This is a genomic window from Rhodohalobacter sp. SW132 (assembly GCF_003390325.1).
Taxonomy (GTDB): domain Bacteria; phylum Bacteroidota; class Rhodothermia; order Balneolales; family Balneolaceae; genus SW132.
The window spans coordinates 115,343-230,685 of the sequence record NZ_QUOK01000003.1 but is presented as its reverse complement, the minus strand read 5'-3'; the positions used below and the strand labels follow the sequence as shown (position 1 = coordinate 230,685).

The window sequence follows — 115,343 nt, the reverse complement described above, 5'->3', positions numbered from 1 at the left end:
TGTGGATACACCGATGAACCGCGAGGCATTCAGCCAGTCTGCCGATCCGGATAAGGTGCGTCAGGAAACGATTGATATTCACCTGGTTGAAAGAATGGCCAATCAGAGGGAGATTGGTGAATTAGTGGCATTTGTATCGGGTGAAAAAGGGGCTTTTATTACGGGGCAGCCGATTCGGATTGACGGGGGGATTGGGATCAAGTTGAGTGGCAGTATTTGAAAACAACTCGACAGGAACTTAGAGCTCTGGTTTAATCATAAGTGGTTTAATTCCCCGTCCCTCTGGGTTGGAAAAAGATAAAAGTCCCCTTTTGAAGGGGGAAGCGAACGGAGAGAGCTGGGGGATGATCCAGTAGGTGTTGATTCAAGCAAATTAACAATTTTTATGGTTTCAAAACTCTACAAATCATCCCCCATTGCCCCCTTCGAAGGGGGACACTCCAAAAGTAAGCTTTGTATTGACCAAAAAGTTAAGGGTTCATAGTTGATACCTCGCGGGCTCTGCCCCGAGGTAGTTCATTACCCGGGGCTCTTTCTATTTAATGAACAATTTTGAAACAATCTTGCCTGCAGTAAGTAAAAATTGCCGAACTCATTGAACGCTAATATGTTCCATGATGTTTTTTATGTGACATTCAAAGAAATCTGTTTTATTAATATTAACGTAAAATTTTGACTCAAATGAGTATTACAGAAAAAACCCGAAAAGAACTTGAACAGCGGATTGAAAAAATTGAACGGCTAATAGCCAAAAAGGGGGTTGGCTCAGGGTACCTGGGAAAAGCTGAAAAAGCACAGAGAGATTTGAATATTGGGTTACTTTTGGGTGCAACCACGGTAGCGATGGGGGTCACTGCATATCTTGTATACAAAATTCGTAAAGAGTAGTGCTTTGGTACTGAGGCAATAGTGAACAATCATCAGATGACATATTGTTGAATTTTGAGTGACATAATTTCAAGAAGTCACACATTGATGACTTTTCCAATGCCTTGAAACTGATTACTTACCGTCGGTACCGCAGTACAGATCAATAAGAGATAAATTTCAAATCAATAAGCAAACTATGAATATTACTGTCGTAGGAGCAAGCGGAAAGATTGCACGTCACCTTCACCCAATATTGATTGAAAAGGGGCACCATGTAAGAGGAATTATTCGAAAAAAGGAACAGAAAAGTGATCTTAAAAAGTTGGGTGTGGAACCGGTAATCTGTGACATTGAACAGGAAGCCGACATTTCAGAAGCCGTTGGTAATGTTGACGCCGTACTCTTTGCGGCCGGTGCCGGACCGGGAAGCGGAAAAGAGCGAAAAAAGTCCGTTGATCGCGATGGTGCAATCAAACTGATTAGAGCTTGTGCTGAAAATGAAATTCAACGCTATATAATGATTAGTGCGATGGGGTTAGACACACCAAGAGGAGATGAGGTATTTCAGGCATACCAGAAGGCAAAGGCAGATGCTGATGAAGCATTACTGAACAGTGGTTTGAACTATACTATTATCAAACCTGGACGTCTTACCAATGAAAATGGAACGGGCAATATAAAAGTCGGTAACCTGGATGGGGGAGAAATTCCACGGGAAGATGTAGCTGCTGTAGTCGCCGAATCGTTCGAAGAAGAAAAAACGTTTTATAAATCATTTGACCTGCTATCAGGTGATACACCGATTCCGGATGCCCTTCAGTCACTTTGATGATTTTAGCTTTTTGTGGCAAACCATGCTCCCATCGGAGCATTATATTTGTAGAAAAATAGTCGGTGTATTCCATTCGCCGGGCCGTACGTACGGTATATTTTGTTAGGCTCATGGCTTTTAATTCGTGTATATCCCGTTCAAGGAAACATATTGTTCCTACGGAACATCCCGGATTTGGCGATGTGATCTGTTTCTACAAATATATCGTCTCTACGAGACGGGTTCTGTCTGGATAGATTGTTTGAAGGATTCCTGGGCAAATCCACCACGTCATTGCGGGCACGAACGTGTGATCTCCTTATTTGACAATAGATTCGGTGCGGTGCAACATTCATCGGACAATCCCTCGGAGGGTTCTTTGATTCTGCAGAATTTAACGCCTCGGGATTCCTGTTTTTGATCCTTAACGAATTCCCGGGGTTGCAACCCCGGGCTGTTGACTAGCGCCCCGTTCGGGGCTGGTCACTTTTTTGTGGCAAACCATGCTCCCATCGGAGCATTATATTTGTAGAAAAAATTGGCGGTGCATTCCATCCGCCGTGCCGTAGGTACGGTATATTTGGTTAGGTATGTGGATTTTGAATTGGCTCAAAGCCCGTTCAAAGAAACATTTTGTTCCTACGGAAGATCTTGGTTTTGGCGATGTGATCTGGTTCTACAAATATATCGTCTCTACGAGACGGGGTTGTCATACCTTTTGATTTGAACCATCACGTTACTATGGACCCACCCTGATGCTTCTGGATGCGGCATGATACTTTTTTCATTTACAATGAATTTTCTAAAACCCAATAAAAAAAGGCGCTTTGAACTGAATCAAAGCGCCTAATTTATAATATGTTTGAAACTAAAATAGCTTCTCTAAATATCAGTTCACAATTATATCGCCTTCCATTGCAGCGTGCGGAGTGCAGTTGTATGTTGCAATAGCTTCGGCCAGTCCGCCCGTTAAGGTGAAGGTTATTGACCCGTCCTCATCATTTACGACTACGTTGGCCGGTTCATAGTTATGAATTTCTCCATCACCCTGAGCAGAAATCAGTACGGTGCCATCGGCATCTCGCAACTGGAGCGGATGGTCTTCAGCCCCAAGATTTACAATCGTATATCTGCGTTCAGCTTCGAGTGTTAGCGGTGTATTTTCCTCTTCAAGTTCAGCAGAAGCGCCATCACCTTCAATCTCGTCGATTACCCATGCGCTGGATCCAACGTTGTTAATCGTGATCGTTGCATCTGCTTCATCGGCAGGAATTCCTCCACCAAGTTCTTCCGGAATCAGAACGGTATCAATAATGTGAATCACACCATTGGTTCCAACTACATCTGCTACCTGAACGGTAGATTCGCCATTTATCGTGACTATTCCGTCAGAAACTTCAATCAAAATCTCCTCGCCGTCGTTAAGCGTCACAACAGTTTGGGTTGATTCAAGATCACCGGACTCTACAGCTGCATTGACAACATGATAGAGAAGTGTATTTGTAACCTGTTCGTCGTTTAGACCGCCAACCACATCGCTGATCTCTTCAAAAGCATCATTTGTGGGAGCAAAAACGGTAAACTCTTCATTTTCATCAGAAAGAGTACCGGCCAGATCCTGCGCTACAACGAGGTCCACAAGTGTGGTCAGATCGTATCGTTTAATCGCGTTATCAACCACATTTCCATACGCATCCGGGAGAAGTACCTGGTCAACGGCATGGATAGTTCCATTTCTGGCAGCTACATCCGCCAGAAATACTCCGGAAGTACCGTTCACTGTCACATCGCCATTATCGGCTGTGATGAAAAGTTCACCGCTATTCAACGCGGTAACAGTTTGTGTGGGTTGTAAATCGCCTGAGGCAACTTCACCATCAAGTACATGGTACGTGAGTATATCAGCAAGTTGTTCGTCACTCAGTCCGTCAACTACATCGAGCCCGAGATCATTAAAAGCATCATCTGACGGTGCAAACACAGTAAATGGCCCGAGGAACTGAAGGGTTGTGGTAAGGCCTGCATCTTCAATTGCGTCTAACAGGATGGAAAATTCACCTGCAGCCTGGGCTTCTTCAATAATTCCGGGTTCTCTGAATTCAGCCGGAAGCAGAACTTCATCAACTGCATGGATCACCCCGTTGGTAGCCTGAATATCCGCACTGATTACGGTGGATGTTCCATTAATTGTCACTCCGCCATTTGATTGCAGCAGAATTCGTTCTCCCTGCTCCGTTTCCGCATCTTGCTGTGCATCGATTTGCGACGACATAACAGCCCCGGCAAGTACGTGGTAGAGGAGTATTTCAGTTAACTGATCATCTGATAGTTCATCAAGCAGGCCGTCTGGCAGGCTGGCAAATGCATCATCGGTTGGAGCAAATACCGTTAATTCTTCTGTTGCCAAAACATCGGCAAGTCCAAGATCGGTTGCTACGGAGAGGAGGGTGGTAAAGTTACCCGCTTCTTCAGCGGTTTCAACTATATTCAAATCTTCTTCTACAGGGGGTTCCACGCCTGACGGTGAATCATCACCGCAAGCGGTAATAAAAGTCATGATAAGTAGTGGAATTCCTGCGAATAGTAACAGGCGTTTATATAGATTACGCTTCATAATTTTTCAGTGTTTATTTTGGGGTTAAAGATCCTGATAGAGTGAATGAAAAAATATCATTGACTTCAGGTGGCTTCTAAACATGGCAGGAATTCAGAATCGTTTCACGAATTGAAAAAACATTCCGGACCTGTGTATGATGAGAACGTAACTTACTGGCTTACAGACTTTTGTATTCTGTTTAACAGGGGCGGAATCATGGGGTGATCGGAGGGATTGGGCAGGGGCTCAATGTAAATATTTGTGTAATTTCTCCGGTCGGCTGTGCGATACAGATCGTAAATCGCTCTGCCAAGGGCATCAAAATCACCGGCAAAGTCGATTACGTTATTGGAATTTGTTTGGTGAGTACCGGAATGAAAAATGTAGAGTTCATCCTGATGCAATGTTATTTCTGATCCCGATGGCAGCCATTGAACATCAGCCCGCGGCTTGTAATGAGTGTAGCGGGTACCGGGGCTTTTTTTTAGATCCGATAAAGTCTCGTCGGTGTGATCCACAGCTACAGACAACCGTTGTGATATTTCTTCTGTGGAGATTCTCCCCGGTCTTAAAATTACCGGGTTTTCTGTACTCAGATCAATAACCGTTGATTCAATTCCAATGGTGCATTCACCGCCATCGAGAACCGGGAAATCGGGCCCAAAATCGTCTGTAACATGAGCAGGCCGTGTGGGGCTGGGCAGTCCCGACCGGTTGGCACTCGGGGCCGTTACCGGGCCACTCATGGAAATCAGATGAAGAGCCAGGGGGTGATTCGGCATGCGGAGTGCTACAGTATCGAGGCCTGCGGTGACGAGATCCAGTACACTGTTTTTTTTCTTTAGTACAATGGTTAGCGGACCCGGCCAGAATTCCGCAGCAAGTTTTTGTGCGAAATCAGGAAACTCTGATGCAAAATCTGAAACCTGGTTTAAAGAGGAGATATGAACAATCAATGGATTATCAGCCGGCCTACCCTTTACGTTGAAGGTTTTCTGGACGGCCAGGGCGTTGGAAGCATCGGCAGCAAGCCCGTAAACGGTTTCGGTGGGAATGGCAACCAGGCCACCAGCGCGAATGATTTCAGATGCTTTTGTAACTGAAACGATCATGCTGGTACAGACTCTTCACGTTGATCAAAATGGACCAGACCGCGCAGATAATCAAGCGCAGCATCACTGTCGGGGATGTTTTGAATCACCAAACGTACAGCATCTTTTTTCTGGATCACTTCAAATGATTTTCCGCTGTTTTCCTCCACATCTTTTAGAATTTTCTGAAAGTACCCATTTCCGTAAAATTTCTCGCCGAGATCTGATTTATGTTTCGGAAACTGGAGCCACATCCGGTTTGCCCGGATTGTTATTTTTTTAACGAGGCGTTTTGAAGCAGCCAGTTTAATGCGTGTGGCTAAAACAAGGAAAACGGCACTTTTGGGCATAGGGCCAAACCGGTCTTTCAGTTCCTCTTCCCAGTCATCAATTTGCTTGCTGCTTGAAGCTTCGGCAAGTTTTCGGTAGAGGTTTAGTCTTTCTACGTTGTCAGATACGTAGCTGTTTTCGAGGTATGCGGAGTGATCAAACTCAACCAGTGTATCAGGCAGCTCGATCGATTTCGGTTCACTTGAGAACATGGAGCTGAATTCCGTCTCCTTAAGCTCACGCACGGCATCGTCAAGGATTTTGGTATACATTTCGAAGCCGATATCAGTGATAAATCCGCTCTGCTCGGCACCCAGAATATCGCCCGCTCCCCGGATATCCAGGTCTCTCATCGCAATATTAAAGCCGGAACCAAGATCGGAATGCTCCTCAAGGGCCATCAGTCGTTTTCGGGCATCTTCTGAAAGACTCCGGATCGGCGGTGTGATCAGGTAGCAAAATGCTTTTCGGTTTGACCGCCCCACACGACCGCGCAGCTGGTGAAGTTCGGACAGACCAAACTGATTCGCATTATTGATGATAATGGTGTTTGCATTGGAAATATCAATCCCGTTCTCCACGATATTGGTGGAAATCAGCACATCAAATTTATGCTGATAAAAATCCTGGATGATTTTCTCGAGACTGGAAGGTTTCATCTGCCCGTGAGCCGTGCGAATCTTGATATTGGGTACCAGTTCACGGATCATTTCCGTTACTTCTTTAATATTTTTAACGCGGTTGTTGATGAAAAAGATCTGTCCGCCTCTTGATGTTTCCTGCAAAATGGAATCCCGGATCAGCTCAGTATCAAAACTGTGAATTTCGGTATATACCGGCTGGCGGTTTGATGGCGGTGTATTGATAATGCTCAGGTCGCGTGCACCCATCAGCGAAAATTGCAGCGTACGCGGAATTGGCGTTGCAGTCATGGTCATCACATCAACAGAAGCGCGGAACTTTTTTAGTTTCTCTTTTACGGATACACCAAATCGCTGCTCCTCGTCAATTACTAAAAGCCCGAGATCTTTGAACTTGACATCTTTGGAAACGATTCGGTGCGTGCCGATCAGAATATCTACTTTTCCCGCTTCCAGGTCTTTTACAATTTGTTTCTGTTCTGCCGTGGTTCTGAACCGGGAGAGTGACTCAACCACAACCGGGAAATCTTTCATTCGCTCCTGGAACGTTTTTGCGTGCTGATCGGCCAGGATCGTCGTTGGAACAAGAATGGCCACCTGTTTCTGATCCATCACGGCTTTGAATGCGGCCCGCATGGCGACTTCGGTTTTTCCAAATCCCACATCACCACAGATGAGCCTGTCCATTGGCTGGTGTGATTCCATATCCCGTTTTACAGCCTCAATGGCCTCCATTTGATCCGGAGTTTCCTCAAACTCAAAGCGGGCCTCCATTTCGGTCTGCCACGACTGGTCCTCTGAAAAACTAAACGCTTCCATCGCTTTTCGCTTGGCGTAGAGCTGGATCAGTTCCCGCGCGATATCCTTAACTTTTTTGCGGGTCGTTGCTTTTTTCCGCGCCCATTCACCGGAACCGAGTTTCGTAATTCGTGGTTTTTTCCCCTCTTTGCCGGAATATTTTTGAAGCTTATGAAGGCTGGAAACATTCACATACAGAATGGAATCGTCTTTGTATCGAAGTACTGCAGCTTCCTGAACGGTGTTTCGAACATCTATTTTTTTAAATCCGGCAAAGGTTGCAATGCCGTAATCTACGTGAACCACGTAATCGCCCACGTTCAAATCTTTCAGTTCTTTCAGAGAGATTCCGCCGCGAACCTGTTTTCTTTTGGTTTTCGGACGGTGGTAGCGGTTGAAAATTTCGTGGTCGGTTAGTACAGCAAGTTTCTGACCCGGAAGTATAAATCCCTGGTGTAATGAATGAACGGCCAGCAGGTAGCTGAACTCTTCACTGGGTTCGCCAAGAAGCTCTTCAAACCTCTCTTTTTGATTTTCGTGATTACACAGAATTATTGTTTGAATTCCGGCAGCTGATTTTTCGGATATAAAAGATCGCAGAACCTTAAAACTTCCGTTAAATGACGGGTGAGGTGCTGAATTAAGCTCTGCCTTCAAACCAGTATGACCTGATCGGTTCATGGAACCGGATGTGATGATGCCATATTTCTGAATTGTTTCATCCCATTCCCGGAGTGAAAGATATTCGTCTTCCGGCCGGTTGAGATCTTCATCATCGAGTTCAGCATATCGTTTTTCAGCCTGCTCTGTAAACTCTTCGATACGGGATCGGAATAAGTCCGGTTCATCAACAGCCAGGATGGCACTGTCCGGTAGGTAGGAGAGGAGCGTTTCTTTATTTGCTGCTCCTGAAAAGGCGGCGTTGGGTACAATCCGGCAATGATCCAGAAAGGCAACTGATCGCTGAGAATCGGGGTCAAATTCCCGGATGGTGTCGATCTCATCCCCAAAAAATTCAAGACGAATGGGATATTCACCTGAAAACGGAAAGATATCAAAAATACCACCGCGGATGGCAAATTCGCCGGGGGATCCTACAAAACGTTGCGTTCCGTAGCCCTGTTCTGTGAGTTGTGTAGAGAGATCTTCGGGCGAGAGGGGCATCCCTTTTTTCAGTGTGAGTGACGCTCCTGAAAACTGCTCCGGCGGTACGAGCTTATCAAAAATGGCTTCAAGCGGGGCTGTTACCACCTTTGCATTTCCGGTTTGAATCTGTTCCAAAACTTCGGAGCGCTGAACCAGTGTTGACGTATCAACGATTTTCTGATCATCGTAGGGTTTTCGGCGGGTAGCCGGAAAGAGATATACGCCGCTACTGCCCATCTGTTCAATATCAGATGCGACAGCCGCTGCTTTCTCCTGGTCTTCCGTGAGAACAAGCACAACGCCTTCCGACCGGCTCAGTTCGTGGTATAAAAACGAAGCCGACGAACCTGTAAAATTGATAAGCTGTATTGTTTCCCGTCCTGAAAGCCTGGTTTTTATATCCCTCAGGTTAATCTCTTTTTTAAGAGCAGACTGTATCTTGTTGATCATAAAGCATTAAAATGTGCGGAAACGAGAAGTGACCGCAAAATAAGAAAATTATAGTTCAAACAGCGGGCTTCCGGTAACCCAGCGTTCATTCAAGAAGCCTGTGATCAGTAAAATAATTCCGGGAAGCAGCCACAAAGAGTAGCGGTCTTCGTAGTCACGATAGAGAATTTCTTCAATTTCTGAAGTTTCCAGCTGATCGATCACATCATAAATTTCACTCAGCTCTTCAGTCGTAGTTGCCCTGAAGTATTGTCCGCCGGTTTGTGTGGCGATCTGCTGAAGCATCTCCTCGTCAATATTTACCTCAACATTTTGATAACGCCGTCCGAAAACAGGATCATCAATTGGGTAGGGCGCCGTACCGCGTGAGCCAACGCCCAGTGTGTAAACCCGGATTCCAAATGTGGCGGCAAGCTCTCCCGCGGTTATCGGATCAATTTCACCGGCATTGTTCATGCCGTCGGTCAGCAAAATAATGACTCTGCTCTCTGCGCTGCTGTCCCGCAAACGATTGATGGCGGTTGCGATCCCCACGCCGATGGCCGTACCGTCGCGTACCATCCCGAGGTCTACCGTTTCAAGCATCTGTTTGGCAAGATTGTGATCTACGGTTGGCGGCACAACTGTAAAACTTTCACGGGCAAATACGCCGATTCCAATGCGATCGTTTCTGCGAACATCAATAAAATCTGCGGCGATCTCTTTGGCGGCAATCAGCCGGTTGGGCTGAAGATCTTCGGCAAGCATGGAGGATGAGATATCGATGGATAACATGATATCAATACCTTCCACGCTCTCTTCCACGGTGGTATTCTGCAGCTGGGGACGCGCCGCAGCGGTAACCAGGAGCGTAAAGGCAGCAGAATAAAGAAGAGGCGTGAGCCAAATCAGCTTCGCTTTATAGTTGCCGGGAATATTGTCAAAAATAGCCGTGGATGAGAAAGTGATCGAGGCTCGTTTCTTGAAAAAATGTTTCCAAATGACATATCCCAGGTAGAACGGGATAAGGATCAACAGCCAAAAATATTCAGGATTAGCCCAGCTCATTGTTCAAATTCCTGTTTTCGTTCCAGTTCTTTCTGTTCATGTTCTGTTTTCAGCTCCTGCTGTTTTTCAGTGTGCTGATGTTCCAGGTACTCGATTCGTTCGGAGTCGATCGTTCGGGCAGTTTCCACAAAGTCAGTCCCGGTTTTCAGCGCATCGGCTACCTGGTCGGAAGCCGGATTAAATTTTGCAAATTTCACCATATCGGCATCATAAAGCACTTTTTTTACTTTTTTGATGAGGTCTGAGGAAGCCCGGAGTTCCTGCAGTTTCCGAACAATCTCTCCGGATGTCATTTCCAGTGCTGGAAAATCATACACACGCTTGAGATATAAACGGATGGCATCGGCCAGTTGTACATAAAATTGCTCAAACTCTTTTTCATTCATCGGAGGCGGTTGCGATTTGATCTGCTCCATGGAAGTTTCAAGCTCACGCAACGGATTTACAAAAGGTGTTGATTCGAACGGGCGGGGGATGAACACCTCTTTCTGTGTGCGTTTCTTTATTAGCGTAAACAGGTAATATCCTAAAAGCGCGAGCAGCAGCGCAGCCAGAATCCAAATCCAGTAGGAGCGGGCGAAATCAAAAATCGGCTTGAAGGGGCGAAGTTCATCATCATCCTCGGCAAGTGTGGTCTTAAAATAGAGAGGCACCCGGCTCGATTGGAGCGTGGTATCCCGCTGATCGATCCGGATCTGGAAGTTGAGCCTGTCCAGGACCATATCCTCAAGACTGAAAAACTGAAGGTTGTACACAATACTGTCGCGAGTTGCTGACACCTGGAACCGCTGCCTGTTTTGCAGTTCGAGGTCTTCCGGGAAGGCGTCACCATCCGGATACTCCTGCAGTGAATAATTACCTTCGATAACAATGCTGAGCGTAACGGGATCACCCACGCGAAGTGAATCGTGATCAACAAAAGTGTGAAGCTGCTGAGCCAGGAGAGTTGACCCGGAAAAAATCAGGGCAATACAGGTTAAAACAGAGGCTATCAGCCCGCGTTTGCAGAATTTTAATAATTTCATATACCGGTGATACAAATGTAGTAATAGCATAAAAACACCAGTCTTACAGCTGAATTGCAGACTGGCAGTAGATTCGTAATAAGAAGTAGTTGTAAAATTTCACACCCAAAGGTAAGTAGAATTTAATAGTTCCCTCAATTTTGCCGACAACATTTGTGAAACAGTTAAATTTTCAGCTACAAGGAGTGAACGATAACGTCCATTCTGTTGATGTATTGAATGCGAAAAACGATAATTTCAGTTATGAATCTCTTAAAGAATGTTCTATTTTCGTTCATAAAATCATATAGCTTAAAATATACTGCTTTAGGAATGCAAATACAGACACGTAAGACTCTACTTCTTGTTGTTGCACTGACTCTCGTTGTGGTCGCCATTCGTTTTATTTTTGTCCAATCTTCCGATTTCGATGCTGAGGCCGCAAACAGCGAATTTCTCATCACCATGGATACTGTAAACGAGATACAGCCCGTGCCTCCAACAGATGAATACGGTTTTGAAATTGAGCAGTATGATTTTGAAGAGTTTCGGGTTCAGCGTAACGAAAGCCTTTACATTATTCTTAGACGGCACAACCTGTCACCTGCCCAGATATACCAGATTCAGCAGAGTTCAGAGGGTGTAGCAAATTTGAGCCGTATTGTACCGGGGCAAACTTACCGGATTTATTACAAAGAGGATGATGCCGTTGCTTTTGTCTGGCAGCCGAGCGCCACGCGGTATGTAACTGTTGGATGGGAAGATGAATATCTTGTGGAACCGGGTGAAGTTCCGGTCAGAACGGTACTCAGTGAAGCATCTGGTGTGATTCGGAGTTCGCTTTACGAAACGATTGTAGCTGAAGGAAACCCCTCATCCCTCGGAGCGGCGATGGCTAATGTGTTTGCCTGGCAAGTCGATTTTTTCCTTCTGCGTGAGGGAGACCATTTTAAAGTAGTGTATGAACAGCGTTATGCCGGGGATCAGTTTATCGGGGTTGGTGATATAAAAGCGGCGGAATTCCAGCACAGGGGCAATGTATACAATGCCTACCATTTTGAAAACGAAGAGCGGCGCGGATATTTTGATGAAAATGGCAACAGCCTCGAAAAAGCATTATTGATGGCTCCTTTTCGATACAGTCAGCGCGTGAGTTCCGGTTTTTCAAATAACCGGTTCCACCCGATACTCCGGGAAAACCGACCGCATTACGGAACAGACTATGCTGCACCAACCGGCACGCCGATTCTTGCTGTGGGTGATGGCGTTGTAACCGAAGCGCAGTATCGCGGCGGGAATGGAAACATCGTTCAGATTCGTCACAACAGCAGTTACCGTTCTGCATATCTGCACCTGAACGGATTTGCCAGCGGAATCCGGGCCGGAACCCGGGTGGAACAAGGTCAGGTGATTGGCTACGTTGGACAGACCGGCCTTGCTACCGGACCTCACCTGTGCTACAGGCTGTATGTCGACGACCGGCCCGTTAATTCACGCCGTGTGGATTTGCCTGCTTCAGAATCGCTGGATGAAGAGTATTTGCCTGAACTTAAACGAACCGTACAACGCTATCAGGGACTCCTCGATGAGCTTTCCGTTATGGAACCCGTTGCTGGCATTGATGGTGAAGATGACCCAAACGGCGAAAGCTGACCCCTCCGTTAGAGGTCAGGTAAGGAAAATCATATTGTAACCCGGCCACTTCTTACCTGCGCTGGGTTCTTCTTTGGAAAAATGAGATCAGAGGTTTTACGTATGACTCGTTTGTTTTAAGGCTGACGGAATCCATCTTATTTTTCCTAAAATACTCTTTCAGTTTTAGATGCTCTCTTTTTCGCTGTTCGCGGTAGAACTCCCGTACTTTATTGTTTGATGTATCCACCATTCGCTGAGTGCCTGTTTCGGCATCCTGAAGCGTTACAAGTCCTACATCAGGCAATTCATCTTCGAACTGATCATTGATCAGAAGATTCACAAGATCGTGTTTCCTGTTGGTGATCCGGTGCTGCTTTTGAAACTCCTCATCCTGAAAATCGGATGCCAGCACAATAATGGCCCGTCGGTTCAAAAGCCTGTTGATGTAGGAAAGGGCATTTCCGATGTCGGTTTCATTACCGGTCGGCCGGGTAACATACAGTTCCCTGATCAGCCTGAGAACGTGAGTCCGTCCTTTTTTTGGCGGAATCACTTTTTCAATTTTATCACTAAACAGAACCATCCCAACCTTATCTCCGTTTTTAATCGCACTGAATGCGATTACTGCACAAACTTCAATAGCCAGCTCCATCTTGGTTTGTGAATGGCTCCCAAAAAAACCACTCGGGGATATATCCACACAGAGCATCATGGTTTGTTCACGCTCTTCCTCAAAAACTTTAATGTAGGGCTCGTCATTTCGTGCGGTCACATTCCAGTCGATCAGGCGAATATCATCACCAAATGTGTAGGCTCTCACTTCTGAGAATTCCATTCCCCGGCCTTTAAACGCAGACTGATACTCTCCGCCAAACAGATTGTTAACCAATCCTTTCGTCTGGATTTCGAGCTTCTTTATTTTTGATAAGATGTCTTTGGAGATCATAAAGCGTAAATTTGATCCTGTTTTATCTTACAATTTTAGTCATCGGTATGGCGGTTAAATGTAGCTGTATGTGCTCCTTTTTCCAACACTCGATTCTGATTGCCTGAAGAGATCCTGAAGCGCGGCGGGTTAACAGATCGTTAACATTACAATAACAAATTGTTGATCTGCACTTTTAACCTTGATAAAAAAAAGGTCCCCATGTTGATTGGAAAATCATTTAACCGGCGGTGTGAAAAAATATTGTGCTCTGCTGCATTACTATCCGGTTATGAAGAGGGTAAAAATATATCGGTGGTTGATCTCTCCGATGAACTGAAACTGGACCGCGTGGAGATTCGCAATTTATTTCAATACCTGATTGACCTCGATTTTATACGGGCTGAATCGATTGGGGGACCGTATCTCTACGGGCATATCTCTCTCACAAAAAAAGGGCTGCTGAAAGTGAAACGTCTGCTCGGTGATTAATGGGTTTGATGTGAATTGTTCGAAAATCTCTCTTCTCACATATCTGGCCTGTTTATACAAAACCGAACTTTTGTAATTGTTAGTTAGATTTAAAAAATCAATAGAGCTAATTCTGTTTCAATGCCTAAAAATTTCTAACTTCAGCCCACATTTCCGAACAGATATTCAAATTTAAGATTTACCATTATGATTATAGGAGTTCCCAGGGAGATCAAGACTCACGAAAACCGAGTTGCTCTGCTGCCGGGCGGTGTGATGCAATTCAAAAAAAACGGCCACAGTGTACTCATTGAGAAAGATGCGGGTAAAGGAAGCGGGTTTTCAGATGAAATGTATCTTGAAGCCGGTGCTGAAATTGTTGAAAATGTGGATGATATCTGGCAGCAGGCGGATATGATTATGAAGGTGAAGGAACCCATCGAACCGGAATATAGCCGGATGAGAGAAGGGCAGGTTCTTTTTACCTATCTGCATTTTGCTGCAAGCCGCGATCTCACTGAAGCTGTCGTCAAATCTAAATGCATTGCTATTGCATACGAAACCGTAGAAAAAGCAGACCGTTCTCTGCCGCTGCTGATTCCCATGAGTGAAGTCGCCGGCAGGATGGCTGCCCAGGAAGGAGCTAAATATCTTGAAAAGCCGATGGGTGGCCGCGGTATTCTGATGGGCGGCATTCCAGGTGTTCCGCCTGCTAAAGTTATCGTTCTTGGTGGCGGAATTGTGGGTGTAAACGCCGCAAAAATAGCTGCCGGTATGGGTGCATATACAACAATTCTGGATATAAATATTCCAAGGCTTCGTTACCTCGACGATGTAATGCCAAAGAATGTGAATACGTTGTTCTCAAACGAGGCGAACATCAGAAAACTTCTACCCGATACCGATCTCGTGATCGGCGGAGTCCTTAAACCAGGAGCGAAGGCACCTCATCTTATCACACGGGAAATGCTATCTCTTTTGAAACCCGGGACTGTTCTTGTAGATGTGGCGATCGACCAGGGCGGATGTTTCGAGACTTCAAAACCCACCACACATGATAAACCGGTTTACGTTGTTGATGATGTGGTTCATTACTGCGTTGCCAATATGCCGGGTGCTGTACCTTTCACCTCTACAATGGGCCTCACAAACGTTACGCTGCCCTATGCCGTACAGATTGCAAATGAAGGGTGGAAGAAGGCTCTGAAAGGAAATATCGAACTTCTGAAAGGTCTGAATATCGCGGACGGTAAGATCGTTTACAAAGATGTAGCCGATGCTTTTGGAATGGAATATACGCCTGTAGAAGAAGTCTTCTAAAACAGGCTGAATCGGTTTGATTGAATCCTCATCTGTGAAAACGGGTGAGGATTTTTTTGCTATTTCAAAAGTGTAAACTTGCGGGTAAACATCTGGCGATTGCTGCTTTCCAGACTTTGCATCTCCATTCTGTAAATGTAAATACCACTGGTCAGGTGCGATGCGTCATATGCAACAGTGTGTTCACCGGCAGAGCGAGTTCCCTGCAGCAGTACATCAACACTTCTGCCAAGCTGATCGAATACCTCAATTTTTACATTGCTGTTTTCTGACAAACGGAAGCCAATAGTAGTTGCCGGATTAAATGGGTTCGGGTAATTCTGCGATAGGCTTGCCCGTTCAGGCCGCTCCTCAGTTTCTGTAAACAGGCGGCTCTGATTCCGAAGTGTATCTGCAAAAGAGGTAGAGGTGAGAGAATACCGGTGTTCCATGAAATCGATCATGGTTTCAGGATTTTCAAAAATCACCCGCTCAATTACCTGACCTTCCGAAGCGGTTGTATCCCGGTCTTGTGCGGCGGCAATTACCGGCACCATTAATAAAAAAGCAGTGAGAATAATAATTGAGCGTAACATTTATGTCTATAAGTAAAAAATGTATGAGTTCTGATTTAGTCCTGTATACTGGTATTGGAACAAAAAGTTCTGTTCTTTTCTGAATAAACAGAACGGCTAACGGTTTAATTCCTGGTTGATTGTCTGAAATTTCATGAAAAGTTATTGGCCCACAGCTTTTTACAACATTTACAGCGTGGGACACTTACACAGGGGATACCTATTTATCGGCCGAAATTGAGGGAAACTTTATGCTTTCGCAGAGATTCTGCGCCTGGTTCTTTCTAATAGGGAGGCTTGCCACTCTTTTATGGCCGAAACAGCCCGGGTAAATTCAAGGTAGACAATTGGAATTAGAAATAGGGTGATGAATGTAGACGCGAGCAGCCCACCGATTACAACACGGGCAAGAGCCGCCTGTATTTCGGCACCCACACCAATTCCGACCGCCAGTGGTACCATCGCAAGTATGGTTGTGAAGGAGGTCATCAGTATCGGCCGGAGCCTGAGCCTCGACGCGGCAATGATCGATTCAAGAAGTCCTGTTGTTTCATCCCGTCGTCTCATCAGGTTTATATAATCCACCAGTACAATGGCGTTATTTACTACGATTCCGAGCAGCATCAAAACTCCCATCAAACTCTGCATGTTAATTGTTGTGCCGGTTATCATAAGTGTGGGAACCACTCCGATAAGCGCAACGGGAACGGAAAACATGACAATCAACGGGTCTAAAAATCGCTCAAACTGCGCGGCCATCACCATATAGACCAGCACAAGAGCGAAAATAATTGCCATTGTAAAATCGTCTTGCGCCTGCTGCAGTTCTTCATATTCTCCTCCGAAATAGACAGAATATCCCTCGGGAAACTGCATTTCAGAAAGTGAACTTTCCATTCGGGATACAGCTTCACCAAGGGTTACATCATCCTCCAGATTAGCGGTAAGATAAACCACTCTCTGCCCGTCCACACGGTTTACGGATGTGGGAGCTCGCGATCGCTCCATCTCAATAACGGAGGAGATCGGCACAATCTGATCATCCCCGGCTCGTATACTGATATTCCCAATATCTTCCATATCCACACGATCCTGGGGTCTTAATCGAACCATGATGGGTCTCTCTTCACCATTTACCCGGAAAATTCCGGCCTGCTGACCCGCAATATTTGTCTGAATGGTTCCGGCTACTTCATCCACACCAATTCCGAGTTCAGCGATTTTTTCTCTGTTTATTGTGATATCCTGCTGAGGGCGGCCTTCCGACTCCTCAATCTCCAGGTCGGTGACACCTGGCACGCGTTCAAGGCGGTTGCGAACGTTTCGCGCAAGCTCCCGGGATGTCTCAAGGTCGTAGCCCCTCAGCTGAAAACCAACGGCTGCATCTTCGTCACCGCCGCCGGTTCGGAATACTCTGCGCATTATCCACAAACCGCCGCGAGTATACACCCGCAAATCAGCACCGGGCAGCACATTTCCAAGGTTGCTGCGGATATCATTTGCAATATCTTCTGCGGAACGTTCACGCTCGTCCTGGCTGACCAGGTTGATATCAATCCGGCCGTCACCTCCCCAGCCGCCCAGGTCACGTGTGTAATATTCCACTTCATCGGGATCAATAAGCTGACTCACAATTTCATCAAGTTCTTCGAAGTAGTTATGAATCACAGAAATATTCACACCATCCTGCATTCGCATGCTCACACGGACCTCATCGGCTTCTGTTTCCGGGGCAAGTTCAAAAGGAATTCCGGGAATGAGCAGAATTGAAACAGTAAACAGAACGGCGGTCAGGCTTAACACAACCCATTTATATCGAACTGCACCTTGCAGCATTTTAGTGTAACGCGAATCCACTCGTTCAAAAAACCGGTCGCCGCGGGATCTGTCTTCCACATTTTCAGCAAGGGGTTTGATTGTCATAAAGCGGCTGGATAACATCGGAACCAGCGTGAGGGCGACCAGGAGGGAGCAGAAAATTGAGAACACAACAACCAGGCCAAGTTCCTGGAACATGCTGCCTGTGGTGGTCTGCATAAAAACAAGAGGCAGAAATATTACGGAGGTCGTAAGTGTTGCCGCTATTATTGCCCCGGCAACTTCCTTCGTTCCCTTGGCGGAACTTTCAAAGACCCCGGTTCCCTGCTCCCGTTTCCGCACGATATTCTCAAGCACTACAATGGCGTTATCAACTATCAAACCGATTCCAAGTGCCAGCCCCCCAAAACTCATCTGGTTGAGTGTTAATCCCCCAAAATAGAGCAGTCCGAAGGTAGCAATGATAGAAATTGGAATAGAAACACCGATGATGAGTGTGGTAGAGGTGTTTCTGAGAAACGCAAAGAGTACAATTACAGCAAGAATTCCGCCCCAGATAGCAGCATTTTGAACTGTATTGATGGAATCCTGGATAAACTGGCTCTGATCGGTAATCACCATCAGCTCCATATCCCCGCGTATGTTATTGATCCGCTCTACTTCAGATTTTATATCTTCGGCAACAGAAACTGTGTTAGCTCCGGATTGTTTTCGGATTGCAAGCCGCAAAGTGGGCACTCCGTCGATTTCCACAAACCGGCTGATCTCCTCATACCCATGATGTACATCTGCAACATCACCTACACGAATCGGCCGGCCGTTTACATTGGTTATTACGGTTTGTGAGATCTCATCAATGGTATTGAATTCGCCCTGTGTTCGTACGTAAAAGTCGCTGTATCCATCCTTGATGTCTCCGCCCGGAAGGGTGATGTTGTCCCGGCTAAGTGCGCCCATCACATCAGAGGCGGTGAGGTTTGATGACAGCAGCCTTTCCCGGTTCAAATCCACCTGGATCTCCCGCCCGATCCCGCCCCACACGTCGATCGTTCCAACTCCGGGAATCTGTTCAAAAAACATCGATACTTCCCGCTCTAAAATCTGGGTGAGCTCGGCCAGGTCCCTGTCGGATCGTACACCGATAATCACAATTGGAAAATCATCCGGACGGAATTGCCGGATTCGCGGAGCATCGGCCTCAATGGGCAGATCATCCCGTATTCTGTCGAGTGCATCACGTACGTTGTTTGATGCTGCATCGAGATTTGTGCCCCGGGAAAACTCCAGTGTAATGCTGCTGGATCCTTCGCTTGAGGAGGAGTTCATCTGTTCAACATTCGGAATACCGGAAAGGGCATTTTCGAGCGGATCGGTGATGATCAGCTCCATCTCTTCGGGCCCAACGTTATCATAGCTCACGCTGACCGTAAGTTGTGGGGATTCAATTTCGGGAAGCAGATCCACCGGCAGGTATCGAAAGCCGACATACCCAACCAGTATAATGATCAAAAATACCATCGTGGTAGCGATGGGGCGTTTGATGGATGTAGTGGTTATCGACATAACGGGCTATTAATTGCTAAATAAGTCACATTCTAATTACCGGAGTTCTCGCCAAATATGATGCTCTCCATATCTCGTGCCTGCAAATTCTGAAGCTCCATAACCTTCTCCCAGCTCTCCTTGCGCACGTGAGCCTGTTCACGGTCCCATTCTGCCAGCTGATTTTGGCCGATAGTTACAATCCAGGCGTCCGGGCCCGGGTCGTCAATACCGGTAATACCAGCCACGCCTCTGCTCTCGGCAACAATTTCAACCGGATAGAATTCAACCGGTACAGGAGATTGAGTTAGATTCTGGGTAAGCATTTCAGAATCTTCATCCATTTCCATAGCCGAGGGTTCATCACGCAAATCAGCAATGTAGATTCCGGTTTCTCCCTCGATGGGATGATCATAAAGAGCTGTCTTCGGCACAAGAATGGTGTCATCCGTTTCGCCATAAAAAATATCAACCGTAGCAAACATACCCGGCTGCAGAGAAGCGTCCGTTTCATGGACTTCTACCTGGGCGATGGTTGTATGGGTTATCGGATCAAGAAAAGGTGAAATTGTGGAAACCGTACCTTCAACCGGGTTATTCTGGGCTGACCCGGTCATAATTTCAGCCCTGTCGCCCGGCTGTATGTGGTTGCTCATTGATTCGGTTAGCATCACGTGAACCCGAAGGTTATCTGTATCACCCACCTGCAGCAGGCGATTTCCGGATGTAGCTCTCTGGCCAACTTCTGCATCCCGGCCACCCACTACGCCATCTACGGGCGATCTGAGTACGGTGTTTTCGAGGTTACTTCGCTGCTCTTCCACCTGCGAGGCAGCTCTGTTCATCTGGGACCGGGCGAGATCCACACTTGCTTCTGCAGCATCGATGTCAGCCTCCAGCGTTTCCTGTTCAAGAGCGGATTCCAGTTCAAGGTCGCGAAGCTCCGTAATACGAGTGAACTGTGCTTCCAGTCTGCGTAGATCAGCCTCGGACTGGCGCAGCTGAGCTTGCGCAATTTCGTGATCATGACGTGCCTGATTCAGCTGCTCCCTTACGGCGTCATCACGCAATCGGATCAGCGTATCGCCTTCACTTACATAATCACCGTCATTCACGCGAACCTCAGTAATCCGGGCGTCTATTTCAGGGTAAATATCTACCTGGTTTCGGGCCCGCATTTCGCCGGTTGTTCGCTGCACAAGCGGCAGAACACCTTTTCTCAATTCTACAGCCTCAACCGTTGTCGTCTCTGAAAGGTCGGTTTCATCCTCCTGGGTATCTTCCGAGCAAGAGGTCAACATCAAAAACAACAGAGACAGTAGAACGGAAGCTAAAGAAGCTGTTTTGTATTTTGATTGCACCATAGCTTAAAGTCCATGAAAAAAAATATTTTACAGTTACTTAACATGACTATTTAGCTGATCGTTTACCTGTTTTATTAATTTGAAATGATTTAACAATAAATGATTAAGGAAGGGTTTTTTAGAGCTTGATATAAATCAGGTCTCAAAGATGATCTGCGTTTGAGTAAAATTAAGAGTATTTACTCCTCGTTTGATAAGATCTGCAGCAGATCGAAATCTGTTAAAAAATGATAAGAATTGATGTCTGAGGTGTATAGAGCCGCGAGGGTGAGGAGAAAAAAAGAAGATGGGGTGCTAATAAAAAAGCCCGGAAAGACGAAGCATTCCGGGCCTGAAATGATAAAAATAAACCGCTGAAAATCAGTGAGAATTACCTTTCTTCAACCGGGGTCCATTCAAGATTTTTTTCGCCGATGTAGAGGGCCCGCGGACGAACCAGGCGGTTGTTGTCATGCTGCTCGATGTAGTGTGCCGTCCAGCCAGAAATCCGGCTCATGGCAAAAATACATGTGAAAAGATCCGGCTTGATCCCGAGGGAGTAGTAAACAGTAGCTGAGAAGAAATCAACATTTGGATCGATATCTTTCTCATCTTTCATCGTTTTCAGGATCGCTTCAGACCACTCATAAAGTGTGGTGTGTCCGGTCTCTTCAGAGAGACTTTTCGACATGCCACGGAGAAGTCGTGCGCGGGGATCAAAGGTTTTGTACACGCGGTGACCAAAGCCCATGATCTTCTCTTTGTTGGCCAGTTTCTTTTTGGTGAACTCAACCGGGTCAGCTGTATCGGGATCCTCATCAAGTTCCAGAAGCATGTTCATCACCGCGGTATTGGCACCACCATGCAGCGGGCCTTTGAGGGCACCGATGGCACCTGAAACGGCTGAAAACATATCAGACTGTGTGGAACAGATAGCGCGGCCGGTGAAGGTTGATGCGTTCATTCCGTGCTCAGCGTGGAGAATCAGGCAGAGATCCATCGTTTTTTCAGCCTCTTTACCGGGCTTCTCGCCATTCAGCATGTAGAGAAAGTTAAATGCGGTGCTTCCGTCTTTGAGGGGAGCAATGATCTCTTTTCCGTCACGCGCACGGGCAAAAGCTGCAATGATGGTCGGCATCTGCGCCGTCATCGCGATTGCATCATCCGTGTTATCACTGTCAGCGTCCTGAAAGTCGGCGAGCATGGAAACGGCTGTTCGAAGAACAGACATCGGCTCAGCTTTCTTGTTTGTTGATTTGATATAATTTAAGACCGGCTCTGGAAGTGATCGCTCACCGACCAGCTGTTTTTTCAAATTGTCCAGTTCTTTTTGATTGGGCAGGCGATCGTTCCATAGCAGGAAACAGACCTCTTCAAATGTTGCATTTTCAGCAAGCGTATCGATGTTGTACCCGGCATAGATCAGCTCTCCTTTTTGTCCATCGATTGCACTTTTTGTTGTTGAGAAAGCTACAATTCCTTCAAGTCCCTTATTGATGTGTGGGTATTTATCAGTATCGATGGTGTCCAAATTTTGTTTGGCCATAAGTATATCCGTAATTAAGATTCCGTGTTACAGCCTCTGCAGTTAGTTAGAGTGATATTCCGCTCTATTCAATAACGAAACTTCAGTTTTTCATGGGGGATACCCGAGATCAGAGGCGTTTAGTTTTTATATCTAAAAAATACAAAAATAGCACATACTTTAGAAGCGCTATTCAGGTTTTAGTTTTACAAAATGATGTGGCGGAGAAGTTTTAAAGCTTTTTTACAGGCGGTTGTCAGATTTTGCCTCATTCCAGTAGCGATCCATCTCTTCAAGATCTGCCTGGGCGGGTGAGCGGCCGTTTTCTCCCAGCTTTTTTTCAATGTATCGAAAACGATCGTCAAATTTTTTGTTTGCCATCCGGATAGAATCTTCAGCGTTCAGACTGAGCAGCCGTCCCACGTTTACCATGCTGAACAGCAGATCGCCGTACTCTTCAGCCTGTTCCGCTTTAGATTGGCCTTCAACAGCCTCTTTCCATTCATCAATCTCTTCGTTCAATTTTTCCCAGGCAAGTTTCCATTCTGCCCAGTCGAACCCGACATTTGCAGCCTTCTCCTGCATCCGGTGTGCTTTGATCAGTCCGGGCAGATGAGCAGGTATACCGTCCAGGATCGATTCTCTGCCTTCACTTAGTTTTATTGATTCCCAGTTTTCGGCCACCACTTTGTCATTTTCAGCAACCGTGTCGGAGAATATATGCGGATGACGGCGAATCAATTTTTCGGAGATACGATAGATCACATCACCCATATTAAAATGGTCGTTTTCATCAGCCATCGTACTGTGAAATACCACGTGAAGCAGCAGATCACCAAGTTCTTTCGAAAGCTCTTCATAATCCTCGGATTCAATGCACTCAACCGCTTCATACGCTTCTTCAATCAGGTTTTCTTTAATCGACTGGTGGGTTTGTTTGCGATCCCACGGACACTCTTTGCGCAGAATGGCGATGAGCTTGATAAAATCTTCAAAATTTTGGCTCGGTTTGATGTGGCTATAATCCATGTTCAGTGTTTCAGTTTTACAGTGTGTCAGTTCATCAGTGTGTCAGAATTTTCTTATGCATCAAAGGGGATCTCTGGTTATGACCCTTCGGCAATTATGGGATTGAATTTAATCATAAGTGGATTAATTCTCCGACCCTTTGGGTCGGAAAAGATAAAAGTCCCCCTTTGAAGGGGGAAGCGAACGGAGTGAGCTGGGGGATGACTTTCTAAGTTCAGAATGGTCCAATTCTTGGTTTTGATCCACAACCAATCATCCCCCATTGCCCCCTTCGAAGGGGGACACTCCAAAAGTAAGCTTTGTATTGAACAAAAAGTTAAGGGTTCTTAGTTGATACCTCGCGGGCTCTGCCCCGAGGTAGTTCATTTCCAACCCATCACACAACTGACACACTGAAAATCTGAAACACTGACAAACTGATATTAAGTTTCTCGTTTTTCTTTTTGAGCAGCAGGGAAGAGGATGTTGTTGAGAATCAGCCGGTATCCGGGACTGTTGGTGTGCAGGCTCAGATCGGTTGGAGGATCGCCCACATGATGGGTGTAATCTTCAGGATCATGTCCTGCGTAATAGGTGAATGTGCCTTCACCGTAGTTTCCATGCAGATATTTTACACGGTCTCTGCCGGGGGATTCGGCCAGAACAACCACGCTGTTTTTTACTTTATCGGAACGAAAAGCTGTTGTCTGACCATAAAAACCCGGAATACTGCTTACGTGATTTTGTGTGAGCATGGTGGGAACAGGATCCCATTTCGCCGAAAAATCGAATAGTGTAAAGTAATCGAGGCTCTCGCTAATACTATTCAGATTGACTTCCACATCGATATTATCGTGTGAATAAACGTAGGCGTCGGTTTCCACCTGGAAATTATGAAAAGCAAATGTGTTGGAATAATCGAGCCGATCATTCACATTAGGGTCGATTGGGTCGCCGTCGATTTCGGCCGGTACAATATCGAGATCTTTTGCAGCCAGGGCAATATCGAACGTGTTGGTTCCGGAGCACATCGCAAACATAAACCCGCCGTTCCCGATGTAATCACGAATTTCCAGGACGACATCACGTTTTAATTCACTCACTTTATTATACCCGAGTTCACTGGCGAGATCCTGAAGCTGATTCACCTGCGATATGTACCAGGGGGCATTCCTGTAGGTGCCATAAAATTTACCGAACTGCCCGGTAAAATCTTCATGGTGCAGATGAAGCCAGTCGTAATTGTTAAGCTCTCCGCTAAGAACTTCCTTATCATAAATTATATCATAGGGCACTTCAGCATAATCGAGGGCGAGCGTAACCGCATCGTCCCACGGCATATTTCCCGGCGGTGCATATACGGCAATTTCCGGTGCTGCTTCGAGATTGATCACCGCTGTATTGGAATTTGGGTTTTCCACCTCTTCAATAATTTGCCGCGCTTCACCTTCTGATATTAATTCAACAGAAACGCCTCTCACCCGGCTTTTCCGAACGATATCTGCCGTGTTGGGGGCCAGAAAGCTTCCTCCCCTGTAATTGAGCAGCCATTGGCCGGATTCGTTCGCCTTCAGATGATTGAAGATGATACCATAGGCTTTCAGGTGATCATTTTGTGAGGCATCCATCGGGATAAGTACCCGTTCCTGTGCGCTCAGATTCAGTGCGGCTCCAAACAGGAGCAGTAATGTGATAAGTATCGAGGTGATTCGGGGCATCATTTATCTAAAGAGTTTGGGGTTGGCCGGATTGCTGCAGTTTCTCGCGTACAAAGCGGGCATAAAATCCATCGGGAAACTCCAGCAGGATATCTTCAAACATCGATTCCACATCGCTTTCCGAAAGTGTACCCGGCGGCAGCGGCGCGGACTCGAATAATTCAAATTCATTTGGCGGCAGGATCTCAGAAGCGTCACCCAGTGAAGCCAGGCGCTCGGCAATAACAGCCCGCTCCCACATCATCCGTTCACGCAGTGGCGAAATTTGATTGTTTACAACCTGATCCTGCAGCATCTGCAAAACAACGGCCTGGTATCGGTACGGAAGGTGCTTGGCAAACTCTACGGCAAGATCATCGGAAAAAGGGTGGGTTGAGCTCTCCATAAAGGTTTTCATCTGCTCTAAAGCAGAATCGTACTCCCCGGTATGGATCTGCCGGATCGTTTCGCTGAAATTTTTCAGCTGGGCATGTGTAGTGTCAATCCGCGTACCATTTTTGATCCACATGCGAAGCTGAATCGCATTGTTTGCATAATAGGATGTGTTTCGACGCTCAAGAGACCGAAGCTGAATTTCAGCGAAATCAAAATCACCTGCAAAAAAATCGGACAGGCTGAGATAGTAACGGGTTCTTTCCGAAAGATTCGAATCTTCTGAGGCCCTGTCGGCTCTTGTCAAAGCCTGGCGGGTTGAAGTGTAATCTCCCTTAAAGAGAGCAATTCGCCCTTCAGCATAGAGGGTGTAAGCATCTTGAGTGCCTTCACCCGCGCCTGTATCCTGCAGCATGGCAAACCAGTGTTCCGCTTTTTCCAGATCTTTGTAGTGATCCAGCGAAAGATCTGTAAGATTCGATAAGACGCGCCCGATCCGGTTGTAATTGGGAGAGCGTTCAGTGATCTGCCGGTTCAGTTCATAGGACTGCTCATACAGCCTGTCCTGTTTTTTGGACGAGTGGAGGCCATGCTGTTCAATATATTGTGCCCACATCAGGTATGTGGAGGCTTGTTCTTCAAGTGCCCTCGTGTAGAGTGCTGATTCCGTTTCTACGTAATGGGAATAGGCGTCGGCTGCAAGTTCATATTGTCGTGCTGAACGAAGCCGGTTGCCAAGTGAAAAAAGAGAATAATTAATTTCCGGAGTCCGGTTTTCGTACTGTCTTGCAAACACAAAAGCACGCCTGTACTCTTCTGTTTCAAGAAAAAGCCAGCTAAGTAACTGGTATAGCTGGGAGTAGGCAGCGTGATCTGTCTCCATTTCGAGCAGGAAATCTTCCAGTTCGAGCGCAGCAATCTGGTAAAGCTCATCATCTCTCATGCGCAGAAATCGTTGCTGAACAAATCCCATTTGCTGCGGGTTTTCCCTGATGACCCGGTAGTATTCCAGAACTGCATCTTCAAACATACCGGCCTGCATATAGGCATTTGCCAGTTCATTTGAGAATAAGGTCGCATTGCCGAAACGGTCACGTGATTCTGCATAATGCTCGGCCGCAGCCAGGTATTCCCGTCGCTGCATCATCGATTCTCCAATATTGTGAAAAATCTGAATCTGTTGGGGATTCTCATCAAGTACCTGCTGCCACATTTCAAAAGCCAGATTTTTATCGCCATTGAGATGATGAACTTCTGCAAGCTTAATTTTGGAACGGTAAACCGAATACTCGTTGTCAACATGCCGCTGAGCAATGGAAATGGCTTCTTCATATTGATTGAGGTTTACAAGGCAGTCGATGAGCTGGTTGAAATAGGTGAATGTAGAGGGGTGTTCCTCATGCAGCTCCATTAGAATTGGGAGAGCTTCTTCGTAATTCTGCTGCTGCATATGCTGATTGGCTACTCTGAACTCAACCGACTGGGCAATTACCGGAACTGTTAGGGAGCCGAAAAACAGACAAACGGTAACCGGCAATAAAAATAGTTTAAGGAATCGAATCATGTTCTAAAAATCTTACTAAAGAGTTCATGCCGCCTGGTTTTCAGGTTCTGATAAAAAGCATTCACCGGAAATCCAACCACATTATAGTAATCACCTTCAATTTTTTCCACAAACAAGCTGCCCATGTCATCCTGTATTCCGTAGGCACCGGCTTTATCCATCGGACTTCCGGTTTCAATATATCGGTCAATTTCCAGTTCATCTAACGGACTAAAGGTAACTTTTGTTCTCTCGTAAAACGAAAGAGTGTTTATATAATTGAATTCGGAATCCGTCTCCAGGATATTAACACCACTGTATACACTGTGAACCTTTCCGCTCAGATTTCGCAAGATGGACGCAGCCTCTTGTTTATTTTTCGGTTTTCCCAGGATGGTGTTATTTTGCACAACGATAGTATCAGCAGAGATCACGATCGAAGAAGATTCATTTCGTGCAACATCTTCGCCTTTCTGCCGGGCCAGTGAGCAGACGATCTTACCCGGCTCGAGCCTGTCATCAACATTTTCTTCAATTGATGATGGAATGACGGTGACGGAAATATTCATCTGCTCGAAAAGTTTTTTCCGGCGCGGGCTGGCAGATGCCAGTACGATTGGTTTCATAAGGTGCCAATTTAAATCGTGATTTTTCAGTTAGCGTAGTTTTGAATAACTTCAACAACTGCAGTCTGGTGAAAGTCACTGCATCAGGAATATCAAAAATAGTCCGGTATTAACGATTTACCCAAAATGATTTTTCAACTTGAGTATCGTTTGGGGTTAGATTAATCCAATTCGATACGAACCGAGTATAAAACTAAAGTAATTATGGCAGCGAAACGCAGAAGAAAAGAAAAAAAACCGATGGTGTTCTCAGCACTCAACTACAAGATTTTAGCAGCCGGAGTGCTATTGGTGATCATAGGATTCACAATTATGCGTCTCGAAAACGAGGTATACGGTTTTATCTCACTCTACATCGCCCCGGTTATTATTATGGGCGGGTACATTACCGTGGTTTTTGCAATTCTCAAACGACCTGATGAGGGCGAAAAAACGGACACTGCTCCGCAAAAAAGTTGAATCGATTAACATCCTACGGGTTTATTTTTGTGCTGATATTCCTCGCCATTCTCGAGGGGAATTCAGGGGATCATGTTTCGCTGATGAAGGGCCTCGCGTTCTCAATACTGATTGCCTACGGCGCATTTTTTCTTACCTGGCTCACGATAGATGCCGTGTTGCCGGTAATTGTACTCGGCACCACGATTTATGGTTTTGGCGGCCTGATTCTTACCATCGCAGTTATTGTATTTTTTATTACGGGAAGTCTGTTTACACGCCTGAATGAAGATCACACAACCACCCAAAGTGTAGCGGGTCATGAAATACGGCGGGATGGAGTACAGGTTTGGGCCAACGGGTTCTGGATCGCATTTTTCTGTATTCTCTGGTTTTTATCTGAAATTGATATAATGCTTGGTGCGGCGTTTGGAGTGGTTGCTGTAGCTACTGCCGATACCTGGGCCACGGAGGTAGGAATCCGTAAACCCGGGCACACCATTGATCTTAAAACCCGCAAGACCGTGCCGCCCGGAACTGACGGAGGAGTTAGCTTCAAAGGAACATTTTTTTCATTTTTAGGGGCGCTGCTCATCGGCTTTTTTGCGTCGCAGGGAGTTGCGGGAAGCACACTCTGGATCCTGTTTTCTGTTACTTTAGGTGGTTTTTTGGGATGTCTGATTGATTCCTATATTGGAGCGGTTTACCAGAGAAACCCCAAATCTCTGCCTGAAGATTCTCTCTGGTTAAAACTGGACAACGATAAACAGAACAGTCTTGTAAACTGGCTTTCAACCGGCAGCGGAGGTATCATCACGCTGTTGCTTTTATTAATCATTTAACAATCATCTATGAAGTGGTATCGGAAACTGCATTGGAAAATAATTATCGGGTTGATCCTTGGCCTTCTCTGGGGACTTTTTTCAAGCCTCGTGGGATGGAACCAATTCACGATTGATTATATCCGTCCATTTGGTACCATTTTTGTCGATCTGCTGAAGTTAATTGCCGTCCCCCTGGTACTTGCCTCTCTGGTAGTTGGGGTATCAAGCCTCAATGATATGACCAAACTCTCCAGGCTTGGTGGTAAAACGATCGGTATTTATATGATTACCACGGTTTTTGCAATTACCATCGGCCTGACGGTAGTAAACGTGATACAGCCGGGAAAAACGCTGCCGGAGGAGACGCGGGTTACCCTGATGGAAAGTTACAGTGAAAACCTGGAGGGGCGCGATGAAGCTGCGCAGGCACTTGTGGACAGAAGTCCGCTACAATTTTTTGTGGATATCGTGCCCGAGAATGTGATTCAAGCTGCATCAGACAATGCCAACATGCTCCAGGTAGTATTTATTGCCATCATCCTTGGAATCGGAATCATCAACATTCCGGTGCAAAAAGGGGAGGTGCTTATCAACTTTTTTGATGCGCTGAACGATGTAATCATTAAAATCGTAGACCTGATCATGAAAACGGCACCCTATGGAGTGTTTGCACTGATGGCGGCCGTTATTGTAGATCTTGCCGGGGATGATCTCACACAGGCATTGACTTTGCTTCGCGCTCTCGCCTGGTACTGTGTTGCGGTAATCATCGGCCTGCTGATTCACGTCACTATCGTCTATTTCAGCCTGTTCAAAATTTTTAGCAAAATGAAGCTCCGCGATTTTCTGAAAGCGATACAGCCCGCGATTCTCCTGGGGTTCAGTACCAGTTCAAGTGCGGCAACTTTGCCGGTGACCATGGAGCGGGTAGAGAAAAACCTGGGAGTTGATGAAGAAGTATCAAGCTTTGTACTGCCGGTTGGTGCAACAATAAACATGGATGGAACGAGTTTATATCAAGCTGTGGCTGCGGTGTTTATTGCGCAGGCACTTGGCATGGATCTGACGATTCTGCAGCAGCTTACAATCGTACTTACAGCCACACTGGCCTCGATCGGTGCTGCAGGGGTTCCGGGGGCAGGCATTATTATGCTTGTGATTGTGCTCCAGGCGGTTCAGGTTCCTGTTGAAGGTATTGCTTTGATACTGGGTGTTGACCGGATTCTCGACATGGCCCGCACAGCTGTAAATGTTACTGGTGATGCCGCCGTTTCTGTTGCAGTGGCAAGCAGTGAAGGGATGCTCGGCAGTCTCCATTTTGATGACGATGAATAGTGCTGCTAAATAACTTAATTTCAAATTTTGATAACCTATAGAATGTTGCTTACAATCGTCTTCTCATTTCTGATGACCTTTGTATCTGCCGGTGAGGAGCCTGTAATCATCCACAATGAAGCACCTGTTGCTGCAGCTGATATTCATTCTGGTTCGTTTGAAGAGAAACTTGAAACCGCCATCGAACACTTTTATCAAACCCGGTGGGAACAGGCAGGGGAGCAGTTTGATGAGCTGAAAAAGCAGCATCCAAAGGATCCCCGTCCCTACTTTTTTGAATCGATGATGCCGTTTTGGGAATACTTTTTTGTGCAACAGCGTGGTGAACTTGCGGATCTCTTTCTGGAGCGATCTGAAAACGCTGTAGATCTGAGCAAACAACGGCTTGAGGAGCAGCCCAACGACACAACGATGGTACTGCTGCTCAGCGGCTTGCACGGATACAGAAGTCTTGTAGCGGCGGGTGAAAAAAAATATCGGGTGGCAATACAGAGCGGAATCACAGGGTTTAACTATACCCGCCAGCTTCTCTCCATCGACTCTGAACGGCCCGATGCACAAATTGGCCGGGGGATGTACTACTATATGGTAGGAACTGTTCCCCGCGAGGTTCGCTGGCTAACCAATGCCGCAGGGTTACGGGGAGATACCGAAATGGGATTTCAAGAACTGAAAAAAGCAGCTGAAAGCGACAACATTATTCGGTATGACGCACAAATGATTCTGATGTACCTGCACGAAAAGGAAGAGGAATACGATAAAGCACTTCAGTACGCCCAAAAATTGACCGACAGATTTGAAGAGAATGTGATTTTTCACTATAAACGTGGCGAATTACTCGAAAAAACAGGTGAAAGATCAAAGGCGATTGAGAGTTATAATGCCGTTATAACCCGGGATAACCCGTATTTAGGTGAAATAACCGAATTGAGCCGAAAACGAGTTGAAGACTTGCAGACATTGGGTATGAAGAATTGATTTTTTTTTAAAACTTATTGAGTATTTCTCGAATTTTATTGCTTATTTACTAAGTACTCATTGCTCTCAACCAAATCATGCCTATGGGCAAAGCGTTACGATTTAGCCTCTTTATAGTAATCGTCCCGGTACTGGCTTTTTTCCCGATATTTTCCGCTGCCGTTTTCAGCCAGATTTCCATCTACGATGCCCGCACGTTTGAGGTCTCCTTTACGGAAGGTGAGACAGAACGAACATCCGGAGGCATTGAGATCTCGGTGCGCGATCTCTTTACTGAGTCTGCCGTGCCCGAACTTCGTGGAAGAGAAGCGACCCGTTTTACATCTTCAAAAGAGCACCAGGAGGGAGGTTTCTTTGTGGATGCGTATAATGAAATTTCTGTAGGCAGCTACTATCATCAAACAGCAGAGAATGCAATCGCAGACTTGAGGTTTGTTAATCGCACACCTGACTCTTTCGATAAACTGTCCCTGGCATTCGATTTTGTTTTTTTACCGGAGCAATTGAACCGAAGGCTGAGTTATCAACTCTCATATAGAATCAACGACGGGGAGTGGGTATACCCAAGCGGCGGTAAATTCCACAGCGATTTTCTACAAACTGAAGAGCGCGGGTGGAGTACATTTTCCATGCAGATTTCAGTAGATCAGCTCTTTTTGAGATCGGGTGATGAAATTGAACTTCGCTGGAGCGCATCCGGTCTCGGCAGCGAAGAAATCATTGTTCCAATCGCCCTTCAGAAAATGGAAATCCAGCCGACCGTTGCCCCTGAGCGTGATCTTCGGGCCGGATCCCTTATCATAACAGAATTGCTGCCCCTGCACCGATACGATGGCAGTTTTCTGGAATATATTGAGATTTATAACAGCACCGAATCGGGAATCAATCTGAAGGGATTGCTGCTGGATGCCGGGTACGATGAAATTGTGGTTCAGCATAACCTGGTAGTTCCACCGTACCGAACGGTAGTTTTGGCCAATTCCAATCAACCGGACCGGATTGACTCGTTTACCGACTACAGGTTTAATGGAACTTTGCTTGGAAGCAGATCTGGTCGCCTGGATGCCCGCTTTGGTTCGCATGAGGTGGCACGCGTAATGTATGATGTCTCCGCATCGGGTATTGCACATCAGCTTGATCATCTGCGCAACGCATTCGACGGATACAGCAGTATGCGATATCTTGTTCCGGTCGGCCGTGGCTTGAATGAGCAGGTACAGGGCAGTCCCGGTGATATTGATGCGAGCCGAAAGCTGTTCACGAAAGAGATGAATCGCGAGGGATGGTATATTATCAATCCGCCGGGTGAATTATCCGAATCTTTGAACCGGAAATTTGAAAATAGCCTGACGCCACTTAAATCACAGGGCAGATCAGATCAACAAACCGAAGAAGGAAAATTTCAGCTCCCTGCCATATACTATCACGACTCGGATCAACCGGAAATTCTCTACTCAGAAGGTGTGGAGTCAGGCAGATCGGCTTCGGTACTATCAACTCGTTTTATGCCCGAACTGAATATCAGCTCTGTTCGTGCGGTTACGGGAGATTCACTCTCTGCTGACAGAATACGAACCTCTCAGGGAGGTCGGGCTTATCCTGCACTTCTCGGATGGGATAACCGAATGCAGAAATTTAAACTCATCCACACACCCGATGAGCTCATTTCAGCATGGGACGCCACTTTTGTACCATCGGATGGAGAGAATACTTATCAAACAGAACTGGTAAAATCCGATGAAGAGGCATCTTCCGGGTTGAACCGGTATCTGGCTCTTGAATTTTCAGGTGAATCGGGCAGCAATGGTAGTGTAAGGTTTGATGAAGCCCTGATCGGATTTTGGAATACACCGCAGGAAGCGGAAGGTTTAAGGATGGATCTTCCGAAGTTCTGGGCTCCGGTTCGAGAAGATGACAGTGAGTCGAGAACACCCATGATCTACCTGAAAACTCCTGAATCGGTACACCAGGCGAACAGTTTTTTGAATTTTGAATACGCACCCGAAGAACCGGTACAGGTAGCTGTTGGAATTCGATTAGGACATACAAACGGCCGGTATACCATCTCCTGGGATGAAATAGAGTCTTTGCCTGAACAGTGGCACGTACAATTTGTTGACACCGAACTGGATGAATCCATCAATATGAGGAGAGAACACTCCTACACGTTTTACGAACGATCCGACCGGGTGCTGATGGGGATGCGGGACGCAAGCCTGAATTTTACCCCTGTGGAAGAGACAGATTACAATCGGTTTTATATTAGAATTTCACCTTCCGGATCACCAGCGGATTTTGAAGAAGAAACGGATATGTCAGACTCGTTCGAACTTCGCCAAAACTATCCGAACCCGTTTAATCCGTCAACTACGGTTGTTTTTTATCTGCCTAAAACATCTGATGTTAAAGTGAGCGTATATAATGTGGTAGGCCAGCAAGTGGGTGTGTTAAGAGATGAACGCCTGTCTGCCGGAGAGCATTCTGTGGTCTGGAACGCAATGGATATGCCAAGTGGTGTCTATATTGTGCAGATGGAGGCCGGAAACAGGGTGGATACCCGAAAAATAACGCTGATTAAATAACCCTTTGACAGGTTTAATTATTTTTAATCCTGGATGGATAGAATCCACGTATAATTTAGTTATATACCCTTAGGTACAGAACAATTACGGATTTTAAAACAATTGTATAAATCGGTATTTTAACTATTTGATTTAACAATATTCGCAGACCCGTTCATGCCACTCGGTAATAATGATGTTACAGCATTTTGAAGCATGTTCACCGCCAAATTTATCAATTAAAAATCTCATAGAACTTATAGTATTTCATGCAGTTTAAGACAATTCAAGACGTAGACGTAGCCGAAATAGGGCTTGGGACTTATAAATTATACGGTAAAGAGTGCAAGAGGGCTGTGATGAATGCGCTCGATATAGGTTACAGGCTTATAGATACCGCTCAGATGTATAAAAATGAAACGGAGATCGGCGACGCCATTCGTACATCTCACGTTGACAGAGAAGACATTTTTCTCACTACGAAAGTGTGGCACACCAACCTTGAGCACGATGATCTGCTTCAAACCGTGGAGGATAGTCTCGAGCAGCTAAAAACAACATACGTAGATCTGCTTCTGATACACTGGCCAAACAAACAGTATTCGCTTGAAAAAACCATGGAAGCTATGATGGTTTTACGCGACCAGGGTAAAGCATTGAATATCGGGGTAAGCAATTTTCCGCTCGGAATGGTGAAAAAAGTAACCGAAGAGTTCCGTATCCCGATATTTTGCAACCAGGTGGAGTATCATCCATTTCTTGCACAATTCGATCTGCTTGATTATTCGTACGATCAGGATTTTCTGGTGACTGCTTACAGCCCGCTTGCACAGGGAAAGGTTTTTGAAAACGAACTGCTCAAGTCTATTGGGGAAAATCATAATAAGACAGCCGGTCAGATTTCACTCCGATGGCTGATTGAACAGGAAAACGTTGTGGCGATACCAAAAGCTACCAGCGAAACTCACCTGCAAGAGAACATCGATATTTTTGATTTTGAATTATCAGATGAAGAGTTCAATTCTATTGATGAATTAGATAAAACGACCCGACTGGTAAATCCATCCTTTGCACCAGACTGGGAACAATAACCAATTCATATACTACAAGGTAAACTGATCAGAGAACGGTTTTTATCTTACTTTGAAAGGATGTGAGAAAATAACGTATCAATACGTATTGAGAATTATAAAATTCACCACGAAGCCACGAGGGCTCGAAGATTCACGAAGTGGAATTGTCTGATTCTTTTAAACTTCGTGTATCTTCGTGACTTTGTGCCTTCGTGGTAAAAATAAATGGCTCATATATTTGATGGTGAATTTTCTCACAGCCTCTTGAAGGGGGAAGTGATGTCGGTCGGCCGGGGGTGGGTCAAAAAGACCGGGTGCTTAGATTAAACTCACAAACTTACATTAATCAGGTGCTGATTAATAGGTACCCACTTTTTGACAGCCCTGTATAGGATCTTTATGGGGGAAGGAGGGAGACCCCCCACGATAAACTCCATATTGATCAAAAAGTGATGGATCCAGGTTCATGCCACGCAGGTTCTGCCCGAGGCAGTTCATGGTCAGAGAGAAAAATCCCTCAAAATAGTTCAGTCAGGACATTTTTGATGGATAATTAAATATCAATACCAATTATAAATGAAGAGTGAGTGAGAATGATAAAGGAGCTTCCGAAAAAAGCGAAGATTTATTTAATCAATAATAAACTACCTCTGTACGGTGGAATTTTAACAGCTGTTTTCACAGGAGTTGCAGCATTTCTGCTTGGAAATCTTTCAGGTTACGAAGCAATGCAGATGATTGAAATAGCCATTCCGCGTATCAGCATGTTGCTGAATACGATTATACTTGCCTCTGCTACAATTCTGGCCCTGATTCTCACTCTTCTTGGAATCAGTACAGGAAGTGAATCGAAATTGAAAAAAACTCACTATCACCAGGTCTTAAGCCTTGCGAAGTTTGTTACATTCAATTTTGTAGTGGCCTTAATCTTTTTTCAGCTATTTAATATTCCAATAACGGAGTCAGATGCCGTTCCAACAGCATGGTATTCTATAGTTTACTGGTTTGCGCTGATTTCTTCATCCATGCTCAGCGGTTTAATGGTAGCTGTAATTTTAATGCTGTTTAGTACTGTTCAGAACATTATCTGTATTGTGGGGCTGGGCCAGGATCATAAATTGATATATACCGAAGAAGAAGAAGAAGGTGATGATGATGAGGATAGCAGCAGATCAAGTGAAAGCTGATCACTTCTAACGTCATTGATCTGTATAAAATAGAAAGGTTTTCCAATCTGGTACGAACGAATTTTCGTTGTACTCTATTTGAATAAGTGTAAACAGAAAAGGCTGATGCCCAAAAATAGCATCGGTTAATTTTATAGTTCAACACTTACCTGTTGTTTATGCTTAAAAAATCAGATTATTTCATTCTTCTCGCCGCACTGCTTTCCATGGTACTTTCAATCTGGCTCTGGTTTAGCGGATCTACTGACGCCGGTTTATTTGTAGGAATCTGGGTGCCATCCATCCTCGGTTTTGGAGCGTACTTTAAAATTCTCAGCAGGAGGGCGCAATGACTCTCCCATTTATTTTTTCCTCGGGAATCATCGTAGTCATTCTCTTTTTGATAGGGGTGATTTACACCTTCAAAGAATTTAAAGAGATGGAAAAACATCCGGAAGATTACAGACGAAACTACGACAGGGCGTCTATCGATAAAAACCCGGATAAGTCTGAAAAATAGATTGTTGGCTGAATATCTAACTATCCCGACCACCTGGATAAACCCTCCGCAAGAAGATCTCCGTTGTTGTCTGTAATCCTGTGTAATATTTCGGTTTCCCCCTTACTTTCTGCAGTCATATGCACTGTGCCGGTTTCAGAGACTTCGCGATGATACTGTATCTTAATCTCTCTGCAAATCAGACCTTTTGTGAGAGATTCAGGAAGGTGCCCGGTCATCCATTCAATATATTTCACGTTATTCACATGATTATTCATGTCGAAATCGTACCGGCTCACCGAAATTTCTTTTTCTATATCTGGCCTATCAATGGTGCCAAATGGATCTTTATCAACGGGAAGCATATGCTTGTCTACATCGAGACCCATTTCTAAAATTTCCTTTGGCATTCGCATCGGGCGGCGGTTCTCCATGTTCAGCACCATCCACTGGCTGACACCAACCCCGAGCCGCTCGCCGGATTCATCCACCAGCTCATAATCCCTGAAAGCCCGGATTCCGTCACCGGAGGAGGGCCAGGTGTTGACCGAAACATGCTGCCACCGCTCCGGGAATGTCTCGATTTTGATATGAAGCCGGAACAAAACCCAGGTGGCGCCTTTCTCCTGCAGGTCTGATATATCAAAATGGAGATCGTGGGCATTTTTCCCCGCTGCCTCCTGGAAATAATCGGCAATACAGGGAAGGGTAACCTTTCCGGTTCCGTCAACTTCATAGGACCGGATAACGAAGGGTTCTCGATGTTTGATAGTCGGCATAATGGTTTGAATAGATAACAAGTTTGTTTGATACAATGATGAATGATTTTAGGGTACGTTACAGATTGCGGAGAAACAAATGGAATCAATAGAGATTGGGTGAATACGATCCTGAGCCACTAATTTTACCCAAAAGCGATGCAAAACTATTTAAAAAGTGAATTCTACAGCCCCGATGTTTCGGGGTTGTGGGTGAAATGTATTCAGCTTTAAAAAATGCTTCGACAATGTTGGAAAGAAATAGAGATTCTTAAACTATTTGGAATCGTTTTTACCACGAGGACACTAAGACTCGAAGTACCACGAAGTGCATTATTATCAGGGTTCTAACCTTCGTGAAACCTTCGTGTTTTCGTGCCTTCGTGGCGAGAACACTTGTTGATTTGTTACCCTTAATTCTATCATTATCCTTCAGATTTTCTTATTAAGATTGAAATGCTATGATTTTCGTTACCCACAACCCCGAAACTTCGGAGCTGTAGAACCAAAAAGTGAAAGGCAAAAAGAGGGAAACTCTAGAATAATCTCCATATCGATCAATAAGTTATGGGATCCAGGTTGATTCATCGTTGGCTCTGCTCCGAGGTAGTTCGTTTTATTACCGCAAGAGGCGCAAAAAGCCGCGGTGGCTATTGATTCATCTTCTTTGCGTATTTAGCGACCTTGGTGGCCTGTTTTCTTTTCATAAATCATTATCTAGCAACCTGAGTTCGATTAATAATCTAATTCATTTATTCAGAATCAAGTCTCCCCTAAAAAGGGGAGATATAGAGGGGTGTTCATCGGTTTTTTCCAGATCTGATGGACATCCCCCTCAATTCCCCTTTTCTAAGGGGGAGTTTTTATCCATTATTCAAGAATAGAACTGAGGTTAACAGGCTCCTCAAAGCTCTCTTCAAAAGTCTCGGAAAAAACTCATTTTCATGATTAATTTTTTGGTAAAAATTCATGCAAGAAAAAATGATATTAAGCATGATATTTAAATCAGAAATGAGACGATATTGATCAGAAAAAAAATCTGCATAGAAATTACAACCTCTGCTCTCAATTGGTTTTATGAAGTTTTATCAAGCGTATTAGAGCAGAGATTGAATATGTGGATAAATCGGGGAAAATGTGGATAACTCTCAGGAATCATGTTCAGATCGTTCTAAGAGCATTTTAATGCAATTTTGATTTGTGTATAATCTATGTGCAACCTTACCTGCGCCGTTTTTGAGGCTCTTACCGGTCGCTTCGTGGTTTCACAAAAAATATTCAAATTAAGATCTAAAAAAATATTCAGAACAATTGTGGATAACCCCGGCTGTTTGTGGAAAAGTATTTGAGAAAAAAGTTGAAGCTCGAACTCTGCGGGGATATCTTAATTAACCACGCAGGAAGCGACGCTGTAGCTCCTATAGCGAAGAGAATTTAGCAAGCAGTACAAGTAATTATATTTTTAATCCGCACACATCTATATTTATGAAATTTAGCCGATTCCACACAAAAAAAAGCTGGAAAACTCCCTTCGAGAAGACCGAATTTGAAGCCAGAAGATCCGTAATCAAAAATCCTGACGGATCGCTCATCTTTGAGATGGAGAACGTAAATGTTCCCAAGAGCTGGTCGCAGGTTGCTACCGATATCATCGCTCAGAAATATTTCCGTAAAGCGGGTGTGCCGGTCAAGCTGAAAAAGGTGGAGGAGAAAGGTGTGCCGGAATGGCTGCAGCGGTCGGAAGAGGATAAAACCGCGCTGAAGAAACTGGATGAGGACGATCGCTATACGCATGAAGTTGACAGCCGCCAGGTGTTTTCGCGGCTGGCCGGGTGCTGGACCTATTGGGGCTGGAAGCACGACTATTTTGATTCCGAGGATGATGCAAAGGTTTTCTATGATGAGCTCTGCTACATGCTCGCTAATCAGATGGCGGCGCCCAACAGTCCGCAGTGGTTCAACACCGGTCTTTACTGGGCGTACGGGATCAACGGTCCGGCCCAGGGGCACTATTATGTGGACGCCAAGACCGGCAAACTGAAGAAATCAAAAGATGCCTATTCACATCCGCAGCCACATGCGTGCTTCATCCAGAGCGTGGATGACGACCTGGTGAACGAAGGCGGCATCATGGACCTGTGGGTTCGGGAAGCGCGTCTGTTCAAATACGGGTCGGGTACAGGCTCCAACTTTTCCGGTATTCGCGGGGCGGGAGAGGAGCTGAGCGGCGGCGGAAAATCGTCCGGCCTGATGAGCTTTCTGAAAATCGGCGATCGTGCGGCAGGTGCCATCAAATCGGGCGGAACCACGCGACGCGCTGCCAAAATGGTGACGCTCGATCTGGATCACCCCGACATTGAAGAGTATATCAACTGGAAAGTCCGCGAGGAGCAGAAGGTTGCCGCGATCGTTTCCGGATCAAAAATGACCGAGAAGCACCTCAAAGAAATTATTCAGCTGTGCAACACGCCGGTTGAAGTGGACGGGCGGAAGATGAACGGCGCGATGAGCCGCGATCCGCTCAAAAACAAGAAACTTGGCAAGGCGATTAAAGAAGCGAAACGCAGTCAGGTGCCGCTGAACTATATTGAACGCGTGATTCAGCTCGCTGCGCAGGGCTTTACCGACATCGAATTTGACACCTACGATACCGACTGGAACTCGGAAGCCTACCTGACGGTGAGCGGACAGAACTCCAACAACTCTGTTCGCATCCCGAACAGCTTTATGAAAGCGGTGAGAGAGGACAAAGAGTGGAACCTCTACGGGCGGATTGAGAAACGAAATGCAGAAGAGGAGGGACGCGATCCCGAACCGATGAAAACGCTGCGGGCACGCGACCTCTGGGAAGATATCGGGTACGCCGCATGGAGCTGTGCCGATCCCGGAACGCAGTATCACGACACTATCAACGAGTGGCACACCTGCCCCGAAGACGGGCCGATTAAGGCGAGCAATCCCTGTTCAGAATATATGTTTCTGGACAACACCGCCTGCAACCTTGCGTCGCTCAACCTGATGAAGTATTTCAAAGATGATGACTGCCAGGAGTTTGATGTGGAGTCGATCAACCACGCCTCCCGTCTGTGGACGGTTGTGCTGGAGATCTCCGTGCTGATGGCGCAGTTTCCATCCAAAGAGATTGCCGAGCTCTCCTATAAATTCAGAACGCTGGGTCTCGGCTATGCCAACCTCGGTGCCGCAATGATGGTGCAGGGCGCTCCATACGACAGCGAGAAAGGAAGCGCCATTGCGGGATCTATCACCGCGATGATGCACATGAAATCGTACGCCACCAGTGCCGAGATGGCGAAAGAGCTGGGCACATTCGAGCGATACGACGCCAACAAAGAACATATGCTGAAAGTGCTCCGAAATCACAGGCGCGCTGCGTACAACGTGCCGAAAGAAGAATATGAAGATCTGACGATCACGCCGGTCGGCATTGATGAAACGGTATGCCCGGCCTACCTGCTGGAGGCTGCCCGTGCAAATTCTGATGAAGCGGTTGAGCTCGGCAAAAAGCACGGCTACCGTAATGCGCAGGTAACCGTGATTGCACCGACCGGAACGATTGGACTGGTAATGGATTGCGACACCACAGGAATCGAGCCCGACTTTGCCCTGGTGAAGTTCAAGAAACTGGCCGGCGGCGGATACTTTAAGATTATCAACCAGAGCGTGCCGCTTGCGCTGAAAAACCTCGGGTATGAGCCGAAGGAGATCGACGAAATTATCAACTTCGCCAAAGGGTACGGAACGCTCAACGGCGCACCGCACATCAACCCGGAGAGCCTGAAAGAGATCGGCTTTACCGATGAGAAGATCGAGGCGATCAACGCGGCGCTTCCGAGTAGTTTTGATATCAAGTTCGCTTTTAACCAGTGGACGCTCGGCGAAGATTTCTGCAAAGAGGTGCTGGAGATTACCGATGAGCAGCTCAACGACATGAATTTTGATATGCTGCGCCATCTCGGGTTTACAAAACTGCAGATCCAGGATGCAAACGACTATGTGTGCGGCACGATGACCGTGGAGGGCGCTCCTTTCCTGAAGGATGAGCATCTGGCCGTGTTCGACTGCGCCAACAAGTGCGGCCGGACCGGAACGCGCTACATCTCCGCATCGGGACACATCAACATGATGGCCGCCGCCCAGCCGTTTATCTCAGGCGCCATCTCCAAGACGATCAACCTGCCGAACGAGGCGACGATCGAGGATATCAAAGACGCCTACATGGAGTCGTGGGATAAGATGCTGAAGGCGAACGCGCTCTATCGCGACGGATCGAAGCTGAGTCAGCCGCTGAACTCCATGAGCGACGTTCTGGAGGAGCTGGAAGATGAGGATGAAGATACCGAAGAGGCTCAAAACACGGTGGTGAAAGCGGCCGAGAAGATTATTCACAAATATGTGGCGCGACGCCAGCGGCTTCCATACCGTCGGGCGGGCTACACCCAAAAAGTGAAGATCGGCGGACAGAGCGTCTACCTGCGCACCGGCGAATATGACAACGGCCAGATCGGCGAGATTTTTGTGGATATGCATCGCGAAGGTGCCGCGTTCCGGAGCCTGATGAACTGCTTTGCGATCTCCATCTCACTGGGACTGCAGCACGGCGTTCCGCTCGAAGAGTTTGTGGACGCGTTTGTGTTCACCAAGTTTGAGCCGAGCGGCATGGTAAACGGCAGCCCTCACGTGAAGATGAGCACCTCGGTAATTGACTACATTTTCCGTGAACTTGCGGTAACCTACCTGGGCCGCGAAGACCTGGCGCACGTACCGCCGGAAGACATTATGAAACGAAAACTACGTCCATCCGAAGAGGATGACGACAGGCCGGTAACCGGAACCGGAAGCCAGGCGGCCGCGCCTGAAAAGCAGCCCGAACCTGAATCTGTAACACCGGTATCGTCAGGTACAAGTAAATTTGGCATGCTTCAGCAGGAAGAGAAAGCGGACAGCGATTACGACCGCGCCAAGCAGCTCGGCTACACCGGCGACTCCTGCCCCGAATGCGGCAGCATGACCATGATCCGCAACGGCACGTGTCAGAAGTGTATTACGTGTGGTTCGACGACCGGATGTTCTTAGGGAGTGAGAAGTGAAAGGTGAAAAGTGAGAAGATCTCCCCTGGAGGGGAGACGATCAAACCGGAAGTTCCCGGTTTGATCTGAGGGGTGTTACGGAGTTTGATTAATGCCTCTAAACAACCCCATTTAATTTCACACCTCCCGGACAGAACAACCCGGGATTACACACATACTTAAAATTCAATTTCCGGCCCGTTGGGAGAAATACTCAGCGGGCTTTTTTTTTGAGGGGTATGGAGAGTTTGACCGGAGTTGCTACCCGGGAAGTCGAGCGGATGGGAGACTTGATGCAGCGGATATACTGTCTGGGTGATGTTTTTGAAAGCATCATCCTGTTTCGAAACCAAGTGTGTCGCAATAAATCTATTACAAGAAAACAACCCACGAAACGATGACGCATAATTTCCACAGTAAAGCCAGATGCTTGTTAATAATAAATCATTGAAATATTCCGCGACAGTAACACTGGCAAACGGCATGGTGTGGAATTTTATGTTATAAAGCCATACAAATTGACGAATGGAAGAAATACCTAATAATTTTTATTTGAACAAATTTTTAATAACTGTTGCAGCTGGTTTAACATTATCTGTTATAAATTTTATTGGAACTAAGGTATATGGCCATTTCAAAGGAAAAAGAATTAGCTTTTTTTGGAGAGAGAAAGATAGTTATCTACTATCTCTTGTTAATGAAAAGGCTCTTTCAAATTTGAAGAATAGAATACGAATTCTACTCATTGATGATGAGGAATCTTTAAATATTGACCAGTTTAACAGGGAAGGATATTCTTTAGAACACTGGGAGCAGGTAAAATCAATGAAGCCATTACATCAAGGTGAATTTGATATTTTGATTTTAGACATAAGAGATATTGCTACAGACATAAGTGAAGAGGATGGTTTCGGTGTTTTAAAATCGATAAAAGAGAATAATCCCTTGCAAATCGTCATAGCCTTTTCTGCATATTCTTATGATCTATCTAAGAAAAAATTCTGGGACTTAGCCGATGATGCAGTTGACAAACCAGTTGGATTTATAGAAATGAAAAAAGTTTTGGATAATATCATTTTCAATAGATTTAATCCGGAAAACGAAATAAACATAATTCACGATAAACTTTATGAATTAAATATCTCAACTAATGATATTATATCACTAGAAAAATCAATTCATAATAAAATAAAAAACAATAAAGTCCTTAGGCTTCAAAATGAGTTATCATTCATTAACGACCACTTAGTTAGAAATCAGATTATAAATATGTACCTAAGGTTTTTAAATCTATATACGTCTTATGAAGCTTGAAGAATTTAAAAGCATATCCCCATACCCTTTCATCTATCATGGTAATTTAAACGACGGTTTAAAGCTGATGCAGAATAACTCCTGTACCGGATGTAAAAGGCTAGACTGCATTGACGAAAGTAATTATGAAGACAAAAATTACTATAAGTGCTACAAAGATTTACGGACATTTAAAGTATCAACCAATAATGGGAACTCTTTTTTTCTAAATGGACTCCTGTTTGATGAAGACAGTAATCCAACATTAAAGAAATTTAAAAAAAATTATTTTGTTGATAAAACTAACATACAAGTTGTGATAGACTTGATAAATAATGTAGAAGGAGTTATTGAGTCAAAAATATTAAACACTATTGAAGAACACTTTTCTGTTTTCCATGATGTAAAGACTACAGCAACAACAGTAACAAATTGTGCAGAAAACTTAATCAATAAAAATAAGGGAGATACATTTGAAGATAAGTTGCAGAATTCAGAAAATGAACTATTTGATCTCTACAACTCAATATCACTTCTGACAGAGCATTTAGGAATGATTGATATTTTAGTTAATACAAATAAAGTCAAATATGCTAGAAAAAAACCAATAAATGTTTTCCAACTATTTGAGAGATTCAGCCGTCTTTTAAGAAACAACACAAAGAAAAAGAATTTAACAATAAATTGGCATGACAGTGGAAGGGTGAACGACATACAACTCTACCCGGCCTTCCAATTTTTACCTTTAATACTTATTGACAATGCAATAAAATATTCATCTAATGACAGATCGATTGAAATTGGAATTTATGAACATGGAGATAGTGTAAGTGTCCACGTTTCTTCATTTGGAAAATTTGTTGATGATTCTGAATCTGAAAAAATATTTGAAAAGTATTATAGAGGCGAAAATTCCCAAAACAATGAAGGAATTGGAATGGGTTTATGGATCGCAAAAACGTTGTGTGAAGCACATGATGGTTCAATCACCTATGAAAAAAATGGATATGGAAATTACGGACAAAATGTTTTTAAGGTTCATATTCCTAGACTTGAATCTTAAGTAATCTGGCTTTATAACGGTTTCAACAGGGACTTGGCCGTTGTTTGCCGGTTCAAAATTCGTTGGCTTATAGAAATTCTAAGTTGTAATTACATTATCAGCCAAAGGCCAAGCCGGTTAAACCGTAGATCGTTAGGCATTTATACAAATTACTTTTAAATCTATGACTGACTATTCAAATTGTATATTCTGCAAAGATACTGCTGACTTCAACGGAATTAATGCTAATGAAAAATTTGAAGTCAATTGTGAACGGTGCGGTATATATAAGATCTATAACTCCGCAATAGCACTTTTACAAGAGAAGGAGTTGAGTCAGCCTCATCTCATTTCTGCATTTATCAGAGAAAAGACTGAAAAAGGTATAAAGCTAGAATTAGATATAAATGAAATCGAAGATTTAGACGATAAATACTTTGAGCACGACCCATTTGAAATTTTTGACAAAATAATGCTCTTTTTCTATCGGAGATGCGAAAAAATCATTGAAAAGATCGAAATTGATCATAATAAAGATTACCCAATCGCTTATGCAGAAAATTCGACTGAATTTATAGATTATCTGAGAAAGCTAAGTGATCTAGGCTATATTTTTTCACAAGGTGCAGCATTCAATAATTTTATCATTACACTCGAAGGATGGAAATACATTCAAGAGCTAAGAAAAAGAAAGCCTGAAAATAATCAAGCATTTGTTGCAATGTGGTTTAGTGAAGAAATGAATAATGCATGGGAAAATGGATTTCACAAAGCTTTAGATGATTTAAACTTGAATCCATTTCGAATAGACATGTTAGAGCACAATGATAAAATTTGTGATGAAATAATTGCTCAAATTAATCGAAGCAACTTGTTAGTTGCTGATTTTACAGATAATAGAGGTGGCGTCTATTTTGAGGCAGGGTATGCCTTAGGATTAGGTATTCCTGTTATCTGGACTTGTCGAGAAGACTATATTGATAAAACTCACTTCGATACTAGACAATACAATCACATCGTCTGGGAAACGCCTGAAGATTTACATAAAAAACTAACTAATAGAATTCTAGCAACTATACCGTTTGCAACTAATCAAAATGCCTAACAAGCATTTCCTGTGTACGCGCAAGCGTTTTTTGCTCGACTTTAAAATTGATTGCCACGCCGTAAAAACACCAAAACGTTTTTGTACCTTAACTTAAATAATAGATTCTCTGCGATTAGCTACCTGTTTAATTCTACTAAACTTATTAGTCGGTTGTGGTTCAGAAAAGGCGGAGGATTTGCCTGAGTATCTTTCAACTATTGAAAATCTTACCGTTTATTCTGAAAATCCAACTCCTGCCACTGACATCGAATTAATCTGGGAAATTTCATTTGGGGATACCGATCAGTTTTTTTTGGTCGTATGGTCGAAAATATTGCTGTAGATCATTTCGGAAAAGTATTTAGTGCCGATTTGGCTGAGAATACAATTCATCAGTTTGATTCCAAAGGCCGCTGAAATAATATACCGTTAACCGACATTACAGATTTATACATGCCTCAAAAAACCACCCCATATCTAATCACACTTTTAACCGCTTTGCTGCTGCTATCCTGTAGCGGTGAGAATTCAGGTCACGAGGAATTTTTTAACAGCGATTTTAACTATCGACCTGCGCCAACCTCGCATCAGGCAAGTTTTGTTTTCATTAAATGCTGATTTCATCGAAAAATATGATGCCGATGGCACTCTCATTACCCGGGTTCAGGGATCAGAATTCCCTCTCCCAAAAATGCGCCTGGAAACACAATCTGGTCAGCCTTGGCCGGTAGACGACGGCGGTAAAGCGGGCTACAGCTGGGTGGACGCCGATGCAAACCTTATCTATGCCCTTTATAGCGGAACTATGCGAGCGGAAGAAAACGCACTATATACAAACAAAGTCCATCTCTTCAACTGGGATCTGGAGCTGATCGAAGGCTTTGAACTGGACCATACCACCCATATGATCGCTGCGGATGGAAAAGGAGGGATCTATTCCCTAACCAGTGAAGAGGAAGGCACCCTGATACGGTATATTGAATTGATGAACTGAGTTTTTTAATCAATATCGGCACTTCATCATCGGCAAAACCCCATCCTCCAACCCCGCGCCATCGCGCCCCTGCGGTTAAAAAACGTTGCGCCGTCGCTCCAGCACGGGCCAACCCACCAAAAAACGTTGCGCCATTGCGCCGTTGCGAGAAACCATCTCCGCGACCTCGCGCCCCAGCGGTTCAAAAAAAAACATTGCGCCGTCGCGTCGTTGCGAGAACCCATCTCTGCGACTTTGCGCCCCTGCGGTTCAAACCCCACTAAACCAAAAGATTTAATCTTTGGAATTTCTTGATTATAATGGAGTACCTGTAAATTAATCTCCGATACTATGTCTCAAAATACCAAAGAGTTAAAAACCCTCCTTCACGAGAGAATCGAAAACATTGATGATGAAGAGTTGCTTCAAACTGTCAAAACTATTCTGGATCATAAATCTCAATCGGTAGCTGAACCTCAATTGACTGAGTACCAGGTCAAGCGTATAGAGAAAGCGAAAAGAAGTATCTCAAAAGGGGAGACGCTAACGAACGAGCAGGCTGATGAGCTGGTAGATCGATGGCTAAACGGATAGTCTGGTCAAAAGAGGCTTTAGCAGATCGTATCCAGATCCTTGATTACTGGTATCAACGTCTGGGAAGTAAAGATTATCCAACTAAATTGGATGATACGTTTAGGAATACTGTCCAACTACTTTCTCGATTTCCTGATCTTGGAAGGAAGCTTAAGAACCAAGAGGAGCGATTTTTTGTGAAAGATGCTTATCAAATTTTTTATTTGGAGGATGGTGAGACCATAACAATTTTGCACATCTGGGACACTCGAAGAGATCCCGAAGATTTTCCACTTTAATTGAATTTTACCTCTTTTACCACCATGCCAAAATCAACCCCCATAAAATCACTTCTTAAAGATCTCGATCGCGATGACCTTTGTGACGTGATTGTGGAGCTTTGTAAACTTAATCCGAAGAACCGACAATTTTTGGAGCTTCACGTTCGGAGTTCGAATGAGGCAAATGTAGAGTCGATCACAAAAGAAGCAAAGAAGAAGATCTATTCTCACCTCTACGGAAATTCTATGTTCGCCAAAATCGATCTGGCTGGGGCCAGAAAGTAGGTGAGGGAGTACAGTAAGCTTTTGAAGGATTATCCCGGTCAAATTGCGGATTTACAGCTCTATTACGTGGAGACCGGTACGGATATTACCAATGAGTACGGCGACATCGATGAACGATTCTACAACTCCATGGAATCGATGCTGGGTAGTTTTTGCAAACAAATTCAAAAACACCCGGTGTATTACATTAAATTTAGGGATCGTCTTATCAATCTCGAAGCAGCCTGTGAGAATATAGGTTGGGGATACCATGATTCCGTCTCCGATATGATTTACGAGCTGGTGGAATCGATAGATACTGGGTGAAAGTTCAGTGTGGCCTTCCGTTTGAGATGAAGATACCCATCGAAACGATATATCAAGCTATATTTTTATCAATATCGGCACTTCATCATCGGCAAAACTCCATCTCCCAAATCCGCGACTTCGCGCCCCTGCGGTAAAAAAAAACGTTTCTTCGTAGCGCCGTCGCGAGAACCCCAACTCCGAATCTTTGCACCATTTCGATAAATTCCCCGTCGACATTATTCCTTGCTTCTGCAGAATACATCGCCTTGGGGATACCGGGCCACGCTTGTCCTCTTCCCCCGCACTGCGGGCCGGATAAAACACGGCCCTTGTACGGGCCTGCCCCGATGCTCTGTCTCGGGGGCTACAAAATGTTGCGCCCCTGCCGTGGCTCTTTGTTACGCACAGGCGAGTAACCTTTTTTCATCTCTATTGAATTCTACTGGATGGATAAAATTTATATCCCTTTAAAAAAAGACCCGGAGGGTTGTCATATCCGTAGCCCAGTTATAATGCAACGCATCAGCACGGAGTATTGGTAATTTATTAGACTAAAATTTGATTAAAAAGCCATTTTTATAAATCATTACAATTCTCAATATCTGCATAAAACTAAGCATTAATATTTCCTACATAGAATCTCAATAAAATTTGGGTAAGTTAATGATCATTAACATTTTAGGGGGGCACGAATAGAATTGTCTGAAGATAATAGAATCGATTTGTGTTTCTTTTTTCTGCGTCGATGAGGATTGGGATAATATTCTCAGAGAGTTGACAGAAGATTAAATCAATAAAAACTTAATAAAACGGAGCAAAATATGAGATGGGTTGTACAACTTGTACTCTTGATGATAACAGTCGGCTTGATTTCAGCGGGCTGTGATTCTGTAACAGATTCAAACCAACTAGCAGATGAATCAGAACCTTATCATCAGGCATATACAGAATCACTACCATTTAGCGATCACAGTCACATTGTTTCTGAAAATAATCTTGGAGTAGATTGGTTTTCAGATGAAACCAGGGAAGGCGGTGCTCTTGCCTGGGTAACTGATTACGGAGCACCGGCAGGGTTAGGTGAGTATGCTATAGAGCTTTCCACTGTCGATGAAATTGCTTCAAAAGCCAATATACGGTATGAATTGAGCGAAGGAGTTTCTCTTGGTGATGTAACAGAGCTTTCTTACTGGACATATCAGCACGAGGGTCCAGGGCTGGCTGCTGTATCTTACCAGCTATATGTAGTCTTTGATGATGATAGTTGGACCTGGCTGGTTTACGAGCCATACTGGCAAAACGGTGTTGCGAATCCGGATCCGGTTGAGCCGAAGATCTGGCAACACCAAAGCGACATTGCTGATGAGGGCATATTTTGGTCAAGTCATACTGCTGGTGGTTTAGATGCCGGCAATGGTGGTGACCCATTCTACACACTCGATGACGTTGTCGGGTTTGAAACCGGTGCCACAGTAACTGCCATCGCACTGAACCTCGGTTCTGGGAATCCGGCTTGGACGGTTGCTGCGGACGGTGTAAATTTTAACGGCAAGGTCTTCAACTTTGAATCACTTGCAACTCCTGAAGATAAGGCAGAATGTAAAAACGGTGGCTGGGAAAACCTGGTTGATGAAGATGGCAATGGATTTCGCAATCAGGGTGATTGTGTAAGCTATGTTGCCAGCGAAGGTAAAAGCCGGGGCGGAGGCAGATAAGACTCTGATGTTTAAATGACAAGAAAGCTTCCTGATTCGTCAGGAAGCTTTTTTAATTTTAATTTTAATTTTCCGGCTATAATCGTTTTGTGAATTTAACTAATGAAGATATTTGCGTAGAATTAATAATTGTATGAGAGAAAATGGGGGACATAATGTTGCTGATATTCCAGGCGCAAAAGCTTCAGAATCTTGAGATTACTCTTTCCTGTTTCCCGTTTACCTAAAACATGTAACTTTCATCTCGCTCGCTCGTTTGGTGACGCGTTTCTTTAACCCCATACTGCGGGATTCTGGTAGAGTTACTGTACCCAATAAATGTGACCATACTTTTCAGCGATCTAATCATTCTATCATTGGCAAACCTCATCTACTAACTCCGCGACTTCGCGCCCCTGCGGTTCAAACACGTTGCGCCGTCGCGCCGCTGCGAGAACCCCCACTCCGCGGTCCAAATCACTCACCTAACAACTACTTTATCCCGCCGAAAAAGACTAATCATCAACACGGAAGAAAGAACCATCAGCACGCCAACCCCCATCATTGGGCTGAACGGTTCACGGGCGATAATCACGCCAAGCAATACGGCTACCAGCAATTCAATTACTGCAGCGAGTGTGGCGCGGCCTGATTCTATTTTCTGAAGTCCAACCATGTAGAAGCCATATGCAAACAGTGTGGGAACAACCATCATTAATGCAAGCCAAACCCAAACGTTGGTCTGAAGAAAGAGATCCGCCGAAACGCCGGCACCTGCAAGCGGCATAAGCCCGATGGCAGCGAAAAGGAAGGTGTATATTGTGACCGTCAACACACTGTATTTTTGAAGGGCAAATTTACTGCTCACATTATAGAGGGCGAACGTGATTGCCGCACCCATTCCTAAGAGGAATCCGGTGACCGAGATGTTGAGACCGGATTGAGCCGGAAGTTCCAGTACAAACACACATCCTGCAACCATGATGCAGATGGCGATCGTTTTTCGGAGGGTGATCGGTTCACCAAATAAAAACCGCGCCATAATAACCACAAAAGCAGGAGCGGTGTAGAGCAGAACTACAGCAAGCGACATGCCCAGTTCATTGATCGCTGAAAGATAAAACCACTGAAAAAGTCCGAGGCTGACGGTGCCGGTAAGTATGAAATAGGAGAGATCCTGCCAGCGGTTAAGTTTCAGGACACCCGGTTTGGCGATCCACAGCAGCGGAAGAGCCAGGATGAAGCCACCGGCCATTCGCAAAAAAGCGAGCGTGAGGGTTGGAAATCCTGCCTCAGTGAGAGGAGCGATAAACAATCCGAGTGTGCCCCAGAGCGCTGCTCCGGTAAGGACTCCCGCCCAGGCCAGCCGCGGTAATTTTTGGTTTTCATTTTGTTTCAAAGAATGGTGTCCGTGGCGTTAAGCAGGTTAGGGTTTTAATGGCTGAAGTTTATTCAAATCGGACTTGAAGGTAGGGTGGTTGATCGTTGAAGTAAACAGTAAACATTCGACTGTAAGATGGGAACCGCGAAGGCGCAGGGCCGCGAAGAAATATGGTTGGAGGAATTTTCAATATTTAAAACTTCGTGAACCTTAGAGTCCTCGTGCCCTCGTGGTAAACCTTTGGATATTTATTTAAAGCCAAATTGGTTATTAGCAAGCCTCAACTGAACTTCGTTTGGGAACCGCGAAGGCGCGAAGTCCCGAAGAAACACGAAGGGAAGAATTAAAAAAACTTCGTGAACCTTAGAGTCTTCGGGTCCTTCGTGGTAAAAATACTCGAGATATAAATCCCGGCTTAACTACGGAGTTAAAACCCGGATGGTGCCATCTTGTTTGTTTAGCAGAAACACCATGTTGTCCGGGCCGGTGCCGAAACGAAGGTCGGTTCGGGATGCCGGTTCACGATTTTGTTCTCGGTTTTTATCCTGAATCAGCTCGAGGTAGGTTTTACTGTCTCCATTCTCATCATGCAGCAGTACACGCCGGAGTCCTTCCGTTCCGCCTTCGGGGAGGTTATCCGCATCAAAGTAAAAGATTTCGCCATTCACCATATCACCAAATAGAACAAGATCCATCAGTTGCGAGACCGGTCCGTCACGATAGACGTGAATTCCGGTTACGGCCACGCGATTTGCCATCAGCGGATCATACCTGCCATATTCCACTACAGGATATACCACATCCGGATCACTTCGCGGCTCATCCACAATGACTTCGGATCGGCTGACAAACCGGTAGCTCCCTTCCCACTCATTCCATCCCAGATTTCCGCCTTTAGGTACAAGGCTCACTTTTTCGACAATGTTTTGCCCGATATCGGCCATAAAAAGATTATTATTATCCGGATCCCATCCGAAGCGCTGCGGGTTGCGCATTCCGTACGCATAAATCTCACCGAGCTCATCGCTGAACTCTTCGCCTGCCCAGGGATTGTCGTCCGGAATACCGTATTGCCCGTTTTCACTGTTTGATCCAAGCGGATCAATCCGAAGCATTTTACCGAAAGCCGAAGTGAGATCCAGCGACAGATTCAGCGGATCACCGCCGCTCCCTCCGTCAGCCGAGCCGATGTACAACAGGCCGTATTCACTGCTGCCCGCTTCGGCGAAAGGGTGAAAGGCGATCAGTCCGGCGTTGTGATTGCCAAACGGCTGCTCAAACCGCATTAGTTCGCGGGGAGCCTCTCCATCAAACCGATCCGCAGAAGGATCATCCGCAATCCATTCGTGCAGTACCGTGTGATGGGTGTTGTCACCTCCATTAGGTATGAAATCAGGTGTTGTTTCATTATCTCTCACATCCGAAAATGTATAAAAACGGCCGTACCCTTCACTCCCTTCCCTGCCAAAATCGGGATGAAATGCAAAGCTCTGAAATCCTCGTTCGCGTCCCCTGTACTCAACTCCAACTCCCCACTCCGGATCGTTGATATTAACATAAAGCGAGACTTCTTCTCCATCATAACTCACACTGTAAATCGGGCCGTACATGTCATTCACAAACATCCGGGAGGTTCCCGGCTCATCCACCATCAGCATCATCCGGACGGGATTGCCGTCGTAATCAGGCAGTTCGGCAAACTCTTCAGCCCCTACGAGGATCACATCCTCATCAGCAATCAGCGGGTCAGGAAACGGATCGTTCGTTGTAGTTTGGGCATGGAGCAGGGAGAATTGAATAATAAAGAGCAGGGAGAGGAGCGATATCGATGTTTTCATAGAGCAGAAATTGATGGTTATACGAGTGATTACCTGGAACAGAGACTTCGTTCCTAACTTTCACAATTCTACGATCAATTTCTGTAAAATTTGGTGAGTTGATTTTAGAATCCTGGAGGTAAAATTCTACTCTACAAGGATGTCGCCATAACTGATTACGTTTCCAGATCCATCAACTAAAATCAGCCGGTGCAGGCCGCGCGCATTTTGAGCCGTATTGTTCCAGCTAAACTGAATGGGATTCAGGTCAACCACAGTAGGGCCGGGGGGCAGAGGGCTCTGTGCATGATTGTAGATTTGGCGGGGTTCCCTGTTTGCCGCATTTTCACTGATCACCAGGATGATCAGGCCATTCAAAGCCTCCTGGAACGGATCCACGTGAATTCTCAGCACATCACTCACTTGAACGGGATTTGGGAATGGCAGCGGATCAATATAGACCAGCCCCTGGAAAAATGGGGCAACACGCCAGTCGTCGGGATCTTCATTTCCTTCCACAATCTGACCAGAATTGTCTGTCTGCGTGATACCATCCGGAAGGGAGAACGCTTCTTGTTCAAAATCCCGCTGATCATCATCCTGCCCGCAGGCGCTAATTATAGCGATCAGCAGAACCGCAACCGCAGCGTATCGAAACGAGGTGAATGGAATGAGATTTTTCAAATTCGCGCTGGATCGGGATGAATCATTATCAGAAAAACACGGTTTACTCCGTAATGGAAAAGCGGTAAAGGATTTAACGATATTGGTTAATAAATGGATCGTAATCGTTGTATCTTTAACGTTGTTCATAATTTGCGGCGGTGTAGAGAACGGGGTCACCGGTCGTTGAGTATATCAATCCCCGAAAAACAATCAATAACTGTAAACAGAATATATCGATTATGCTAAAGGTTTATGGCATCAAAAACTGTAATAAAGTTCGGGACTCGCTGAAATGGCTGGATGAGCGTGATATTGAGTACACGTTTGTAAATCTGAAAAAAGAGCCGCTTTCCGCTGATAAACTGGATGAGTTTGTGCATAAAGTAGGTCTCGACGTGCTGATCAACCGCCGTGGAACGACCTGGCGGAATCTTGGCCTGAAGGATCAGGATTTGAGTGATGAGGAACTGTTTGAAAAACTGCTGGAAAACCAAATGATGATTAAACGGCCGGTGATTGAAGAGGAAGGAGACGGCGCTGTGCTGGTTGGATATGATGAAGATGCGTTTGAATCATTTATTTAAATATTTCCTCTTGCTGATGATTCTCCTCCCGGGAGCGTTGATTCAGAATCTGCAGGCGCAGGATCACAACCTCACGTTCGACAGGGATGAGCCGCCGACTAAGCAGATGCTGATGGACGTTCGTGAAGTGTTTGAATTCGAAGTGCGGTACGGTTTTTTTACACTCGGCTGGGTTGATGTTGAGATTCTGCCCGATACAACCTACCAGGGCGAAACGGTTCACCATCTGCGAACACGAATTCGATCCAACCGCCGCGTACCTTTCGTGGGAACACGCATCGTGAACTACGAAACGCTGTTCAGCTATAACCAGGATTGGTTTTACAGCCATCTGTTCTGGCGTGATGATATCCACGATGAGGAGTACGAAACGGCAAAGATCAAATTTGACCGGGAGGCGATGGAGGTCCGTTTTTTTGAAAAAGGCGAACCTGCTGACACGCTCGAACTCGAAGAACCCGCCAGCGGCGGCGATTTGGTTTTCCTTTACTCCCGGCTGTTTGCCGGTATCGAGGAGCCGTATGAACTTCCGGTGTATATCGAAGGAGAAAAAAGCTACCTGACCGCATCAAGCAGTTCAAACATTGAGATGCGAAGTTATGACGCTTTCGATGATGACGTAGAAACCTATTTTAGCGAAGGTACAACAGACGCGGACGGCCCGTTCGGATTTTCAGGTGAATTCAAAGCCTGGTATTTAACCGATGATTTAAGAGTGCCGCTTGAAGCACACGTAAAAGTTATTTTTGGAAACGTAAGAGTACGACTAATATCCTATGAGCGAACACACTACGATGGTATGTAAATTTCAGAAACTGCCACATGCAAACGATCTGCAGCTTCCATCCTACGAATCGGCTGACTCTGCCGGCATGGACCTTCGGGCGGCACTGGCTGAACCCGTAGAACTAAAACCGGGTGAGCGGCAGCTGATCCCCACCGGCCTCAAAATGTCGATCCCGCGTGGTTTCGAAGCGCAGATTCGTCCGCGCAGCGGCATGGCATTCCGGCACGGCATCACCATGTTAAATACGCCCGGAACCATTGATGCCGACTACAGGGGAGAGGTAAAACTCCTGGCTGTAAACCTGGGCAGCGAACCGTTCACAATCCGGCACGGCGACCGAATCGCACAAATGGTGATTGCACCTGTCATTCAGGCCGTAGTAACCGAAGTAGACTCCCTTGAGGAGACAGAACGCGGCGATGGAGGTTTTGGCAGTACAGGTGTGGAGTAGTCAATCTGAAATATTCCGTGATTAAAAAACGCACCTGAGCGCTCTCTTTTGAAATTTTCCCCCAAACCATATTTCGACCTTGTTGGCAACAACAAGAACTACCGCCGTCTTTGGCTTGCCCAGATTATATCAAATTTTGGGGATTGGTTTGGCTTGCTGGCGATTTACGCCCTGATCCAATCCTATACAGATTCGGAACTTCTGCTCGGGTTGATCATTGTGATTAAAACGCTGAGCCTGGCGCTTTTTTCTCCTTTTGCGGGATATATCACCGACCGGATGAACCGGCGCAAACTCATGATCTGGTGCGATATTTTTCGCGGTTTTGTGGTGCTCGGATTTATTTTGATCGTATCATACGAACTGCTCTGGCTGGCCTACCTGCTGATGGCTGTTCAGATGATTTTTTCAGCAATTTTTGAGCCGGCCAAAACCTCATCCATCCCAAATGTAACCACGCCGCAGGAGCTGGTGATTGCCAATATTCTCTCTGCTGCATCCTGGAGCATTATTTTTACATCCGGAATGGCCGTCGGCGGATTTGCAACCGCATGGCTGGGAACGGACGCCGTTTTTGTAATCAATTTTTTCACATACCTGCTGTCGGCCGTGTTTATTTACCGTGCCGTAATCCCGCAGGAGGTGATGAGCGACAAGGAGAAAAAACGAACCAGGAATCCGCTCACAGGCATCAAAGAAGGGTTTCAGTTTTTGATAGATCACCCCGAAGTTATGCGTCCAACGATGGCAAAGGGGATGTTTACAAGCTGTATCGGTGCGCTGGTCTATTTGTTGATTTTAGTGGCGGAAGATATTCTGCTGATGGGCAGCGTCGGCCTGGGAATCTTGTATGCGGCGCGAGGAGTGGGCACCGGGATTGGTCCTGTAATCGGTCGGCGAATATTCAACAAGGAGTCCACATGGATTAAAGCGATGGGTTTCTGCATGGTTTTTGGCGGTTTGATGTATACGCTTGTAAGCATTTCAGAGGCGCTGTATCTGATTACAATATTGGTGATGCTTGCACACGCCGCCTCCGGTTCAAACTGGGTGATGAGCACCGTTCTTCTTCAGAGACGCGCACCGGATACATTCCGGGGACGCGTGTTCAGCACCGAATGGCTTCTGTTTACCCTTGCACAGTCGGTATCGGTCACCATTGCGGCTCTTCTGCTGGAGTTCAACCTGCTTACCATTCGTGAGACGATATTCTTATTCTCCATTATGCTGAGTATGGTTGGGGTTTTCTGGCTGATGAAAATTGTGCCGGCAGAAGAAGCATCCCAGTCTGATACAGATCCCGAACCCGTTCAGGCTGCATATCAGCAAAAGAAATTTTGAACTATATACCATCCGCCCGGCACAATGAAGGATCAATCCGGTCGTTCAAGTTTCTTCTGCGTTAACGGTTTTAATGGTTATCTTTCACACGTTTTTCAAGTACGTAAGCAAGTAAACACACAATATGATCTGGGACAACAGCACATACCTCTGGCTTTTATTTCTGATCCCGCTTTTCTGGGGAGTTTTCTGGTGGGTTCGGGTGGTTCGCAACAAAAAACGCCAGGAACTTTTTGATGACCGGCTTCTATCATTGCTCCGGCTGAATTTTTGGCGCACCGGAGAGAGAGTCCGGTTTTTCAGTTTTCTGATCGCGATGTTTTTTTTCATCGTGGCGCTTGCCGGTCCGAAAATCGGCACCGAAATTCGCGAAGTGGAGCGCTCGGGCGTGAATATGCTTATCGCACTCGATCTTTCCCGAAGTATGAATGCGGAGGATATCTCTCCAAGTCGGCTCGAAAAAGCGAAGTTTGAGATCAACAGACTGGTCGACCGGCTGGAGGGTGACAGGGTAGGACTGCTCGTTTTTACCGGCGAAGCTTTTGTACAAAGCCCGATGACGCTTGACTACTCCGCGCTTCGTCTCTATCTCGATATCGCTCAAACCGATCAAATGCCATCTTCCACCACCAATTTTCATGCAGCGATGGTAAAGGCTGAAGAAACCTTTCAGTCGATCGAAGAGAACAGTGATGCTGCTGATGTTCTGCTGTTTATTGCTGATGGAGAAAGTCACGGCCCCGATTACCGTTCAGCCGTAGAGCGGCTGAACCAGATGGGGGTAACCATTTTTACTGTGGGTATCGGCACGGAACAGGGCGGCAGAATTCCGATTTACGACAATGGAACCCTGCGCGGTTACCATCGTGACAGCCAGGGCCAGGAAGTGACCACGCAGCTTGGCGCAGAATCGATGCGAAATATCGCCGCACTGGGCGGGGGCAACTATTATGAGATTTCACGGGGCAGTGACACCATCGAGCCGTTCCTTTCTCGATTAAGCGAACTCGAACGCGGACAGTTTTCATCCCAGGAGTATGCCAACTACGTGAACCGCTATCAGCTGATGGTTCTGATCGGAATGGTATTTCTGTCACTTTCACTTTTCTTCCCCGATTTTACCATCAGATCAGAAAAAAATAAAGAACCTGCATTTGCATAATTTTTATGATTAAACTATTTGTAACCGATCTTGACGGATGTATTTCTCACCCTTTCAAAACACCGCACTGGGAATCGATCAACAGGCTGCGTGAGCTAAACCAGAAAAGTGCGGAGGATTCAGAAATTCCGCCGCTCACCATCTGCACCGGTCGGCCATTCCCATATGCCGAGGCTGTAGGGCAGTGGCTTGATATTCGCTATCCGTTTGTGTTTGAAAGCGCGGGACTTTACCACTGGGAGGGAAACCGCATCCAGACAGCCCTCGATGAAACGGGCGAATCCCTCGATCCGATTTACGCTGTAAAAGCGTGGCTCACCGACGAAATTCTGCCGGAGTATCCAAATGCGATTCTGGAATTCACAAAAATGATGGATGCCGGGATTGTATGTCCGGATGAATCTGTGATTAACAAAATTCATGAACGTGCGCTAAAATACATCCCTGAAAACTTTGAAGGTCTGGAGATTCACACAACCGAGATCTCCATTAACATCTTAATGCCCGGTAACAACAAACTCAGAGGGCTGCAGCTGCTTGGCGAACATCTGAATATTTCACTTGACCAGATGGCCTATATCGGGGATACCGGCGGTGATGCGGTAGCGCTGAAAGAAGTGAAAATGCCATTTGCGCCAAGCAATGCACGAAAAGTTGCCAAAGATGTGGCCAAAGTCACGGTTGGAGAAACCACACAGGGAGTCCTCGAAGCGTATGAAGAGGTGATTGAATACAACCGTAGTGTGGGTTGATGTACAAGACATGGTATTTCTCGTGGCTTGGTATCTGGTATGAGCTGGGAAGTTATTCTGGTTCTATCACCAAGAACGGGGATGATCGAACAGAAATACCATGTCTAAGTGGCAAGGAATAGAGTGTGGAGGAGACATGGTATTTCTCAAGGCTCGGAATCCTGCATGAGCTTGCAAGGTAGTTGATATTCTATCGCCAAGAACGGGGATGATCAAACAGAAATACCATGTCTGAGGGGCAAGTAACCGGGCGTGGAGGAGACATGGTATTTCTCGTGGCTCGGAACCCTGCACAGGCTGGTAGGTTGTTGATGTTTTTTGCCAAGAAAGGGGATGATCGAACAGAAATACCATGTCTGGTGGCAAGGAATTGGGCGTGGAGGAGACATGGTATTTCTCAAGGCTCGGAATCCTGCATGAGCTTGCAAGCTAGTTGATATTCTATCGCCAAGACGTGGATGATCGAACAGAAATACCATGTCTGAGGGCAAGGAACCGGGCGTGGAGGAGGCATGGTATTTCTCAAGGCTCGGAACCCTGCATAGGCTGGCAGGTACTTGATGTTCTATCGCCAAGAACGGGGAGGGTCGAACAGAAATACCATGTCTGGGGATTTATATTATTCAAGGAATAGATGACTGAAACGCTCCAAATCAAGCACTTGATTTTCCTCATGAAATTGTAAGAAATGCTTTTTCCCATCAAACCACTCGTAGAGTTCCTGTCTTTTGAGTTCAGTGTATTTGTTAGATACTAATGCTTTGAAAGAGCTCCATTTATATGTTTTAAAATCTTTTGTGATTCCGTGGTGCAATGGATTTCTATGAATATAATAAACGATCCAAATTAACTGCTCCATATGGTCAATCTTCACCCGCTTTAAGTGTTTATTGAAAAGTGAACCACTTCTTTCTTGCTGTTTATTTATGGATTTTGAATAGGAAATCAGAAATCTTCTGAATTTTTCTGAAATTAAATTTGGCGACGAGGTTGGAGCAACCCGAATCAAAAAGTGGAAATGATTGGGTATCAAGCAGTATGTGTAGACGTGAGCAGAGTCAGATAAATATTGACTAAATTTTTGAAGAAAAAATCTATAGTTGTCTTCACCGTAAAAGAGTTTTTCCTTTCCTACGGCTTTGTTGTAAACATGGTAGATCTCATTTGCTTCAAATGGGAAGTTGTAGAGTAGACTCATTCGAAAAATATAGTAAAAAATTCTAAACAAGTAACCGGGCGTGAAGGAGACATGGTATTTCTCGTGATTCGGAATCTTGCACAGGCTGGCAGGTTGTTGATATTCTTTTACCAAGAACGGGGATGATTGAACAGAAATACCATGTCTGGTGGCAAGGAACCGGGCGTGGAAGAGACATGGTATTTCTCAAGGCTCGGAACCTTACATGAGCTGAGTGGTTGTGGATGTTCTATTACCAATATCGGGGATGGTCGAACAGAAATACCATGTCTGGTGGCAAGGATTTGGGTGTGGAAGAGACATGGTATTTCTCAAGACTCGGAATCCTTCATGAGCTGGCAGGTAGTTGATGTTCTATCGCTAAGAACAGGGATGATCGAACAGAAATACCATGTCTGAGGGCAAGGAACCGGGCGTGGAGGAGACATGGTATTTCTCAAGACTCGGAACCCTTCATGAGCTGGCAAGGTAGTTGATGTTCTATCGCTAAGAACAGGGATGAGTGAACAGAAATACCATGTCTGAGGGGCAAGGAACCGGGCGTGGAGGAGACATGGTATTTCTCAAGACTTGGAACCCTGCATATACTGGCAGGTTGTTGATGTTCTATCGCCAAGAACAGGGATGAGTGAACAGAAATACCATGTCTGAGGGGCAAGTAACCGGGCGTGGAGGAGACATGGTATTTCTCAAGACTCGGAACCCTGCATATGCTGGCAGGTAGTTGATGTTCTATCACCAAGAACGCGGATGATGGAACAGAAATACCATGTCTGAGTGTCTTTCACCTCAAAAACCGGCCACACCCGGAGTGGGTCTCTTCGCCGAGTGTGATTGTAACGGTATGTGAAAAGCGGAATCCGCTCATCGTGTCCTTGCAAAATTTCTCCTCAACGATTGATTCCAGGATCAACCCGCTGCTCAATTCTGCGGTCAGTTCAAACCCTTCTTCATTGTTTTCTTTTTGAATCGATCGGGAGATTTGTTCTTCACCGGGGGCAGCATATTCCAGTGTATTGTTCTCCAGGATTCGGTATGACCAAAACGGTTCATTTCCGTTGGCCACAAAGGTAACACCTTCTGTACGAAGTTCACGATGCAGGTTCAGAATAGACCGAAATTCATCATTTTTCTGCAGTTCATAGTGATCTTCAAGTTCACCGGTAATGGTCTCTCCCTCACTGTCGAGCAATTTGAGGGTTTCATCAGCATACAGAAACTGTTTTATATCATCTGAGTGATCGAAGTGGAGGGTCAGGCTGTCTTCGGCGGCGGACCAGCGTCCGGTGTAGACAAAATCGCCCGGGTCCCGATCAAGATACCGGCTGAATTCTGTAAAGGATTGGTTCTCTTCAAGGCGGAGCTCATAGCTGATCCCGGGACAACTTGCACAGGGCAGTGTTCCGGTAAACGAAACCGGAAGTTCCGGAGAAAACGGTTCCGCGGCCTCCGAAGATTGGTTCTGAGTCGAGTAGTTCAGCGCAAAATTCACCCGGATCACAATAAAGATTATGAGAAAGGCGACAATAATCAGGCCTGTTTTTTTGCTCATGAAACCATCTATTTCAGATTTTCAGTTTTCTTGAGGGACTCTTCCGCCATCAAAGCGTGATACTCCTCCAGTTTACCGGCCAGCTCTTCACTTTCAATACTGAGGATTCTCGCGGCAAGCAGCCCGGCATTTTTCGCTTTGCCGATGGCCACAGTCGCTACAGGGACTCCGTTCGGCATCTGAACAATTGAATAGAGGCTGTCGACTCCGCCAAGCGCGGTTGTCTTGACAGGAACGCCAATCACCGGCAGGGTAGTATATGCCGCCAGCATTCCGGGCAGATGAGCCGCTCCTCCGGCACCAGCAATCACAACTTTTAACCCTTTCGACCGGGCTTCTTTCCCGTATCCGGCCATTAAATCGGGTGTGCGGTGGGCTGAAACCACTTTTTTCTCAAATGGAATGTCGAAAAGTTCAAGAATTTCAGCGGCTTCTTTCATGGTGGGCCAGTCGCTGTCGCTGCCCATTACCAGTCCTACAATTGGTTTTGACATGTTTATGCAGATTGATTGAGTGTTTTTCTATTGATTCAATAACGTGAATTCATCAGGTCAGGTTTAAATTCTGATATTCAGCGTCGCTTTAATCGCCCGGTCGTAAATCTCCTCCATTGAATCTCCGAGCAGGGTGTAGTGTGCCATTTTTCGTCCCGGTTTGCTGCCGGTTTTACCGTATATGTGGAGGTGTCCGTTCGCCTGATTGAGTGCATCATCAGCAAAATCCACGCGCGCAGTTCGTTTATCAGTGCCGAGAAGATTGATCATTACGGATGCGTCATGAGTCAGTTCGGATGAGCCGAGCGGGAGTCCGGTTACTGCACGTATATGATTTTCGAATTGTGATGTGATGCATCCTTCGATGGTGTAATGTCCGGAGTTGTGGGGACGGGGCGCGGTTTCGTTGAGCAGAACCTGACCGTCGGTAGTCAGGAAAAATTCAAAGGCAAAAATTCCCCTTCCGTCAATCGCTTCGGCGGCTTTACGGGCCAAACGCTGAGCCTCTTCTGCCAGCACCGGGTCGATATCTGCCGGAGATTTTACCGCCACGCAGATATGATCTTGCTGCACGGTTTCCACGCAGGGATAGACCACGGTTTCGCTTCCATTCCGCGCTACCTGAACCGCCAGTTCGTGGGTGAAATCCACAAAGGATTCCGCCAGGATATCGCGGCCATCATCTCCACCCAGCTCACTGAATGCAGCGGACGTTTCACCCGGATGTTTCACCGTGCGGTTTCCGTAACCGTCATACCCGCCCTTGGATGATTTTAACATCACCGGCCACCCAAACTCATCGGCAAAGGCTTCAATCTCTTCCGGGGCTTGAACAATCCGGCTTGGAGTTACGGGAATGCCGGCATCACTGAACGTCAGTTTTTCAATCTCTTTATTTTCAATCATTTCAAATGATTCGGGAGAAGGGTAGATCGGCGTTCCGGTTCGTTCACGAAGTTCAAACAGAATGGAAGAGTCGATGAATTCATTTTCAAGAGTGATCACATCACAAGCGCGGGCAAATTCGATCATGCTCTCAACATCATCAAATGAACCGTTGTATGCATGAGGTGTGACAAATTCCACGGGCTCCTGCTCACTGCGATCGGAAAATACAGCCACCTGCATTCCAAATCGAAAGGCTTGCAGGGCCGACATTCGCGCAAGCTGTCCCGCTCCAAGAAATCCTATGGTAAATCCCGCTTCTAAACTGTTTTTTTGCATATCTGAAAATAATCAATAAAAGAACTGACCGGGCACAATCGGTAGTAAAACTGCCCGGACATTTTAAAATTTCTGTTATAAATCCGGCCTGAAAGGTACAAAACTCTGATTCAATTTTGATCTGCGATTCGGTTCATTTCCACGCAAAAAATTCAATATCTTTATGTCTGTCAATTTTTACAGAATACCCCTATGGATTTAGAAGCAAAACTCGAACAGATACGTGAGCGGTACGATGAGATCAACCAGGCGATGGCCGATCCGGCGATCTATGACCGCCCGAAAGAGTATACCGAGCTTACCAAAGAGCACACCCAGCTGAAAGAGCTTGTAGAAGATTTCGACCGGTGGAAAGAGATTCAGCACCAGATTGAGGGGAATGCCGAGCTGATGGAGATTGATGAAGATGCCGAAATTACCGAGATGGCTCGTTTGGAATCCGGTGAACTGAAAGAGGAGCTGGAACAGCTTGAGAAGGATATCAAGTATAAACTGATTCCCAAAGATCCCGATGATTCCAAAAATTGTATCATTGAGATACGCTCGGGAACAGGCGGGGATGAAGCCGCAATTTTTGCCGGTGACCTGTTTGATATGTATCGCCGGTACGCCGATTCTGAAAAATGGAAAATGAGTGTTCTTTCGGTCCAGGAAGGAGATATGGGCGGATTTAAAGAAATAGTGTTTGAACTCTCCGGCAGTGAAGTGTTTGGCAAGATGAAGTACGAGAGCGGAGTTCACCGCGTGCAGCGGGTTCCCGATACCGAATCGCAGGGACGCGTTCACACATCGGCGGCAACGGTTGCTGTTCTTCCCGAAGTGGAAGAAGTGGAAGAGGTGAACCTCGATATGGGCGATATCCGTGTGGATACGTTTCGCTCGAGCGGGGCCGGAGGTCAGCACGTAAACAAAACCGACTCCGCAATCCGGCTGACCCATGAACCGACCGGCATTGTGGTAGAGTGCCAGCAGGAGCGGTCGCAGCATCAGAATAAAGATAAAGCCCTGACCATGCTGCGCTCAAAAATTTACGAAATTGAACAGGAAAAACTGCGGGCTGAACGCGCCGCTGAAAGAAAAAGCCAGGTATCCACGGGTGACAGAAGTGCGAAAATCCGCACATACAATTTCCCACAGGGCAGGTTAACCGACCACCGAATTAATTTAACACTATATAATCTCGACGATATCATGAAAGGTGATATCGCAGAAGTTATCGATTCGCTCAGAGTGCAGGATAACCTGGACAAACTGAACGCAATCATGAACTAATTGTAAACGAACACGATCTGCGGGCGCCAACCGGCCGCCCGGAAATACTAAAACTAACCTAAATAAGATAACATTGAATTTTCCCAACCCTTTTTACCGATGGCGCCCACACCCCTGGCACGGACTTGAAGTCGGGGCAAATACTCCGGAAGTCGTAAACGCTTTTGTTGAGATTACCTCTTTCGATACGATTAAATACGAGGTTGACAAAAAAACCGGGTACATGCGTGTTGATCGTCCGCAGCGAAGCTCTTCACTGCCGCCATCACTCTACGGATTTATTCCCAGAACGTACTGTGGTGACCGTGTTGGAGCCCTGTCTGAGGATACCAAGCTTGGCGATGGCGATCCGCTCGATATTTGTGTGCTGAGTGAGCGGCCGATTGACCGTTCGGAAGTGATCCTGGAAGCCCGTGTGGTTGGCGGACTTCATATGATTGACGAAGGTGAAGCCGATGATAAAATTATCTCTGTTCTGAGCAACGATCAGTATTATAAGGATGTAAATAATATCACCGATATCCCGGAAGTGCTGATTGAGCGTCTGCGTCACTATTTTGCCACTTACAAGATGATTCCGGGCAAAAAAGTGGATGTCTCCGTTGAAAAGGTGTATGGCCGCGAAGAAGCGTTTAAGGTCATTGAAGCCTCGATGGAAGATTACGACGAAATGTTTGGAAACTAAAGGACAGACAATTTCATGAAGTATATTGGAGCACATGTGAGTGCGGCCGGTGGTGTTGAAAATGCACCGGTTCGCGCTCACGAAATTGGCGCAACCGGTTTTGCACTCTTCACAAAAAATCAGCGTCAGTGGAAATCTAAGCCGCTTACCGAAGAAAATATCACACTGTTTAAAGAACGGTGCAGCGAATATGGCTACACCATGGATGCCATCATTCCGCACGACAGCTACCTGATCAACCTGGGACATCCCGAAAAACCGAAGCTGCAAAAATCGAGAGATGCTTTTCTCGTGGAGATGCAGCGGTGTGAAGAGCTGGGAATTAAACTGCTCAATTTTCATCCCGGAAGCCATCTGAATAAAATCACCGAAAAAGATTGCCTGGCACGAAATGCCGAGTCGATCAACATCGCGCTGGATCAGACGGAGTATGTGAAGGCTGCCATCGAAAATACGGCAGGTCAGGGTACCAATATGGGATTCAGGTTTGAACACCTGGCCGAAATGATTGAGCAGGTGGATCAAAAAGATCGTGTTGGTGTTTGTATCGATACGGCTCATGCGTTCGCCGGCGGATATGATATCTCAACGGCAGAGGGCTTTGAAGATACCATTCAGCAGTTCAGCGATATAGTCGGGCTGAAATACCTTCTAGCAATGCATCTGAACGACTCCAAAAAAGCGTGCGGCACTCAGGTTGACCGCCACGACAGTCTGGGAGACGGACATATCGGGTGGACGCCGTTTGAGCTGATTATGAAAGATGAACGGTTTGATGGAATTCCGCTCATTCTCGAAACGCCTAACCCCGACCGCTGGCCCGAAGAGATCGCAAAACTTAAAGAGCTGGCTGTGTGATTGGTTAAACCAGTGGGATGAAAGGTTAAAGCTATCAAAGTGATATATTCCGATGCCGGGGAATTCAACCCGCTATCGGGGTTGAGGTTTAGGCGCAGCGTTCAATTCCCCCAGCTACGCTGAGGGCTATTCACGTTGCACTCCTTCGGAGTGGTATCGTTCGTTTTAAAATTAGGAGTAGATGAACTTAGTTGTTCATACAAGATCTGATCGGCTGGTCACATGGTTTTGAATAAGTACATGGCTTTGAATTAGAGATAGAGGCGCAGGAACTCGTCCGATGAAAAAACCAACGCTCTGGAGATATGGTATTTCTCATGCCACCCAATCCAATTTCACTCATCAGCCGGAAGCATCAGCAGCGGAACGGAGGCCATCTGAGCGACTGTACGGACGGTGCTGTTGGAGAGCAGCCATTCCAGGAATTTTTTGCGGTAGCGGGTCATCACTAAAAGTGTATGTTTATCATCCCCGATCAGTTCGGTGATTCCCTCCATGAATGACGGTGCATTGTGAATCGTCAGCGAAGCTTCCGGGTTTTTGGTGATCTTCTGCAGTTTCTGGTTGAATGACTCTACTTTACCAGGATTCGTTTTGGTGTCAGGTTCCGAAATATGCACAACCTCCAGTGAAACACCGATATCAATACTAAACTCCCGCATCTTTTTGATGTGGGCGATATCTTTTTTCCGAAGGCCGGTTGCAAAAAGGAGCCTGCGCGGCTGCCGGTAATCGATTCGCTTCGCTATGGCCAGAACTGGTATGGAGCTCGTCATGAGCAGATTATTGGTGATGCTACCGTATAGAACTTTTTTGAGATCCGCATCACCTCCAAGCCCGATTACTACAAGATTGTGATCATATTCGCGGGCAACCGACCGCGTGGTGGAGATCACCTTACCAACGCGAACCAGCCCTTTCATCTGCACAATTCGAAATTCATCAACCGAATGCAGTTCTTCAATCATCGACGTCAGCCGCTTCTCGTTCTGCTCCTTTTTTTCCTTCAAAATTTCATCCACACGTGACGGAAAATCGTACGGCTCTTCGATGATATTCAGAAAATGGACTTCCGCTCCCGTATTACTGGCAATTTCACACGCATACCGGATGGCATTTTCCGACTTTCGGGAAAAATCGGTCGGCACTAAAATGGAGGTTACAAATGACAAGCTTCAGACAAATTTAAAGTTAAATGATGCTCCGTGCAGCAGCCTATTCGGTTTGATAAATTTAGCAGTCCAAAATAAAATACAGGATTCCGACCCTACAGTCCATTGTATTGCAGACAGAAAAAGGCGGGATCAGATTTTTCAGGCTTGGCATGGAGTTGTATCTTTAATATCAACCTGAGTTCTTAAATAATGACATTAAAAGTCCCCCTTTGTAGAGGCTGTGAGAAAATTCACAATCAAATATATGAACCATTTATTTTTACCACTAAGGCACAAAGTCACGAAGATACACGAAGTTTAATAGAATCAAACAAATCCACTTCGTGAATCTTCGAGCCCTCGTGGCTTCGTGGTGAATTTTATAATTCTCAATAAGTATTGATACGTTATTTTCTCACATCCTTTCAAAAGGGCCCTGAAGGGATCCCTTTGGGAAAATCTTCCCTTTTTAGGGGAGACTGGATACCAAATAAATGAAATATATTATTAATCGAACTCAGGTTATCAAGACTAAAACGTCAGAATCACGATTATAAATGTAAGGAATGGCTAAGAAAAAACTTTATCTCCTCGACGGCATGGCACTTGCGTACCGTGCCCATTTTGCATTCATCAAAAGCCGGCTGAAGAACTCAGAAGGGATTGCTACCGGCCCGATTCTCGGGTTTGCAAACACGCTTGTGAAACTATTGGAAGAGGAGAAACCGACCCACATTGCTGTAGCCTGGGACACGCACGCACCGACATTCCGCCATGAAAAAGATGAAGAGTATAAAGCGAACCGCCCACCGCAACCCGAAGAACTGAAGGTTGGAATTCCGCTCATCAAAGAGATGATTGAAAATTTTGGAATTAAGAATATCGAAAAAGATGGCTATGAGGCGGATGATGTGATCGGTACGATTGCCTACGACGCCCACGAAGATGATGTGGAAGCATACCTCGTTACGCCGGATAAAGATTTCATGCAGCTTGTTCGCGATCATGTGGTGATGGTGAAGCCCGATAACAAAAACGGGGGCTTTAATATCATCGACCCGGAAGGAGTGAAAAAATACTTTGGAGTGTATCCCGATAAAGTGATTGATGTGCTGGCGATGATCGGCGATACATCAGATAACATACCCGGCGTTCCCGGAATCGGGAAGAAAGGAGCACCTAAGCTGGTAAACAAATACGGATCGCTCGAGAAAGCGATAGAAGCCGCGCCCGGAATGAAAGCGAAACGCGCCCGGGAGGGTCTCACGGAGTTCAAAGAGCAGGCGCTTCACGCCAAAATGATGGTGACTATAAAAACCGACGTGCCTGACGTACAAGACTGGGAAACCCTGGGATGGAGCGGGCCCGACAAGAAAAGCCTGGGACTCTTTTTTAAGCGGATGGAATTTCGCACGCTCACGCAAAAATACCTGGGCGAAGAACCGGGAGGGCAGGGGCTGCTCTTTTCTGATGAAAATGGGGGAGAAGCTCCAAAAAACCTGGATGATGTAGAAACCAACTACAAAACGGCCGTCACCCAAGATGAAATTCTGAAGGCAGTTGCGGAGCTGAAAAACGCGAAAGAGCTCTGTTTTGATACGGAAACCGATAGCACAGATCCCATCACCGCAAACCTGGTGGGAATTTCCCTCTGTGCGAAACAGGGAGTTGCCTACTACATCCCGGTGAATGTTGAAGGAGCCCCCGATGCAGAATCTGTGCTGGATCTGTTGAAGCCTCTTCTGGGCAGCGAAGAAAATCTGAAAATTGCCCACAACTATAAATATGATTACCTGGTGCTTCGAAGAGCCGGCTTGAAGCTGAAAGGCCCGGTTTTTGATACGATGGTCGCAGCCTACCTGATCGATGGAACCCAAAAACTGAGTATGGATGCTCTGGCAAAATCACACCTCCATTATGAGCCGGTTTCCATTGAAAAAGTGATCGGGAAGAAAGGAAAGTCCCAAAAATCGATGGATCAGATTCCATACGATCAGGTGTCGGACTACGCCTGTGAAGATGCCGATGTTACACTTCAGCTTTTCAAGAAATTCAGTGAAAAACTGGAAGAAGATGAGCTGATGGAGATCGCAGAAGAAATTGAATTTCCGTTGATCCGTGTGCTGGGAGAGATGGAGCGTCACGGTGTGAGTATCGATGTGGAGATGCTGAACGGGTTTTCTGAGGATCTCACTAAGGATCTTGAGGCTCTCGAGAAAAAAATATTTGAAGAGACCGGTGAAGAGTTTAACCTCAATTCGCCCAAACAGTTAGGAGAGGTTCTGTTTGATAAACTGGGCCTTCCGGCGGGTAAAAAAACGAAAACGGGTCAGTATTCAACCAACGAGAGCGTGCTCACCAAACTTGCGGCTGAGTACGAAGTGCCTTCGATGGTTCTGGACTACAGGAGCCTGAGTAAGCTGCTCTCTACCTATGTGGACTCCCTACCGAAGCTGGTGAATCCCGAAACGGGGAGAATTCATACTGAACTCAACCAGACTGTAGCGGCAACCGGACGCCTTTCATCCTCCAATCCGAATCTCCAGAATATTCCGATCCGAACCGAACGCGGACGCGAAATCAGGAAAGCATTTGTACCCGCTGACGGATTTAAAATGCTTGCGGCGGACTATTCGCAGGTGGAGCTCCGAGTGATTGCCTCGATCTCGCAGGATGAAAATATGATGCAGGCGTTTAAGAACGGCGAAGATATTCACGCAAGAACTGCCAAAGAGATTTTCGGGCTCGATTCTCTTGATGATGTGGACCCGAATCAGCGGCGAAAAGCCAAAGAGGTGAACTTTGGAATTCCATACGGTGTGAGCGCATACGGACTGGCGAGCCGGCTTGGAATCAGCAATAGCGAAGGAAAGGAGATGATCGATCAATATTTTGAGCGTTTTCCCGGTATTCAAAACTATATCGATGAAACGGTGAAGCAGGCGAAAGAGGATGGATATGTGACCACGCTGATGGGCCGTCGGCGCTACATTCCCGATATCAATTCACGAAACTGGAACGTGAGGGGATTTGCCGAACGTACGGCCATCAACATGCCGATCCAGGGAACGGCGGCGGATATCATCAAACTTGCGATGATAAAGATTCAGGACTACCTGCAGGAAAATGCCTTTACATCAAAAATGCTGCTGCAGGTTCATGATGAACTTATTTTCGAAATTGCACATGACGAACAGGATACCCTGCCCGAAAAACTGCAGGGGCTGATGCAAAATGCATATACGCTCGATGTACCGCTGGTTGTGGAGATGGGCCTGGCTGACAACTGGCTGGATGCGCATTGATCAGGGCTGTAAAAGCCTGGTATCGTCTCATTGATGTATCGACGGGTATGTTTGCTTCAAATCTTCACCGGATGAATTCGCTTCATCCGGTGAATTGCCCGACCTGTACATTATCCATCGCTTAAGATGACAGAGTAACATGTAGCCCTATCCACTCATCCGATGACGTGAAGTCAGCGGATGAGGCAATTTCCTTAACCCGACAAATTAAAATTGACTTGACACTTCCAGCACCATCTAAAATTATAAATGAATAGTTTGGTTCTACTGGAGGCCGTCTAAAAAATACAAACCTTTTGTCCCATTAGTCCGCCGGCTGGCGGATCAAAGTGCCACGAAGTATATAAATATCAATATATTAGTATTCGTGAAAACTTCGTGTTATCGTGACTTCCCCCGGAGGGATCCCCTTGGGAGTGGTGATAGCACCTGATGGTTGTTGCCTTAAAATCTATCATTTACCTACAGATCTTTTATTGGAGATTGCAATGTTATAATTTCATTTTCCCACCATTCCGGAACTTTCGGGGCATTAGAACCAATTTTAAATATAGAATAATAGTAATTCTCAAAATTTGACATCATCCGGCGGAGCAGAACAATGGAAAAAGTAGTAACGACAGAAAAACTGCCAATCAAAATGTGGCTTTCTGATCTTGAAGAGGGAGCCTTATCGCAGGCAAAAGATTTGGCAAATCTGCCCTTTGCTTTCAAACACATCGCAATTATGCCCGATTCGCACCGGGGTTACGGCATGCCGATCGGGGGAGTTCTTGCGGCTGAGGCAGAGATCATTCCCAATGCGGTTGGCGTGGATATCGGGTGCGGCATGTGCTCACTGCGAACTGATCTGGAGGAGATTAACACAGATGATCTGAAAAAAATGATGGGCATCATCCGGGATACCGTACCCGTGGGCTTTAATCACCATCCCCAAAAGCAAGATGAAAAGTGGATGCCTGACCTGGAAAAATCTCTTCCTATCGTTGAACAGGAATATGAAAATGCGATGTCTCAGGTGGGTACGCTTGGCGGGGGAAACCATTTTATTGAGCTCCAGAAAGGCTCTGATGGGTATGTTTGGATTATGATTCATTCCGGTTCACGTAACATCGGGTATACCGTAGCTAAGCACTACAACGAAAAGGCAAAGAAACTGAATCAATCGATGAACAGTTCAGTCCCGAAAGATCTCTCATTTTTCCCGATGGATTCCGGGGATTTTACGAGCTATATGAATGAGATGAATTATTGCATCGAGTTTGCCCTTCAAAACCGAAAACTGATGATGGAAAGAGTGAAGAGTGCAATTACAGAAATCATTCCGGGAACAGCCTTTTCAAACTTTATAAACAAGCCTCACAATTTTGCAGCCTGGGAACATCACTACGGAAAAGATGTGATTGTACACCGCAAAGGAGCCACCAGGGCGAGAAAAGATGAACTGGGTATGATTCCCGGTTCACAGGGTGCAAACTCCTATATCGTGAGAGGAAAAGGGAATGAACAATCGTTTGAATCGTGCTCTCACGGAGCCGGAAGGGTGATGAGCCGGTCAGAAGCAAAGCGGAGCCTGGATGTAGAAAAAGAGACGGAAATGCTTGAAAAAATGGGCGTCATTCACGCCATACGTTCACAGGGAGATCTCGATGAAGCACCGGGAAGTTATAAAGACATCGAGGAGGTCATGAAATTGCAAAAAGACCTGATTGATATCGAAATTGAACTTAAACCTCTTGCTGTGATCAAAGGGTAGAGAAAAAGGTATCGGGTTAAAGAGTTAATGACTTATGGCAGGGGTGGACAGAAAGAGATCGTCAGATTATGATGACATCAAATCAAATTATCCAATTTCAAGCACCCCAGGAAACTTAGAATCCAAAAACAGGGATTTATATGTGATACTTGCCAGATTATTTACTATTTAGGATATATAATTTTTAACTACAAAAAATTTATATGCAATTATCAGGTACAAATTCAAAAAGATTTCATTTATCTCTCATCTTCTTTGTCGTTTTATTATTTGGAATTGATGGGGTACAGGCCCAGATATCTGTTTCTCAACAGGATATTTTACAGTCGTATGAGAATGATCAGTTAACAGTTCAGGAACTGAGTGTTGACTCAGAGTCAATTTTACCACTGATAGACCAGTCCGGTGCCGATCAAACATGGGATTTTACCGGGATAGAATTTGACGGAAGAATTGAGGGCAGTTATTCTGTATCGCCAAACACAGGAGATGCTCCGGGCGGCGATAATCCGCATTTCTCGCAAGCTGACTTCATTTTAGCTTTTGATATTGATGTGTATGATACCGGAGAAGACGTGCCGGAGGGTTTTGAATTTGAGACTTTCTATACGTACATCAGTATTGATGATGCAACCGGTGAAGGACTTTCATATGGCGAAGTTGGAACGTTCGAAGATGGCAACGAAGAATATGTAGTGATTTCAAGCCCCTACAGAGTAGATTTTGTATTCCCTTTAAACTACGAGGATAGCTGGGAATACGAATTTGAAGAGGAAATGATTTCTATGGGATTTACTGATAACCAGGATTTCGAAGTATCAGTTGAAATAGATTCATGGGGCCAGGTAATTACTCCGAACGGGACGCATGACGTGTTAAGGAAAAAGATTATTCAGACAACTGCAGAGTCAGGTTCCCAGGGAGAAGAAATTGATTATGAATTTATTGATGAAAACGGCAGAACCGTTGCCACAATTGAAGTGAGTCAATCTTCTGAAGAAATTTCCGCCAGTATTATGAGCTATGAAATGGCTACCAGCAATGAGCCGGTGAACGAACTATCAAGCTCATTTCAACTCAATCAAAACTACCCCAATCCCTTTAATCCGTCAACAATCATCAGTTTTGATCTACCGGTCAGCAGTAATGTTACGCTCGAGGTATTTGATATGACGGGACGCAGAGTCGCGGAGCTTGCAGACGGGCACCGATCTGCCGGAACCCACGAAATTACGTTTCAGGCCGATCATCTGCCCAGCGGAGTTTATACCTATCGATTAACTGCAGACGGAGTTTCAATGTCCCGTTCGCTAACGTTAATTAAGTAAGTTCTACAGGAACTAAGACTTGTGGGCTGAGCCAGTCAGGGAATTTTTTTTTGAGTCTAAAGATGGAAGAGACGATTCCAGCCGCTCCCGTATGCCTGATATCATCGAGTGTTAAAGGGTTACCGAGAAACTTTCCCGGAATTTTTCCCTTCCATCAAAGCTTCAACTTCTTCAGTGGTCACGAGGTTGGCATCGCCGGGAATGGTGTGTTTGAGGCAGGACGCAGCGACCGCAAAATTGAGCGCTTTCTGGTCATCTTTGTACGTTAAGAGTCCGTAGATCAATCCGCCGGCAAAAGAGTCTCCACCGCCAACCCTGTCGACAATATGGGTAATCTGGTAGGTTGGTGCTTCAAATAGTTCATTACCATTATACAGTACCGCCGACCAGGAGTGGTGCGATGCACTGAACGACTCCCGCCGGGTTGAGATGATTTTTTTTGCCCGGGGCAGCCGGTCTGTTAACTGTTCGTAAAGTGAGATGTACGCATTTTGATTAATCTTCCCGTCAACCGACTGGAGTTCACCATCCGGCTGGATTCCAAAATGCTGCTCTGCATCCAGTTCATTGGCAAGAATCACATCACATTTTTCAACGAGTTCAGGCATGATGTCGGATGCTTTTTTGCCGTAATTCCAGAGTTTTGCCCGAAAATTAAAATCTACGGAAATCGTTATTCCGGATTGTACAGCGGCATCAAGAGCTTCAGCCGTTACATCCGCAGCACTTTGTGAGATTGCCGGTGTGATGCCGGACCAGTGAAACCATTGAGCATCATGGAAGATCTCATCCCAGTCGATCATGCCCGTTTTTATGGTTGAGATGGATGAATTCTCCCGGTCATAGATCACATTCCCGCCCCGTTGTGAGGCACCCGTTTCAAGAAAATAGATTCCAAGGCGATCTCCGCCAGTGAGAATCTTATCAGTTTGCACGCCATATTTTTGCAGATCCATCCGGGTGAGTTGTCCCAGTGTATTTTCAGGCAGACGGGTGACGAATGAAGATGGAATTCCAAGCTGGGCCAGTGAAACCGCTACATTCGCCTCACTTCCGCCAAAATTGATATCGAAGGTATCAGCTTGCGAAAACCGCTGAAATCCGGGAGGAGAGAGGCGCATCATGATTTCGCCAAACGTGATGATTTTTTTCATACGATGAAATGGGTTAGAATTTTAAATATTGTTTCGCATTTCTATTGCAGCTATCGATAAAGATCGAGTCGGGAAGATTCCTGTAGTGTTGCAATTCGTTTTTATATCCGAGTCGATCCGATTGCAGAAAAAACCGTTTCGAAAGATCTGCTTACAAGAACGCCATAATCCTGAATAAATGGAAACGGATAATCACTGCTGCCAGGGGAGGCGGTCCAGATCTACGTTTCCGCCGGTCAGGATGATACCGGCTTTCTTTCCATTGATATCTATTTTTTTGTCGTGCACGGCAGCAAAAGGAACGGCGCACGAGGGTTCAATGATGATATTCATTCGTTCCCAAATCAGGCGCATCGCCCGGATGATGGACTCTTCCGAAACGGTGGCGATGGAATCAACATGTTCAGATATAATTCGGAATGTGCGTTCACTTAATGTGGTTCGAAGCCCGTCTGCTACGGTTTGCGTGGTATCAGGAAACTGACGTTCTCCTTTTTGCAACGAAAGCCAGGCGTCATTTGCCTTTTCCGGTTCCGTTCCGATTACTGAAATTCCGGGTTTCAAATGCCTCGCGGCGATAGAGGTGCCGCTCATCAAACCGCCGCCGCCAACCGGTGTGAGGATTACGTCGAGATCGGGAATCTCCTCCAGCAGTTCCAGGGCCGCAGTACCCTGACCCGCAATTACAAATTCATGATCATACGGATGAATAAACGACGCCCCGGTTTGTTTTACGACTTTATCAAGGGTCTGCTCCCGTGCTTTCTGGTTCGGTTCACAAAACGTTATCTCTGCACCATACCCTTTCACAGCCGCAACTTTTACTTTCGGAGAATTCTCCGGCATGACGATATGAGCCGGAATACCGCGTAATTTTGCGGCAAGTGCCAAAGACTGCCCATGATTTCCCGATGAGTGGGTTGCCACGCCTTTTTCAGCCTCCTCTTGCGGCAGTGAAAAAACTGCGTTACAGGCACCCCTGAACTTAAAAGCTCCCGCGCGCTGAAAATTTTCGCATTTAAAAAAGAGTTCAACACCGGTCATGCTGCTGAGAGAACGCGAAGTGAGAACAGGCGTTCGGTTTGCATAAGGTTTAATTCGCGCTGCGGCATCAATTATATCGCTGAAATTCGGTATAGAAAGGGTATCCAAAGAGTGATGGGATTTTGTTGATAATTACGTTCAGAAAATAACCCGCAAAGTTGCGGCAATCCACCATAAATATTGGATCCAATTTTGTCGGGACACTCTTCTTGCCAGATTCTCAGCTGCAAAAAATATAATTTGCGGGAGTGATAGAAATAAAATGCTTTTTCATAAGTTCTATGTGAACTCCAAAAAAAAAGGTGTTAAGTAAGTTTATTTGAGTCAATAGTGTCATGCCGGACTTCGATCCGGCATCTCCCGTTCTTTGCCAAAGACAGCAGATCAGGTCCCGAACGCTCATTCTGGATGTGAGGTGACGCCTTTTTGGACTGATTCAGCTATTTTCAAATAGAATTCAGGTTTACAGAATACGGAACCATTTAATCCAAAATATACATCCAATGAAGAAGTCAGTTTCTTTAATTACTGCTTTGATTCTACTGGTGCAGTTTTCGGGCTGCAGCTCCACGTCATCTCCGGATGATGTGGTTCTGGATGTGACAGACGAAAAATTATTTGTCTGGAACGGGTTGAATCACTGGTATTTCTGGCAGGATGATGTTGCTGATTTGGCTGATAACAGATTTCGAAACAACAGCGAGTTCAACACCTATTTGAACCGGTTCAATAACGAAGAATCTCTTTTCAACCAGCTTTTGCACAGAGATGATAATTTCTCCTGGCTAATCCAAGATTACAAAGTTCATGAAGAAGCGCGCCTCGGAATATCAAAATCCTTTGGGTTCAGATTTGGCTTGCTGAGGGAGTCGCCCGATAATTCGCGGGTTTTTGGATATGTACGGTATGTGGTTCCCGATTCTCCGGCTGATATTGCCGGGTTGAAGCGTGGTGATCTGTTTAACGGCATCAATGGGCAGATTCTGACCGTCGATAACTATCAGAACCAGTTAAACGATGAGACGTACGCCCTGATGATGGCCAGAGTGACGGATTATGTGCCATCTCCCCGAAAATATACGGTTGAGAGCCTTGATAAAGAGATTCATGTAACAGCAGTCAATCTTCAGGAGAACCCTATTCATCGATCAAAAGTGATTGAGACGGAAACATCCAGAGTGGGCTACCTGATGTACAATTCATTCCGTTTTAATTTTCATGATGATCTCAATGAGCGTTTCCGGGAATTTAAAAATGTCGGAATAGATGACCTGGTGATCGATCTTCGCTACAACGGAGGAGGAACGCTGGTCACAAGTGCGTTGCTGGCAAGTCTGATTTCAGGGATTTCATCGGATGAAATATTTGCTGAGTTAATTCACGGGAGCAAGCGGGAGTCTCGCAACAATACATTTGAATTTCTGGATTCCGTTCCCGTTTACGATGATGAGGGCAATTTCAGCAGGAATGATCCCATAAACAGCCTCAGAATGAACCGATTATACGTGCTTACCAGCCGGAATTCAGCGTCTGCAAGTGAAGTGCTGATCAACGGACTGCTTCCTTTCGGCACGGAAATAATTTTGATTGGAGAAGTAACTGCGGGAAAAGATGAAGGTTCGATTACGGTTTATGATGCGCCGTCAAGTGGGTATTCGCCGCGAAATGAAGAGCAGCGGGCTAAGATTAATCCGAATCATATGCGGGCTATGCAGCCAATTATTTTCAAAATATTCAACAAAGAGAGGGCTGACTATCCGAATGGTTTCTTCCCCGCTTTTCAGATCCGGGAGTTTGATTTTCTCGAAAACCTTCCCGAATTGGGTGATCCAAATGAGCCTTTGTTATCCGTTGCATTGAATCATATTAAAGGTGATGGTTTTCCGGCTGTGGCAAAAACGTATGTTGAAGACTATCCTGAATTTATTTTCGATAGTGCCGATACAGGGGTTCTGCAAGATGAAATCTATCTTCTTCCGGGAGATTTTTAGGTGAGGTAAGTGAACTGACATTTAGGTAGAAAGCAAAAGAACCCGGATCGCATTTTAGCCATCTGAGTTCAGGTGAGAAATAGTTTATACGACAAGTTAAATAATCAGGATGCTTTCTCTTCCCGCAGCTTTTTCTTCCGGGCGTATTCCATTGCAGCTTCCCGCACCCATTCACCTTCTTCGTATGCTTTTCTTCGCGATTTAATTCGTTCCCGGTTCATCGGGCCATCTCCTTTCACCACGCTCCAGAACTCATCCCAGGGAATTTCGCCAAACTCCCAGTGGCCGGTCTCTTCATTATAGGTGAGATCAGGATCGGGGAGTGTGAGCCCGATTGCATCAGCTTCCATCACGGCGCGATCCACAAAACTCTGACGAAGTTCATCGTTTGTTTTTGTTTTAACACCCCATTTGATCAGTTCAGCGCTGTTGGGTGAGTCAGTATCGTGCGGGCCGAACATCATTAGTGTGGGCCACCACCATCTGTTCACTGCATCCTGGGCCATTTTTTTCTGTTCAGGAGTTCCATCCGCCATTTTAGCCAGCATCTCGTATCCCTGCTTTTTGTGAAAACTCTCCTCTCTGCAAATCCGAAGATTGGCACGGGCGTACGGTCCGTAGGATGATTTTGCAAGCATGGTTTGATTTACAATCGCGGCACCATCAACAAGCCATCCGATCACGCAAATATCTGCATAGCTTAGAGTGGGGTAGTTAAAAATGCTTGAATACTTGGCATTTCCGTAGATGTAATCTTCGATCAGATCCTGACGTTTGACGTTCAGCGTTTCCGTTCCGCTATAGAGATAAAGACCGTGTCCTGCTTCATCCTGTACTTTGGCGAGAAGAACCATTTTTCTTTTGAGAGAGGGAGCCCGGGTGATCCAGTTTCCTTCCGGCAGCATCCCTACGATTTCGGAGTGCGCATGCTGACTCATCATTCGAATAAGCTGTTTGCGATACCTCTCCGGCATCCAGTCTTTCGGCTCGATCGTTTCGCCATTATCAATTCGTTCCTGAAATTGGTCGAGCTGTTGTTGAGTATCCATAAAAGCGCTTTTTAAAACGGTTGACAGTATTGGTGCATCAATAATAGAAAACATCAATATACAAAGATCAGTTCAGAAATTTATCTATTTGCAATTTGGATTCAGATAAACTGCGGGGCGAAATGTTAAAATAACTTAATGAGTGTAATGGACTGCTTCAAAACAGCTCATACAAACAGAATCAAAATTCAAAAAGGATCCAGACATGAAATAGACATGAAAACACAATTCGACAATCCGCTTTATTCATTCATTGTATATACAGTTTCAATTTTGTTTTGTTTAGTGACGGGATACATTCTGATCCAGTCGATTGAAGTTATAAGCACTGACGAACACTGGAGATTTACCTACTCGTTGGTATCTTTTTTAATAGCTATGACACTTTTATGGGCATTAGGCTTCAGTTCAATCTATAAAAAGTTTTTAGCCACAAAAGAAAAGAGATCTGAGGAGTGGTAGTCTGACTTTCAAATACGAATTAGTTTTAAAATCCAATCCATAATAAAGACAGTTAATAAAACAATTTGATTAAGTCGCTCTCGGCAAGTATACTACCGAAACCAACCGGGTGGAATCAGAAGGGGCAGATTTCTATCCATGAAACTACCATTCACGTAAAACAGGTTTTCGGTTATGAAATACTTTATCAGTGCAATTCTATTCCTTATCACAATCAGCCATGCCGACGCCCAGCGTCTTTCTGAATCGATTCATCTGAACCAGGTTGGATTCTACCCGGAATCCCCAAAAATCGCGGTGGTAACTGAAGGAGAACCGGATTATTTCTACATTCTCACACCTGATTTTTCCGATACACTCTACACAGGTCAGCTCAGCACAATTCGGGAGGCACCCAATTCCGGTGAACGTGTGCGTGTTGCGGATTTTACTGATATGACCGAGCCGGGAAATTATATTTTGTGGATTACCAAGCTTGGTTATTCCTACCCGTTTACGGTTGCACCCAGGGTATATGAGGATGCGGCAAAAGCGAGCCTGAAAGGATTTTATCATCAGCGGGTTTCTGCCGGAATTCCGTATGAATATGGCGGGAAATGGGCGCGGCCTGCCGGACACCCGGATACGCTCGTGGTGATACATCCATCAGCTGCATCACCTGAACGCCCTGCTAATTCTGTTATTTCTGCGCCCAGGGGATGGTATGATGCGGGAGATTACAACAAATACGCGGTAAACTCAGGTATTACGATGGGAACTCTGTTTTCCCTGTATGAAGATTTTCCGGAATATATACGGGATTTTGACATCAATATTCCGGAAACCGGAAATGGGTTGCCGGATCTTCTGAATGAGCTATTGTGGAATCTGCGCTGGTTTATGGATATTCAGGATCCGCATGATGGCGGAGTTTACCACAAACTCACAACCGCGAATTTTGAAGGCCGCGTGATGCCGGCTGAAGCGAAAGGCACGCGCTATGTGATTCAAAAAAGCGTAACCGGAACGCTGAATTTTGCCGCAGTAATGGCTCAGGCATCACGAATTTTTCAGAACTATGAAAATGTGGTTCCGGGCCTGGCGGATTCAACTCTTTCTGCCGCGGAATCGGCATGGCAGTGGGCGCTTGATAATCCCGAAAAACTCTACAATCAAAATGAGATGAACGAGCGGTTTAATCCCGATATTCTCACCGGGGCGTATGGCGACAATGATGCTTCAGATGAGTTCGCATGGGCAGCAGCTGAGCTTTATATCACAACCGGCAACCGCGACTATCTCGATGAAGTGGATCTCTTTCCATCTGATGAAGCATCGGTTCCAACCTGGCGAAGTGTTCAAACGATGGCGTATTATACTCTTGCTCGTCATTCTGAAAATATAGACTCCGGGATTGCATCCGACGCGCGGGATTTAGTCATCGATCTTGCCAACCGGCTGATGGATGGTGTTTCAGAGACCGGATACCGAACCGTAATGGACCGCGATGAAAGCAATTATACGTGGGGAAGTTCCGGTGTTGCTGCCAACCAGGGGATGGCGCTGATCCAGGCATTTCTGCACACAGACGACACAACCTATCTGAAATATGCGCACTCGAACCTCGATTATCTTCTTGGAAGAAATGCTACCGGGTTCTCTTTTCTGACCGGCCACGGCCACAAAACACCGCTATATATTCACCATCGGCCTTCGGATGCAAGAGCGAATATAGATCCGGTTCCGGGACTGTTATCAGGGGGACCCAATCCCGGTCAGCAGGATGAGTGCGAATATCCATCGGATCTGCCCGCCAAATCATTTATAGACGACTGGTGCTCCTACGCCGCCAATGAAATTGCGATCAACTGGAACGCTCCGATGGTATATCTCTCCGCCGGGCTGGAGGCACTGCAGTTCAGAGGCGGGTTTACTGTGGAGGATGAATAAATAAGTATTTCCAATCATAAGTATTATCAATCAAACGCCAGATCTTGATAGGTATCTTTTCAGCATTTGACTGAATAGGAAAGCTATTTTTCTGAACTTCATGCGGTTTTCTTCACTTCACATGATCATGCTATTATTTGTATATCTCTTTGTGCTAATTTAGAAACAGCATTAAAAATAGAGATAAAACTAACCACTATTACTTATGAGAAATAATTACGTATGCTTTCCGGTTATTACAATTGTTTTTTTATGTTTTACGGTTTCAAATGCCTTTGGCCAGGCTGAAGAAGATCGAACACATTCTCTGGAGGAGAATTCAAAAGCCCTGCAATTCCAGATTACAGACAATTTTAATTTGAGCTCGTTTACGGGTTCCGCTTTTTCCTACAAAAGGCACAGTTCCGATACCCGTGCTGTTAGAGTTGGGTTGAGTTTTAGGAACGAATACAGAACAACGACAAGGAAACAGGATGATAATGATTTGGATCTGGATTCTATACTATTTTCTACAAGTATAGATGTATCCTTTTTGAGATATACTGATCCTGATTCTGATATAAAATTCTTTTATGGATTTGGTCCAGGCATTGATGCAGATATTAGAACTCAAAAGAGTGGGAATAATGACAATGAAACAGAATTAACAAGGAAATATTTTGGTGTAGCTGCTCTTGGGTTAACGGGAGTGGAATGGTTTTTTCACCGTTCGATGAGTCTGCATGCCGAGTATGGAGCTTTTTTGAGAGTCGGGTATTCGTTTGAAGAGTCGGAGAGATTTGACGACCTGAATAAGATTGAAACCTGGGATCTTAGTTTAAGAAGCAGTGGTGTTCGCTTAGGAATCTCAGCATACTTCTAAACTATTCTTGATTTGGTATATATTGTTCAGAAAGAAGCTTTGATTAGCTTGGAACTTACAAAAAATGGATGATGTAAAAGAGCGGAAGACAGGTGAGAACACAGGTTCCGCTCTTTTGTCAGATAGTTATTCAACTCTGGAGAAAGACTACATTAATTCCCGCCGCTTCGGTTGGGAGATCGCTGTTGAGGCCACTCACGCTGTTCACCGGTTCGCGGATCGATCGGCATCACACGGCGTTCGCGGTCAAATGTTTCCGGATCTTCACTCGCCATGTAAGCCAGTGTCGCGATCAGCTTTACGTTGTTTTTCACATCATCAAACACAATTTTATCGTAGGTGTCGCGGTTGGTGTGCCATGTGTAGTTCCAGTAGTCCCAGCTCAGGGATCGCATCATAAATGCAGGAGCTCCGGCCGCTACAAACGAAGCGTGGTCAGTGCCGCCTCCGCTTGGCATTCCGGGAAAATTGGTTTCAATGTGATCCGTAACGCCTGATGGCACGGCGGAAAGCCATCGCGTGAAATATTCATATGAATGAATAAATCCCTCACCCTGAATGCTCACTACACGCCCGGTTCCGTTATCCTGGTTGAAAAGCGCCTGCACTCCGTCAACGATTTCCGGGTTATCTTCAACAAATGCCCGTGATCCGTTCAGGCCCTGCTCTTCACCACCCCATAGACCAACCAGTATGGTGCGCTTGGGATTCGGGTAAACTTCACTCAGAATTCTTGCCACTTCCATCATTGTGATAGATCCAGTACCGTTATCTGTCGCACCGGTTCCGCCGTCCCATGAGTCGTAGTGGGCGGATAGAATAATATATTCGTCAGGCTTTTCAGTTCCCGGAATTTCTGCGATGGTGTTAAATGTTGGAACCATCCCCAGATCTTCAGATTCTGTCCGAACCCTGATTTCAGGTTCATGTCCGTTTTCAACAAGGCGGTAGAGCATTCCGTAATCTTCAAGCAGAACATCGATTGTTGGAATTTCTGACGTATTTGCGCCAAAAATCCGGTTGGTACCAAACCCTTGTGACCAGTTTGAAATTACAATACCTGCAGCGCCTGCTTCTTCCAGGGCTTCAATGTATGACCGGGTATTCAGGCCGGTATTCTGCATGCGGCTGCGCCAGTTTCTTGTATTTTCAGCAATGGTTTGCTGCATCGCTTCTTTAGACTCTTCAGTAGCCCATTCATCCCAATTATAGCCGGGGCGCCCGGTCGGCTGATGCATAGAGATCATCACAAATTTGCCTTCCACATTTGGCAGCCAATCCTCAAACTCACTGCGGTCTTCAACTTCAGGAATGATTACCAGTCCGGCGGTAACTCCTTCTGCAGGAGTTGACGGGCTCCATGCCAATTGCATCGCTTCGAGGGAAACTACGCGGGGATAAACCATATCAACATGAGTGATGCCGCGTTCCCAGCCGCGCCACTCACCATACTGCTCATTACGGGCTTCAATTCCCCATTCAGCGAACTTTTCAACTGCCCAGTCATGTGCATGTTGCTGTTGAGGAGTTCCAACCAGCCGCGGGCCGATTACGTCAAGCAAATGGTGAGCAAGTTCTTCAAGATGGGAATTTTCCTCCACCTGGTTTACAATCTGCTCTACTACGGAATCGGTATCCGTTGATTGGGCCACTGCCAGATTGAAACTTGCGATCAGGAACAGGGATAGTATCAGATAACGTACTTTCAATATGCTATAATTTAGTTAAAGTTTGAGGGTACAAAATAGTGACACACAGCTAAAATGAAAGACGAATTTTTGTAATCGTTTGTAACCGGCAAAATGAGGCTTGATGAAACTTTAAAAAAAACTGACAAACTGTTGCCGAACATGTATTTTGTTTTTCGATGACAGTAATAAAGGAAAGTGACTGCAGTTCACTCTTTGCTAAATTTCGTCCAGTCAAATTATTAATTACCAGATTTAATTATATGCTATCAAACCGAATAACCGGTGTACTCTCTCTTCTGCTATTTTTTGTATTTATTGGAACAGGATGTGACGGTGATCAGCCAGAACAGGACGTTCAATATGTGATTCCGCAGCAACCTGAATTAGCGACGGGGTATACGGAAAAACCCGGCTGGGCAACGTCTGAGTTTGCCGTTGCGGCAGCCAATCCGCTGGCTACGGATGCCGGGTATCAAATCCTGCAAGCTGGCGGTTCTGCTGTGGATGCGGCCATTGCGGTTCAAATGGTTTTAACACTCGTTGAACCGCAAAGCAGCGGAATCGGCGGGGGTGCATTTTTGATCACTTTCGATGATGGAAACACCAGGGCCTACAACGGCCGGGAAACTGCACCATCCGGCGCAGGCCCGGATCTTTTCCTGGATGAAACAGGTGAACCCCTTCCATATCGCGAATCGGTTCGAAGCGGGTTATCAGTGGGAGTACCGGGAACGATTGCGATGCTGGCAGAAGCGCACCAACAGCACGGCAGGCTCGACTGGGAGGAGCTGTTTACTCCCGCAATTACTCTTGCCGAGGAAGGATTTAACATCAGTCCCCGCTTATTTGGTTTGCTGGAAGCAGATGAGACGCTTCGTGAAGATTCAATCGCCGCTGAACTTTATTATGATGAAAATGGAGATCCTCACCCGGTTGGGTATAACCTCCAAAACCCGGCACTTGCAGAAATCCTGCGCAATGTTGCATCCGAGGGAACACCCGCTTTTTACAATGAGACCGTAGCGGAATCCATGGTTGAACAAATACGCTCGCATGAGCGGCCCGGGACGATGACTGTGGAGGATGTTCTCCGGTACCCGGATAGAAATTTTGAGGTTGATGCGATGTGCAATGAATGGAAGGCGTACAGATTATGCGGGATGCCGCCGCCATCATCCGGACACATTGCGGTAATGCAGATGCTTGGCATCCTGGAAGTGATTGAAAACCGGGAGCCGTTCGAAGCGTTTCGGGATTCGCTGCCAACAGCAGAGTGGATGCATCTTTACCTGGAAGCTGCAAAACTGGCGTTTGCAGACCGGGCACTTTACATCGGTGACGCTGAATTTGTTGAAGCTCCCGCTGGTGACTGGCAGAGTCTGCTGAATACCAACTACCTGACTGAACGATCCGAATTAATCGGTGAAACAAGTATGGGAGAAGCCGAACCCGGTGATCCTTCAGAATCTACAACAATGTTCGGTATTCAGCCGGAACAACCTGAGATGGGAACCAGCCATATCAGTATCGTGGACCGATTTGGACAGGCGGTATCGATGACAACAACCATTGAAAATGGGTTCGGCAGCCGAATAATGTCAGACGGCGGTACCGGGTTGCCGGGCGGATTTCACCTGAACAATGAGCTGACCGATTTTTCCCGTGCACCCTATGATGAACAAGGCAGACCGATGGCGAACCGTGTTGAAGCGGATAAACAGCCGAGATCAAGTATGACCCCAACACTGATTTTTGATGCAGATACAGGGGATTTTGTGGCCAGCGTGGGATCACCCGGCGGAGCGGCAATTATTCATTACACGGCAAAAGCGATTATTGGAATGCTTGATTGGAACCTGAACGCCCAGGATGCGATCAATCTGCCAAACTTCGCAAATTTCAACGGTCCGTCTGTGCTTGAACAGGATCGCTGGCCGGAATCTCTAATTTCAACACTTGAAGAACTGGGACATGAAATATCAACGCGTGATCAAACCAGCGGAATTCAAGCCATACAAAAAACGGAAGACGGATTTTTCGGCGGTGCGGATCCACGGCGTGAAGGCGTGGTGATGGGCAACTGATGTTTTCGTTCGATCTACAGATAAAATCAATATCAAACAGAAAGTAATATAATGACCATTTTAGAATTTTTACTCTTACTACTGATTGCGGGAATTTGCGGTTCCATCGGACAATCCATTGCCGGCTACACCAGGGGAGGGTGTCTCGTTTCAATTGTACTTGGATTTGTGGGAGCGTTACTCGGCTCGTGGATCAGCGCTCAGTTAAATGTGCCGGAACTGTTTAGTGTAACCATCGGTGGGAATGAGTTTCCGATTATATGGTCGATCATCGGGGCCGTTGTTTTTGTTGCGATCGTCGGTCTGTTTACACGCCGTCCTCCGCGGCGCTGATGATAATGGGATTTTATACATTAAAAAATGCAAAGCCGGAGAAATGAATATTAAATGGAACGCGATTTTTTGATACACATGGTGCAATTTCGAATGCCGTTCGGGCAGTATGAAGGCCGATATGTAACCGACCTTCCGGTACATTATCTTGAATGGTTCCAGAGACAAGGATTTCCGGGGGGGAAGCTTGGCCAGTACCTGGCAACGATGTACGAAATCAAGACAAACGGATTAGAAGATTTAATTCGTCCGATTCAAAAAAAATATCAAAGAAGGCCATAAACAGAAATTCGAAGAAGTCTGTTCAATTTATGAATTCATCCCTGATTGCAAAATATACCTACATTCTTGCTGCAGTTATTTTGACAATCTATGCGATGATAGAGGCCAATTCACTGTTGCAACCGCTGTTATTCGCGCTTTTCTTCTCTATTCTTCTTTCGCCTTTCTGCAGCTGGATGGAGAGTCACAAAGTCCCCCGGCTGCTCTCCGTATCCATTGCGATAATCACCGGTGTACTTGCGGTGGCGGGTATCGGGTTCTTTTTCTATACGCAGCTCACCGCATTTGCCGGAGATGTAGATATATTCCGGGAACGCCTGGCGGAAATTCTGGAAGCATCTCAGGATCTGCTGTATCGCTGGTTTGGTATCGAGGCACTTATAGATATTGAATTGGTGCGGGAATCCACGCAGGAATTTTTCCGGGAAAATACCGCTGTTTTAACCCGCGGAATTGCTGGTGCTGCATCCGTTTTTACATCAATATTCCTGGTACCGGTATTTATGTTCTTTCTACTCCTGTTCAGGGATTTTTTAGAGGAGTTTATCCTGAAGGTATTTGGACAAAATAGTCAGAAAGATTTCGAAAAAGTAAAGTCGATCATCGGAAAAGTGAAGAAGGTGGTTCAGGGATATCTCACCGGTATCATCCTGGTTATTCTGATTCTCTCTGTGTTGAATTCAGTCATGCTCCTTGTGATAGGAGTGGATCATGCGATCTTTTTCGGGGTTTTTGCTGCTATGCTTAATGTAATTCCATTCGTTGGCCCGCTTCTCGGTTCGATATTGCCAATTCTTTACGCACTGTTTACGATGGATTCGCTTGTTATTCCACTGATTATCATGCTTGGATTTTATATCATTCAACTGATGGAGAGCAACATCTTTACACCTATAATTGTAGGCAGCAAGGTAAGTATCAATGCATTTGCAGCACTTCTTTTGCTCTTTATCGGCGCTCAGATTTGGGGGATTATCGGCATGATCTTGATGATCCCTATCGGTGCAATATTGAAAGTGGTGTTTGACGAGATAGATTCTATGAAACCGTATGGTTTTGTAATGGGACGTGTGCCAACGGACTACAAGCGCCGAAAAAGTCTGTTTGCTGAAAAGATGAGCGCATTTTCAGACAAGGTTAGTAAAGACTTGGAGGAAAAGAGAGAGGTAAGAAAGAAAGAGAAGAACGATTCCGATGAAAATGAGTAAAAAACCCGGTCACATATTCAGACCGGGATGCTGTTTCGAATAATCACTTTTTAACTTCATTGATCTTCTTTTCCAGCCGTTTCATCAAACGTTCAGCATCTTTTTCATGCCCCATCTCACGGAGTTTAAAAAAGATGATTGCAAGTGCGAAAAAAGTTTGTGGCCAAAGCCCGATAAAGATACCGGTACGTTCGGCATGAGCATTTTCTGCTTCATCATCGGTTTTTTCTTTATACCATGCGGCTACACTTGCAGCAATCGATGAGAGTCCAAGTCCTGTTGCGAGATATCCAAGTTTGTCAAGCATTCGTCTTCCTCGTTTGGTTTGGGTTTGTTGTTATCCATACAACTAAGAGGAGGGCGGTTGCGTTTCAAAAAAAATAAATTTTGAGTGTACCTTTTCGTTTTACCCGGAACCGGAGATGATATTCTGTTCCGCAATCTTTGCGTTTCTTGTAAACCATTTGTGTTTTGCCCGCCGAATGGGTGTTCCCTCAAATACTATATCAAATTCATCCGGTGTGATTTCACTCCAGTTTTTGGATTCGGGCGGCCGTAATACTTGCTCTCTCGGCGTGAAATCTTCCACAGAACTGTAGTCAGCTTTCCTGTTCCACGGGCACACATCCTGACAGATATCGCAGCCGAAAGCCCACTCCCCGAGCCCGGCTTTTTTCGATTCAGGAATTTTATCTTTTAACTCGATGGTGAGATAGGAGATGCAGCGTTCACTGTCGATGCGGTACGGCTCGTAAATTGCGTTTGTGGGGCATGCATCAATACACCTGGTGCAGCTTCCGCAGTGCTCTGCAACAGGGGCATCATAGACAAATGGGATGTCCACAATCATTTCACCGATTAAGAACCATGAGCCCAGATCTTTATTAAGCATATTTCCGTTTTTCCCCATCCAGCCAAGACCTGATTTTTCTGCCCAGGCTTTATCCATCACTGGTGCCGAATCCACAAAAATACGCCCTTCAAGGCCACCTGACTGTTCTTTGGTGTAGCGAAAAAGTTTTTTCAGACGCGATTTAAATGTTTTATGATAATCTCTTCCACGCGCATATTTTGCAATTTTAGGTCCGGGATTAATTTTGTCATCTAATTCATTTTTTTCAAAACGATAACTGGCCAGAAGACTCACAACACTTTTGGATCCGGGAACAAGACGTGTTGGATCAATTCGTTTATCAAAATTATTTTCCATCCAGTCCATCGTGCCGTGACGACCCTCATTAAGCCACTGCTCCAGGCGGCGTGCTTCTTTGTCGAGCTTTCCTGCACGGGAAAATCCGCATCCGTCAAAACCAAGCTCACGGGCTTTCTGGCGAACTTTGTGGGTGATGACAAGTGGATCCATGTTAAAAAATTCGGTTCGTCAGTTTGTAAATGAATTCTGTGGTACGTGTTACTGACCTGAAAGGTAGGGGCTGCAAGGCAGACATGCACTCTGATGCGGGAGAATAGAATAGGGAGGGTTGATGAAAAAAAATCGCGCAATAGGTCAATTATTGCGCGATTTTAAAATGCAGAAACGGCTGATTATTCTTTAATATCGATCAGTTCCACTTCAAAAATAAGCACTGAACCGGGTTCGATAATACTTCCCGGCGGCGGGTTGTTGCCGTATGCCAGTTCGGAAGGGATAAAGAATTCATATGTTGCACCTTCTCTCATCAATTGCAGTCCTTCAGTCCAGCCTGCAATCACTCCACTAACCGGAAAAGTAGCGGTTTGATTTCTGCTGTGGGAGCTGTCAAATTCTTCTCCGCTGACCAGTGTGCCGCGGTAGTGAACTTCAACTTCATCTGAAACTTCCGGACGATCGCCTGATCCTTCTTCAATTACGCGATACTGAAGGCCTGATTCTGTAACACTCACATCTTCATTTTGAGCATTCTCTTCCAGGAAACGATTTCCCTCTTCAATATTCGCAGCTGCTTCTCCTTCACGCCGGGCTTGTGCGGCTTGTGTAATTTCCTGTTGATATCGCTGCATCAGGGACTGCATCGCCATATCATCAATCTGAGAATCTCCGCGATCGAGGGCCTGGTTCAGGCCAGAGAGGAATTTGTCATCTTCAAGTGATTCAACACCGCCGGATGAAAGATTTTGTCCGTACAGGTATCCAAGACTGTAACTTACTGAGTCGATTTGTGAGTCGAGCGATGTTTCACCGCCGCCTGAAGGAGACTCACATCCAATGGTGGCAAATAAAAAAATGAGTGCCATCAGCACCGGGTATACTGTTCGTTTCATAAATAATACTGTATTAATGGGTGAAAATTTTCATCGGTTATGCGGATGAAAAGGTATCACTTTTTAAATGCGAACCAAAGAGCCACATACTGATTTCTTTCAATTCAATAATTATGCAGAAAACTCGTATATTATATAGATAACTACTTTTTGGTATAAAAATAATATACACTGTTACAACTTTTCAAAAAATACACAACGATTACAGCCTGATCTGCCGGCGTCAAATCAATTATTATTCTTCCGGCAGAAGTATAGAGTTCTGTACCAGTTTTAATAAAAAAGAAAAAAAGGAACCATTTGAAGTTTACCGATTTTAATTTATCCGACGAACTGATTGCCGGATTAAATGATTTACAGTTTAATGAGCCCACACCGGTACAAGAGCAAGCTATTCCTATTGTAACGGAAGGCAGAGATCTTATTGCAGCTGCCCAAACCGGCACCGGTAAAACCGGCGCTTTTGTTATTCCAATTATGGAGCGTGTGCTAAAGAGCAATCGAGAAGGCATTAAAGCCCTGATACTTAGCCCAACCCGTGAACTCGCCTCACAGATTGATGAACAGATTTTTGCTATTGGCTACCACGCCGGAATTTCATCTGCCACGGTTATTGGCGGCAGCGATTTTTCACAGCAGGCCAAAGCGTTGAAAGCGGGCGTTGACATCATTGTGGCAACTCCGGGGCGATTGATAGATCAGAATAAAGTTCTGGGCATCGATTTTTCGAAGCTGGAATATTTTGTGCTCGATGAAGCGGATCGAATGCTCGACATGGGTTTTCTCCCGGACATGAAAAAAATCATCTCATGGCTGCCTGAAAAACGACAAACACTACTGTTTTCAGCAACAATGCCAAAGGAGATCCAAAAACTTGCCGGTTCCATCATGGAAAATCCGGCGCTGGTAGAAATCGAACGATCAAAACCAAGTCAATCGGTTGAACAGCGGGCGTACAAGCTGCGCAGTAAACAGAAAGTCAGCCTTGTTAAAAAGATTTTTGATGACCTGCAATGGGATTCTTGTATCATCTTCACATCTACCAAAAAAGGAACGGATGAACTGCAGCGACTCCTAAAACGTGAAGGTATAAAAGCGGCAAGTATTCACGGCGACCGTTCACAGGATGAGCGAAATAAAGCACTCCAGGCATTTAAAAATGGCCAGGTTCCGGTTATTGTGGCCACAGATGTCCTTGCTCGCGGAATTGATATCAAAGAAGTTTCAATTATCATCAATTATGATGTGCCGAACAATACCGATGATTATGTTCACCGTATCGGGCGTACCGGACGGTATGATAAATCCGGAATTGCCATCACGTTTGTGAGCAAGCGTGATAGCCGCGTTTTTTCTCAGATCGAGAACATTAAAGGGAATAAAATCAAGACGATCGATCTCCCTTCAAATTTTAATGAGAAAAGTGAGTTTAGCTGGGATAGTGACCTGAAGCAGGCGAAGAAGTCAGGTGGCGACAGATCCAGGTCGAAAGATGATTCAGACCGTGAAAAGCGGAACCAGCAGTCAAAGAAATCCAGATCTACTGAGTCTTCGGATACAGATACAGATAAGGATAAAAGCCGGGATTCAGGGAAAAAATCTGATTCACGACAGAAGAGGAACGGTAAACCAACTCAGAAAACCGAACAATCTGAGCAAAGCTCACCTAAAAATAAACAGACGGATTCTGACCAAAAGAGCAAAGGCAGATCAGAAAAAAATAAAACCAAGTCAGAAGGACGTTCCGGTGGCCGCACCAATGGCAGCGGAAGATCATCAAAGAAACAGGATGATAAGGTAAATACCGAAGCAGCAGCACATGAGAAAAAAATTGCTGAGCTGGAAAAAGTGGCAATACCGCCTGCAATTGAAAAAGCCGCGGAAAGGAATAAAAATAGCCTGAAGCCGGCAAAAGGGTTCTGGGGCATTGTTAAAAGTTTTCTGCCGAAGTTCTGATTTTCTATGAAGCAAAAAATCTTTTCGGTACTTGTCTGGACAGGGATTAGTTTACTTGTTCTCGTATGGCTGCCGATGGTGGGAATTGTCAGGCTTTTTGACAGAGATCCGGTCCGTTACCGAACCGGAAAATTATTTCGGAAGCTGGGCCTTTTAATCTCCAGAATTAATTCAAACTGGAATATTACGATTGAAGGGGCGGGCAAAGTTGACGACAGGCAACCGTTTATAGTCGTAGCGAATCATCTGTCTAATGCGGATATTCCCCTCATTTCAAATTTGCCGTGGGAGATGAAATGGGTTGCAAAAAAAGAGCTTTTCGAAATCCCGGTACTCGGCCGTATGATGAAATGGGCCAGCGATATTCCGGTTGATCGTAAGGCATCAAACCGGCGTGTTCATGTTTTTGAGAAGTGCAGCTATTTTCTTGAGAAGAACTGTTCTGTAATGTTTTTCCCGGAAGGTACCCGATCCCGCGATGGCCGGCTGAAACGATTTACCATGGGAGCTTTTGATCTTGCAATTCAAAAACAAGTGCCCATTTTGCCGGTTGTTATTGATGGTACGCAGGAGTGCCTGCCCAAAAAGACCTGGGTCTTTACAAAAGATGTGTACGTGAATCTTAAAGTTCTTGACCCGGTAATGCCGGATATTTCATCCGGAGAAGAGGCAAAAGAGCTGATGGAGCGTGTGCGGATTAAAATGGCGGCTCAGATTTCGGAGTGGCGTAATGAACCGTTAAACCGGGTAGACGCTACCAAGGGGTAGTATCTGGCTGGTGATGTTTTTTTCCGCCCGTCTCCGGAGGTTCCTGCTGATGCGATGGTTTTCCTTTTTTGCGAAGGTAAAACTTCCAGACTAAAAACAGAGCAACTAAAGATAAAAAGAGTGACACCATCGGGAAAAGAAGTTCAGTTTCCATCACGTAATGGATCTGTCCGTATCGTATCAGAGTGAGCAAAATTCCGAATGAGATCAACCCGACCAGTTTATTTTTATCCGCATAGGTTACCGTGAAGGCTCCACCGGCAAAACTGGTCGCAAATGTAGATGCACAGATGACGATAGCCCAGATAAATCCATCATATATTTCATAATGAAAAAGAGACAAGGGATGATGGGTAGTAAGCGATATGATAACGCGAATTAAGGTGTCTGCGGCTACTACAATAGCCAGGCCAATAAAACTGCCGATTATACTTTTTTTCATAGCTGGATTTCACTCCGATATTCATAAAAATCTGGTTAACGGCTTTAGAATAGATAAAAATCTGATCAGATGCAGAATGAATACCATTCAATTTCAGCCCCCACAATGGTTTTTCATACAGCGGGGATATTCTTAGAAAATATCGGCTGATGTAACTTAAAGTTGACGACCATCTTTTGTACCTTAAGCTCTTCAAATGAACCAAAAATATTTTACCAGATTACATGCCAGAAAACGATTTTTTAAAGCCTGAAGGAGATATCAAATTAACAGATAAGCAGCTAATGGAATCTCCGGAGATGGAGAAAGTTGCTGCAGAGGTTATTGAACAGCATAAAATAGAGCTTGGTCCTGCGGAAGTGGGATACCTGCTCATCTATCCAAACATTTCAAAACAGCGGGCAGCAAAATGTGTGAAGTCCAGCCGGGAAGTAAAACACTATTCCGGAAATGACTACCTGATCGAAATATCCGGAGAGCTGTGGGATATGCTTGATGGAGATACTAAAAAGATGCTTCTATATCATCAGCTGCTTCATATCGACCCGGTTTTTAAGGCCAAAAACCAGGAGTGGAAGATGAAGATCAGAAAACCGGACTTTTCCGACTTTTACGAGATAAATGACACCTTTGGGAATGAGTGGTATAAAACGATTCAGGCAACGGTGTCATCGCTGTATGACCTGGATCCACGTCAGGAGAATAAGGTTACCATGTAATTGTAATCAATGGTGCCGGGTGAAATCAGACCAGCGGTTTTCGGCTGCTTTCAAAGGATGAACCGTTAATGGTGATTTGCTTTAACCGGCCAAGGAAGGAAGACGGGTGCTCAAATGTAATCAATGTTTGGGCATGCCGTCTCATGGTATTGTTAACGGTGTGTTTATCATCGAGATCTATAAAAAATATCTTTTCACTATCTGTGATTTTTTCCAGTAAATATCTCTCCTGAGGTGTGGCATACCGACGAACGGAATAAGAATATCCGGTATAAACGCCGCCAAGCTGATCTCCGTGGCTTAGCCATACATACTTTTCTGATCCAAGAGATAAAAAAAGTTCATCAAGGTTTTTGGCAGTTTCGTCCAGTTGTGTGGTGATAATTTCACGCAGATCAATCTCCTTGAAACTGTTTCCGGCCTGTTTCTTTACTTTTTTATAGAAATCCTTTTTTGCACTTTTATTTTTACCTGCAGCTATGGTAAGATAGTAACTGCCATCGAGGTTAATATCGGAGAGAGTTTTCAGATATGAAGATACCTCTTTATCGGAATGCTTTAATGTTTGCAGTTTTTCTGAAGTGCCCATGGAACGGTTTTTAGCATTAGGATTTCTATCTCTCAAAGGTACGCAGAGCTTCTGAATTAAAACAGCTTTTCTTCCATCCGATTGAGTGAAATTCTCTTTAATCTGTAACATTTATGCTTTAGGATACTCTTGTCGATAACAAAAGGTAAATGGAAAACACTTTCTAATTCATTCGCTCTGCTATGCCAAAGTTTCGTTTAAAAGCAACCTCAAAGGCCGGCAAGGCTATCAAGACAGAATTTGAAGCCGGTTCGAAAAAAGAGGCGAAGCGTAAAGTTGACAGACTGGTTCAAAAGAACGGCATCAGTGTTCAGGCTCTTGAAAAAAAAGAGATTTATGAATACAAAGCGCAGCGCCCCGGGAGAAAAAAGGTAAACGGAGAACAGGAAGCTTACAATAAAGAGGAACTGGAGCGTGCATTAACAAAGCTTGGCTTTAAAGTTGACCGGATAAATAAAAAGTGGTTCAATTTTAAAGGCGGAGTTCCTACAAACGAAATTGTGACGTTTGTGAGCCTGTCTGCCGACCTTTTACGTCAACAGCTATCGTATGATGAAATTCTTGATCTGCTGTATGAAGATACAGAGAACAAGAAGATGAAGGAGGTGATCAAAGAGATTCAGAAAGATCTGAAGGATGGAAAGGAGGGAAGCGAGGTTTATGGTAAACACGAAGATGTATTTGGCAAGTTCGCTGCATATATGCTTAGTGTGGCTTCCACATCGGGTAACATGGCCCTCGTGTTTGAAAGTACGGCAAAATTTTTAGAGCGGGATGCAGAGTTTAAAAAGAACCTGCGGCGTTCACTGATGATGCCGGCCGTTACGGTACTTGCAGTTATCGCAACCGTGCTTTTTTATGTTGGATATATATTTCCCGCTACAGCTGAACTCTTTTTGGAATTTGATATCCAGCTTCCCCCAATGACGGAGGCGACTCTGAAAGTGAGTTACTGGCTACAGGATAACTGGATTATGCTGACGCTCGCTCACATTATTCCACTTTCATTGTTTATTTGGTATGTAAAGACACCAAAAGGCAAACTTCTGCTCGATCAGTATATCATTAAAATTCCGGTGATTGGGGATCTGCTGCATAAAACCAGTATCGAGATATTCGCACGTGTATTTTATACACTCTACAGTGGTTCAGGGCAGAATATTGATGTGATTAAAGTTGCCGCGGAGGCGTGCCGGAACACCTATATGGAGAAACGAATAAAAGAAGTTGCCATTAAAATGATGCTGAAAGATGGTGCGGGCCTTGTGGAGTCAATGGAGGCTACAGGTGTATTTTCGAATACAGCGATCAGCCGGTTTCGTCTAGGAGCCGAGTCGGGAGCCCTGCGTGAGAATGCAAAGCAGCTTGCCGAATATTATGAAGTCCAGACCACCTATAAGATGGAATCGGTAATCGATACAATCAATCTATTCATTAACCTGTTTATTATGATTGCATTGATTGCGATTACGGTTGTTTCGTCCGAAGCTGCAATTATTCAGCCGAACTAAAAATCACGACCTTCATCGGATCCCGAAAACTTTCGGGATTTTCGTCCGATGAATGAAATGGCTAGGTATCCCTGAAAGAGACATGGTATTTCTCATGGAAACCCTTTGGTTTCAATATTCTGAGCCTGAATGGGTTGATTTCTTTCGCATAAGTCAGAGTCCTCAGAAATACCATGTCTGATTGCTCGTAAGTAAAGCAATAAACCTGAAGAGAATTTGTGCTCGGTTGAAAATGGGCTTTAATTGGGGTGTGTGAGATGCCGGGTACCCAGCCAATGAAGAGACATGGTATTTCTCATGGAAATCATTTGGTTTCAATATTCTGAGCCTGAATGTGTTGATGCCTTTCGCATAATTCAGAGTCCTCAGAAATATCATGTCTAACCAATGCTATCCCAGAGCTTTAGTGTAAATGAATTGCCGGGATGAATGGTGGAACCTGTTGCATCCCTGTGAAGATATCAGCTTTAAAGTTCCCGGATCAAACCGTACCCACCTACGATGAAAACCGTTCCGCGTGATCCCCAAACCCCGGAGATGTTTTCCATGGAAAATCGATCCTGGCCAGTCCAGTCTTCTCCATCAAAAAAGAGGATGGTTCCGTTAAGTCCGGTTGCGATCACATTGGTGGCAGAGCTGCCCCAGATTCCGTATATGCCGTTGGTTGTGTTGAGATTTTCATCCATCCACTCATCTGTCTCCCGGTCGTACTTCAATACCGTGCCGCCCGATCCCGTTGCATAGATTATATCTGCATCCGATGTGCCCCAAATTGCGAAGAGGGAGGGGTTTCCATCACTGACGCTTATCCACTCATCCTCCTCGTAGCGAAGAATGGTTCCTGCCGTGCCTACCGCAAATATCTCATCGGTGTGAGACCCCCAGATTCCATTAATGGCACCCGAAACGGAGAGCTGCTGTTCGTTCCACTCATGACCATCAAAATGGTAAATGCTGCCTGCGGCCGTGCCGATAAAGATTTTATCTTCTGATGCACCCCAAATGGAGTGAATTCTTGTTCTCAGACCGAGATCGATAGCACTCCACTCAGTTCCGTCATAGTGGAGTAGCGTTCCGCTTTCCCCGACCGCGTATACGTTCGAGCCGGAAGAACCCCAAACACCGAATAGCGTGGATTCCGTGCCGGTTTCCATCTGTGTCCAGTTTACGCCATCATACCGAAGAATCACTCCTGAACTTCCAACTGTAAAAATGGTGTTTGGTGATGTACCCCATATGGCGTGGTAATTTTCCCGCGGCCATTCGTAGTCCGTAATTTCATCAGACATGATATTATCGGAACCAAGTTCTGTGCAGGCAAAACCAAGCGGGAGAATCAAAATAATTGTGATGGTAAGCAGGAGAGATGGGTTCCGTTTCATGGCAGATTTATAAATTTCCTATCTCGTGTATAACGGATGAAGTACTACGTTCATACAGATTTATCTACTGTAGATATACTGAAAAACCGAAAAAAATACAATAATTCATCCGGTGATCGGCCTCATTCAACTATGGTTATAGTGTGGGGCCGGGTGTGGAAGTCTTGTTCGTTGCCGGCACCTTTAATGCCAAAATAGAGCAGACCATATACTCTATACGTGCCGGCTTGCACCTGTTTACCAACTTGATCATCATTTCTTCTGTGCTGCTGAGAACCCGGCTCATATTTATCTCTGTATTCTCCGAAGGTTTGATTCCACTCCTCTTCATACGTGATCTCTTCTCCCGCCTCAAGAGTGATTAGGGGGGTCTTGTACATTAGAAGTACCGGATTTATCATTTCTGATGACCAGACCAGTTCACCACTATCTCCGTCTTCAATACCGAAATTCCTCCGATATTCTCTGTAACGTAATTCAATATCGTTTTTGGTGCTGTTTCGGATGGTCAGTTTCAGTGGTACCGATTCTCCCTTTTCAACCTTCTCAGGCAGATCCAGCGTAAGTTCGATTCCGTAAGGCAGGTACCCTGATCCCAGAAGCCAGTCGCCAGAAGAATTACCTGAACTGCCAAACGGGTTTGTAATCGCATCACAACCAGCCATAAAAAACAGCCCGCCCGCCAGAATTAACCAATAGATTTTCGCTTCAAAAGTTCTTTCTAGTTCATTAAACATGGCTGCAGGGTTGTTGCATATTCATCACTTAGTTTATCAAACTGATCCGCAAGTATCAGTTCTGGAGTAAAAGTGCTGTTGATACTACACATGTATGGATCAGAGTACCTACTATCCCGAGTTCGAGATAATAGCTAATTATTGAGTGTCCCTTCAGCTGACGGAGGGCAATGGGGGATGAAAAGGAGTGAATTCGAGGTTAACTATTGATTAATTGAGTCAAATAAACACGTGTAGGTTCATCCTCTTCGCTATTCACACAAAGTGATTCCTTCGGAAGAGGATGACAATTTTCTAGTTGATGGAATGATATTCACCATTCCAGGGGTGAAATCAGCTCCTCTTAGGTGCGGCACACCGGACATGCCGCACCGATGGTACTGTAATTATTTTGGATAGCTAACTAATTCATTAAAAGAATCAGTCTTTAAGACATGTGAAGTCTCAAAAGTCTTCGCATGCCTTATTCATTAATTCTCTTCGTTTAACCAATAATCAAACCAGCTTCGAATTCGCTCCAGACGATCTACCAATAACCAGGGTTCTCCGGTTCTGGAGAGTCCGTGCGATGATCGGGGATAGCGTATAAACTCAACCGGCACTTCCATCTTTTTCAGGGAGATGTACCACTGTTCGGCATCGGCAACCGGAGTTCTCCAGTCTTCCTCACTGTGGATGATCAGCGTAGGGGCCGTTACATTTTCCACATAGTTGATGGGTGAGAGTTCACGATAGAGTTCACGCTCTTCCCATGGAGCACCCCCGAATTCAAACTCAGTGAGACCCTGGGCATCTGATGCCCCGTACCAGCTCTTCCAGTTCGAAATTGACCGGCTGGTGTTGGCTGCCGCGAAACGATCGGGAAAACGAGCGGTAAGCCAGTTGGTCATAAAGCCGCCATAACTTCCGCCGGAAACACCAACACGTTCAGGGTCCACATCCGGATATTTTTCGAACACGGCATCCAGTCCGGTCATGAAATCTTCTTCGTCCATCAAACCCCACTGTTCTTTTGTTGCGTACGTGAATTCGTGTCCATATGAAGAAGAACCTCTCGGGTTGGGATAGAAAACGAAAAATCCGGAGGCGGAGAGTACGTGAAATGTCTGGAACCAGGTATTGCCGTAATAGGAGTGAGGCCCGCCGTGAATTTTAAGAATCATCGGGTAACTTTCTCCTTCTTCATGTCCAACCGGTTTAATCACCCAGCCTTCAATTTCAGTTCCATCCTCTACCGTCCACGTGATTTGTTCAGCCGGGTTGATGGAACGATCTGCCATCCACTCCTCATTAAACCGCGAAAGCTGAACTTCCTGGTTCCCGTTATTTCGGCTGATAAAAAGTTCATCCGGTGTAGTGGCATCTGTTGATGTGTAGGCCATATATCGTCCATCAGAAGTGGTTGAAATGGAACTCAGCCGCCGGTCACCCAGGGTGACCTGGCGAACGTCACCGCCAGAGTGATTGACCTCAAAGAGATGGTTGTTTCCGCGAATTTGCGCTGTAAATCGAACGGTGCGGTTGTTGGGTGTCCAGTGGATATTCCCCGGACTCAAATCCCAGTCGGATGTAAGATTGGCAATCTCGCCAGCAGGCATTCCATCATTGCCAATTTGAACAACCATCACATCAGTCTCAGCACCACGCTCCTCGGTATGGCTGAATGCAAGGTAGGACCCATTTTCAGATATCTGAGGAGATGATTGATTCCCATCCATCTCAATAAGTATTGTTGTCTCACCACTTTCCAGATCTGTTACATACAAATTCCTTGTAAGATCGGTGTTGTATTCATCATCCTCCTCAGGATCACCGGAAAAGTAAATTCTTGAGCCGTCGGCTGACCATTCAATTTGCCCGACATGATAGGGGAGATCAGTAATAATTTCCGGTTCACCGCCATCAGCAGAGATGATATGAAGCTGACGTTTTGGATTTACGGATGGATGGGGAAGCCAGCTTGACCGGCCATCACTTTTATAGCGCATCTGCGTGATTACACGGCCATCAAACCGGGCGGAGTCGAGCGTGGTGGTGATGGCATCGGGTGCGATCCATCCTGAGCGATCTTCTTCCACTTCCTGATCTTTAGGTACACGGGTAAAGGCGATTTTTTCGCCATCGGGTGACCACACCGGGGTCTGATCGAGTCCCTCAATCTGGAATGCTTCACCACCCGGAGCCGTCACGCGGATAAACCGGACCGTGTTAGAATCATCACCTCGCCGCGATTGAATACTCAAAAGCTCTCCATCAGGTGACCACTGCGGGTTAGAAGACTGAACCGAAGGATCTGTAAAACGAAACGGCTCTCCATCGGCACGGCCATTTCGAATTTTCTGCATCCACACTTCGGTATGACGGCTGTTATCCTCCTCTTTCACAACAGTTTTGGTAAACGCGATCAAATCTCCATTCGGGGAGATCTCCGAGCTGCCTACAAATACAGTTTTATAGTAATCTTCGGGCTGAATACCGGTTTGGGCGTGAAGGTAGAAGGTTAAACAAAATGTGGAAATAAAAAGCAGCAGTAAGATTTGTGATAGTTTCGTCATAAAGCATCTGAAAAGTTAAAATGGAGCTGTAAGGTAATTGATGACTGATTGCCTTAAAAATAGATATTTATTGATTCTACCTGTTTTACAACATTTTTAAGACTCTTGCAACAAGAGTGAATGTCTCATCTCAATGCAATCACGAGTGCACAGCAACCTCATAGTATCGTAACAGCGAATTAATTGTTTGGTAACATAACACGAGGATCTTGTCTCATGAAAACGATCAGTTCCAGCTCAGTTGAATTTAATCTAAGTACGTTTCATGAGATTTATATTATCAGTTACAACATTCTTCTTATTTGCTTTGAATGCATATGCCACAGAATTGCACGGCACGGTTACCGATGCCCAGAATGGCGAATTGTTAATTGGTGCTCATATATCAGTAGTACATAATGATAGTGGCGAATCACGACAGGCTGCATCAGGGCTTGATGGCAGTTACACAATCAGAAACTTAGAACAGGGCAATTACCGCCTGAGAGTTTCTTACCTGGGATATGTTACCCATGAAGCTGAAATATCAGTTTCTGAATCAGATTCCCGGATCCGGAGAGATTTTGAGCTGAGGCCTGATGAGCAGATGCTCGCTGAAGTCGTTGTTATGGGGGATAACCGGGGGACAGATACCCAGGCAAGATTACTGGAGAGGCAGGCTGTAAATGTTACCAACATCGTATCTGCCCGGCAGATACAACTGTCACCCGACATCACGGTTGCAAATGTGATTCAGAGAGTGTCGGGACTGTCCATCGAGCGTAATTCAAGCGGAGAGCCTCAATACGCTATTGTGCGGGGGATGGACAAGCGGTACAACAACACGCTGGTAAACGGAATTAAAATTCCATCTCCGGATAACGAAAACCGGTTTGTACCGCTTGATATTTTTCCAGCCGTTTTTCTTGAAAGACTGGAAGTATCAAAATCGCTGACAGCCGATATGGAAGCAGATGCGATAGGCGGAACCGTGAACATGGTGATGAGGGATGCTCCCTTCAAAAAGTTTCTGGATGCCGATCTACAGTTTGGCTACAATCATCTCAACTTAAAGGATAAATTTGCCACGTACGACCGATCCAATCTGCAGATGCGGTCACCCAGGGAGATTCACGGAGAAGATTACAGGGCAACACCGGATGATTTTCCAGTGGAAAACATGATTATGGATCATAAAACCCCGTTGCCGGATCTGATGGCAAGTGCTACCTATGGTAACCGGATTTTTGGCAACCGACTGGGCATAATGGCAGGAGCAAGCTTTCAAAACTCCTACAAGCCTGTTTCAAATTACTTCTATGATCCTTCCGTCAATTTTCGTGAAGGAAACCCGCTGATCATGAACCAGCTGATTGAGCGCGAAACAAGCTCACAAATGCGAAGAATGGCTGTTCATGGTAAGCTGGATTTTAACATCAGCGAGAATCATACGATTGATTTGTACCTGGGTAAATATCTGCTTGATGAATTCAGAGTGCGGGATCAGGTGAGAAGAGAGAGTTTTGTTTCTACACAGAATTATGCGGTCTACCCAATTACACGATTCAGCAACATCTACCAGGATATCACAACCGCAGATCTTGGAGGTACTCACGGTCTGTTTAGGAACTTGAACCTGGAATGGAACGCGGTGTATTCAGTCGCAGAAAACGATCGCCCGGATGATGGGGTGTTTTCCAGGGCCGGTCAGTTCGATACCGATCTGGATCAGGTAACGAATGAGATTGTCTATTTCCAGGGAGAACGGAATTCGCGTGCCTGGGAACGCAACCGTGATAACGATCTCTCACTTTACGTTGATTTCACCTACAACCTGGATGCTCTGAGCAGTGGATCAAAGTTGAAATTTGGAGGTGTTGTCCGAAATAAGGAACGGGATAACTATTACAACTACTACAACTATTCCCAGATTTTTGGTCAGTTTCGGGGCACAGACTGGGACGATTTTGGAGACGTATCCTTTGCTTCAATGGCTAATCCGCGGGGCAGCGGAGATCGCAGTAATCTTGTATATGATGCAGCAGAAGACATCTACAGTGCCTACATCACCTCAATTCTGAATTTTTCAGGCACACAGCTGCAATTGGGCGTTCGCGCAGAACAGACATACCAATCCTATGAAATCAACCCTCTCTCTGCAGCCTCAAATGATACGGAACTGAGCCAGGAACAGGAGTATCTGAATCTTTTCCCATCCTTCAGTTTGAAGCTTCCGCTATCGGATCGCACCAACGTGAAAGCAAACTACTATAAAGCGATCAGCCGGCCTGGATTTTATGAGATTGTACCCACGATTCGAAGTGCCGGCGGCGGGGATTCATTTTATAGTGAGCGCGGTAACGCTGACCTGAAGCCATCCATCGGGCATAACGCCGATCTGCGGTATGAGTTTTTTCCATCGAGCGTAGACCAGTTATTAGTCGGTGTTTTCTATAAGCGGATTATTGACCCGATTGAATATGGTTTTCCACAGGTTCAAAGCGCAGAAGAAAGCCCGAGAACCAACCGTATCCTTCCGCAGAATTTTGATGATGCGGTCAATTTTGGAGTGGAGTTCGATCTCACAAAGTATTTCAACCGATTCGGGGTTCGGATGAACTACACATTTACTCAGTCAGAAATTACAACCAACAAAATTGTGATCAATCAGGACTGGTCCCGATCACTGGTCAATCAAACCCGTCCACTGCAGGGACAATCTGACCACGTTGGGAATATTAGCTTGCTGTTTAAAGACCAGGCTCGTCAGTTCGACGCCCAGCTTGTATTTAATTACACAGGGGAGCGTATCGCTTTTGTTTCCCCGTTTTATGAGGCAGACCACTATATGCGCCCGATGACCCAGATGGATGTCTCACTCGAAAAAGGGTTTAACAGCGGCTTAACTCTTTTTGTGAAAGCAAATAACCTGCTTAACACTCCATACCAGCTTTATGTGAATAAGCCGCTGGCCGTGCCTGATGATCCCTATCCCTATCAAACCGATCCAACAAATGTAGGGTTTGTGCGACGGGATCTATTCGGGCAATCCTACAGGGTGGGCATTCGATACAACTTTCAATCCAGCTAACGCAAAACTCAAATCAAAAATCATAATTCATAATTCAAACAGACAACACATGAAAAAACGAAATCTTTTAACATCTTTGATGATGGCCTTGATTATTGCTTTTGCTGCTGTTTCCTGCAGTGACGATAATTCAGTAGGACCTGACATTGATAACGGCGATGAAGACAACGGGGATCCTGTTGAGGAGACCAGCGGTATTTCAGGAGACATGACAGAACTCACCTTCGAAGAGGCCGAACTGTATGAAGTAACCGGAGATCTTTATGTGCCAGAGGGCGAAACCGTAACCATTCCTGCAGGTGTAACGCTTGAATTCCAGGAAGGAGAAAATGGTGAAGCCTGGTTTATTGAAGTGTTTGGTTCACTTTACATTCTGGGTGAAGAAGGTGCGCGTGTAACGCTTACAGCATCTGATGATCTGATCAACTCTCCCAAAAATAATGGAATTGGTCAGCTTTGGGGCGGCGTTATCGGAACGATAACTACCGGCGATCTTGTGATTCAGTACACAGATATTCTGCACGCCGGGGGAACAACCCGCGAAGAAAACGCGATGGCACAGCCTGTAACCGGCGGCGGTGGTGAACTGGACGCAGGTGATGCCAGCTACGCAATCTATTTTGTGCGCGAAGATGGTGAACGACAAGACGGTATATTTGTACTTCAGCACTCAAGAATTGCTTTTACCCCTGATGATGGGATTCGTACGAATGGCGGTAAAACTCTCATGACCCATAACACTTTTGAAGTGATTGGCGGTACCGGCGGCGATGTGGTAAACATCAAAGCAGCAACAAGCGGCGACTTTGCTTTCAACCTTTGCTACAATGTTGCTACGAATTGCCTGAAAACAGCTGACACCGGGCCGGGCGAACGCGGCAGGGCTCATACCAACTTCTACAATAATACCATCCTGAACTCAGGTTTCCGAAGAGCAGAACCAGGACGCGGTGCCGGACTGAACTATGAATCTGATGGCTTTGGTGATGTGTATAATAACCTGCAGGTAAACGTACGATTCGGCCTCAGACTGGTATCTGGTGAAGATGAGCCTGATATCTCACGTATTAACTACGGATACAACTGGTACTATGGCAGCGTTCAAACGATTGTTGATGAGTTCTATCCATCAACTAACACTTCTTCTGTTGGGCTGATTGGCAACGATCCAAGAACTCCAATTCCTGATTCTGACGTTACAGGCGAACCGGGCGAAAATGATCCGATGTTCGTGAACTACGATCCGTCAGATTTTGAATTTAGCGGTAACAGCACAATCGGTACCGATCCGCTGCGCCTGAATATCGACCCGATTCCGGCCGATGCGGATTTCCACCTTCAGGCCGACTCACCGGCTCTCACCGGCGGATTTACTGACTTCGATTTTGTTCACGACAGCTACACTACACTGGATGGAACAATGACTTTCAATCCGCCTGCACCGTCTGAATTTTTCGGCGCATTCGGGAGCAACTAATTTAATCTAACCGTAAAGCGGGCGTTGAAAGGCCCGCTTTTTCTTTCTAAAAAGGACAATTTGAAATATCTCACCTCATTCTTAAGCATCACAATTCTGCTTGTTATTGGATGCAGCAGTGATGATCTGATTAGTGATACCGATGATTTCCCCTACAATTACGACTGGGAAAATCACACTCCGTTCACGACAAACTACAGCACATTCAGCATGTCTGTCACCGATCTGTACGATCCGTATCCGGACACAATGGGAACCGTTGCTATGTCGGAAGCCTCAGGTCTGGGATGGAGTATGAAAAATCCCGGTATGATTTGGTCTCACAATGATTCAGGTCATACAAACACCCTGTTTCTGCTTGATGCATCCACCGGTGAAATCGTTGCGCGATACAAAATTGGCGGAACTATAAATCTCGACTGGGAAGATATGGAAGTATCCGGCGGTCCGGTTGAGGGTGAAAGCTACATTTATGTTGGTGATGTGGGTGATAACGATCAAAAGCGTCCGGAATACAGCATTTACAGATTTCCGGAGCCCGTGTTCGAAGAAGCTCACCGCGGCCAGAATATCCATCTGACAGATATCGATGTGGATCGAATCCGGTTTCAATATCCCGATGGAAGTAAAGATACAGAGAGCCTGCTGGTAGATCCGTACACCAATGATATTTTTCTGGTCACAAAAAGAGGAGCTGTCTCAGTTCTTTATGCGCTTCCCTATCCTCAGCCGATTGATGAAACCTATACGATTTACAAAGCCGGGGAATTCTCCTTTCGGCAGGCATCCGCAGGCACATCCGCATGGGATGGATCAAGGGTGCTGATTAAAAACCGGGTGGAGATTTTTTACTGGGAACGGCTTCCCGGTGAAACGATGACCGAGATGCTCTCCCGAACACCGGTAAAGGCACCATATGCCGGAGAACCGCAGGGCGAAGCGATCAGCTTTGATCTTGACTACAACTACTATACGCTGAGCGAAGCGTTGAATTCCACCACACAACCAAACCTTTACAAATATAATCTAATCAACGAATGATGAAACAAAATACTTACAAAACGTTAAGCCTTCTGATGTTAATGCTGGCAATCCTTCTTACAGGCTGTGGAAGTGATGATCCTGTATTCGTAGATCCAACAGATGACGATGATCCGGATGAAGTTGAATTAGTGGAGTTTCCTGATGGGCTTCTTGAAGCTCAAATCCGGCTGGCCCTCGATATTGATAGTGATGAAGATATCACGCCAGAGCTGATGCTGACTCTCGAAGAGCTGAACATCGATGCAAGCGATGACTTTTCAGGTGAACTTAGTGATATTTCAAACCTCACAGGATTGCAGTATGCAGAAAATCTCACGTTTCTTCGACTTAGCTACACCAGTGTGACGGACTTGTCGCCGATCAGTGATCTTGAAAATATCGAGTATCTTCGATTTAACAATACCGCAATCACCGATATCTCACCAATTTCAGGATACACTTCACTGACATATTTTAACGCAAATACGGTGACCGGCCTCGAGGATATCAGTCCGCTTGCCGGAAATGAGAATCTGCAGACCGCAATTCTGAGAAATGTGCCGTTTGGGAATGAAGGAATGACAACCATTCGCGAGCTGACATCCCTCCACAGAATCAACATGCGGAATACCGGCGTTACGGATATCACCGTTCTCGGTGAACTGATGGCCGAAGGAGCATTGCTCGATTCCACACCCGGAGCCGAAGAAAATGGCGGAGCAGATCTCGATCTTCGTCAACTTGATATTGAGGATTGGTCACCTATCGAGCCATACCTCGATCAAATCAGCAATCTCGACGGGTATCCCGGAGATTGAGCTTCATCAAAAATCTGTTATTAATTCATTAAAAAGGCTGAGTCCCGGAACTGGAAATACGGAAACTCAGCCTTTTATGGATCAGCCAACATTTCAAACTCAACACCAATACAAATTTATGATTACGCGCCCATCCCTGAAAACAATATTTGTACTGACAAATCTACTCTTCTTTTTTTCGTGTAATCAACAGCAGCAGGAACAGGAACAGACAAGCAGCTCACATTCAGTTGATCCTGTAGCGGGCGAACATCATTTTATCTCGGGCTACGAACCGATCACGAATGATTCACTTGTTAATGTGGTGATCGAAATTCCGGCGGGGACTGATGCCAAATGGGAGGTGGAGAAAGAGAGTGGTCACATCGCATGGGAATACCGGGATGGGGAACCACGGGTGGTTCAATACATCGGATACCCCGGCAATTATGGGATGGTGCCCCGAACCCTGGCTGGTGACGGAGATACAATTGACGTGCTGGTACTGGGAGCGCCAATTGAAAGAGGAGAGATCGTCGAAACCCGAATTATCGGCGTCCTTGAAATGATCGACGACGATGAGCAGGATGATAAACTGATCGCAGTTACGACAGACTCTCATTTTAATCGTGTGAACAACATGGAGGAACTGGACCTACATTTCCGGGGAGTTTCAACAATCATAGAAACATGGTTTGAAAATTATAAAGGTTCGGATTTCAACGTGGAAATTATTGGTATACGTGATGTGGATCGAGCCTGGGAGATTTTGAGGGAATCGGTTGAGGCATACGGTAATTAGAGTAAATTATGGGCTGATGAGGTCTTAATACCAAAATACTTTGTCAGGGTAGTCAAATGAACTACCTCGGGGCAGAGTCCACGAGGTAACAACTTGGACCTCATACCTTTTTGGTCAATACAAAGCTACCCCCTTCGAGAGGGTGTGAGAAAATTGTTTTTCAAAGAAATTGCACTTAAAAAACTAAGATTTCTGCCATTTTCTCAGCTCCCAGACTTTCTGACCCACCCCCGTCCCCTCCCTATCGCGCCCTAACGGGACTTGATAGGGAGGGGAGCTTCAATACAGGCTTTCATACCTTAAAAAATAATGAATGCCTACGAATGAAAGGGTGTGAGAAAATGATTTATAATAACATAAAAAATAAACCGCCAAGGTTGCGCGAAGTGCGTAAAGAATACGAATAAATAACCTCTGCGGCTGCTTGCGCCCCTTGCGGTTAAAAAACTAAAGACACCAATTTTTTGACAAGGTATTTTATCACAGTCTCTCAAAGGGGGACTTTTATCTTTTTCCGGCCCTGAGGGTCAGGGAATAAAACCACTTATGATTGAATACGAGCACAGTTTTTCACCCTAGAACTTATACATCATTTTGCAAGTTCCCGGTTGGATAGAAACTGCAGGATTCATATATATTTTTAATATATTGATTTGGTTATATCATTAAACTGTGTTTCAATGAATTAACCTTTCAGGCTGCTCAGATTTATCATCACACGGCAGTTAGCATTCAATCAGCAACTCAACAAAAATACCGGAATATTGGCTCGTTATACTCTACCATTTTGTAATAAAGGAATCTCCGTTAAGTCCCTATCTTTTTCAATCGTAATGATAACGCTACCATTGCTTTTTTTAAGCGGTTGCGGCGAAGAACCCCCCGAACCGGAAATCAGAACCGTTTCTGCGGAGGAAGCACAAGCGGAGGCACGTGAAAGTCTTGAAGAAATTTCAGTGGACCTTCCGGATGATCTTGAAATTTCACTATGGGCTACGAAAGATTTGCTGGGTGACCCCATAGCTATCCATATGGATGATGAGGGCAAAGCGTGGGTTACGGTCACTAAACGGAGCCGGAATTCAGAATTTGATATCCGGGACGTAGACAGCAGCTGGCTCATCGAATCGATGAAATGGGAAACCGTTGAAGATCGCCGCGAATTTCTCCATAGCGAACTGGCTCCTGAACGCAGTGATGAAAACACATGGCTGCCGGACCGAAACGAAGATGGATCACACGACTGGCGTGATCTTACGGTGATGAAGGAGGAGATCTGGAGATTGGAAGATCTCAATGGAGATGGCATGGCGGACCAGGCGCAGCTATTTATCCGTGATTTCCACGATGAAGTAACCGATGTGGCTGGTGCCGTTCTGCACTTCAACGATGAAGTATTTGTAGGCGTTGGGCCCGATATGTGGAGACTTCGGGATACAAATAATGACGGAATGAGTGACTGGAAAGAATCCATCAGTCATGGTTATAACGTGCATATCGGGTTTAGCGGGCACGGAATGTCGGGCCTGACGACCGGTCCCGATGGCAGGGTTTACTGGGGAGTCGGAGATATGGGATTCAGTGTGAAGGACCAGGATGGCAAAGAGTGGCACTATCCCAACCAGGGAGCGATTTTGCGTTCTGATCCCGACGGAAGCAACTTTGAGGTGTTCGCAGCCGGAGTTAGAAATACTCACGAATTTGTTTTTGATAAATACGGCAACCTGATTACGATCGATAATGACGGCGATCATGCGGGGGAATTTGAGCGGCTCGTTTACCTGGTAAACGGATCGGACAGCGGCTGGAGGATCAACTGGCAGTTTGGAAAATACACCGATCCAAAAAATAATTCATATAAAGTATGGATGGATGAGGACTACTATATACCGCACTGGGATGATCAGGCGGCACACGTTCTGCCCCCGCTTGCCGAGTCTTATACGGGTCCTGCCGGGATGGCTTACAATCCCGGAACGGCGCTTAACGAAAGCTATGAAGATCACTTTTTTGTGATGTCCTTTCGCGGATCGGTTGCGAACTCTCCGATCTATTCTTTTACCCTGAAAGAGAATGGAGCTTCGTTTGAACTGGATGAAGAAAAAGAAGCCCTCCGCGGAATCCTTGCCGTTGGACTCGATTTTGGTCCGGATGGCGCGCTCTATATGACGGACTGGGTTCAGGGTTGGACGATCAATGATGAAGGCAGAATCTGGAAACTCGACTCCCCCGAAGATGCTGAATCAGAGATCAGGGTTGAAACTAAAAATCTTTTAGGAGAAAATTTCTCCGATCACAACGCCGACCGGCTGATTGAACTGATGGGTCACCAGGATATGCGAGTGCGTCAAAAAGCGCAGTTTGAACTGGCTAACAGAGGCGATGAAGATTCACTTTTGCAAGCAATTGAAACAAGCAGTGAACAGCTGGCACGAATTCACGGAATTTGGGGACTGGCTCAGATCGGCCGAAGTAGTTCTGACGCCGTTGAGCCGCTTATTCAATTGTTGAAAGATGACGATTACGAAATCCGTGCCCAGGCGGCTCGCTGGCTGGGTGATGTGCGTTACTCACCTGCCGCCGATGCGGTGACACCACTTCTGCAGGATGAGCACCCCCGCGTTCGGTTTTTTGCAGCCGAAGCGCTCGGACGGATGGAGGCTGCTGAATCTTTTGATGATATAGTGGCTATGCTGGCTGATAACGATGATGAAGATATTTACCTGCGTCACGCTGGCGCAATCGCGCTTTCACGTTTTGATGATGCCGATTCAGTGGCCGATCTGGCCGATCATTCATCACGTGCTGTCCGTGTGGCAGCCGTCATTGCAATGAAACGACTGCAGGGCTCCGGCATAGTCCGTTTTCTGGAAGATGAAGATGAATATATTGTAACCAATGCGGCACGCGCGATCAGTGATGATCACTATATCGAAGATGCGATTCCCGAACTGGCCCGGCTGCTCACTGACGGGCAGTTTGATAACGAGCCGCTCATTCGCCGGACAATTAATGCATCGCTTTACAGCGGCAGTTCCGAGGATGCTGAAAGGCTGACGGACTTTGCAACCGAATCATCCAATCCGGAGCATCTCCGCGTTGAAGCATTAAATACGCTACAGTACTGGGAGGAGCCCTCTATCTTTGACAGGGTTACCGGCCGGCACCGCGGGCAAATTTCAAACAGCGGCGACGATGCGCGAAATGCCCTGGCATCTGTAGCTGAAAGATTGCTTTCAGATGATTCATCCGATATCCGAATTGCTGCTATCGAAGCAGCCTCTGAGCTCCGCTATACGGATGCTACTCCTTCTATCTACGCTCTGCTGGAAGGGGATGATTCGGTTGATGTTCGAATCGCAGCCGTTCGCGGACTTCGTGATCTTGAGTATAATGAAATTGATGAGGCGATCCGGATTGCCCTAACGGATCAGGAAAGCCGCGTCCGTATGAATGCACTCACCATGATTCCCGCACTCGATATTTCCGATGACGTGAAAGTATCGCTGCTTATATCCGCATTCCATGACGGATCTGTGGATGAGAAACAGACAGCCTTAAGAACACTTGAAACGCTGGATCATGAAGATACCCGTGCCTTTATCCATGAACAGCTTGATGATCTTATAGCCGGTGAACTGGAGCCTGAAGTACATCTTGAACTGATTCAGGCAGCTGAAGAAATCAGCACAGAAGACTTTAACGACAAAATACTGGAGTATCGCGCGATCAGGGCAGCGGATGATCCAATCGCCGGATTCACTGAAACCCTTTATGGCGGAGATGCTGAATCCGGGCGGCAGGTTTTTTACCAGGATGCTGCCGCGCAATGCATCCGCTGTCACGCTGTGGCGGGTAGCGGCGCTGAAGTAGGGCCCGACTTGAGCGATGTTGGAAACCGGTTTAACCGTGAATTTCTGCTGCAATCCCTGGTCAACCCCTCTGCGAGTGTAGCACCAGGGTATGGTGTTGTAACGTTAACTCTTCAGGATGGCGAAACCGTACGTGGTGCACTTGAAGAAGAAACAGACGAAACCATTGTGCTCCTGGTTAGCGGTGAACAACGTTCAATTGACAAAAATCAAATTGAAGAGCGTACAAACTCACCGTCTTCCATGCCTCCAATGGGCGATCTGCTGACCCGGAACCAGCTTCGTGACCTTGTAGAATTTATGACCACACTCGATGGAGAGGAGTAAATCGGGTATTGAATGATTGTATGATGAATTAAACGTCTGCCATACTTTACTCACGCAGAGTTGCGCTGATGATTCGCTGATTTTCGCTGATAATATTCTCTCCAATGAGAACATATAAGCGATACTCCGAGTGTATACTCAGCATAATCTGCGAAAAACCGGGCAGGGTTGATTTCGACAATGTAAATACATCTCTTTCTATACAAAAAAAGGCGTCCTGATCAGATCAGGACGCCTTTTGTATTTTCAAATCGAGCAGCAATTCATTTTTACAATTCGCTGAGACTTTACATCCGTCAATCGTTTATTATAAATCCATTTTATAATCAACGAAATACCGTTTTTCTGCAACGGATTCTATAAAATTCACCGCTTTCTGGTGATGAGGATTACGTGTGTACATCTGAAAATCGAGTAGGGTTTCGAAGTCACAAATCAGCACAACATCAAGGGCTTCTTCCGCATCAGGATTGGTTTGGATTCCAACCTCAACAGCCTTGATTTCATCAATATTGGTTCGAAGCCCTTCGAGAATAAGTTTTAATTTCTGGGCATTTTTCTCTTTTGGTGCGCCCTCGGCTTCATCTTTCAGTTTCCACATTACAATATGGCGAATCATAGCTTTACCTCTGCGTTAGTTAATGTTGATTATCGTTGCGTTGCGAAGGTCAGGTCTTGCTGATCTACTCTGTCTGATACTCTCTCTAACTCTTCAGGAGAGTAGGAACCGGCAGCCCAGAGATAATATCTGGCAGACTCGGGTTGGTTGGCTCTTACCCAATCATACACAGAGAGATATCCTCTTGCAACTGAAACTGCCTCGTTTTCAGATAAATTTTCAGGATCTCCGATTTCAGGTATTAACAGGCTGTTTCCGCTGCTGATCTGATTCGGATTTGATAGCTGATCCCGGTTCTCACCGTAAATAAGCGGCCAGAGATAGGGATCTCCATAGGTTTGCTCCGCGATTGACCAGAGTGATTCACCAGCCTGAATGGAATATTCCCGGTGGTCGGCAGCGGGTTCAGCCTCTGCCGATTCCTCTTCAACTGCGGGAGTTTCAGGTTCATCCGCCACTGCTGATGGAGCAGGTGAGAGCGGAGCGGGTTGTTCAATCTGCTCAAGCGGCGTCTGGCCTGCAATTTCGGGCTCGGTTTGAGTTGTGGTTTCCTGTCTTGAAAAAATCAGGAACAGTATCAAAAAAACGGCCAAAAGAATTAGAATGGATGCTGCTGCATACGACCAATGAAACCTTCCTGACTCCTGAACAGCGCGGTCAGGCTCTTTGGGGCTTGCAGCAGGCGGCGGGAGTTTTTTCGGTTGTTCCTTTTTTTGATCTGAAGATTGTTCTATTAAAACTTTTTCAGGCACAGGTTTCGGCGGGACGGATTGGTTAGGGATTTTCCCCTTTACAGGACTAGGACGTTCCCGAACGAGATCCTCAATACTTTCCTCAGCTTCAGCCGGGTCATCTTTGGTTTTCTTGCTTTGAGTTGCAGATACAGTAGATAATGCAGCGGCAACAGGTGCGGTATGATCCGATTCTTTTTCCTGCTTATCAGGTGAATCTAAAATCTGAGGCTGAAGGTTTTTAAATGGAAGATTCACATGCTCACGGAGCGCTTTGTACGGTTTAAAGACAACCTTATTCTGAGCCGGAATTGTAATTTCGTCCCCGGTCTGCGGATTCCGGCCTTTTCGCTCCTCCATGAACCGTAGTTCAAACTTGCCAAATCCAGAGATCGTAATCTTTTCCCCTTTTTCGAGACCGGATTCAATGATCCCAACCAGCTCATGAATAAAGCTGTCGGTTCTTTGCTCGCTTAGTTGGGTATTTTTTGAAATTTTTTCAACGAGCTCCTTAAAAGTGATCTTCTCACTCATCGTCGGGCTCCGGGAATTTTACGGTTTCCTTGAGGCCCGCCGAGGGGGAGAAATTCACAACCCGTTTTGGAGGAAGCATCATATATTTTTCATGATGCGGACTGTACGATTTTCGGGCGTCTCGTGTATTAACAGAAAAGGTACCAAGTCCTGGAATAGATACACCCCGGCCATTGCCCAGCTCATCGGTGAGAGTTCCGAATATCCCTTCAATAATCTCTTTTGCCTCTTTTTTAGAGATATCCCTGGAATCGGCAACAGTATCTATAAGTTCTCGGTATGTCATGATTTAAGTATAGTCGCAGATTATATTTTAAAATCTACTATTACCCTATAAACGCAAAAATAGTTGAAAATTCCTAACCCGCAAGGCGCAAGACTCCATTTAGATGTGGGTTAAATGATAGCTGGATTACATTTACTGATATAGAAGGTCATTACAAGTCTCACTAAAAGTATCCTGCTTTGTTCTGGAATCCGGTGGCAGTTTCGTCCATTTTAAAAGAATCTCTGTCATTTAAAAATGTTCTGAACTATTTGAAAAAAAATAACCTTATTACTATAACACGCAAACAGTTAACCAAATCTTTACTTTATGGGACGTCCGCTAAATGTTACTGAAAAGCTTATCGAATCTCACCTTGTGGATGGTGAACTGAAAGCAGGGGAAGAGATCGGGATAAAAATTGATCAGACGCTTACACAGGATGCAACCGGCACACTGGTGATGCTCGAACTTGAGGCGATGGATCTTGACAAAGCTAAAACGGATGTATCCTGCCAGTATGTAGATCACAACCTGCTGCAAACAGATTTCAAAAATCCGGATGATCATCTTTTTCTGAAATCTGCAGCAGAGCGATTCGGCCTCTGGTATAGCCGGCCGGGGAACGGGGTTAGCCATCCTGTTCATACGGAACACTTTGCAAAGCCGGGAAAAACTCTTGCCGGATCTGACAGCCACACGCCCGCATCCGGATGCATGGGGATGTTTGCTCTTGGTGCTGGCGGCCTCGACGTGGCTTTTGCGATTGCCGGAGAACCGATGTACCTGAAGATGCCGAAAGTATTGGGGGTGAAGCTGACCGGCAAACTGCCCGACTGGGTGAGTGCCAAAGATGTTGTCCTCGAAATGCTCCGGAGATATGACGTTAAGGGCGCACGCGGATTTGTGATTGAATACTACGGTCCGGGTCTCGATCAGCTCTCCACGATGGACCGGCATGTGATTGCGAACATGGGCACCGAAATGGGTGCAACGACAACGGTTTTTCCATCGGATGGTGAAGTAAAGCGATTCCTGAAAGAGCAGGGGCGCGAAGAAGACTGGACGGAACTTCTCCCGGATGAAGGCGCGTCGTACGATGAGCACGAAGAGATTGTTCTGGATGAAGTTGAACCGCTAATCGCGTTGCCGAGCAGTCCCGGAAATGTGGTGCCTGTACGGGAAGTGGAAGGCCGGGAAATTTATCAGTCCTATATCGGGTCCTCGGCAAATCCCAGCTACCGCGATTTCTGGATGACATCAGAAATTGTGAAGGGGAAACGCATCAGCGATGAGGTGAGCTTTGATATTAACCCCACATCGCGTCAGATTATCGAGAATATGGTGAAGAACGGCGTTATGCTACATCTTGTGCAGTCGGGAGCCCGAATCCACCAGGCCGGCTGTAACGGCTGTATTGGAATGGGGCAAGCCCCGGCTTCCGGACGTAACAGCCTGCGGACTGTGCCGCGTAATTTCCCTGATCGATCCGGTACAAAGGAGGATTCCGTGTATCTCTGCAGCCCGGAAACAGCCGCCGCTTCGGCGCTGACGGGCGAAATTACCGATCCGAGAGATCTTGAGAAGTTATATGATATGAAGTACCCGAAATTTTCTGAGCCGGAAGAAG

The 115,343-nt window shown here is 45.7% G+C and carries 95 protein-coding genes (2 of these 95 running past the window's edge); 55 read left to right on the top strand and 40 right to left on the bottom strand.

Annotated features, from left to right (window positions below; genetic code table 11):
- From DYD21_RS07985 to DYD21_RS07975, 3 genes are all read left to right on the top strand, one after another.
- Positions 1–220, top strand: the final stretch of a protein-coding gene (locus tag DYD21_RS07985) for an SDR family NAD(P)-dependent oxidoreductase (protein WP_147303527.1). 545 nt of this gene lie to the left of the window's left edge; 220 of the gene's 765 nt are visible here — the last part of the coding sequence; the start codon falls outside the window, past its left edge; its stop codon occupies positions 218–220.
- 461 nt (positions 221–681) lie between these two features.
- Positions 682–888: a hypothetical protein gene (locus tag DYD21_RS07980; RefSeq protein ID WP_116035011.1), complete on the top strand. Its 207-nt coding sequence runs from the start codon at positions 682–684 to the stop codon at positions 886–888.
- A gap of 178 nt (positions 889–1,066) precedes the next feature.
- Entirely contained in the window at positions 1,067–1,699 is a 633-nt protein-coding gene (locus DYD21_RS07975; RefSeq protein ID WP_116035008.1) for an SDR family oxidoreductase, read from the top strand.
- Positions 1,700–2,570: 871 nt separating this feature from the next.
- Here the strand turns inward: DYD21_RS07975 and DYD21_RS07970 are convergent.
- From DYD21_RS07970 to DYD21_RS07950, 5 genes are all read right to left on the bottom strand, one after another.
- Positions 2,571–4,295: a fasciclin domain-containing protein gene (locus DYD21_RS07970; RefSeq protein WP_116035006.1), complete on the bottom strand. Its 1,725-nt coding sequence runs from the start codon at positions 4,293–4,295 to the stop codon at positions 2,571–2,573.
- A gap of 152 nt (positions 4,296–4,447) precedes the next feature.
- On the bottom strand, positions 4,448–5,389 hold the full coding sequence (locus tag DYD21_RS07965) for an L-threonylcarbamoyladenylate synthase (protein ID WP_116035003.1): 942 nt from the start codon (positions 5,387–5,389) through the stop codon (positions 4,448–4,450).
- Entirely contained in the window at positions 5,386–8,733 is a 3,348-nt protein-coding gene (mfd, locus tag DYD21_RS07960) for a transcription-repair coupling factor (protein WP_116035001.1), read from the bottom strand. Before mfd ends, DYD21_RS07965 begins: the two co-directional genes overlap by 4 nt.
- A gap of 48 nt (positions 8,734–8,781) precedes the next feature.
- On the bottom strand, positions 8,782–9,780 hold the full coding sequence (locus DYD21_RS07955) for a VWA domain-containing protein (protein WP_116034999.1): 999 nt from the start codon (positions 9,778–9,780) through the stop codon (positions 8,782–8,784).
- Positions 9,777–10,805 (bottom strand): hypothetical protein, encoded by a 1,029-nt coding sequence (locus DYD21_RS07950; RefSeq protein ID WP_147303526.1) that lies wholly within the window; start codon positions 10,803–10,805, stop codon positions 9,777–9,779. The genes DYD21_RS07955 and DYD21_RS07950 overlap by 4 nt, the downstream gene beginning before the upstream one ends.
- Positions 10,806–11,117: 312 nt before the next feature.
- On the opposite strand from DYD21_RS07950, the gene DYD21_RS07945 reads away from it, so the two are divergent.
- Positions 11,118–12,437 (top strand): peptidoglycan DD-metalloendopeptidase family protein, encoded by a 1,320-nt coding sequence (locus DYD21_RS07945; RefSeq protein WP_158551452.1) that lies wholly within the window; start codon positions 11,118–11,120, stop codon positions 12,435–12,437.
- Positions 12,438–12,489: 52 nt separating this feature from the next.
- Here the strand turns inward: DYD21_RS07945 and DYD21_RS07940 are convergent, their stop codons facing one another.
- On the bottom strand, positions 12,490–13,365 hold the full coding sequence (locus DYD21_RS07940) for a DUF58 domain-containing protein (protein ID WP_116034992.1): 876 nt from the start codon (positions 13,363–13,365) through the stop codon (positions 12,490–12,492).
- Positions 13,366–13,566: 201 nt separating this feature from the next.
- Here DYD21_RS07940 and DYD21_RS07935 point away from each other — a divergent pair, with 201 nt between their 5' ends.
- Positions 13,567–13,836: a hypothetical protein gene (locus DYD21_RS07935; RefSeq protein WP_116034989.1), complete on the top strand. Its 270-nt coding sequence runs from the start codon at positions 13,567–13,569 to the stop codon at positions 13,834–13,836.
- Between the two features lie 186 nt (positions 13,837–14,022).
- Positions 14,023–15,135 (top strand): alanine dehydrogenase, encoded by a 1,113-nt coding sequence (ald, locus tag DYD21_RS07930; protein WP_116034987.1) that lies wholly within the window; start codon positions 14,023–14,025, stop codon positions 15,133–15,135.
- A gap of 59 nt (positions 15,136–15,194) precedes the next feature.
- Here ald and DYD21_RS07925 read toward each other — a convergent pair whose 3' ends face one another.
- From DYD21_RS07925 to DYD21_RS07890, 8 genes are all read right to left on the bottom strand, one after another.
- Positions 15,195–15,710: a T9SS type A sorting domain-containing protein gene (locus DYD21_RS07925; protein ID WP_116034984.1), complete on the bottom strand. Its 516-nt coding sequence runs from the start codon at positions 15,708–15,710 to the stop codon at positions 15,195–15,197.
- 228 nt (positions 15,711–15,938) lie between these two features.
- Positions 15,939–19,070 carry an efflux RND transporter permease subunit gene (locus DYD21_RS07920; RefSeq protein WP_116034982.1) on the bottom strand — a complete coding sequence of 1,044 codons (3,132 nt, stop codon included), beginning with the start codon at positions 19,068–19,070 and terminating at the stop codon, positions 15,939–15,941.
- A 32-nt stretch (positions 19,071–19,102) separates the two neighbouring features.
- On the bottom strand, positions 19,103–20,413 hold the full coding sequence (locus DYD21_RS07915) for an efflux RND transporter periplasmic adaptor subunit (protein ID WP_116034980.1): 1,311 nt from the start codon (positions 20,411–20,413) through the stop codon (positions 19,103–19,105).
- Positions 20,414–20,783: 370 nt separating this feature from the next.
- Positions 20,784–21,938, bottom strand: coding sequence for a citrate/2-methylcitrate synthase (locus DYD21_RS07910; protein WP_116034977.1), 1,155 nt, complete (start codon positions 21,936–21,938; stop codon positions 20,784–20,786).
- A 222-nt stretch (positions 21,939–22,160) separates the two neighbouring features.
- Positions 22,161–22,946, bottom strand: coding sequence for a nucleoside triphosphate pyrophosphohydrolase (gene mazG / locus DYD21_RS07905; RefSeq protein ID WP_233505500.1), 786 nt, complete (start codon positions 22,944–22,946; stop codon positions 22,161–22,163).
- Positions 22,947–23,368: 422 nt separating this feature from the next.
- Entirely contained in the window at positions 23,369–24,643 is a 1,275-nt protein-coding gene (locus DYD21_RS07900) for an asparagine synthetase B (protein ID WP_116034975.1), read from the bottom strand.
- 7 nt (positions 24,644–24,650) lie between these two features.
- A complete protein-coding gene (locus DYD21_RS07895; protein WP_116034973.1) occupies positions 24,651–26,579 on the bottom strand; it encodes a lipopolysaccharide assembly protein LapB in 1,929 nt (642 codons plus the stop codon).
- Complete coding sequence (locus DYD21_RS07890) at positions 26,576–27,184, bottom strand: nucleoside triphosphate pyrophosphatase (protein ID WP_116034971.1); 609 nt, start codon at positions 27,182–27,184, stop codon at positions 26,576–26,578. The genes DYD21_RS07895 and DYD21_RS07890 overlap by 4 nt, the downstream gene beginning before the upstream one ends.
- 204 nt (positions 27,185–27,388) lie before the next feature.
- Here DYD21_RS07890 and DYD21_RS07885 point away from each other — a divergent pair, with 204 nt between their 5' ends.
- From DYD21_RS07885 to DYD21_RS20995, 9 genes are all read left to right on the top strand, one after another.
- Entirely contained in the window at positions 27,389–27,643 is a 255-nt protein-coding gene (locus tag DYD21_RS07885; protein WP_199535487.1) for a DUF3098 domain-containing protein, read from the top strand.
- Entirely contained in the window at positions 27,640–28,464 is an 825-nt protein-coding gene (locus tag DYD21_RS07880) for a DUF92 domain-containing protein (RefSeq protein WP_116034969.1), read from the top strand. The genes DYD21_RS07885 and DYD21_RS07880 overlap by 4 nt, the downstream gene beginning before the upstream one ends.
- A gap of 9 nt (positions 28,465–28,473) precedes the next feature.
- The gene (locus DYD21_RS07875) at positions 28,474–29,781 is read left to right on the top strand and encodes a dicarboxylate/amino acid:cation symporter (RefSeq protein WP_116034967.1); all 1,308 of its coding nucleotides are present in this window, start codon (positions 28,474–28,476) and stop codon (positions 29,779–29,781) included.
- Between the two features lie 72 nt (positions 29,782–29,853).
- Positions 29,854–30,759, top strand: coding sequence for a lipopolysaccharide assembly protein LapB (locus tag DYD21_RS07870; RefSeq protein WP_158551451.1), 906 nt, complete (start codon positions 29,854–29,856; stop codon positions 30,757–30,759).
- Between the two features lie 83 nt (positions 30,760–30,842).
- Positions 30,843–33,341, top strand: a complete 2,499-nt coding sequence (locus tag DYD21_RS07865; RefSeq protein WP_158551450.1) for a T9SS type A sorting domain-containing protein — start codon at positions 30,843–30,845, stop codon at positions 33,339–33,341.
- A gap of 248 nt (positions 33,342–33,589) precedes the next feature.
- Positions 33,590–34,411, top strand: a complete 822-nt coding sequence (locus DYD21_RS07860; protein ID WP_116034960.1) for an aldo/keto reductase — start codon at positions 33,590–33,592, stop codon at positions 34,409–34,411.
- Positions 34,412–34,986: 575 nt separating this feature from the next.
- Complete coding sequence (locus DYD21_RS07855; RefSeq protein WP_116034957.1) at positions 34,987–35,580, top strand: hypothetical protein; 594 nt, start codon at positions 34,987–34,989, stop codon at positions 35,578–35,580.
- Between the two features lie 158 nt (positions 35,581–35,738).
- On the top strand, positions 35,739–35,912 hold the full coding sequence (locus DYD21_RS21195) for a hypothetical protein (RefSeq protein WP_199535486.1): 174 nt from the start codon (positions 35,739–35,741) through the stop codon (positions 35,910–35,912).
- On the top strand, positions 35,909–36,079 hold the full coding sequence (locus tag DYD21_RS20995; RefSeq protein WP_158551449.1) for a hypothetical protein: 171 nt from the start codon (positions 35,909–35,911) through the stop codon (positions 36,077–36,079). The genes DYD21_RS21195 and DYD21_RS20995 overlap by 4 nt, the downstream gene beginning before the upstream one ends.
- Positions 36,080–36,099: 20 nt before the next feature.
- Here the strand turns inward: DYD21_RS20995 and DYD21_RS07850 are convergent, their stop codons facing one another.
- Positions 36,100–36,837, bottom strand: coding sequence for an acyl-[acyl-carrier-protein] thioesterase (locus DYD21_RS07850; protein WP_116034955.1), 738 nt, complete (start codon positions 36,835–36,837; stop codon positions 36,100–36,102).
- A 1,464-nt stretch (positions 36,838–38,301) separates the two neighbouring features.
- Here DYD21_RS07850 and DYD21_RS07845 point away from each other — a divergent pair.
- The gene (locus DYD21_RS07845; RefSeq protein ID WP_116034953.1) at positions 38,302–41,910 is read left to right on the top strand and encodes a vitamin B12-dependent ribonucleotide reductase; all 3,609 of its coding nucleotides are present in this window, start codon (positions 38,302–38,304) and stop codon (positions 41,908–41,910) included.
- Positions 41,911–42,082: 172 nt separating this feature from the next.
- Here the strand turns inward: DYD21_RS07845 and DYD21_RS07840 are convergent, their stop codons facing one another.
- The gene (locus tag DYD21_RS07840) at positions 42,083–42,388 is read right to left on the bottom strand and encodes a hypothetical protein (RefSeq protein WP_116034951.1); all 306 of its coding nucleotides are present in this window, start codon (positions 42,386–42,388) and stop codon (positions 42,083–42,085) included.
- Between the two features lie 40 nt (positions 42,389–42,428).
- Here DYD21_RS07840 and DYD21_RS07835 point away from each other — a divergent pair, with 40 nt between their 5' ends.
- The 9 genes from DYD21_RS07835 to DYD21_RS07795 all read left to right on the top strand — a co-directional run bounded on the left by DYD21_RS07835 (position 42,429) and on the right by DYD21_RS07795 (position 49,440).
- Positions 42,429–43,217 (top strand): response regulator transcription factor, encoded by a 789-nt coding sequence (locus DYD21_RS07835; protein WP_116034948.1) that lies wholly within the window; start codon positions 42,429–42,431, stop codon positions 43,215–43,217.
- Positions 43,207–44,259 (top strand): sensor histidine kinase KdpD, encoded by a 1,053-nt coding sequence (locus DYD21_RS07830; RefSeq protein ID WP_116034946.1) that lies wholly within the window; start codon positions 43,207–43,209, stop codon positions 44,257–44,259. Before DYD21_RS07835 ends, DYD21_RS07830 begins: the two co-directional genes overlap by 11 nt.
- A 163-nt stretch (positions 44,260–44,422) precedes the next feature.
- Positions 44,423–45,343 carry a hypothetical protein gene (locus tag DYD21_RS07825; protein WP_116034944.1) on the top strand — a complete coding sequence of 307 codons (921 nt, stop codon included), beginning with the start codon at positions 44,423–44,425 and terminating at the stop codon, positions 45,341–45,343.
- 580 nt (positions 45,344–45,923) lie between these two features.
- Positions 45,924–46,319, top strand: a complete 396-nt coding sequence (locus DYD21_RS07820; protein WP_116034941.1) for a hypothetical protein — start codon at positions 45,924–45,926, stop codon at positions 46,317–46,319.
- Between the two features lie 330 nt (positions 46,320–46,649).
- A complete protein-coding gene (locus DYD21_RS07815) occupies positions 46,650–46,892 on the top strand; it encodes a hypothetical protein (RefSeq protein ID WP_116034939.1) in 243 nt (80 codons plus the stop codon).
- On the top strand, positions 46,877–47,170 hold the full coding sequence (locus DYD21_RS07810; RefSeq protein ID WP_116034937.1) for a type II toxin-antitoxin system RelE/ParE family toxin: 294 nt from the start codon (positions 46,877–46,879) through the stop codon (positions 47,168–47,170). The genes DYD21_RS07815 and DYD21_RS07810 overlap by 16 nt, the downstream gene beginning before the upstream one ends.
- A gap of 24 nt (positions 47,171–47,194) precedes the next feature.
- A complete protein-coding gene (locus tag DYD21_RS07805) occupies positions 47,195–47,437 on the top strand; it encodes a hypothetical protein (RefSeq protein ID WP_116034935.1) in 243 nt (80 codons plus the stop codon).
- A 21-nt stretch (positions 47,438–47,458) separates the two neighbouring features.
- Entirely contained in the window at positions 47,459–47,743 is a 285-nt protein-coding gene (locus DYD21_RS07800; protein WP_147303525.1) for a hypothetical protein, read from the top strand.
- Positions 47,744–48,546: 803 nt separating this feature from the next.
- Complete coding sequence (locus tag DYD21_RS07795; protein WP_116034930.1) at positions 48,547–49,440, top strand: hypothetical protein; 894 nt, start codon at positions 48,547–48,549, stop codon at positions 49,438–49,440.
- A gap of 460 nt (positions 49,441–49,900) precedes the next feature.
- On the opposite strand, the gene DYD21_RS07790 is transcribed toward DYD21_RS07795, so the two are convergent.
- The 3 genes from DYD21_RS07790 to DYD21_RS07780 form a co-directional block, all read right to left on the bottom strand.
- Complete coding sequence (locus DYD21_RS07790) at positions 49,901–50,818, bottom strand: DMT family transporter (RefSeq protein ID WP_116034927.1); 918 nt, start codon at positions 50,816–50,818, stop codon at positions 49,901–49,903.
- A gap of 401 nt (positions 50,819–51,219) precedes the next feature.
- Positions 51,220–52,638 carry a sorbosone dehydrogenase family protein gene (locus DYD21_RS07785; RefSeq protein ID WP_116034924.1) on the bottom strand — a complete coding sequence of 473 codons (1,419 nt, stop codon included), beginning with the start codon at positions 52,636–52,638 and terminating at the stop codon, positions 51,220–51,222.
- Positions 52,639–52,764: 126 nt separating this feature from the next.
- Complete coding sequence (locus DYD21_RS07780; protein WP_147303524.1) at positions 52,765–53,301, bottom strand: hypothetical protein; 537 nt, start codon at positions 53,299–53,301, stop codon at positions 52,765–52,767.
- Between the two features lie 221 nt (positions 53,302–53,522).
- Here DYD21_RS07780 and DYD21_RS07775 point away from each other — a divergent pair, with 221 nt between their 5' ends.
- The 6 genes from DYD21_RS07775 (at position 53,523) to DYD21_RS07750 (ending at position 58,360) form a co-directional block, all read left to right on the top strand.
- Entirely contained in the window at positions 53,523–53,867 is a 345-nt protein-coding gene (locus DYD21_RS07775; protein WP_116034920.1) for an arsenate reductase family protein, read from the top strand.
- Between the two features lie 16 nt (positions 53,868–53,883).
- A complete protein-coding gene (locus DYD21_RS07770; RefSeq protein WP_116034918.1) occupies positions 53,884–54,672 on the top strand; it encodes a DUF3108 domain-containing protein in 789 nt (262 codons plus the stop codon).
- A complete protein-coding gene (gene dut / locus DYD21_RS07765; protein WP_116034916.1) occupies positions 54,662–55,105 on the top strand; it encodes a dUTP diphosphatase in 444 nt (147 codons plus the stop codon). Before DYD21_RS07770 ends, dut begins: the two co-directional genes overlap by 11 nt.
- Positions 55,106–55,153: 48 nt before the next feature.
- Positions 55,154–56,446 (top strand): MFS transporter, encoded by a 1,293-nt coding sequence (locus DYD21_RS07760; protein WP_116034914.1) that lies wholly within the window; start codon positions 55,154–55,156, stop codon positions 56,444–56,446.
- A gap of 124 nt (positions 56,447–56,570) precedes the next feature.
- Complete coding sequence (locus tag DYD21_RS07755) at positions 56,571–57,608, top strand: VWA domain-containing protein (protein ID WP_116034911.1); 1,038 nt, start codon at positions 56,571–56,573, stop codon at positions 57,606–57,608.
- Between the two features lie 5 nt (positions 57,609–57,613).
- Positions 57,614–58,360 (top strand): HAD family hydrolase, encoded by a 747-nt coding sequence (locus DYD21_RS07750; protein ID WP_116034909.1) that lies wholly within the window; start codon positions 57,614–57,616, stop codon positions 58,358–58,360.
- 619 nt (positions 58,361–58,979) lie between these two features.
- Here the strand turns inward: DYD21_RS07750 and DYD21_RS07740 are convergent.
- The 4 genes from DYD21_RS07740 to DYD21_RS07720 all read right to left on the bottom strand — a co-directional run bounded on the left by DYD21_RS07740 (position 58,980) and on the right by DYD21_RS07720 (position 62,828).
- On the bottom strand, positions 58,980–59,558 hold the full coding sequence (locus DYD21_RS07740) for a transposase (RefSeq protein ID WP_147303523.1): 579 nt from the start codon (positions 59,556–59,558) through the stop codon (positions 58,980–58,982).
- Between the two features lie 784 nt (positions 59,559–60,342).
- On the bottom strand, positions 60,343–61,110 hold the full coding sequence (locus DYD21_RS07730; protein WP_116034901.1) for a copper resistance protein NlpE N-terminal domain-containing protein: 768 nt from the start codon (positions 61,108–61,110) through the stop codon (positions 60,343–60,345).
- A gap of 8 nt (positions 61,111–61,118) precedes the next feature.
- On the bottom strand, positions 61,119–61,604 hold the full coding sequence (gene purE, locus DYD21_RS07725) for a 5-(carboxyamino)imidazole ribonucleotide mutase (protein WP_116034899.1): 486 nt from the start codon (positions 61,602–61,604) through the stop codon (positions 61,119–61,121).
- A 63-nt stretch (positions 61,605–61,667) separates the two neighbouring features.
- Positions 61,668–62,828 carry a 5-(carboxyamino)imidazole ribonucleotide synthase gene (locus DYD21_RS07720; protein WP_116034896.1) on the bottom strand — a complete coding sequence of 387 codons (1,161 nt, stop codon included), beginning with the start codon at positions 62,826–62,828 and terminating at the stop codon, positions 61,668–61,670.
- A 192-nt stretch (positions 62,829–63,020) separates the two neighbouring features.
- Between DYD21_RS07720 and prfA the strand changes: the two genes are divergently transcribed.
- From prfA to nfo, 3 genes are all read left to right on the top strand, one after another.
- Entirely contained in the window at positions 63,021–64,100 is a 1,080-nt protein-coding gene (gene prfA, locus DYD21_RS07715; protein ID WP_116034894.1) for a peptide chain release factor 1, read from the top strand.
- A 73-nt stretch (positions 64,101–64,173) separates the two neighbouring features.
- Positions 64,174–64,785, top strand: a complete 612-nt coding sequence (locus tag DYD21_RS07710) for an inorganic pyrophosphatase (protein WP_116034892.1) — start codon at positions 64,174–64,176, stop codon at positions 64,783–64,785.
- A 15-nt stretch (positions 64,786–64,800) separates the two neighbouring features.
- The gene (gene nfo / locus DYD21_RS07705) at positions 64,801–65,643 is read left to right on the top strand and encodes a deoxyribonuclease IV (RefSeq protein WP_116034890.1); all 843 of its coding nucleotides are present in this window, start codon (positions 64,801–64,803) and stop codon (positions 65,641–65,643) included.
- 335 nt (positions 65,644–65,978) lie between these two features.
- Here the strand turns inward: nfo and DYD21_RS07700 are convergent, their stop codons facing one another.
- On the bottom strand, positions 65,979–66,815 hold the full coding sequence (locus tag DYD21_RS07700; RefSeq protein WP_116034888.1) for a universal stress protein: 837 nt from the start codon (positions 66,813–66,815) through the stop codon (positions 65,979–65,981).
- A 548-nt stretch (positions 66,816–67,363) separates the two neighbouring features.
- Here DYD21_RS07700 and polA point away from each other — a divergent pair.
- The 3 genes from polA to DYD21_RS07685 all read left to right on the top strand — a co-directional run bounded on the left by polA (position 67,364) and on the right by DYD21_RS07685 (position 73,186).
- On the top strand, positions 67,364–70,102 hold the full coding sequence (polA, locus tag DYD21_RS07695; protein WP_116034886.1) for a DNA polymerase I: 2,739 nt from the start codon (positions 67,364–67,366) through the stop codon (positions 70,100–70,102).
- A 601-nt stretch (positions 70,103–70,703) separates the two neighbouring features.
- Positions 70,704–71,858 carry an RtcB family protein gene (locus DYD21_RS07690; RefSeq protein WP_116034884.1) on the top strand — a complete coding sequence of 385 codons (1,155 nt, stop codon included), beginning with the start codon at positions 70,704–70,706 and terminating at the stop codon, positions 71,856–71,858.
- Positions 71,859–72,061: 203 nt separating this feature from the next.
- Positions 72,062–73,186, top strand: a complete 1,125-nt coding sequence (locus DYD21_RS07685; protein ID WP_116034882.1) for a T9SS type A sorting domain-containing protein — start codon at positions 72,062–72,064, stop codon at positions 73,184–73,186.
- A 119-nt stretch (positions 73,187–73,305) separates the two neighbouring features.
- On the opposite strand, the gene DYD21_RS07680 is transcribed toward DYD21_RS07685, so the two are convergent.
- Together DYD21_RS07680 and DYD21_RS07675 are read right to left on the bottom strand one after the other, a co-directional pair.
- Positions 73,306–74,340, bottom strand: a complete 1,035-nt coding sequence (locus tag DYD21_RS07680; RefSeq protein WP_116034880.1) for a sugar kinase — start codon at positions 74,338–74,340, stop codon at positions 73,306–73,308.
- A 192-nt stretch (positions 74,341–74,532) separates the two neighbouring features.
- Positions 74,533–75,492 (bottom strand): threonine/serine dehydratase, encoded by a 960-nt coding sequence (locus tag DYD21_RS07675; RefSeq protein ID WP_116034878.1) that lies wholly within the window; start codon positions 75,490–75,492, stop codon positions 74,533–74,535.
- A 395-nt stretch (positions 75,493–75,887) separates the two neighbouring features.
- On the opposite strand from DYD21_RS07675, the gene DYD21_RS07670 reads away from it, so the two are divergent.
- Positions 75,888–77,375 carry a S41 family peptidase gene (locus tag DYD21_RS07670; protein WP_116034876.1) on the top strand — a complete coding sequence of 496 codons (1,488 nt, stop codon included), beginning with the start codon at positions 75,888–75,890 and terminating at the stop codon, positions 77,373–77,375.
- 104 nt (positions 77,376–77,479) lie between these two features.
- On the opposite strand, the gene paaA is transcribed toward DYD21_RS07670, so the two are convergent.
- Positions 77,480–78,424, bottom strand: a complete 945-nt coding sequence (gene paaA, locus DYD21_RS07665) for a 1,2-phenylacetyl-CoA epoxidase subunit PaaA (RefSeq protein WP_116035529.1) — start codon at positions 78,422–78,424, stop codon at positions 77,480–77,482.
- 636 nt (positions 78,425–79,060) lie between these two features.
- Here paaA and DYD21_RS07655 point away from each other — a divergent pair.
- Both DYD21_RS07655 and DYD21_RS07650 read left to right on the top strand, forming a co-directional pair.
- On the top strand, positions 79,061–80,815 hold the full coding sequence (locus DYD21_RS07655) for a glycoside hydrolase family 9 protein (RefSeq protein WP_116034872.1): 1,755 nt from the start codon (positions 79,061–79,063) through the stop codon (positions 80,813–80,815).
- A 205-nt stretch (positions 80,816–81,020) separates the two neighbouring features.
- Positions 81,021–81,677, top strand: coding sequence for a hypothetical protein (locus DYD21_RS07650; RefSeq protein ID WP_116034870.1), 657 nt, complete (start codon positions 81,021–81,023; stop codon positions 81,675–81,677).
- A 152-nt stretch (positions 81,678–81,829) separates the two neighbouring features.
- Here the strand turns inward: DYD21_RS07650 and DYD21_RS07645 are convergent, their stop codons facing one another.
- Positions 81,830–83,386, bottom strand: coding sequence for a M20/M25/M40 family metallo-hydrolase (locus tag DYD21_RS07645; RefSeq protein ID WP_233505499.1), 1,557 nt, complete (start codon positions 83,384–83,386; stop codon positions 81,830–81,832).
- Between the two features lie 242 nt (positions 83,387–83,628).
- On the opposite strand from DYD21_RS07645, the gene DYD21_RS07640 reads away from it, so the two are divergent.
- The 4 genes from DYD21_RS07640 to DYD21_RS07625 are packed head-to-tail and all read left to right on the top strand — an operon-like array spanning position 83,629 to position 87,275.
- Positions 83,629–85,452 (top strand): gamma-glutamyltransferase family protein, encoded by a 1,824-nt coding sequence (locus tag DYD21_RS07640; protein WP_116034865.1) that lies wholly within the window; start codon positions 83,629–83,631, stop codon positions 85,450–85,452.
- 51 nt (positions 85,453–85,503) lie between these two features.
- The gene (locus tag DYD21_RS07635) at positions 85,504–85,785 is read left to right on the top strand and encodes a GlsB/YeaQ/YmgE family stress response membrane protein (protein WP_116034863.1); all 282 of its coding nucleotides are present in this window, start codon (positions 85,504–85,506) and stop codon (positions 85,783–85,785) included.
- Between the two features lie 54 nt (positions 85,786–85,839).
- The gene (locus DYD21_RS07630) at positions 85,840–86,067 is read left to right on the top strand and encodes a DUF3820 family protein (RefSeq protein WP_116034861.1); all 228 of its coding nucleotides are present in this window, start codon (positions 85,840–85,842) and stop codon (positions 86,065–86,067) included.
- 29 nt (positions 86,068–86,096) lie between these two features.
- Complete coding sequence (locus DYD21_RS07625; protein WP_116034859.1) at positions 86,097–87,275, top strand: AI-2E family transporter; 1,179 nt, start codon at positions 86,097–86,099, stop codon at positions 87,273–87,275.
- A gap of 43 nt (positions 87,276–87,318) precedes the next feature.
- Here the strand turns inward: DYD21_RS07625 and DYD21_RS07620 are convergent, their stop codons facing one another.
- The 3 genes from DYD21_RS07620 to DYD21_RS07610 all read right to left on the bottom strand — a co-directional run bounded on the left by DYD21_RS07620 (position 87,319) and on the right by DYD21_RS07610 (position 89,537).
- Positions 87,319–87,582, bottom strand: coding sequence for a hypothetical protein (locus DYD21_RS07620; RefSeq protein ID WP_116034857.1), 264 nt, complete (start codon positions 87,580–87,582; stop codon positions 87,319–87,321).
- Between the two features lie 99 nt (positions 87,583–87,681).
- Entirely contained in the window at positions 87,682–88,638 is a 957-nt protein-coding gene (gene queG / locus DYD21_RS07615; RefSeq protein WP_116034855.1) for a tRNA epoxyqueuosine(34) reductase QueG, read from the bottom strand.
- A 182-nt stretch (positions 88,639–88,820) separates the two neighbouring features.
- Entirely contained in the window at positions 88,821–89,537 is a 717-nt protein-coding gene (locus DYD21_RS07610) for an FKBP-type peptidyl-prolyl cis-trans isomerase (RefSeq protein ID WP_116034853.1), read from the bottom strand.
- A 300-nt stretch (positions 89,538–89,837) separates the two neighbouring features.
- On the opposite strand from DYD21_RS07610, the gene DYD21_RS07605 reads away from it, so the two are divergent.
- Entirely contained in the window at positions 89,838–91,493 is a 1,656-nt protein-coding gene (locus tag DYD21_RS07605; protein ID WP_116034851.1) for a DEAD/DEAH box helicase, read from the top strand.
- A gap of 6 nt (positions 91,494–91,499) precedes the next feature.
- Complete coding sequence (locus DYD21_RS07600) at positions 91,500–92,261, top strand: 1-acyl-sn-glycerol-3-phosphate acyltransferase (RefSeq protein ID WP_116034849.1); 762 nt, start codon at positions 91,500–91,502, stop codon at positions 92,259–92,261.
- On the opposite strand, the gene DYD21_RS07595 is transcribed toward DYD21_RS07600, so the two are convergent.
- Positions 92,248–92,703, bottom strand: a complete 456-nt coding sequence (locus DYD21_RS07595; RefSeq protein WP_116034847.1) for a hypothetical protein — start codon at positions 92,701–92,703, stop codon at positions 92,248–92,250. The two genes, DYD21_RS07600 and DYD21_RS07595, sit on opposite strands and share 14 nt — an antisense overlap.
- A gap of 224 nt (positions 92,704–92,927) precedes the next feature.
- Here DYD21_RS07595 and DYD21_RS07590 point away from each other — a divergent pair, with 224 nt between their 5' ends.
- Positions 92,928–93,422: a putative metallopeptidase gene (locus DYD21_RS07590; protein ID WP_116034845.1), complete on the top strand. Its 495-nt coding sequence runs from the start codon at positions 92,928–92,930 to the stop codon at positions 93,420–93,422.
- Positions 93,423–93,447: 25 nt separating this feature from the next.
- Here DYD21_RS07590 and DYD21_RS07585 read toward each other — a convergent pair whose 3' ends face one another.
- Positions 93,448–94,011 carry a hypothetical protein gene (locus DYD21_RS07585; protein WP_116034843.1) on the bottom strand — a complete coding sequence of 188 codons (564 nt, stop codon included), beginning with the start codon at positions 94,009–94,011 and terminating at the stop codon, positions 93,448–93,450.
- A gap of 182 nt (positions 94,012–94,193) precedes the next feature.
- Between DYD21_RS07585 and DYD21_RS07580 the strand changes: the two genes are divergently transcribed.
- A complete protein-coding gene (locus DYD21_RS07580) occupies positions 94,194–95,522 on the top strand; it encodes a type II secretion system F family protein (protein WP_116034841.1) in 1,329 nt (442 codons plus the stop codon).
- Between the two features lie 467 nt (positions 95,523–95,989).
- Here DYD21_RS07580 and DYD21_RS07575 read toward each other — a convergent pair whose 3' ends face one another.
- The 3 genes from DYD21_RS07575 to DYD21_RS07565 all read right to left on the bottom strand — a co-directional run bounded on the left by DYD21_RS07575 (position 95,990) and on the right by DYD21_RS07565 (position 100,196).
- Positions 95,990–96,904, bottom strand: coding sequence for a hypothetical protein (locus DYD21_RS07575; protein WP_116034839.1), 915 nt, complete (start codon positions 96,902–96,904; stop codon positions 95,990–95,992).
- Positions 96,905–97,026: 122 nt separating this feature from the next.
- A complete protein-coding gene (locus DYD21_RS07570) occupies positions 97,027–97,641 on the bottom strand; it encodes a BsuPI-related putative proteinase inhibitor (RefSeq protein ID WP_116034837.1) in 615 nt (204 codons plus the stop codon).
- A 470-nt stretch (positions 97,642–98,111) separates the two neighbouring features.
- A complete protein-coding gene (locus DYD21_RS07565) occupies positions 98,112–100,196 on the bottom strand; it encodes a S9 family peptidase (RefSeq protein WP_116034835.1) in 2,085 nt (694 codons plus the stop codon).
- 265 nt (positions 100,197–100,461) lie between these two features.
- Here DYD21_RS07565 and DYD21_RS07560 point away from each other — a divergent pair, with 265 nt between their 5' ends.
- The 6 genes from DYD21_RS07560 (at position 100,462) to DYD21_RS07535 (ending at position 111,564) form a co-directional block, all read left to right on the top strand.
- Positions 100,462–103,266: a TonB-dependent receptor gene (locus DYD21_RS07560; protein ID WP_116034833.1), complete on the top strand. Its 2,805-nt coding sequence runs from the start codon at positions 100,462–100,464 to the stop codon at positions 103,264–103,266.
- A gap of 49 nt (positions 103,267–103,315) precedes the next feature.
- Entirely contained in the window at positions 103,316–104,743 is a 1,428-nt protein-coding gene (locus DYD21_RS07555) for a hypothetical protein (RefSeq protein ID WP_116034831.1), read from the top strand.
- 60 nt (positions 104,744–104,803) lie between these two features.
- Complete coding sequence (locus DYD21_RS07550; protein WP_147303521.1) at positions 104,804–105,784, top strand: hypothetical protein; 981 nt, start codon at positions 104,804–104,806, stop codon at positions 105,782–105,784.
- Complete coding sequence (locus DYD21_RS07545) at positions 105,784–106,584, top strand: leucine-rich repeat domain-containing protein (RefSeq protein ID WP_147303520.1); 801 nt, start codon at positions 105,784–105,786, stop codon at positions 106,582–106,584. Before DYD21_RS07550 ends, DYD21_RS07545 begins: the two co-directional genes overlap by 1 nt.
- Before the next feature lie 118 nt (positions 106,585–106,702).
- Positions 106,703–107,365, top strand: coding sequence for an inorganic diphosphatase (locus DYD21_RS07540; protein ID WP_116034825.1), 663 nt, complete (start codon positions 106,703–106,705; stop codon positions 107,363–107,365).
- Between the two features lie 833 nt (positions 107,366–108,198).
- Positions 108,199–111,564 carry a HEAT repeat domain-containing protein gene (locus DYD21_RS07535; protein ID WP_116034823.1) on the top strand — a complete coding sequence of 1,122 codons (3,366 nt, stop codon included), beginning with the start codon at positions 108,199–108,201 and terminating at the stop codon, positions 111,562–111,564.
- Positions 111,565–111,610: 46 nt separating this feature from the next.
- On the opposite strand, the gene DYD21_RS21375 is transcribed toward DYD21_RS07535, so the two are convergent.
- The 4 genes from DYD21_RS21375 to DYD21_RS07520 all read right to left on the bottom strand — a co-directional run bounded on the left by DYD21_RS21375 (position 111,611) and on the right by DYD21_RS07520 (position 113,734).
- Positions 111,611–111,745 carry a hypothetical protein gene (locus DYD21_RS21375; protein WP_255415912.1) on the bottom strand — a complete coding sequence of 45 codons (135 nt, stop codon included), beginning with the start codon at positions 111,743–111,745 and terminating at the stop codon, positions 111,611–111,613.
- A 126-nt stretch (positions 111,746–111,871) separates the two neighbouring features.
- Positions 111,872–112,183 carry a Dabb family protein gene (locus DYD21_RS07530; protein WP_116034821.1) on the bottom strand — a complete coding sequence of 104 codons (312 nt, stop codon included), beginning with the start codon at positions 112,181–112,183 and terminating at the stop codon, positions 111,872–111,874.
- 29 nt (positions 112,184–112,212) lie between these two features.
- Complete coding sequence (locus tag DYD21_RS07525; RefSeq protein WP_116034819.1) at positions 112,213–113,448, bottom strand: HU family DNA-binding protein; 1,236 nt, start codon at positions 113,446–113,448, stop codon at positions 112,213–112,215.
- A complete protein-coding gene (locus DYD21_RS07520; RefSeq protein WP_116034817.1) occupies positions 113,441–113,734 on the bottom strand; it encodes an HU family DNA-binding protein in 294 nt (97 codons plus the stop codon). The genes DYD21_RS07525 and DYD21_RS07520 overlap by 8 nt, the downstream gene beginning before the upstream one ends.
- A gap of 309 nt (positions 113,735–114,043) precedes the next feature.
- Between DYD21_RS07520 and DYD21_RS07515 the strand changes: the two genes are divergently transcribed.
- A protein-coding gene (locus tag DYD21_RS07515) for an aconitate hydratase (protein WP_116034814.1) crosses the window boundary here: on the top strand, positions 114,044–115,343 show its 5' portion. It continues 656 nt past the right edge of the window; 1,300 of the gene's 1,956 nt are visible here — the first part of the coding sequence; it begins with the start codon at positions 114,044–114,046; the stop codon falls past the right edge of the window.

What these genes read in the sequence shown, in the direction of transcription:
- DYD21_RS07980 (WP_116035011.1), top strand. Translation starts at nt 682, where the DNA reads ATGAGTATTACAGAAAAAACCCGAAAAGAACTTGAACAGCGGATTGAA.
- DYD21_RS07975 (WP_116035008.1), top strand. Translation starts at nt 1,067, where the DNA reads ATGAATATTACTGTCGTAGGAGCAAGCGGAAAGATTGCACGTCACCTT.
- DYD21_RS07970 (WP_116035006.1), bottom strand. Translation starts at nt 4,295, where the DNA reads ATGAAGCGTAATCTATATAAACGCCTGTTACTATTCGCAGGAATTCCA.
- DYD21_RS07965 (WP_116035003.1), bottom strand. Translation starts at nt 5,389, where the DNA reads ATGATCGTTTCAGTTACAAAAGCATCTGAAATCATTCGCGCTGGTGGC.
- mfd (WP_116035001.1), bottom strand. Translation starts at nt 8,733, where the DNA reads ATGATCAACAAGATACAGTCTGCTCTTAAAAAAGAGATTAACCTGAGG.
- DYD21_RS07955 (WP_116034999.1), bottom strand. Translation starts at nt 9,780, where the DNA reads ATGAGCTGGGCTAATCCTGAATATTTTTGGCTGTTGATCCTTATCCCG.
- DYD21_RS07950 (WP_147303526.1), bottom strand. Translation starts at nt 10,805, where the DNA reads ATGAAATTATTAAAATTCTGCAAACGCGGGCTGATAGCCTCTGTTTTA.
- DYD21_RS07945 (WP_158551452.1), top strand. Translation starts at nt 11,118, where the DNA reads ATGCAAATACAGACACGTAAGACTCTACTTCTTGTTGTTGCACTGACT.
- DYD21_RS07940 (WP_116034992.1), bottom strand. Translation starts at nt 13,365, where the DNA reads ATGATCTCCAAAGACATCTTATCAAAAATAAAGAAGCTCGAAATCCAG.
- DYD21_RS07935 (WP_116034989.1), top strand. Translation starts at nt 13,567, where the DNA reads ATGTTGATTGGAAAATCATTTAACCGGCGGTGTGAAAAAATATTGTGC.
- ald (WP_116034987.1), top strand. Translation starts at nt 14,023, where the DNA reads ATGATTATAGGAGTTCCCAGGGAGATCAAGACTCACGAAAACCGAGTT.
- DYD21_RS07925 (WP_116034984.1), bottom strand. Translation starts at nt 15,710, where the DNA reads ATGTTACGCTCAATTATTATTCTCACTGCTTTTTTATTAATGGTGCCG.
- DYD21_RS07920 (WP_116034982.1), bottom strand. Translation starts at nt 19,070, where the DNA reads ATGTCGATAACCACTACATCCATCAAACGCCCCATCGCTACCACGATG.
- DYD21_RS07915 (WP_116034980.1), bottom strand. Translation starts at nt 20,413, where the DNA reads ATGGTGCAATCAAAATACAAAACAGCTTCTTTAGCTTCCGTTCTACTG.
- DYD21_RS07910 (WP_116034977.1), bottom strand. Translation starts at nt 21,938, where the DNA reads ATGGCCAAACAAAATTTGGACACCATCGATACTGATAAATACCCACAC.
- mazG (WP_233505500.1), bottom strand. Translation starts at nt 22,946, where the DNA reads ATGGATTATAGCCACATCAAACCGAGCCAAAATTTTGAAGATTTTATC.
- DYD21_RS07900 (WP_116034975.1), bottom strand. Translation starts at nt 24,643, where the DNA reads ATGCCCCGAATCACCTCGATACTTATCACATTACTGCTCCTGTTTGGA.
- DYD21_RS07895 (WP_116034973.1), bottom strand. Translation starts at nt 26,579, where the DNA reads ATGATTCGATTCCTTAAACTATTTTTATTGCCGGTTACCGTTTGTCTG.
- DYD21_RS07890 (WP_116034971.1), bottom strand. Translation starts at nt 27,184, where the DNA reads ATGAAACCAATCGTACTGGCATCTGCCAGCCCGCGCCGGAAAAAACTT.
- DYD21_RS07885 (WP_199535487.1), top strand. Translation starts at nt 27,389, where the DNA reads ATGGCAGCGAAACGCAGAAGAAAAGAAAAAAAACCGATGGTGTTCTCA.
- DYD21_RS07875 (WP_116034967.1), top strand. Translation starts at nt 28,474, where the DNA reads ATGAAGTGGTATCGGAAACTGCATTGGAAAATAATTATCGGGTTGATC.
- DYD21_RS07870 (WP_158551451.1), top strand. Translation starts at nt 29,854, where the DNA reads ATGACCTTTGTATCTGCCGGTGAGGAGCCTGTAATCATCCACAATGAA.
- DYD21_RS07865 (WP_158551450.1), top strand. Translation starts at nt 30,843, where the DNA reads ATGGGCAAAGCGTTACGATTTAGCCTCTTTATAGTAATCGTCCCGGTA.
- DYD21_RS07860 (WP_116034960.1), top strand. Translation starts at nt 33,590, where the DNA reads ATGCAGTTTAAGACAATTCAAGACGTAGACGTAGCCGAAATAGGGCTT.
- DYD21_RS07855 (WP_116034957.1), top strand. Translation starts at nt 34,987, where the DNA reads ATGATAAAGGAGCTTCCGAAAAAAGCGAAGATTTATTTAATCAATAAT.
- DYD21_RS21195 (WP_199535486.1), top strand. Translation starts at nt 35,739, where the DNA reads ATGCTTAAAAAATCAGATTATTTCATTCTTCTCGCCGCACTGCTTTCC.
- DYD21_RS20995 (WP_158551449.1), top strand. Translation starts at nt 35,909, where the DNA reads ATGACTCTCCCATTTATTTTTTCCTCGGGAATCATCGTAGTCATTCTC.
- DYD21_RS07850 (WP_116034955.1), bottom strand. Translation starts at nt 36,837, where the DNA reads ATGCCGACTATCAAACATCGAGAACCCTTCGTTATCCGGTCCTATGAA.
- DYD21_RS07845 (WP_116034953.1), top strand. Translation starts at nt 38,302, where the DNA reads ATGAAATTTAGCCGATTCCACACAAAAAAAAGCTGGAAAACTCCCTTC.
- DYD21_RS07840 (WP_116034951.1), bottom strand. Translation starts at nt 42,388, where the DNA reads ATGCCGTTTGCCAGTGTTACTGTCGCGGAATATTTCAATGATTTATTA.
- DYD21_RS07835 (WP_116034948.1), top strand. Translation starts at nt 42,429, where the DNA reads ATGGAAGAAATACCTAATAATTTTTATTTGAACAAATTTTTAATAACT.
- DYD21_RS07830 (WP_116034946.1), top strand. Translation starts at nt 43,207, where the DNA reads ATGAAGCTTGAAGAATTTAAAAGCATATCCCCATACCCTTTCATCTAT.
- DYD21_RS07825 (WP_116034944.1), top strand. Translation starts at nt 44,423, where the DNA reads ATGACTGACTATTCAAATTGTATATTCTGCAAAGATACTGCTGACTTC.
- DYD21_RS07815 (WP_116034939.1), top strand. Translation starts at nt 46,650, where the DNA reads ATGTCTCAAAATACCAAAGAGTTAAAAACCCTCCTTCACGAGAGAATC.
- DYD21_RS07810 (WP_116034937.1), top strand. Translation starts at nt 46,877, where the DNA reads ATGGCTAAACGGATAGTCTGGTCAAAAGAGGCTTTAGCAGATCGTATC.
- DYD21_RS07805 (WP_116034935.1), top strand. Translation starts at nt 47,195, where the DNA reads ATGCCAAAATCAACCCCCATAAAATCACTTCTTAAAGATCTCGATCGC.
- DYD21_RS07795 (WP_116034930.1), top strand. Translation starts at nt 48,547, where the DNA reads ATGAGATGGGTTGTACAACTTGTACTCTTGATGATAACAGTCGGCTTG.
- DYD21_RS07785 (WP_116034924.1), bottom strand. Translation starts at nt 52,638, where the DNA reads ATGAAAACATCGATATCGCTCCTCTCCCTGCTCTTTATTATTCAATTC.
- DYD21_RS07775 (WP_116034920.1), top strand. Translation starts at nt 53,523, where the DNA reads ATGCTAAAGGTTTATGGCATCAAAAACTGTAATAAAGTTCGGGACTCG.
- DYD21_RS07770 (WP_116034918.1), top strand. Translation starts at nt 53,884, where the DNA reads ATGATTCTCCTCCCGGGAGCGTTGATTCAGAATCTGCAGGCGCAGGAT.
- dut (WP_116034916.1), top strand. Translation starts at nt 54,662, where the DNA reads ATGGTATGTAAATTTCAGAAACTGCCACATGCAAACGATCTGCAGCTT.
- DYD21_RS07755 (WP_116034911.1), top strand. Translation starts at nt 56,571, where the DNA reads ATGATCTGGGACAACAGCACATACCTCTGGCTTTTATTTCTGATCCCG.
- DYD21_RS07750 (WP_116034909.1), top strand. Translation starts at nt 57,614, where the DNA reads ATGATTAAACTATTTGTAACCGATCTTGACGGATGTATTTCTCACCCT.
- DYD21_RS07740 (WP_147303523.1), bottom strand. Translation starts at nt 59,558, where the DNA reads ATGAGTCTACTCTACAACTTCCCATTTGAAGCAAATGAGATCTACCAT.
- DYD21_RS07730 (WP_116034901.1), bottom strand. Translation starts at nt 61,110, where the DNA reads ATGAGCAAAAAAACAGGCCTGATTATTGTCGCCTTTCTCATAATCTTT.
- purE (WP_116034899.1), bottom strand. Translation starts at nt 61,604, where the DNA reads ATGTCAAAACCAATTGTAGGACTGGTAATGGGCAGCGACAGCGACTGG.
- DYD21_RS07720 (WP_116034896.1), bottom strand. Translation starts at nt 62,828, where the DNA reads ATGCAAAAAAACAGTTTAGAAGCGGGATTTACCATAGGATTTCTTGGA.
- prfA (WP_116034894.1), top strand. Translation starts at nt 63,021, where the DNA reads ATGGATTTAGAAGCAAAACTCGAACAGATACGTGAGCGGTACGATGAG.
- nfo (WP_116034890.1), top strand. Translation starts at nt 64,801, where the DNA reads ATGAAGTATATTGGAGCACATGTGAGTGCGGCCGGTGGTGTTGAAAAT.
- polA (WP_116034886.1), top strand. Translation starts at nt 67,364, where the DNA reads ATGGCTAAGAAAAAACTTTATCTCCTCGACGGCATGGCACTTGCGTAC.
- DYD21_RS07690 (WP_116034884.1), top strand. Translation starts at nt 70,704, where the DNA reads ATGGAAAAAGTAGTAACGACAGAAAAACTGCCAATCAAAATGTGGCTT.
- DYD21_RS07685 (WP_116034882.1), top strand. Translation starts at nt 72,062, where the DNA reads ATGCAATTATCAGGTACAAATTCAAAAAGATTTCATTTATCTCTCATC.
- DYD21_RS07680 (WP_116034880.1), bottom strand. Translation starts at nt 74,340, where the DNA reads ATGAAAAAAATCATCACGTTTGGCGAAATCATGATGCGCCTCTCTCCT.
- DYD21_RS07670 (WP_116034876.1), top strand. Translation starts at nt 75,888, where the DNA reads ATGAAGAAGTCAGTTTCTTTAATTACTGCTTTGATTCTACTGGTGCAG.
- paaA (WP_116035529.1), bottom strand. Translation starts at nt 78,424, where the DNA reads ATGGATACTCAACAACAGCTCGACCAATTTCAGGAACGAATTGATAAT.
- DYD21_RS07655 (WP_116034872.1), top strand. Translation starts at nt 79,061, where the DNA reads ATGAAATACTTTATCAGTGCAATTCTATTCCTTATCACAATCAGCCAT.
- DYD21_RS07650 (WP_116034870.1), top strand. Translation starts at nt 81,021, where the DNA reads ATGAGAAATAATTACGTATGCTTTCCGGTTATTACAATTGTTTTTTTA.
- DYD21_RS07640 (WP_116034865.1), top strand. Translation starts at nt 83,629, where the DNA reads ATGCTATCAAACCGAATAACCGGTGTACTCTCTCTTCTGCTATTTTTT.
- DYD21_RS07635 (WP_116034863.1), top strand. Translation starts at nt 85,504, where the DNA reads ATGACCATTTTAGAATTTTTACTCTTACTACTGATTGCGGGAATTTGC.
- DYD21_RS07630 (WP_116034861.1), top strand. Translation starts at nt 85,840, where the DNA reads ATGGAACGCGATTTTTTGATACACATGGTGCAATTTCGAATGCCGTTC.
- DYD21_RS07625 (WP_116034859.1), top strand. Translation starts at nt 86,097, where the DNA reads ATGAATTCATCCCTGATTGCAAAATATACCTACATTCTTGCTGCAGTT.
- DYD21_RS07620 (WP_116034857.1), bottom strand. Translation starts at nt 87,582, where the DNA reads ATGCTTGACAAACTTGGATATCTCGCAACAGGACTTGGACTCTCATCG.
- queG (WP_116034855.1), bottom strand. Translation starts at nt 88,638, where the DNA reads ATGGATCCACTTGTCATCACCCACAAAGTTCGCCAGAAAGCCCGTGAG.
- DYD21_RS07610 (WP_116034853.1), bottom strand. Translation starts at nt 89,537, where the DNA reads ATGAAACGAACAGTATACCCGGTGCTGATGGCACTCATTTTTTTATTT.
- DYD21_RS07600 (WP_116034849.1), top strand. Translation starts at nt 91,500, where the DNA reads ATGAAGCAAAAAATCTTTTCGGTACTTGTCTGGACAGGGATTAGTTTA.
- DYD21_RS07595 (WP_116034847.1), bottom strand. Translation starts at nt 92,703, where the DNA reads ATGAAAAAAAGTATAATCGGCAGTTTTATTGGCCTGGCTATTGTAGTA.
- DYD21_RS07590 (WP_116034845.1), top strand. Translation starts at nt 92,928, where the DNA reads ATGCCAGAAAACGATTTTTTAAAGCCTGAAGGAGATATCAAATTAACA.
- DYD21_RS07585 (WP_116034843.1), bottom strand. Translation starts at nt 94,011, where the DNA reads ATGGGCACTTCAGAAAAACTGCAAACATTAAAGCATTCCGATAAAGAG.
- DYD21_RS07580 (WP_116034841.1), top strand. Translation starts at nt 94,194, where the DNA reads ATGCCAAAGTTTCGTTTAAAAGCAACCTCAAAGGCCGGCAAGGCTATC.
- DYD21_RS07575 (WP_116034839.1), bottom strand. Translation starts at nt 96,904, where the DNA reads ATGAAACGGAACCCATCTCTCCTGCTTACCATCACAATTATTTTGATT.
- DYD21_RS07570 (WP_116034837.1), bottom strand. Translation starts at nt 97,641, where the DNA reads ATGTTTAATGAACTAGAAAGAACTTTTGAAGCGAAAATCTATTGGTTA.
- DYD21_RS07565 (WP_116034835.1), bottom strand. Translation starts at nt 100,196, where the DNA reads ATGACGAAACTATCACAAATCTTACTGCTGCTTTTTATTTCCACATTT.
- DYD21_RS07560 (WP_116034833.1), top strand. Translation starts at nt 100,462, where the DNA reads ATGAGATTTATATTATCAGTTACAACATTCTTCTTATTTGCTTTGAAT.
- DYD21_RS07555 (WP_116034831.1), top strand. Translation starts at nt 103,316, where the DNA reads ATGAAAAAACGAAATCTTTTAACATCTTTGATGATGGCCTTGATTATT.
- DYD21_RS07545 (WP_147303520.1), top strand. Translation starts at nt 105,784, where the DNA reads ATGAAACAAAATACTTACAAAACGTTAAGCCTTCTGATGTTAATGCTG.
- DYD21_RS07540 (WP_116034825.1), top strand. Translation starts at nt 106,703, where the DNA reads ATGATTACGCGCCCATCCCTGAAAACAATATTTGTACTGACAAATCTA.
- DYD21_RS07535 (WP_116034823.1), top strand. Translation starts at nt 108,199, where the DNA reads ATGATAACGCTACCATTGCTTTTTTTAAGCGGTTGCGGCGAAGAACCC.
- DYD21_RS07530 (WP_116034821.1), bottom strand. Translation starts at nt 112,183, where the DNA reads ATGATTCGCCATATTGTAATGTGGAAACTGAAAGATGAAGCCGAGGGC.
- DYD21_RS07525 (WP_116034819.1), bottom strand. Translation starts at nt 113,448, where the DNA reads ATGAGTGAGAAGATCACTTTTAAGGAGCTCGTTGAAAAAATTTCAAAA.
- DYD21_RS07520 (WP_116034817.1), bottom strand. Translation starts at nt 113,734, where the DNA reads ATGACATACCGAGAACTTATAGATACTGTTGCCGATTCCAGGGATATC.